The 113,716-nt window shown below is 71.9% G+C and carries 100 protein-coding genes and 2 pseudogenes (1 of these 102 cut by a window edge); 44 read left to right on the top strand and 58 right to left on the bottom strand.

Translation table 11 applies throughout. From position 1 onward, the window contains the following. A protein-coding gene (locus ABZ098_RS17005) for a phosphotriesterase (protein ID WP_356591746.1) crosses the window boundary here: on the top strand, positions 1-709 show its 3' portion. The gene continues 224 nt to the left of window position 1, outside the view; the window shows 709 of its 933 coding nt (coding positions 225-933); the start codon falls outside the window, past its left edge; its stop codon occupies positions 707-709. Positions 710-715: 6 nt separating this feature from the next. Here the strand turns inward: ABZ098_RS17005 and ABZ098_RS17000 are convergent, their stop codons facing one another. Together ABZ098_RS17000 and ABZ098_RS16995 are read right to left on the bottom strand one after the other, a co-directional pair. Continuing rightward, positions 716-1,243 carry an SMI1/KNR4 family protein gene (locus tag ABZ098_RS17000; RefSeq protein ID WP_356591744.1) on the bottom strand — a complete coding sequence of 176 codons (528 nt, stop codon included), beginning with the start codon at positions 1,241-1,243 and terminating at the stop codon, positions 716-718. Positions 1,244-1,297: 54 nt separating this feature from the next. Further along, on the bottom strand, positions 1,298-2,767 hold the full coding sequence (locus ABZ098_RS16995) for a ketol-acid reductoisomerase (RefSeq protein ID WP_356591742.1): 1,470 nt from the start codon (positions 2,765-2,767) through the stop codon (positions 1,298-1,300). 85 nt (positions 2,768-2,852) lie between these two features. Here ABZ098_RS16995 and ilvY point away from each other — a divergent pair, with 85 nt between their 5' ends. Next, positions 2,853-3,710: an HTH-type transcriptional activator IlvY gene (ilvY, locus tag ABZ098_RS16990; RefSeq protein ID WP_356591740.1), complete on the top strand. Its 858-nt coding sequence runs from the start codon at positions 2,853-2,855 to the stop codon at positions 3,708-3,710. A 39-nt stretch (positions 3,711-3,749) separates the two neighbouring features. Next, positions 3,750-4,739, top strand: coding sequence for an NAD(P)-dependent oxidoreductase (locus tag ABZ098_RS16985; protein WP_356591738.1), 990 nt, complete (start codon positions 3,750-3,752; stop codon positions 4,737-4,739). Here ABZ098_RS16985 and ABZ098_RS16980 read toward each other — a convergent pair. The 4 genes from ABZ098_RS16980 to ABZ098_RS16965 are packed head-to-tail and all read right to left on the bottom strand — an operon-like array spanning position 4,736 to position 7,825. Then, positions 4,736-5,185: an RpiB/LacA/LacB family sugar-phosphate isomerase gene (locus ABZ098_RS16980; RefSeq protein WP_356591736.1), complete on the bottom strand. Its 450-nt coding sequence runs from the start codon at positions 5,183-5,185 to the stop codon at positions 4,736-4,738. The two genes, ABZ098_RS16985 and ABZ098_RS16980, sit on opposite strands and share 4 nt — an antisense overlap. Before the next feature lies 1 nt (position 5,186). Next, the gene (locus ABZ098_RS16975) at positions 5,187-5,909 is read right to left on the bottom strand and encodes an NUDIX hydrolase (RefSeq protein ID WP_356591734.1); all 723 of its coding nucleotides are present in this window, start codon (positions 5,907-5,909) and stop codon (positions 5,187-5,189) included. Then, entirely contained in the window at positions 5,902-7,146 is a 1,245-nt protein-coding gene (locus ABZ098_RS16970) for an ROK family protein (RefSeq protein WP_356591732.1), read from the bottom strand. Before ABZ098_RS16970 ends, ABZ098_RS16975 begins: the two co-directional genes overlap by 8 nt. Positions 7,147-7,183: 37 nt before the next feature. After that, complete coding sequence (locus ABZ098_RS16965) at positions 7,184-7,825, bottom strand: alpha-ketoglutarate-dependent dioxygenase AlkB (RefSeq protein WP_356591730.1); 642 nt, start codon at positions 7,823-7,825, stop codon at positions 7,184-7,186. A gap of 67 nt (positions 7,826-7,892) precedes the next feature. On the opposite strand from ABZ098_RS16965, the gene ABZ098_RS16960 reads away from it, so the two are divergent. Both ABZ098_RS16960 and ABZ098_RS16955 read left to right on the top strand, forming a co-directional pair. Then, on the top strand, positions 7,893-9,035 hold the full coding sequence (locus ABZ098_RS16960) for a methyltransferase (RefSeq protein ID WP_356591728.1): 1,143 nt from the start codon (positions 7,893-7,895) through the stop codon (positions 9,033-9,035). Further along, complete coding sequence (locus tag ABZ098_RS16955; protein ID WP_356591726.1) at positions 9,028-9,792, top strand: class I SAM-dependent methyltransferase; 765 nt, start codon at positions 9,028-9,030, stop codon at positions 9,790-9,792. Before ABZ098_RS16960 ends, ABZ098_RS16955 begins: the two co-directional genes overlap by 8 nt. Here the strand turns inward: ABZ098_RS16955 and ABZ098_RS16950 are convergent. Together ABZ098_RS16950 and ABZ098_RS16945 are read right to left on the bottom strand one after the other, a co-directional pair. Next, complete coding sequence (locus ABZ098_RS16950; RefSeq protein ID WP_356591724.1) at positions 9,770-10,621, bottom strand: class II fructose-bisphosphate aldolase; 852 nt, start codon at positions 10,619-10,621, stop codon at positions 9,770-9,772. The two genes, ABZ098_RS16955 and ABZ098_RS16950, sit on opposite strands and share 23 nt — an antisense overlap. An 8-nt stretch (positions 10,622-10,629) precedes the next feature. Continuing rightward, entirely contained in the window at positions 10,630-11,514 is an 885-nt protein-coding gene (locus tag ABZ098_RS16945; protein WP_356591722.1) for an SIS domain-containing protein, read from the bottom strand. A gap of 124 nt (positions 11,515-11,638) precedes the next feature. On the opposite strand from ABZ098_RS16945, the gene ABZ098_RS16940 reads away from it, so the two are divergent. Genes ABZ098_RS16940 through ABZ098_RS16930 form a run of 3 tightly spaced genes read left to right on the top strand, consistent with a single transcriptional unit; the run spans position 11,639 to position 15,220 of the window. Next, entirely contained in the window at positions 11,639-12,418 is a 780-nt protein-coding gene (locus ABZ098_RS16940; protein ID WP_356591720.1) for a DeoR/GlpR family DNA-binding transcription regulator, read from the top strand. 59 nt (positions 12,419-12,477) lie between these two features. Next, positions 12,478-14,298, top strand: a complete 1,821-nt coding sequence (locus ABZ098_RS16935) for a glycoside hydrolase family 15 protein (protein ID WP_356591718.1) — start codon at positions 12,478-12,480, stop codon at positions 14,296-14,298. A gap of 46 nt (positions 14,299-14,344) precedes the next feature. After that, complete coding sequence (locus ABZ098_RS16930; RefSeq protein WP_356591716.1) at positions 14,345-15,220, top strand: PhzF family phenazine biosynthesis isomerase; 876 nt, start codon at positions 14,345-14,347, stop codon at positions 15,218-15,220. 2 nt (positions 15,221-15,222) lie between these two features. On the opposite strand, the gene ABZ098_RS16925 is transcribed toward ABZ098_RS16930, so the two are convergent. Continuing rightward, the gene (locus ABZ098_RS16925; protein WP_356591714.1) at positions 15,223-16,188 is read right to left on the bottom strand and encodes a hypothetical protein; all 966 of its coding nucleotides are present in this window, start codon (positions 16,186-16,188) and stop codon (positions 15,223-15,225) included. Positions 16,189-16,347: 159 nt separating this feature from the next. Here ABZ098_RS16925 and ABZ098_RS16920 point away from each other — a divergent pair, with 159 nt between their 5' ends. After that, on the top strand, positions 16,348-18,591 hold the full coding sequence (locus ABZ098_RS16920) for a heavy metal translocating P-type ATPase (protein ID WP_356591712.1): 2,244 nt from the start codon (positions 16,348-16,350) through the stop codon (positions 18,589-18,591). A 31-nt stretch (positions 18,592-18,622) separates the two neighbouring features. Here ABZ098_RS16920 and ABZ098_RS16915 read toward each other — a convergent pair whose 3' ends face one another. From ABZ098_RS16915 to ABZ098_RS16875, 9 genes are all read right to left on the bottom strand, one after another. Then, positions 18,623-19,222 carry a hypothetical protein gene (locus ABZ098_RS16915; RefSeq protein WP_356591710.1) on the bottom strand — a complete coding sequence of 200 codons (600 nt, stop codon included), beginning with the start codon at positions 19,220-19,222 and terminating at the stop codon, positions 18,623-18,625. After that, positions 19,219-20,079 (bottom strand): carbohydrate ABC transporter permease, encoded by an 861-nt coding sequence (locus ABZ098_RS16910; RefSeq protein WP_356591708.1) that lies wholly within the window; start codon positions 20,077-20,079, stop codon positions 19,219-19,221. Before ABZ098_RS16910 ends, ABZ098_RS16915 begins: the two co-directional genes overlap by 4 nt. Further along, entirely contained in the window at positions 20,076-21,014 is a 939-nt protein-coding gene (locus tag ABZ098_RS16905) for a sugar ABC transporter permease (RefSeq protein ID WP_356591706.1), read from the bottom strand. The genes ABZ098_RS16910 and ABZ098_RS16905 overlap by 4 nt, the downstream gene beginning before the upstream one ends. After that, positions 21,011-22,294 carry an ABC transporter substrate-binding protein gene (locus ABZ098_RS16900; RefSeq protein WP_356591704.1) on the bottom strand — a complete coding sequence of 428 codons (1,284 nt, stop codon included), beginning with the start codon at positions 22,292-22,294 and terminating at the stop codon, positions 21,011-21,013. Before ABZ098_RS16900 ends, ABZ098_RS16905 begins: the two co-directional genes overlap by 4 nt. Before the next feature lie 70 nt (positions 22,295-22,364). Then, complete coding sequence (locus tag ABZ098_RS16895; RefSeq protein WP_356591702.1) at positions 22,365-23,135, bottom strand: cupin; 771 nt, start codon at positions 23,133-23,135, stop codon at positions 22,365-22,367. Continuing rightward, positions 23,111-24,037 (bottom strand): PmoA family protein, encoded by a 927-nt coding sequence (locus ABZ098_RS16890; RefSeq protein WP_356591700.1) that lies wholly within the window; start codon positions 24,035-24,037, stop codon positions 23,111-23,113. The genes ABZ098_RS16895 and ABZ098_RS16890 overlap by 25 nt, the downstream gene beginning before the upstream one ends. Beyond that, positions 24,034-25,146, bottom strand: coding sequence for a Gfo/Idh/MocA family oxidoreductase (locus ABZ098_RS16885; protein ID WP_356591698.1), 1,113 nt, complete (start codon positions 25,144-25,146; stop codon positions 24,034-24,036). The genes ABZ098_RS16890 and ABZ098_RS16885 overlap by 4 nt, the downstream gene beginning before the upstream one ends. 229 nt (positions 25,147-25,375) lie before the next feature. After that, positions 25,376-25,993: a TOPRIM nucleotidyl transferase/hydrolase domain-containing protein gene (locus tag ABZ098_RS16880; protein ID WP_356591696.1), complete on the bottom strand. Its 618-nt coding sequence runs from the start codon at positions 25,991-25,993 to the stop codon at positions 25,376-25,378. A 106-nt stretch (positions 25,994-26,099) separates the two neighbouring features. Next, positions 26,100-26,885: a class I SAM-dependent methyltransferase gene (locus ABZ098_RS16875; protein WP_356591694.1), complete on the bottom strand. Its 786-nt coding sequence runs from the start codon at positions 26,883-26,885 to the stop codon at positions 26,100-26,102. Between the two features lie 160 nt (positions 26,886-27,045). Here ABZ098_RS16875 and ABZ098_RS16870 point away from each other — a divergent pair, with 160 nt between their 5' ends. The 6 genes from ABZ098_RS16870 to ABZ098_RS16845 all read left to right on the top strand — a co-directional run bounded on the left by ABZ098_RS16870 (position 27,046) and on the right by ABZ098_RS16845 (position 33,158). Next, entirely contained in the window at positions 27,046-28,248 is a 1,203-nt protein-coding gene (locus ABZ098_RS16870) for a sensor histidine kinase (RefSeq protein WP_356591692.1), read from the top strand. Beyond that, positions 28,245-28,373 carry a hypothetical protein gene (locus tag ABZ098_RS16865; protein ID WP_356591690.1) on the top strand — a complete coding sequence of 43 codons (129 nt, stop codon included), beginning with the start codon at positions 28,245-28,247 and terminating at the stop codon, positions 28,371-28,373. The genes ABZ098_RS16870 and ABZ098_RS16865 overlap by 4 nt, the downstream gene beginning before the upstream one ends. Beyond that, the gene (locus tag ABZ098_RS16860) at positions 28,370-29,017 is read left to right on the top strand and encodes a response regulator transcription factor (RefSeq protein WP_356591688.1); all 648 of its coding nucleotides are present in this window, start codon (positions 28,370-28,372) and stop codon (positions 29,015-29,017) included. The genes ABZ098_RS16865 and ABZ098_RS16860 overlap by 4 nt, the downstream gene beginning before the upstream one ends. Positions 29,018-29,177: 160 nt before the next feature. Continuing rightward, entirely contained in the window at positions 29,178-30,317 is a 1,140-nt protein-coding gene (locus ABZ098_RS16855; RefSeq protein WP_356591686.1) for a GNAT family N-acetyltransferase, read from the top strand. 89 nt (positions 30,318-30,406) lie between these two features. Beyond that, positions 30,407-31,636, top strand: coding sequence for a DegT/DnrJ/EryC1/StrS family aminotransferase (locus tag ABZ098_RS16850; protein WP_356591684.1), 1,230 nt, complete (start codon positions 30,407-30,409; stop codon positions 31,634-31,636). 76 nt (positions 31,637-31,712) lie between these two features. Further along, on the top strand, positions 31,713-33,158 hold the full coding sequence (locus ABZ098_RS16845) for a glyceraldehyde-3-phosphate dehydrogenase (protein WP_356591682.1): 1,446 nt from the start codon (positions 31,713-31,715) through the stop codon (positions 33,156-33,158). 13 nt (positions 33,159-33,171) lie between these two features. On the opposite strand, the gene ABZ098_RS16840 is transcribed toward ABZ098_RS16845, so the two are convergent. From ABZ098_RS16840 to ABZ098_RS16825, 4 genes are all read right to left on the bottom strand, one after another. Then, the gene (locus ABZ098_RS16840) at positions 33,172-33,792 is read right to left on the bottom strand and encodes a DinB family protein (RefSeq protein WP_356591680.1); all 621 of its coding nucleotides are present in this window, start codon (positions 33,790-33,792) and stop codon (positions 33,172-33,174) included. 117 nt (positions 33,793-33,909) lie between these two features. After that, positions 33,910-35,550, bottom strand: a complete 1,641-nt coding sequence (locus tag ABZ098_RS16835) for a thiamine pyrophosphate-binding protein (RefSeq protein ID WP_356591678.1) — start codon at positions 35,548-35,550, stop codon at positions 33,910-33,912. Next, positions 35,547-36,335 (bottom strand): cyclase family protein, encoded by a 789-nt coding sequence (locus ABZ098_RS16830; protein WP_356591676.1) that lies wholly within the window; start codon positions 36,333-36,335, stop codon positions 35,547-35,549. Before ABZ098_RS16830 ends, ABZ098_RS16835 begins: the two co-directional genes overlap by 4 nt. A 134-nt stretch (positions 36,336-36,469) precedes the next feature. After that, the gene (locus ABZ098_RS16825; protein WP_356591674.1) at positions 36,470-36,688 is read right to left on the bottom strand and encodes a hypothetical protein; all 219 of its coding nucleotides are present in this window, start codon (positions 36,686-36,688) and stop codon (positions 36,470-36,472) included. Between the two features lie 493 nt (positions 36,689-37,181). Here ABZ098_RS16825 and ABZ098_RS16820 point away from each other — a divergent pair, with 493 nt between their 5' ends. Continuing rightward, positions 37,182-38,207, top strand: a complete 1,026-nt coding sequence (locus tag ABZ098_RS16820; RefSeq protein WP_356591667.1) for a LacI family DNA-binding transcriptional regulator — start codon at positions 37,182-37,184, stop codon at positions 38,205-38,207. On the opposite strand, the gene ABZ098_RS16815 is transcribed toward ABZ098_RS16820, so the two are convergent. Then, the gene (locus tag ABZ098_RS16815) at positions 38,190-42,113 is read right to left on the bottom strand and encodes a glycosyl hydrolase (RefSeq protein ID WP_356591665.1); all 3,924 of its coding nucleotides are present in this window, start codon (positions 42,111-42,113) and stop codon (positions 38,190-38,192) included. The two genes, ABZ098_RS16820 and ABZ098_RS16815, sit on opposite strands and share 18 nt — an antisense overlap. Before the next feature lie 241 nt (positions 42,114-42,354). Here ABZ098_RS16815 and ABZ098_RS16810 point away from each other — a divergent pair, with 241 nt between their 5' ends. Both ABZ098_RS16810 and ABZ098_RS16805 read left to right on the top strand, forming a co-directional pair. Further along, on the top strand, positions 42,355-43,653 hold the full coding sequence (locus ABZ098_RS16810; RefSeq protein ID WP_356591663.1) for an MFS transporter: 1,299 nt from the start codon (positions 42,355-42,357) through the stop codon (positions 43,651-43,653). Positions 43,654-43,678: 25 nt separating this feature from the next. Continuing rightward, complete coding sequence (locus ABZ098_RS16805; RefSeq protein WP_356591661.1) at positions 43,679-45,151, top strand: L-fucose/L-arabinose isomerase family protein; 1,473 nt, start codon at positions 43,679-43,681, stop codon at positions 45,149-45,151. A 69-nt stretch (positions 45,152-45,220) separates the two neighbouring features. Here ABZ098_RS16805 and ABZ098_RS16800 read toward each other — a convergent pair whose 3' ends face one another. The 3 genes from ABZ098_RS16800 to ABZ098_RS16790 form a co-directional block, all read right to left on the bottom strand. Beyond that, positions 45,221-45,691, bottom strand: coding sequence for a carboxymuconolactone decarboxylase family protein (locus tag ABZ098_RS16800; protein ID WP_356591659.1), 471 nt, complete (start codon positions 45,689-45,691; stop codon positions 45,221-45,223). 101 nt (positions 45,692-45,792) lie between these two features. After that, complete coding sequence (locus tag ABZ098_RS16795; RefSeq protein WP_356591657.1) at positions 45,793-46,431, bottom strand: restriction endonuclease; 639 nt, start codon at positions 46,429-46,431, stop codon at positions 45,793-45,795. 198 nt (positions 46,432-46,629) lie between these two features. Then, complete coding sequence (locus ABZ098_RS16790) at positions 46,630-47,688, bottom strand: cellulase family glycosylhydrolase (RefSeq protein ID WP_356591655.1); 1,059 nt, start codon at positions 47,686-47,688, stop codon at positions 46,630-46,632. 148 nt (positions 47,689-47,836) lie between these two features. Between ABZ098_RS16790 and ABZ098_RS16785 the strand changes: the two genes are divergently transcribed. The 3 genes from ABZ098_RS16785 to ABZ098_RS16775 all read left to right on the top strand — a co-directional run bounded on the left by ABZ098_RS16785 (position 47,837) and on the right by ABZ098_RS16775 (position 50,826). Continuing rightward, a complete protein-coding gene (locus ABZ098_RS16785) occupies positions 47,837-48,883 on the top strand; it encodes a LacI family DNA-binding transcriptional regulator (protein WP_356592323.1) in 1,047 nt (348 codons plus the stop codon). Between the two features lie 68 nt (positions 48,884-48,951). Next, positions 48,952-49,482: an AAA family ATPase gene (locus ABZ098_RS16780; RefSeq protein WP_356591653.1), complete on the top strand. Its 531-nt coding sequence runs from the start codon at positions 48,952-48,954 to the stop codon at positions 49,480-49,482. Positions 49,483-49,515: 33 nt separating this feature from the next. Beyond that, positions 49,516-50,826 carry an MFS transporter gene (locus ABZ098_RS16775; RefSeq protein WP_356591651.1) on the top strand — a complete coding sequence of 437 codons (1,311 nt, stop codon included), beginning with the start codon at positions 49,516-49,518 and terminating at the stop codon, positions 50,824-50,826. A gap of 6 nt (positions 50,827-50,832) precedes the next feature. Here ABZ098_RS16775 and ABZ098_RS16770 read toward each other — a convergent pair whose 3' ends face one another. Both ABZ098_RS16770 and ABZ098_RS16765 read right to left on the bottom strand, forming a co-directional pair. Next, positions 50,833-51,843, bottom strand: a complete 1,011-nt coding sequence (locus tag ABZ098_RS16770; protein WP_356591649.1) for an alcohol dehydrogenase catalytic domain-containing protein — start codon at positions 51,841-51,843, stop codon at positions 50,833-50,835. Beyond that, entirely contained in the window at positions 51,836-52,267 is a 432-nt protein-coding gene (locus ABZ098_RS16765) for a tautomerase family protein (RefSeq protein WP_356591647.1), read from the bottom strand. Before ABZ098_RS16765 ends, ABZ098_RS16770 begins: the two co-directional genes overlap by 8 nt. Positions 52,268-52,381: 114 nt before the next feature. Here ABZ098_RS16765 and ABZ098_RS16760 point away from each other — a divergent pair, with 114 nt between their 5' ends. Beyond that, a complete protein-coding gene (locus ABZ098_RS16760; RefSeq protein WP_356591645.1) occupies positions 52,382-52,966 on the top strand; it encodes a TetR/AcrR family transcriptional regulator in 585 nt (194 codons plus the stop codon). Positions 52,967-53,215: 249 nt separating this feature from the next. Here ABZ098_RS16760 and icmF read toward each other — a convergent pair whose 3' ends face one another. Next, positions 53,216-56,446, bottom strand: a complete 3,231-nt coding sequence (icmF, locus tag ABZ098_RS16755) for a fused isobutyryl-CoA mutase/GTPase IcmF (protein ID WP_356591643.1) — start codon at positions 56,444-56,446, stop codon at positions 53,216-53,218. 130 nt (positions 56,447-56,576) lie between these two features. Then, a complete protein-coding gene (locus ABZ098_RS16750) occupies positions 56,577-56,699 on the bottom strand; it encodes a hypothetical protein (RefSeq protein ID WP_356591641.1) in 123 nt (40 codons plus the stop codon). A 526-nt stretch (positions 56,700-57,225) separates the two neighbouring features. On the opposite strand from ABZ098_RS16750, the gene ABZ098_RS16745 reads away from it, so the two are divergent. From ABZ098_RS16745 to ABZ098_RS16735, 3 genes are all read left to right on the top strand, one after another. After that, positions 57,226-59,397: an MMPL family transporter gene (locus ABZ098_RS16745; protein WP_356591639.1), complete on the top strand. Its 2,172-nt coding sequence runs from the start codon at positions 57,226-57,228 to the stop codon at positions 59,395-59,397. A gap of 144 nt (positions 59,398-59,541) precedes the next feature. Then, positions 59,542-60,303, top strand: coding sequence for a DUF2071 domain-containing protein (locus ABZ098_RS16740; protein ID WP_356591637.1), 762 nt, complete (start codon positions 59,542-59,544; stop codon positions 60,301-60,303). A gap of 273 nt (positions 60,304-60,576) precedes the next feature. Then, the gene (locus ABZ098_RS16735; protein WP_356591635.1) at positions 60,577-61,638 is read left to right on the top strand and encodes a glycerophosphodiester phosphodiesterase family protein; all 1,062 of its coding nucleotides are present in this window, start codon (positions 60,577-60,579) and stop codon (positions 61,636-61,638) included. Between the two features lie 145 nt (positions 61,639-61,783). On the opposite strand, the gene ABZ098_RS16730 is transcribed toward ABZ098_RS16735, so the two are convergent. The 4 genes from ABZ098_RS16730 to ABZ098_RS16715 all read right to left on the bottom strand — a co-directional run bounded on the left by ABZ098_RS16730 (position 61,784) and on the right by ABZ098_RS16715 (position 67,505). Next, positions 61,784-62,434 carry a DUF6629 family protein gene (locus tag ABZ098_RS16730; RefSeq protein ID WP_356591633.1) on the bottom strand — a complete coding sequence of 217 codons (651 nt, stop codon included), beginning with the start codon at positions 62,432-62,434 and terminating at the stop codon, positions 61,784-61,786. A gap of 78 nt (positions 62,435-62,512) precedes the next feature. Continuing rightward, positions 62,513-63,778 carry an alpha-glucoside ABC transporter substrate-binding protein gene (locus ABZ098_RS16725; protein WP_356591631.1) on the bottom strand — a complete coding sequence of 422 codons (1,266 nt, stop codon included), beginning with the start codon at positions 63,776-63,778 and terminating at the stop codon, positions 62,513-62,515. Continuing rightward, on the bottom strand, positions 63,775-64,875 hold the full coding sequence (locus ABZ098_RS16720) for a hypothetical protein (RefSeq protein WP_356591629.1): 1,101 nt from the start codon (positions 64,873-64,875) through the stop codon (positions 63,775-63,777). Before ABZ098_RS16720 ends, ABZ098_RS16725 begins: the two co-directional genes overlap by 4 nt. 20 nt (positions 64,876-64,895) lie before the next feature. Next, positions 64,896-67,505, bottom strand: a complete 2,610-nt coding sequence (locus ABZ098_RS16715) for a tetratricopeptide repeat protein (RefSeq protein ID WP_356591627.1) — start codon at positions 67,503-67,505, stop codon at positions 64,896-64,898. A 283-nt stretch (positions 67,506-67,788) separates the two neighbouring features. On the opposite strand from ABZ098_RS16715, the gene ABZ098_RS16710 reads away from it, so the two are divergent. The 3 genes from ABZ098_RS16710 (at position 67,789) to ABZ098_RS16700 (ending at position 71,850) form a co-directional block, all read left to right on the top strand. After that, positions 67,789-69,957: a serine/threonine-protein kinase gene (locus tag ABZ098_RS16710; RefSeq protein ID WP_356591625.1), complete on the top strand. Its 2,169-nt coding sequence runs from the start codon at positions 67,789-67,791 to the stop codon at positions 69,955-69,957. 115 nt (positions 69,958-70,072) lie between these two features. Then, on the top strand, positions 70,073-70,783 hold the full coding sequence (locus tag ABZ098_RS16705; RefSeq protein ID WP_356591623.1) for a ThuA domain-containing protein: 711 nt from the start codon (positions 70,073-70,075) through the stop codon (positions 70,781-70,783). Beyond that, positions 70,753-71,850 (top strand): Gfo/Idh/MocA family oxidoreductase, encoded by a 1,098-nt coding sequence (locus ABZ098_RS16700; RefSeq protein ID WP_356591621.1) that lies wholly within the window; start codon positions 70,753-70,755, stop codon positions 71,848-71,850. Before ABZ098_RS16705 ends, ABZ098_RS16700 begins: the two co-directional genes overlap by 31 nt. Here ABZ098_RS16700 and ABZ098_RS16695 read toward each other — a convergent pair whose 3' ends face one another. From ABZ098_RS16695 to ABZ098_RS16645, 11 genes are all read right to left on the bottom strand, one after another. After that, positions 71,851-73,326 (bottom strand): glutamate--cysteine ligase, encoded by a 1,476-nt coding sequence (locus ABZ098_RS16695; protein ID WP_356591619.1) that lies wholly within the window; start codon positions 73,324-73,326, stop codon positions 71,851-71,853. A 98-nt stretch (positions 73,327-73,424) separates the two neighbouring features. Further along, the gene (locus ABZ098_RS16690; RefSeq protein WP_356591617.1) at positions 73,425-75,440 is read right to left on the bottom strand and encodes an alpha-xylosidase; all 2,016 of its coding nucleotides are present in this window, start codon (positions 75,438-75,440) and stop codon (positions 73,425-73,427) included. Positions 75,441-75,445: 5 nt separating this feature from the next. Next, the gene (locus tag ABZ098_RS16685) at positions 75,446-76,273 is read right to left on the bottom strand and encodes a carbohydrate ABC transporter permease (protein WP_356591615.1); all 828 of its coding nucleotides are present in this window, start codon (positions 76,271-76,273) and stop codon (positions 75,446-75,448) included. Next, on the bottom strand, positions 76,270-77,181 hold the full coding sequence (locus tag ABZ098_RS16680) for a sugar ABC transporter permease (RefSeq protein ID WP_356591613.1): 912 nt from the start codon (positions 77,179-77,181) through the stop codon (positions 76,270-76,272). The genes ABZ098_RS16685 and ABZ098_RS16680 overlap by 4 nt, the downstream gene beginning before the upstream one ends. Then, positions 77,178-78,410: a sugar ABC transporter substrate-binding protein gene (locus ABZ098_RS16675; RefSeq protein WP_356591611.1), complete on the bottom strand. Its 1,233-nt coding sequence runs from the start codon at positions 78,408-78,410 to the stop codon at positions 77,178-77,180. Before ABZ098_RS16675 ends, ABZ098_RS16680 begins: the two co-directional genes overlap by 4 nt. A 45-nt stretch (positions 78,411-78,455) precedes the next feature. Then, on the bottom strand, positions 78,456-79,400 hold the full coding sequence (locus ABZ098_RS16670; RefSeq protein ID WP_356591609.1) for a substrate-binding domain-containing protein: 945 nt from the start codon (positions 79,398-79,400) through the stop codon (positions 78,456-78,458). A gap of 2 nt (positions 79,401-79,402) precedes the next feature. Further along, complete coding sequence (locus ABZ098_RS16665) at positions 79,403-81,841, bottom strand: SpoIIE family protein phosphatase (protein WP_356591607.1); 2,439 nt, start codon at positions 81,839-81,841, stop codon at positions 79,403-79,405. A 122-nt stretch (positions 81,842-81,963) separates the two neighbouring features. Beyond that, entirely contained in the window at positions 81,964-85,179 is a 3,216-nt protein-coding gene (locus ABZ098_RS16660; RefSeq protein ID WP_356591605.1) for an amidohydrolase family protein, read from the bottom strand. A gap of 124 nt (positions 85,180-85,303) precedes the next feature. After that, the gene (locus tag ABZ098_RS16655; protein ID WP_356591603.1) at positions 85,304-85,906 is read right to left on the bottom strand and encodes a hypothetical protein; all 603 of its coding nucleotides are present in this window, start codon (positions 85,904-85,906) and stop codon (positions 85,304-85,306) included. A gap of 142 nt (positions 85,907-86,048) precedes the next feature. Further along, on the bottom strand, positions 86,049-87,377 hold the full coding sequence (locus ABZ098_RS16650) for an enolase C-terminal domain-like protein (RefSeq protein WP_356591601.1): 1,329 nt from the start codon (positions 87,375-87,377) through the stop codon (positions 86,049-86,051). A gap of 33 nt (positions 87,378-87,410) precedes the next feature. After that, positions 87,411-88,748 (bottom strand): gluconate:H+ symporter, encoded by a 1,338-nt coding sequence (locus ABZ098_RS16645; RefSeq protein ID WP_356591599.1) that lies wholly within the window; start codon positions 88,746-88,748, stop codon positions 87,411-87,413. Between the two features lie 178 nt (positions 88,749-88,926). On the opposite strand from ABZ098_RS16645, the gene ABZ098_RS16640 reads away from it, so the two are divergent. Then, positions 88,927-89,703, top strand: coding sequence for an IclR family transcriptional regulator (locus ABZ098_RS16640; RefSeq protein WP_356591597.1), 777 nt, complete (start codon positions 88,927-88,929; stop codon positions 89,701-89,703). A gap of 449 nt (positions 89,704-90,152) precedes the next feature. On the opposite strand, the gene ABZ098_RS16635 is transcribed toward ABZ098_RS16640, so the two are convergent. Continuing rightward, positions 90,153-90,905: a hypothetical protein gene (locus ABZ098_RS16635; RefSeq protein WP_356591595.1), complete on the bottom strand. Its 753-nt coding sequence runs from the start codon at positions 90,903-90,905 to the stop codon at positions 90,153-90,155. 140 nt (positions 90,906-91,045) lie between these two features. Beyond that, complete coding sequence (locus ABZ098_RS16630; RefSeq protein WP_356591593.1) at positions 91,046-91,813, bottom strand: sulfite exporter TauE/SafE family protein; 768 nt, start codon at positions 91,811-91,813, stop codon at positions 91,046-91,048. A gap of 123 nt (positions 91,814-91,936) precedes the next feature. Here ABZ098_RS16630 and ABZ098_RS16625 point away from each other — a divergent pair, with 123 nt between their 5' ends. The 6 genes and pseudogenes from ABZ098_RS16625 to ABZ098_RS16600 form a co-directional block, all read left to right on the top strand. Next, positions 91,937-92,212 carry a hypothetical protein gene (locus ABZ098_RS16625; protein ID WP_356591591.1) on the top strand — a complete coding sequence of 92 codons (276 nt, stop codon included), beginning with the start codon at positions 91,937-91,939 and terminating at the stop codon, positions 92,210-92,212. Next, positions 92,212-92,370, top strand: coding sequence for a hypothetical protein (locus ABZ098_RS16620; RefSeq protein ID WP_356591589.1), 159 nt, complete (start codon positions 92,212-92,214; stop codon positions 92,368-92,370). Before ABZ098_RS16625 ends, ABZ098_RS16620 begins: the two co-directional genes overlap by 1 nt. Positions 92,371-92,447: 77 nt before the next feature. Beyond that, positions 92,448-92,813, top strand: a complete 366-nt coding sequence (locus tag ABZ098_RS16615; RefSeq protein WP_356591587.1) for a hypothetical protein — start codon at positions 92,448-92,450, stop codon at positions 92,811-92,813. A gap of 233 nt (positions 92,814-93,046) precedes the next feature. Beyond that, positions 93,047-94,054, top strand: a complete 1,008-nt coding sequence (locus ABZ098_RS16610; RefSeq protein ID WP_356591585.1) for a substrate-binding domain-containing protein — start codon at positions 93,047-93,049, stop codon at positions 94,052-94,054. Further along, positions 94,054-94,215, top strand: a pseudogene (locus ABZ098_RS16605) (ABC transporter permease); the annotation flags it as partial. The gene ABZ098_RS16610 and the pseudogene ABZ098_RS16605, both read left to right, overlap by 1 nt. A gap of 20 nt (positions 94,216-94,235) precedes the next feature. After that, positions 94,236-94,410 (top strand): annotated as a pseudogene (locus tag ABZ098_RS16600) (sugar ABC transporter ATP-binding protein); the annotation flags it as partial. A gap of 404 nt (positions 94,411-94,814) precedes the next feature. Here ABZ098_RS16600 and ABZ098_RS16595 read toward each other — a convergent pair. Further along, on the bottom strand, positions 94,815-95,804 hold the full coding sequence (locus tag ABZ098_RS16595; protein WP_356591583.1) for an AraC family transcriptional regulator: 990 nt from the start codon (positions 95,802-95,804) through the stop codon (positions 94,815-94,817). Between the two features lie 325 nt (positions 95,805-96,129). Between ABZ098_RS16595 and ABZ098_RS16590 the strand changes: the two genes are divergently transcribed. Further along, positions 96,130-97,308, top strand: a complete 1,179-nt coding sequence (locus ABZ098_RS16590) for an MFS transporter (protein ID WP_356591581.1) — start codon at positions 96,130-96,132, stop codon at positions 97,306-97,308. Positions 97,309-97,505: 197 nt separating this feature from the next. Here the strand turns inward: ABZ098_RS16590 and ABZ098_RS16585 are convergent, their stop codons facing one another. Further along, positions 97,506-97,841 (bottom strand): hypothetical protein, encoded by a 336-nt coding sequence (locus ABZ098_RS16585; RefSeq protein WP_356591579.1) that lies wholly within the window; start codon positions 97,839-97,841, stop codon positions 97,506-97,508. Between the two features lie 114 nt (positions 97,842-97,955). Then, complete coding sequence (locus ABZ098_RS16580) at positions 97,956-98,651, bottom strand: type 1 glutamine amidotransferase domain-containing protein (RefSeq protein WP_356591577.1); 696 nt, start codon at positions 98,649-98,651, stop codon at positions 97,956-97,958. A 50-nt stretch (positions 98,652-98,701) separates the two neighbouring features. On the opposite strand from ABZ098_RS16580, the gene ABZ098_RS16575 reads away from it, so the two are divergent. Together ABZ098_RS16575 and ABZ098_RS16570 are read left to right on the top strand one after the other, a co-directional pair. Continuing rightward, positions 98,702-99,646 carry a LysR family transcriptional regulator gene (locus ABZ098_RS16575; RefSeq protein WP_356591575.1) on the top strand — a complete coding sequence of 315 codons (945 nt, stop codon included), beginning with the start codon at positions 98,702-98,704 and terminating at the stop codon, positions 99,644-99,646. A 44-nt stretch (positions 99,647-99,690) separates the two neighbouring features. Continuing rightward, positions 99,691-100,425 carry a maleylpyruvate isomerase family mycothiol-dependent enzyme gene (locus ABZ098_RS16570; RefSeq protein WP_356591573.1) on the top strand — a complete coding sequence of 245 codons (735 nt, stop codon included), beginning with the start codon at positions 99,691-99,693 and terminating at the stop codon, positions 100,423-100,425. On the opposite strand, the gene ABZ098_RS16565 is transcribed toward ABZ098_RS16570, so the two are convergent. Next, positions 100,422-100,805 (bottom strand): MarR family transcriptional regulator, encoded by a 384-nt coding sequence (locus ABZ098_RS16565; RefSeq protein WP_356591571.1) that lies wholly within the window; start codon positions 100,803-100,805, stop codon positions 100,422-100,424. The genes ABZ098_RS16570 and ABZ098_RS16565 overlap by 4 nt on opposite strands. Positions 100,806-100,891: 86 nt before the next feature. Between ABZ098_RS16565 and ABZ098_RS16560 the strand changes: the two genes are divergently transcribed. Both ABZ098_RS16560 and ABZ098_RS16555 read left to right on the top strand, forming a co-directional pair. After that, entirely contained in the window at positions 100,892-102,379 is a 1,488-nt protein-coding gene (locus ABZ098_RS16560) for an MFS transporter (RefSeq protein ID WP_356591569.1), read from the top strand. A 72-nt stretch (positions 102,380-102,451) separates the two neighbouring features. Further along, complete coding sequence (locus tag ABZ098_RS16555) at positions 102,452-102,739, top strand: DUF6332 family protein (RefSeq protein ID WP_356591567.1); 288 nt, start codon at positions 102,452-102,454, stop codon at positions 102,737-102,739. On the opposite strand, the gene ABZ098_RS16550 is transcribed toward ABZ098_RS16555, so the two are convergent. The 3 genes from ABZ098_RS16550 to ABZ098_RS16540 form a co-directional block, all read right to left on the bottom strand. Further along, positions 102,700-103,365: a response regulator transcription factor gene (locus ABZ098_RS16550; RefSeq protein WP_356591565.1), complete on the bottom strand. Its 666-nt coding sequence runs from the start codon at positions 103,363-103,365 to the stop codon at positions 102,700-102,702. The two genes, ABZ098_RS16555 and ABZ098_RS16550, sit on opposite strands and share 40 nt — an antisense overlap. Beyond that, on the bottom strand, positions 103,362-104,600 hold the full coding sequence (locus ABZ098_RS16545; RefSeq protein ID WP_356591563.1) for a sensor histidine kinase: 1,239 nt from the start codon (positions 104,598-104,600) through the stop codon (positions 103,362-103,364). The genes ABZ098_RS16550 and ABZ098_RS16545 overlap by 4 nt, the downstream gene beginning before the upstream one ends. Before the next feature lie 82 nt (positions 104,601-104,682). After that, positions 104,683-105,378: a TetR/AcrR family transcriptional regulator gene (locus tag ABZ098_RS16540; RefSeq protein ID WP_356591561.1), complete on the bottom strand. Its 696-nt coding sequence runs from the start codon at positions 105,376-105,378 to the stop codon at positions 104,683-104,685. Between the two features lie 132 nt (positions 105,379-105,510). Between ABZ098_RS16540 and ABZ098_RS16535 the strand changes: the two genes are divergently transcribed. Further along, the gene (locus ABZ098_RS16535) at positions 105,511-105,960 is read left to right on the top strand and encodes a nitroreductase family deazaflavin-dependent oxidoreductase (protein ID WP_356591559.1); all 450 of its coding nucleotides are present in this window, start codon (positions 105,511-105,513) and stop codon (positions 105,958-105,960) included. A gap of 19 nt (positions 105,961-105,979) precedes the next feature. Here the strand turns inward: ABZ098_RS16535 and ABZ098_RS16530 are convergent, their stop codons facing one another. Then, positions 105,980-107,203, bottom strand: coding sequence for a geranylgeranyl reductase family protein (locus tag ABZ098_RS16530; protein WP_356592321.1), 1,224 nt, complete (start codon positions 107,201-107,203; stop codon positions 105,980-105,982). A 193-nt stretch (positions 107,204-107,396) separates the two neighbouring features. Here ABZ098_RS16530 and ABZ098_RS16525 point away from each other — a divergent pair, with 193 nt between their 5' ends. From ABZ098_RS16525 to ABZ098_RS16515, 3 genes are all read left to right on the top strand, one after another. Next, the gene (locus ABZ098_RS16525; protein WP_356591557.1) at positions 107,397-108,752 is read left to right on the top strand and encodes a dipeptidase; all 1,356 of its coding nucleotides are present in this window, start codon (positions 107,397-107,399) and stop codon (positions 108,750-108,752) included. Positions 108,753-108,825: 73 nt separating this feature from the next. Beyond that, the gene (locus ABZ098_RS16520) at positions 108,826-109,533 is read left to right on the top strand and encodes an MBL fold metallo-hydrolase (protein WP_356591555.1); all 708 of its coding nucleotides are present in this window, start codon (positions 108,826-108,828) and stop codon (positions 109,531-109,533) included. Further along, the gene (locus tag ABZ098_RS16515) at positions 109,473-110,579 is read left to right on the top strand and encodes a protein kinase family protein (RefSeq protein ID WP_356591553.1); all 1,107 of its coding nucleotides are present in this window, start codon (positions 109,473-109,475) and stop codon (positions 110,577-110,579) included. The genes ABZ098_RS16520 and ABZ098_RS16515 overlap by 61 nt, the downstream gene beginning before the upstream one ends. Here ABZ098_RS16515 and ABZ098_RS16510 read toward each other — a convergent pair. From ABZ098_RS16510 to ABZ098_RS16500, 3 genes are read right to left on the bottom strand one after another with little or no spacing between them, the layout of a single operon-like run. Continuing rightward, positions 110,477-111,601 (bottom strand): dipeptide ABC transporter ATP-binding protein, encoded by a 1,125-nt coding sequence (locus ABZ098_RS16510; protein ID WP_356591551.1) that lies wholly within the window; start codon positions 111,599-111,601, stop codon positions 110,477-110,479. The genes ABZ098_RS16515 and ABZ098_RS16510 overlap by 103 nt on opposite strands. Beyond that, on the bottom strand, positions 111,598-112,674 hold the full coding sequence (locus tag ABZ098_RS16505) for an ABC transporter ATP-binding protein (RefSeq protein ID WP_356591549.1): 1,077 nt from the start codon (positions 112,672-112,674) through the stop codon (positions 111,598-111,600). Before ABZ098_RS16505 ends, ABZ098_RS16510 begins: the two co-directional genes overlap by 4 nt. Before the next feature lie 26 nt (positions 112,675-112,700). Continuing rightward, positions 112,701-113,693: an ABC transporter permease gene (locus tag ABZ098_RS16500; protein ID WP_356591547.1), complete on the bottom strand. Its 993-nt coding sequence runs from the start codon at positions 113,691-113,693 to the stop codon at positions 112,701-112,703. Positions 113,694-113,716: the final 23 nt, after the last annotated feature.

Raw genomic sequence — 113,716 nt, 5'->3', positions numbered from 1 at the left:
TCTGCCGCCGCTGTCGCGGGAGACCGGGGTGCGGATCGTCGCCGCGACCGGACTGCACCAGGCCGTCCACTACGACGACGCCACGCTCGCCGGGCTGCGCGGCAGGCTGGCCGACGTGTTCGTCGCCGAACTGACCGAGGGCATCGGGACGTCGGGGGTCCGGGCGGGGCTGATCAAGGTGGCGGGCGGTTTCCACGCGCTGGACGCCCACGCCCGCTGGACGATGACCGCGGCGGCTGAGGCCCACCACGCGACGGGGGCGCCGATCGCCGTCCACCTGGAGTTGGGGACCGGTGCGCTGGACGTACTGGACCTGCTCTGCGGGGAGTTGGGGGTGCCGCCGCGGCGGGTGGTCCTCGGACACCTCAACCGCTCCCCCGACTTCACCGTGCACCGCCAGGCCGCGGCATCGGGCTGCTACCTCGCCTTCGACGGGCCCTCGCGCGCCCACCACGCCACGGACTGGCGCATGCCGGACGCCGTACGGGCCCTGGTCGAGGCGGGTCATGGGGACCGTGTGCTCCTGGGCGGCGACACCACGACCGCGGCCGCCCGGTCGGTCAACGGGGGCCCGGGGATGCCGTATCTGCTGCGCCGGGTGCGGCCGCGGCTCGCGGTCGAGCTGGGCGACCTGGGTGAGGAACTGGTGCGGCGCATGCTCACCGACAACCCTGGTCGGGCTCTGGCCGTGGAGTGGGCGGGGTCTTGACGCCGCTCACCGGCAGAGGGCGTCGATGTCCTCGGAGAAGGTCGGGAACTCGGACCGGGCGGCGGTGACGATGTCGCGGGTGGAGCGGCGCGGGGTGGTCGCGTGGCGCTCGGCGAGGGCGGTGAGCGCCGGGTTCGGGCGGGCGTCGTACCGCTCGTGCTCCACGACCTCCATCGGCCCCAGGCCGTCGGCGAGCACCCACAGGAAGTCGGACAGGCTGGCCGCGACGACACCGCGCTCGCCCTCCGAGCCCAGGAACACGACGGGCTGCTCGACGAGGGGGCGCCCCGGCCGCACGCGCCACAGGGCGGCGAGGCCTCCGGTGCCGTCCTGCCCGAAGACCCGGTAGGCGTCGCCGTCCAGCGCGTGGTTGCCGGTCCAGTTGCGCAGCCAGTCGGTGGTCTCCTCGGCGGAGTCGAAGGCGTCGTACGGCTCGAAGTCGACGCCGTCCCCGTCGTCGTAGTCGAACTCCGCGCGGGCCACGTCGGCCAGGGCGGGCGGGAAGGCGCGGTCGTAGTCGGTCGTGTCGATCATGCCCCGCAGGTTAGTCGCCGGCACTGACAACGGCCCCTGGCCGCGGCGACAGACCTACGCCACCGAGATGTCCACCAAGGGCCGCAGTTTCGCTGCCGCGGCCAGCGCCTCGTGGGCGGGGTGGCTCACGAAGGCGGCCACCAGGCTTTCGTCCGCCGGGAGTTCGGCGGCCGGGTAGGCGATCTGCTCGTAGGCGGCCTGGAACCGCGGGCCCCAGCGGCGGGCACCGAGACGGGCCGTGCGGGAGCAGTTGTCGACCATGTACGCCACGTCGCGCGTGTGCATGTAGGGCAGGAGGGAGTCGACGGCCTCGATGACCGACTCGTTGACGATCTCCGACCAGGGGTGGCCGCGTTCGGCGAACTCGTCGATCTGGGCGAGCATGGTGGCGACGAAGACACCGGCGGTGAACGGGTCCACGGGCACCTCCCGTCGGCCCCGCCGTGCGCGCACCTCGGCACCGGCACGCCACATCGGGGACCCGCCGATCCCGCTCATCGGCCGTGCTCCGAGCCGCCGTTCGGCCAGGATCACGCTGCGCAGTTCGGTGCCGTCGGCGACCTCGTCGTAGATCTCCGCGACGATCTCGCGGGCGGGCCCGTAGGTCGCCGTGTACGCCCGGTCGAAGACCTCCCGGCCGGACGGTGGGAGTTCGTCACGGACCGCGCGCAGGCCGGAGTGCGAGACGGTGCGGGCGATCGGCCCGGTGACGTTCTCGCAGGACCTCTCGTACGCCGTGATCTCGTCGTCCCCGGCCAGGCGGTACCGCGTGTACAGCGTCTCGACGATGCCGTGGACGGCCCCCAGCAGGATGGCCCGCTCACCGACGATGTCCGAGAGGTATTCGCTCTCCAGCGTGGTCCGGAAGGTGTACGGCGATCCGAGCGCCACCGCCCAGCCGAGCGCGAGGTCGACGGCCCGGCCGTCGGGGTCGGCGTGCACGGCGAAACTGCTGTTGATCCCGGCGCCGTTGACATCGGCGCCCTGCTGGTAGAGGCGGCGCACGGAGTCGCCCATGCCCTTGGGGCACACGGCGATCACGGGGTGGCCCGCGGGGAACTCGCCGCCGTTCTCCCGGAGATGGCCGAGCAGGAAGCCGTGCGAGAGTCCGATCGCGGCGCCGGGCTTGAGCACCGCGAAGATCTCCGGGTGGTGGGCGGCGAGCGCCGCGTCGGCGATCAGCAGCACGACCAGGTCGCTGTCGGCGGCGACCGCGAGCCAGTCGCCGAGGGTGCCGTCCTCCTCGGTGAAGCCGTGGGCACGCGCGTCGGCGGCCGAGCGGGAGCCGGTGCGCAGGCCCACGGCCACCTCGATGTCCGTGCCGGCGAGGGAGTCGCGCAGGTTGAGCGCCTGGGCGCGGCCCTGCGGGCCCCAGCCGAGCACACCGATGCGCCGGACCCCGGCGAAGGCCCGCGGCAGCAGGGGGAAGAGGTGCCGGCCGCCGCGCAGGACGGTCTCGGTGCCGCCGGGGACGTCCATGGTCTCGAGGGCGAAGACGCCGGAGGCGTACGTGGTGGAGGTCATGGTGGAGTTGTAGGCTCCGGCCGAGCGTTGCGGCAAGCGCAACTTCCGCAGCGCGCTGTTGCATGAACTGAAAGGCCCAGGTCACGTGGATGATCACCGGGAGCTGCGGCTCTTCCTGCACCTCGCGCGGACGCTGAACTTCGGCCGGACGAGCCTCGACTGCCATGTCAGTCCGGCCACGCTGACGAGGACCGTGCAGCGGCTGGAGGCGGACCTCGGGCACCGGCTGTTCGACCGTGGCCCGCGCGGGGTGTCTCTGACCGCGGAAGGTCACCGTTTCCGCGAATACGCCGTCCAGGCCCTGGAGTTGTGGCGTGCCTACCGGGAGGAGCACCCCGACCCGGCCGAACTGACCGGCCGCCTCGCGGTGTTCGCGACGGTGACCGCCTGCCAGGCCCTGCTGCCCGACCTGTTGGCGCCCTTCCGCGCGGCCCATCCGCAGGTACGGCTGGACCTGCGCACCGGCGACGCGGCGGCCGCTCTGGCCAGGCTGGACGAGGGCGAGGTGGACGTGGCCGTCGCGGGGATCCCGGCCCGGCTGCCGGAGGGGTTGGTGAGCCGGACGGTAGCGGTGACCGAGCTGGTCCTCGTCACCGCGCGGGACCGCCCGGACCCGGACCTGGACGGGCCGTTCGTCCTCCCCCACCGCGGGCTCGTCCGTGAGGCGGCCGACCGCTGGTTCCGCGCCCGGGGCACGGCCCCCGACGTGGCCTGCGAGCCCGACGGCCACGAAGGGCTGCTGACGCTGGTCGCCCTGGGCTGCGGCACGGGCGTGGTCCCCCGCCTCGTACTGGAACACAGCGCGGTGCGCGCACGGCTGTCGGAGGTGCCCGCCGATCCGCTTCCCGAGGACTTCCCGATCGGTCTGTGCGTGCGCCGGGCCGACCTGCGCCGGCCGCTGGTCGCGGCACTGTGGAGCTTGACGGCGCCGCCGGTGGCCTGACCAGACTGATCCAAGCGACCCGACACCGATGGGGAGAGCATGCGAGTCGTCGTCATCGGCGGAAGCGGGCACATCGGCACCTTCCTGGTCCCCCGACTGGTCCGCGCCGGCCATGAAGTGATCAACATCAGCCGTGGCACCCGCACCGCCTACACGGAAGCCCCCGAGTGGCGGCATGTGCGTCAGGTGGTCGCCGACCGGCAGCGGGAGGACGGCGAGGGCACCTTCGGTGACCGCGTGGCGGGGCTGGGCCCGGAAGTCGTCGTCGACCTGGTCTGTTTCACCCTGGATTCGGCCACCGCGCTGGTCGAGCGGCTGCGCGGCGAGATCGGGCACCTGCTGCACTGCGGCAGCGTGTGGCGCCACGGCCCCGCCGACAAGCTGCCGATCTCCGAGGCCACGGGCACCCCGCCCGTCGGGGAGTACGGCATCCAGAAGGACCGGATCGCCCGGATGCTGAAGGAGGAGACCGCTGCCGGGGGCCTGGTGACCACGTCCCTGCACCCCGGGCACATCGTCGGCCCCGGCTGGCATCCGATCGGCCCGCTGGGGAGCCTCGACCCCGCCGTCTGGTACGCGCTCTCGGCGGGACAGCCGCTGAAGATCCCCGGCAGCGGCGCCGAGCTGATGCACCATGTGCACGCGGACGACGTGGCACAGGCCTTCGAGCGGGCGATCGACCGCCGGGAGGCGGCGTCGGGAGAGGACTTCGACATCGTGGCCCCCTCCGCGCTGAACGTCCGCGGCTACGCCCGGATCGCGGCCGGCTGGTTCGGCCGGACCGCGTCTCTGGAGCCGGTGACCTGGGAGGAGTTCCGCGAGACGACGGCCCCCGAACACGCCGAGGCGAGCTGGGAGCACCTGCACCGCAGCCAGTACCTCAGCATCGACAAGGCCAGGACCCTCCTCGGCTACGCCCCGCGCCACGAGCCGGAGGCGGCCGTACTGGAGTCGGTGCGGTGGCTGGTCGACCACGGCGAGCTGACGGTGGCGGGACCGCTCGACGTCCGACCGGCCACGCGCTTCTAGGCCCGGCCGGTGTCCAGGTGCCCCACCCGGGCCACGTTCTCCCGGTCCTCGGCGTCCTCGCTCGCCCGCGCGGTGAACCAGGCGTCGAGGATCTCCTTGAGCAGCGGCTCGGAGGTGAGGCGGAGGCTGAGCGCCAGGACGTTGGCGTCGTTCCAGCGGCGGGCGCCGTCCGCGGTGTAGGCGTCCGTGCACAGGGCGGCCCGTACGCCGGGGACCTTGTTCGCGGCGATGGAGGCGCCGGTGCCGGTCCAGCAGCACACGACGGCCTGGTCGGCCGTCCCCTCGGCCACCTCGCGGGCCGCGGCCTCGGAGCAGGCGGCCCACCGCGGGTCGGCGCCGGGGCTCAGGGCGCCGTACGCGACGACTTCGTGGCCGCGTGCCCGCAACTCGTCGAGGAGGGTGCGCGCGACCGGCTCGTCCATGTCCGAGGAGACGGAGATCCGCATGTCACGAGCCTACTCGGCGGTGCGTCCAGCGGACGAGGGGTTCCAGGTAGGCGACGTGCGGACCGGCGAGGTCCGGCAGTTCGGCCGGTGAGCCGACGAGGGTGATCCGGTCGAACTCGGGGACGCGCCCGCGTGCCGTCTCGTCGGCGACGAGTGCCTCGTAACGCTCGTGGAGCAGGGGCGCGGGCACGGGCGGGGCCAGGTAGTGGACACCGACCTGTCCGTCCTCGCCGTAGGTGACCAGACAGCGGGTGAGGTCGGCGGCCGGGTGGTCGACGCCGGTCTCCTCGGCCAGTTCCACGGCCGCGTGGCGGCGCAGCGCGTGCTCGTCGAGCGGCTCGTCGCCGGTGGGGGGTTCCACCGATCCGCCCGGGAACTGCCAGCGGCCGGGCGCGGCGGTGGACGTGGACATACGGCCGACCAGTAGGCGTCCGTCGTCCGTCGGTTGGACCACGCTCACGAACAGGGACCGCAGGACGGAGGCGCCCGGGACGCGGCGCAGGGCGAAGTAGCGGTAGGTCGTCCGGGACCAGGAGACGAGCAGGGTGTCCGGGTCCTCCCGCGAGAGTCCGGCGCAGACCGCCACCGGGCCGTCGAAGAGCGCCGGGTTGGCCAGGACGGCCTCGCCCCACTCGCGGTCCATGGCCGTGCGCGTCTGCGGCGGGAGCGCCGGGGGCGCCACCTCGACCAGGCGCAGCGTCTCGGCTTCGAGCAGTTCAGCCACGGGTCAGGGCCCCCAGCGGATCGTCCAGCACCGGCTGCCACGCCAACTCGGCCGCTCCGACCAGGCTGTTGTGGTCGAGGGTGCAGGCCAGGATGGGGACGCCGCCGCTCTGTCCCCACAGGCTGCGGTCGGCGACGACCGCGCGCAGGCGCCCGGGGTCGGCGTCCAGGAGGGTGCGGTGGAGGCCGCCGAGGATGATGCGGTCCGGGTTGAGGATGTTGACGAGACCGGCGAGGCCGAGGCCCAGGCGGTCGATCAGGGACTCGGCCGCCCTGCGGACGGCGGGGTCGTCGTAGTGGTCGCGGACGAGGTCGTCGGCCTGCCGGAGCAGGGACTGTTCGGGGCCGGGGTCGAGTCCCGCCGCCGTGAGCAGGGCCAGCGGGTCGGCCTCGACGTCCAGGCAGCCGCGGCTGCCGCAGTAACAGGAGCGGCCCTCGGGGTTCACGGTGAGGTGGCCGACCTCCAGGGCCAGGCCCGAACTGCCCGTGTGCAGCCGCCCGTCGAGCACCAGGGCGCCGCCCACGCCCCGGTGGCCGGTCGCCACGCACAGCAGGTCGCGGGCGCCGCGGCCCGCGCCGTGGCGGTGCTCGGCGAGTGCGGCGAGGTTGACGTCGTTGCCCGCGAAGGCGGGTCCGGTGATGCCGGCGGCGCGTACGCACTCGCCGAAGATGCGGCGGACGGGGGCGCCCGCGGGCCAGGCCAGGTGGAGGGGGTTGAGGGCGAGCCCGTCGGGTTCGGCGACCGCGGACGGCACGGCGAGTCCGGCGCCCACGCAGCGTCTGCCGGTCGTGCGCAGCAGGTCGGCGCCCGCCTCCACGACGGAGCCGAGGACCTTCGCCGGGTCGGCGTCGACGGTCTCGCAGCCGGGGGCGGTGGCGACGATACGGCCGCCCAGACCGACCAGGGCGGCCCGGAAGCCGTCGGCGTGCACCTGCGCGGCCAGCACGACCGGGCCGTCCTCGGCGACCGCGAGCCGGTGCGAGGGCCTGCCCTGCGAACCGGAGGCCGCGGTGGGCCGGGCGTCGACGCGGATCAGCCCGAGCGCCTCCAGTTCCGCGGCGACCGCGCCGGCCGTCGCCCGCGTCACCCCGAGCTCGGCGGTGAGCACGGCCCGGGTGGGCGCCCGCCCGGTGTGCACGAGCTCCAGCGCGGGCCCGAGCGCACCGCGCCCCCGGTCCAGCCGCGCCCTCGAGGTGGTCCCTTCCCCCGCCGGCCGGGGGTCCGCCTTGCCGCTCATGAGGGCGAGTCTCCCATGATCCGTTCGTCACCCCGGTCTAGAGGCCGCTGACCCGCAGCGTGATGTTCAGCCGTCCCGACAGCCCCAACTCGGGCGGGGCGGTGCCCGGATGCACGCGGGGCACCCCGTGGTACGCGAGCCTCGACGGGCCACCGAAGACGAACAGGTCGCCGCTGCGCAGCTCGACGTCCGTGTACGGCCTGGTCCGGGTGTCGGGGTTGCCGAAGCGGAAGACGCAGGTGTCGCCGAGGCTCAGGGAGACCACGGGCGCGTCCGACTGCTCGTCGCTGTCGCGGTGCATGCCCATGCGGGCGTCGCCGTCGTAGAAGTTGATCAGTGCGATGTCGTATCCGGAGGCGTCGGTGTCCAGGGCGTCCCGCACCGCTTCCCGGCCCAGCTCGCCCAGCCAGGCCGGGAAGGGCTTCACCGGTGTCCCGTCGCCGTCGACGACCGTGCGGGCGTAGGCGTACGGGTACCAGTGCCAGCCGAGGCAGACCTGCCGTGCGGTCATCGTGCCGCCGCCCGGGGTGCGGACCGTGCGCAGTCCGGCGGGCGGCCGTGCCCAGTCCCGGCAGGCCGCCAGCAGCTCGCGCTGCCGGGCCGGGGTCAGCCAGTCCGGCACGTGCACCGCGCCCGGGGCGAGCACCGTACGGGCTCGGGGGAACAGCTCGGCGTCCATGGTTCCATCCTGCCCGAGCGGGCCTGAGCTGCGGCTCGGCTAGCCTGGACGCACGATGGACGACCGAATGACGACGCCCTGGGGCGAGCTCGCCCTCACCCGTTTCCCCGAGGACCCGCGCGACCGGCTGCGCGCCTGGGACGCCTCCGACGAGTATCTGCTGAGGCATCTCGCGGACGAGGGGGTGGCGCTGTCCGGGACGGTGGTGGTGGTCGGGGACCGCTGGGGCGCCCTGGTCACCGCGCTGGCGGCACACCGGCCCACGCAGATCACCGACTCCTTCCTCAGCCAGGAGGCGACCCGCGCCAACCTCGCGCGCGCGGGCGTCGAGCCCGGCGCCGTGCGGCTGCTCACCACGCAGGACCCGCCGCCCGGCCGTGTCGACGTCCTGTTGGTGCGGGTTCCCAAGAGCCTGGCCCTGCTGGAGGACCAGCTCGCGCGGCTGGCGCCCGCGGTGCACGAGGGCACGGTGATCGTCGGCACCGGCATGGTCAAGGAGATCCACACCTCCACGCTCCAGCTGTTCGAGCGGATCCTCGGCCCGACCCGCACCTCGCTCGCCGAGAAGAAGGCCCGGCTCGTCTTCTGCACACCCGAGCCGTCGCTCGAACGGCCCGCCAACCCCTGGCCGTACGGCTACTCGCTCCCGGACGGCATCGGTGCCGCCTCCGGGCGGGCCGTCGTCAACCACGCGGGCGTCTTCTGCGCGGACCGGCTCGACATCGGCACCCGGTTCTTCCTCCAGCACCTGCCCGACAGCCGCGGCTCCCAGCGGGTCGTGGACCTCGGCTGCGGCAACGGGATCGTCGGTACGGCCGTGGCCCTGGCCAATCCCGAGGCGGAGGTGCTGTTCGTCGACGAGTCCTTCCAGGCCGTGGCCTCGGCGGAGGGGACGTACAAGGCGAACGGGGTGCCGGGGCAGGCGGAGTTCCGGGTCGGGGACGGTCTGACGGGGGTCCCGACGGGCAGCGTCGACCTCGTCCTCAACAACCCGCCGTTCCACTCCCACCAGGCCACGACCGACGCGACGGCCTGGCGGATGTTCACCGACGCGCGCAGGACGCTGCGGCCCGGCGGCGAGCTGTGGGTGGTCGGGAACCGGCACCTCGGATACCACGTGAAGCTGCGGAAACTGTTCGGCAACTCTCAACTGGTCGCCAGCGACCCCAAGTTCGTGGTGCTCAAGGCGGTAAAAAGGTCGAGTGACTGATTCCTCGGCGCGGGACTTCTACGACTCGCTGGCTCCCGACTACCACCGGATCTTCGCGGACTGGGACGCGAGCATGGCGCGGCAGGCGGCGGCCCTGGGCGCCCTCCTGGGGCCGGGTCCCCTCCGGATCCTGGACTGCTCGTGCGGGATCGGGACCCAGGCGATCGGGCTGGCGCAGGCCGGGCACAAGGTCGTCGGCAGCGATCTCAGTCCCGTCGCGGCCGCGCGCGCCGCGGCGGAGGCGGCGACGCGCGGCGCCCGGCTGCCGACGGCCGCCGCCGACATGCGGCGACTGCCGTTCGCGCCGTCCGTCTTCGACACGGTCGTCTGCGCCGACAACTCCCTGGCCCATCTGCTGACGGCCCCGGACGTGACGGCCGCCCTCGCGGACATGCGGCGCGTCCTGCGGGAGGGGGGTCTGCTGCTGCTCACCCTCAGGGACTACGACGAGATCCGCCGGACCCGGCCCGGGGCCGCGCCCCCGCAGGTGTCGGAGGGCTCCGACGGCCGGATGATCACCTTCCAGCTGTGGCACTGGCACGAGGACGGCGAGCGCTACGACCAGGAGTACTTCCAGCTCCGGCCCGGCGGCGGGGACGACTGGGCCGTCCGCGTCCGCCGTACGACCTCGTGGGCGCTGACCCGCGCACAGCTCACAGAGTTCGTCACGGCGGCCGGGTTCGCCGACGTGCGCTGGCACGAGCCGGCGTCCGGCGGGTTCTACCAGCCCGTCCTCACCGCGCGAGCAGCAGGATGATCCGTCGGGCCGCCTCGACCATGGCGTCCCGCCCCGCACTGAGGTACTTGCGCGAGTCCACCGCCTCGGGGTGAGCCGCCAGGTACTCCCGGATCGCGCCGGTCATGGCGAGGTTCAGCGCGGTGCCGACGTTGACCTTGGCGATGCCGCCCGCGACGGCCGCGGTGAGTTCCTCGTCGCGGACTCCGGAGGAGCCGTGCAGGACGAGGGGGACGTCCAGGGTGGTGGCGAGACGCTTGAGGAGATCGTGGTCGAGGGTGGCGGTGCGCTCGGTCATCGCGTGGGCGCTGCCGATGGCCACGGCGAGGGCGTCCACACCGGAGTCGGTGACGAAGGCGCGGGCCTCGGCGGGGTCGGTGCGGGCGCCGGGGGCGTGGGCGTCGAGCGGGGGGCGGCCGTCCTTGCCGCCCACTTCGCCCAACTCCGCCTCGATCCAGAGCCCTTGGGAGTGCGCCCAGTCGGCGGCGGCCCGGGTCGCGGCGAGGTTCTCGGCGTAGGGCAGGTGGGCGGCGTCGTACATCACGGAGCCGAAGCCGGCGTCGGCCGCCTGGCGGAGCAGCTCGTCGCTCTTGACGTGGTCGAGGTGCAACGCGACGGGTACGGCGGCGCGTTCGGCCGCGGTGACGGCGGCTCGGGCGAGTGGGTGGAGGCGGCCGTGGCGGAACTTGACGGCGTTCTCGCTGACTTGGAGGACCACGGGCGCGTCCAGGGTCTCGGCGCCGGTGATGACGGCCTCGACGTGTTCGAGGGTGATGATGTTGAAGGCGGCGACGGCGGAGCGGGCTGCGGCTGCGCGGGTGACGAGTTCGCCGGTGGTGGCCAGGGGCACGGCGTCTCCTAGGGGCGGGCGAGGATCACCGAGCGGGTGAGGTGGCGGGGCCGGTCCGGGTCGAGGCCGCGGGCCGCGGCGACGGCGACCGCGAGACGCTGCACACGGACCAGTTCGGCGAGGGGGTCCAGGGCGCCCGGCACCCACAGTGCGCCGGTCTCCCGCACCTGTTCGGCCAGTCCCTCGGGCACGTCGCCGAGCATCCAGGTGGCGGTGCCCCGGGTGGTGACGCTGATGGGGCCGTGCCGGTACTCCATCGCCGGGTAGGCCTCGGTCCAGGCGAGACAGGCCTCGCGCATCTTCAGTCCGGCCTCGTTGGCCAGCCCCACCGTCCAGCCGCGGCCGAGAAAGGTGAACTGCGTGCACCCGACGAGCTCTTCGGGCACCGGAGTCGCGAGCGCGGTACGGGCGTCGGCGACGACGGCGTCGGTGTGCAGGCCCAGGTGGGCGCGGAGCAGGGTGAGGGCGGTGGTCGCGAACCTCGTCTGGACGACGGAGCGTTCGTCGGCGAAGTCGAGGACGACGACCTCGTCGGCGGCGGTCATGACGGGGGTGGCGGGGTCGGCGGTGAGGGCCGTGGTGCGGGTACGCCCCTTCAACTGCCCGAGGAGGTCGAGGACTTCGGTGGTCGTACCGGAGCGGGTGAGGGCGACGACACGGTCGTACGAGCGGCCGCGCGGGAACTCCGACGCGGCGAAGGCGTCCGTCTCGCCCTGCCCCGCGCTCTCCCTGAGCACGGCGGCCGCCTGGGCCATGAAGTACGACGTGCCGCACCCGATGATCGCCACCCGCTCGCCGCGCGCCGGAAGGGCGCCAAAGTGGCGTACGGCCTCCGCCTCCGCCCGTTCCCAGCACTCCGGCTGGCTGGTCAGCTCGTCCTCGACATGGGTCATGCCCTACCCCTCGCTCGCTGTGCTTGTTCTTGCAAGATATAGCCTCTTTTCGAGCACATTCAAGCATCCGTGCCCAGGAAGGGTGCGTTAAGGTCGCCGGGAAGGCGAGGGACGGAGGGTGCGGATGTCGCGGGACGCCCGGTGGAAGGCGCTGCTGGAGCTGCTCGTCGAGCGGGGCCGGCTGGACGTCGAGGAGGCGGCCGTCGAGCTGGAGGTCTCGGCCGCGACGATCCGCCGTGACTTCGACCAGCTCGCCGAGCAGCAGATGCTGGTGCGCACCCGGGGCGGGGCGGTCGTGCACGGGGTGTCGTACGAGCTGCCGCTGCGGTACAAGACGGCCCGCCACGCCTCCGAGAAACAGCGCATCGCGAAGGCGGTCGGGGACCTGATCGCGCCCGGCGAGGCCGTGGGACTGACCGGCGGCACGACCACCACCGAGGTCGCGAGGGCGCTCGCCGTGCGGGGAGACCTCGCCGACGGCTCCCCCGCGCTGACGATCGTCACGAACGCGCTCAACATCGCCAACGAGCTGGCCGTACGCCCCCAGTTCAAGATCGTGCTGACGGGCGGGGTCGCGCGCCCGCAGTCGTACGAGCTCGTCGGGCCGCTCGCGGACGGGGTGCTCGGTCAGGTCACCCTCGATGTGGCGGTGCTCGGTGTCGTCGCCTTCGACGTCACGCACGGGGCCGCCGCCCACGACGAGGCGGAGGCCGCGATCAACCGGCTGCTGTGCGAGCGGGCCGAGCGGGTCGTCGTGGCCGCCGACTCCAGCAAGCTGGGGCAGCGGGCGTTCGCCCGGATCTGCGCCGCCGAGCAGGTCGGCACCCTGGTCACGGACTCGGCGGCGGCCCCCGAGACGGTCCGGCGGTTCGAGGAGGCGGGGTTGCGGGTCCTCACGGTGTGAGGGCCGTTCCCCTGACACCCGTGGCCGATCCTGCTTAGGCTGATCCGCAGGAGGCTGCGATGAGCGGATCACCTGGGGACCACACGGGCTACCTGCCGATCGCCGAGCACGGTCTGATCGGCGACCTGCGCAGTGTGGCGCTGGTCGGGACCGACGGCACCATCGACTGGTACTGCTGTCCGTCCTTCGACGCGCCGAGCGTGTTCGCGTCGATCCTGGACGGGGAGCGCGGGGGCCGCTTCGAGCTGGCGGCGACCGTGCCGGCGCGGACCAAGCAGTTCTACTTCCCGGACACCAACGTCCTGATCACCCGCTTCTACACCGAGGACGGCGTGGGTGAGGTCCAGGACTTCATGCCGGTCGACGGCGACACGGTGGAGGCCGAGCGGCACCGGCTGATCCGGCGCGTGGTGTGTGTCCGCGGTTCGATCCCGTTCCGCACGCGCGTGGCGCCGCGCTTCGACTACGGCGCCCAGCCGCACACCCTCCGCATGGTCGGGGACGTCGCGGTCTTCGAGTCCCCGAAGCTGTCGCTGGGCCTGACCGCGACCGTGCCGCTGGAGACCGAGGGCCCGGACGTACGCGCCGACTTCAAGCTCTCCGAGGGCGAGTCGGCGGTGTTCGCCCTGGACCAGGTCGGCGGTGAGGTGACCCCGCGCCGGTGCGCGCGCACCGAGGCCGAGGAACAGTTCAACAGCACGGTCGCCTACTGGCGGCACTGGCTGTCCGCCTCCAAGTACCGTGGCCGCTGGCGGGAGATGGTGCACCGCTCCGCCCTCACCCTCAAGCTGCTCACCTACGCGCCCACCGGCGCCATCGTGGCCGCGCCGACCACGAGCCTGCCCGAACAGCTCGGCGGCGAGCGCAACTGGGACTACCGGTACGTGTGGGTGCGGGACGCCGCCTTCTGTGTGTACGCGCTGCTGCGGCTCGGATTCACCAGCGAGGCCGAGCAGTTCATGGACTTCCTGATCCGGCACGTCAGTCCGGACGGCCACGGCCACTCCGGGCCGCTCCAGATCATGTACGGCATCGACGGCCGCACCGATCTGACGGAGCGAGAACTCGGTCATCTGGAAGGACATCGGGGCTCCGCGCCGGTCCGGGTCGGCAACGCCGCCGCCGACCAGCTCCAACTCGACATCTACGGCGCCCTGATCGACTCGATCTACCTCTACGACAAGTGGGCCAAGCCGATCTCCAGCGGCCAGTGGGACGACGTGTGCACGCTGGTGGAGTGGGTGTGCGAGCACTGGGACCAGCCCGACGAGGGCATCTGGGAGACCCGCGGCGGCCGCAAGAACTTCCTGTACTCGCGTCTGATGTGCTGGGTGGCGATCGAGCGGGCGATCCGCATGGCCAACCGGCGCGGTCTGCCCGCCGACCTGAACCGCTGGCGGGAGTGCCGGGACACCATCTACCGACGGATCATGGACCGGGGCTGGTCGGAGTCCCGGCAGGCGTTCGTCCAGCACGAGGACGACGATGTGCTGGACGCCGCCGTGCTGATGATGCCGCTGACCAAGTTCATCGCGCCGACCGACCCCAAGTGGCTGTCCACGCTCGACGCGCTGACCGAGGAGCTGGTGTCGGACTCCCTCGTCTACCGCTACGACCCGGCGGCGAGCCCCGACGGACTCCGCGGCGACGAGGGCACCTTCTCGATCTGCTCGTTCTGGTACGTCGAGGCCATGGTGCACGCCGGCCGGATCGACGAGGCGCGCCTGGCCTTCGAGAAGATGCTCACCTACGCCAACCACCTGGGCCTGTACGCCGAGGAGATCAGCAACACCGGCGAGCAGCAGGGGAACTTCCCGCAGGCGTTCACCCACCTCGCCCTGATCAGCGCGGCCTTCAACCTGGACCGGGCCCTCGGCTGAGGAGCCGGCCGGAATAGGCGTGGAGCCGTCCCCTGTTGCCGTCAGCATGACGACGAACGCGCCGCGCCCCGAGATCCTGCGCTACACCGCCTTCTCCAGCAGTCCCGAGGGCGGAAACCCCGCCGGCGTCGTGCTGGACGCCTCCACTCTGGACGACGGCGACATGCTGGCCATCGCCGCCGAGCTCGGGTACTCGGAGTCCGCGTTCCTGACCGCGCCGCCCGAGGGGCTCAAGGGACCGGAGGGGCGGACGTTCAGCATCCGTTACTTCAGTCCCAAGGCCGAGGTGCCGTTCTGCGGGCACGCCACCGTCGCGACCGCCCTCGCGCTGGCCGAGCGGATCGGCCCGGGAGAGCTGGTGCTCGCCACACCCGCCGGGACCGTGCCGGTGTCGGTGGCCGAGGAGGGCGGGACGCTCAGGGCCACGCTCACCAGCGTCGAGCCGCACGTCGAGGAGATCTCCGACGCCGACCTCACCGAGGCGCTGGCCGCCCTGGACTGGCCGGCCACCGATCTCGACCCGGCGTTCCCGCCCCGGATCGCGTTCGCCGGTGCCCGCCATCTCGTGCTGGCGGCGGCGACCCGCGCGCGCCTCGCGGAGCTGGCGTACGACTTCGCGCGCCTCGAAGCCCTGATGCACCGGCTGGACCTGACCACGGTCCAGTTGGTGTGGCGTGAGTCGAGCACCGTGTTCCACGTCCGTGACCCGTTCCCGGTCGGTGGTGTCGTCGAGGACCCCGCGACCGGTGCCGCGGCCGCCGCGTTCGGCGCGTACGCCCGGGAGCTCGGTCTGGTCCCCGAGGACGCCGTCCTCACCCTGCGCCAGGGTGAGGACCTGGGCCGCCCCGGCGAGCTCACGGTGACCCTGAGCGCGGGCGACCCCCGGGTCCGGGTCGGGGGCGCGGGGGCCCGCATCGGCTGAGGTCAGTGGCCGTGCTCGCCGGAGGACTCGTGGGGAACCTCCTGCGCGGGCGCGGCAACCGCTCCTCCCGCCCGGACCGTGAACGCGGCGGTGTGCACCTCGCCCCGGTGCTTGAAGTCGAGGAAGAGCCGGTACGTGCCGCTGCTGGGCGCCGTCGCCGTGAAGGAGATGTCCGGACCGGCGGCGGTGGTGCCGGGCTCGCCGTTCGGGTGGACGTGGAGGTAGGCGAGGTCACCGGAGCGCAGGGCGACCAGATGGCCGTAGGCGCCGAGGTAGGGCTGGAGGTCGGTGACGGGCCTGCCGTCCCGGGACACCGTCAGTTTCAGTTCGCGGGCGGCGCCGGGGCGCAGTGCTCCGCCGAGCTTCACCTCGTAGCCGTCGGCGGTGGCCGTGGTGTTCGGGGCCGGAAGGTCCCGGGGTGCGTAGGTGCCCGACACGGCCAGGTCCGCGCCGAGGGTGAGGTTCTCGGCGCCCTTCTTGTCGGGTGTGAAGTCGGCGAAGACCCGGTAGCCGCCCGCCCGGGGCAGGGCCACGGGGATGCTCCAGGTGCCGTCGGCGGCCCGGGTGGGGTGCAGATGGCGGTAGGTGTTCAGGTCGCGGGAGGCGACGATCAGGTGGAGTTCCTTGTCGTGCTCCCGACGGAAGGCCGTGACGGCGCGACCGTCGTCGCCCCGGACGGCGAAGCGGAGCTCAGCGGTGCGTCCGGCCGCGAGGCGGGGGGTGCGCAGATCGAGCGTGTAGCCGTTCTCGGAGATCTGGAGCCCGCCGGCCGGGGGCGACTCGTGCTCCGAGTGCCCCGGGTGCCCTGAGGCCCCCGACTGTACGGAGTCCCCGCCCGCGTGCGCGTCGTGGCGGGCGGGCGGCTCGTCGTCGGCGACGGGGCCTATGCCTTGGCCCACGCCGTAGGCGGTACCGAACGTCGCGGCCAGTGCGGCGGCGAACGCGGTGATCTTCAGTCCAGCGTGCATGACCGGCTCCTCCGGCTCGACAGGGGTTCCCGATGCGCTTCACGATACCCCCAGGGGGTATGAAGTCAAGTCGCCCCTCGGCTTGCTCCAGATACCCTCTGGGGGTATACAGGAGACGCGTCACAGAATACCCCCGCCCCGTATCCACGAGGAGCAGCGATGACCACCACCGCAGCGGCCGAGACCGAGCTCGCCATCGGCGGCATGACCTGTGCCTCGTGCGCGGCGCGCATCGAGAAGAAGCTCAACCGGATGGACGGCGTCACCGCCACCGTCAACTACGCCACCGAGAAGGCCCGGGTCACCCACACCGCGGACGTCTCGGTCCAGGACCTGATAGCGACCGTCGAGAAGACCGGGTACACGGCCCAGGAACCGGCACCACCCGAACCGTCGGCCCCCGACGACGAGGTGTCCGGCGAACTGCGTTCCCTGCGCGAGCGGTTGGTGACCGCGGTGGTGCTGGCGGTGCCCGTCATCGCGATGGCGATGGTCCCGGCGCTGCAGTTCGAGTACTGGCAGTGGCTGTCGCTGACACTGGCGGCGCCCGTGGTGACGTACGCCGGATGGCCGTTCCACAAAGCGGCCTTCACCAACGCCCGGCACGGCGCGGCCACCATGGACACGCTGATCTCGATCGGTACGACGGCCGCCTTCGGCTGGTCGCTGTGGGCGCTGTTCTTCGGGACCGCGGGCACTCCGGGCATGAAACACCCCTTCGAGCTGACGATCGCCCGCGGTGACGGCACCGGGAACCTGTACCTGGAGGCCGCGGCCGGGGTCACCGCGTTCATCCTGGCCGGCAGGTACTTCGAGGCCCGCTCCAAGCGCAGGGCGGGCGCGGCCCTGAAGGCGCTGCTGGAGCTGGGCGCGAAGGACGTCACCGTGCTGCGCCCGGACGGCCGTGAACAGACCGCGCCCGTCGGGGAGTTGCAGGTGGGCGACCGCTTCGTCGTCCGTCCCGGTGAGAAGATCGCCACCGACGGGACCGTCGTGGAGGGATCCTCCGCGGTGGACGCCTCGATGCTCACCGGTGAGTCCGTACCGGGGGAGGTCGCCCCCGGCGACTCCGTCACCGGCGCCACCCTCAACGTGGGCGGACGGCTCGTCGTGGAGGCGACCCGGGTCGGCGCGGACACCCGACTCGCCAGGATGGCCAAGCTGGTCGAGGACGCCCAGAACGGCAAGGCGGCCGCCCAGCGGCTCGCGGACCGGATCTCCGGGGTGTTCGTACCGGTGGTGATCGCGCTCGCGCTCGGCACCCTGGGCTTCTGGCTCGGCAACGGCGCCGGCACGGCCGCCGCGTTCACCGCCGCCGTCGCCGTGCTGATCATCGCCTGCCCGTGCGCCCTGGGCCTGGCCACGCCGACCGCGCTACTGGTCGGGACCGGGCGCGGTGCCCAACTCGGCATCCTCATCAAGGGACCCGAGGTCCTGGAGTCCACGCGCGCGGTCGACACCGTCGTCCTCGACAAGACCGGCACCGTCACCACCGGCAGGATGACGCTGCTGGCCGTGCACACGTCCTACGGCACCGACGAGGCCGAGGTCCTGCGGCTGGCGGGCGCCCTGGAGCACGCGTCGGAGCACCCGGTGGCCCGCGCGGTCGCCGACGGGGCGCTGGAGAAGCTGGGCTCACTGCCCACGCCCGAGGACTTCGCGAACGTTCCGGGTCTCGGTGTCCAGGGCATCGTCGACACACACGCCGTCCTCGTCGGACGTGAGCGGTTGCTCGCCGACTGGGCGATGGAGCTGCCCGAGGAGCTTCGGCTCATGAAGGCCACGGCCGAGTCGTCCGGGCGGACGGTGATCGCGGTCGCCTGGGACGGTGAGGCGCGGGCCGTGCTCGAAGTGGCCGACGCGGTAAAGGACACCAGCCGTGAGGCGATCACCCGGCTGCGGGGGTTGGGGCTCACCCCGATCCTGCTGACCGGTGACAATCGAGCCGTGGCCGAGGCCGTCGCCCGTGAGGTCGGTGTCGCCCCGGAGCACGTCATCGCCGAGGTCCTCCCGCAGGACAAGGTCGATGTCGTGAAGCGGCTCCAGGCGCAGGGCCGTTCCGTCGCGATGGTCGGCGACGGGGTCAACGACGCGGCCGCGCTGGCCCAGGCCGACCTGGGCCTCGCCATGGGCACCGGCACGGACGCCGCGATCGAGGCCGGTGACCTGACCCTGGTCAGCGGCGACCTGCGGGCGGCGGCGGACGCCATTCGCCTCGCCCGCCGCACGCTCGGGACGATCCGGTCCAACCTCTTCTGGGCCTTCGCCTACAACGTGGCCGCGCTGCCGCTGGCGGCGGCCGGACTGCTCAACCCGATGCTCGCGGGGGCGGCGATGGCGTTCTCGTCGGTGTTCGTGGTCGGCAACTCGCTGCGCCTGCGGTCGTTCGAGGCGGTCCGCTGACCCGGCGGGCAGAGGAGCCTCAACGGTCCCGTCAACTGGGCGAATTGACGGTCCGTCGGACATGAACGGCGGTCAGCGCCAGCGCCAGCGGCCCGGGCACCAGGAAGGCCAGCGGCACCAGCATCCAGGCGCACAGGGCCGCCGTGGCCACGGCGAGCAGCACCAGGGCGCTGCCGCCGACGTCCCGCACGGCCTCCCGGGTGCCCTCCCGGACCGCTGCCGGCCAGTCGTTGAGCGACTCGGGGCGGGCGCAGGCCCGCAGGCCCACCACCAGGGCGGCAGCCCCGATCCCGGCAGCCACCACCGCGAACAGCGGCGCCCCCGGCAGCCCGGCGCCGGCCAGCGCGAGATCCGCCAGGAACAGCAGCGCACCCGCCAGGGCGACAACTCCCGCCGCCAGGTCACCGGCCCGCAGCCGTCGCCGCAGGACCGCGACGTACCGTCCCGCGGTGGCGGGCCGGCCCTCCCCCGCGCCGCGCAGTACCGCACAGGCGGTCGACAGGGCGGCCGGGATCGTGACAACGGGCAGGCACACCACGGCCGTTGCCAGGCCGACGCTCAGCATGTCGGCGAACAGGGTCATCCGGGGGCCGAAGACCTCCCCGGGTTCACGGGCACCCGTCCCGCTCATCCCTTGAGTCCCGAACTGGCCATGCCCTCCACCAGGAACCGCTGGAAGGCGAGGAAGAACAGCACGATCGGCAGCAGCGCGATCACCGACATCGCGAACATCGGGCCGAACGCCGACTGGCTCGAGGCGTCCACGAACGAGCGCAGGGCGAGGGTGAGCGTGAACTTGTCCGGGTCGAAGAGGTAGATGAGCTGGGTGAAGAAGTCGTTCCAGGTCCAGATGAAGGTGAAGATCGCCGTGGTGATCAGCGCGGGCCTGGTCAGCGGCAGCACGATCCGGAAGAAGCTGCGGAAGGGCCCGCAGCCGTCGATGCGGGCGGCCTCCTCCAGTTCACGTGGCAGACCGCGCATGAACTGGACGATGAGGAAGACGAAGAAGGCCTCCGTGGCGAGGAACTTGGGCAGGATCAGCGGCCAGTAGGTGTTCACCAGGCCGAGCTGGTTGAAGATGATGTACTGCGGGATCAGGATCGCGTGGTGCGGCAGCATGATCGTGGCGATCATGAAGGCGAACAGCGGCCCGCGGAAGCGGAAGCGCAGCCGCGCGAAGGCGTAGGCGGCGAGCGAGCAGCTGATGACGTTGCCGAGGACCGCGCCGCCCGCGATCAGCAGGGAGTTGGACAGCAGCCGCCAGACGGAGACGTCGTTGACGCCCTCGAAGGCGGTCTCGTAGTTGGACCACTCCAGGTGACTCGGGAGGAGGCCGAGGCTGGCGATGACCTCGTCGGCGGGCTTGAGCGAGGTGGCCAGCAGCCAGGCCAGCGGGTAGAGCATCACGAGCAGGGCGGCCAGACAGCCCAGGTGCAGGGCGACCCGTCCCCGGCGAACGGGTTTGCGGACAAAGGCGGTTGTGGTCATCGGTCCCCCTCGGACGCGTAGAAGACCCAGGAGCGCGAGGTGCGGAACAGCACCGCCGTGACGACGCCGATGACCAGCAGCAGGACCCAGGCCATCGCGGAGGCGTAACCCATGTGGGAGGCGACGAAGCCGCGGTCGTAGAGGTACATCGTGTAGACGAGCGTCGAGTCGGCGGGGCCGCCCTTGCCCGCGCTCACCGCGAAGGCGGGCGTGAAGACCTGGAAGGCCTGGATGGTCTGGAGGACCAGGTTGAAGAAGAGCACCGGGGACAGCATGGGCACGGTGACGGACCGGAACTGCCGCCACCGGCCGGCCCCGTCGACGGCGGCCGCCTCGTACAGCTCGGCCGGGATCTGCTGGAGTCCGGCGAGGAAGATGACCATCGGCGCCCCGAACTGCCACACCGTCAGCAGTGCGACGGCCAGCAGCGCCCAGCCGGGTTCGTTGACCCAGCCGCCGGTGCCCAGCAGGTTGTCCACGGTGCCGCCGTCGTTGAAGACGGCCCGCCAGACGAGCGCGATCGACATGGAGGCGCCGAGCAGCGAGGGGGCGTAGAACGCGGACCGGTAGAAGGCCTTGCCGCGCTTCATGGACTTCAGGGCGAGCGCGACGGCCAGGGCCAGCGCGAGTTGCAGGGGCACGGCTATGACGACGTACGTCACGGTCGTGAGGACCGAGCGCCAGTAGCGCGGGTCCTCGGTGAACATCTGCGTGTAGTTGCGCAGGCCGACCCAGTGGGGCGGGTCGAAGAGGTTGTAGTCGGTGAAGGACAGGTACAGCGAGACGGCCATCGGCAGCAGGGTCAGGACGCTCGCGCCGAGGACCCACGGGGAGAGGAACACCCAGGCGGCGCCCTCGCGTTCGCGCTTGGGGCGGCTCCTCGGAGCGGTGGCGGTGGCGGGTTTCCCGGCCGTGGGGATCGTGGTGGTGGTCATGACCTCAGCTCCGCCTTCGCCTCCGTGACGTAGTCCTCGGCCGCCTCGCGGGGCGTCATGCGCTCGTAGGACACCTGGTCGTAGTCGCGCTGGAAGGTGGTCTGGAGGGCGTTGTCGCCGGAGGGCGGGGCCTGCGGCGGATCCTTCAACTTCCCTTCCAGGGAGGCCTGGTAGTCGGCCACCGTCTTGTCGAAGTCCTTCAGGAGCGGGGTGGTCTCCTCGCGGATGGTCTCGTTGACGGGGATGCCCCGGGTGGCGCCGAGGATCTTCGCCGCGCCCCGGTCGTTGAGGAGGAAGTCGACGAGCCGGGCCGCCTCCTCGGCGTGGCCGGTGTGGGCGGAGACGCCGAGGAACATCGACGGCTTGAAGTACTGCCCCGGCCTGCCGTCGGAGCCGGACGGCATGGGGGCCAGGGCGATCCCCGTCGGGACGAGCGCGAGGTAACCGCTCGACGGGGCGTCCCAGTTGGTGTCGGAGACCGCCTTGCCGCGGCCCAGCGGGGTGTTCTCCACGGAACCGTCGAGCTGGGTGGTCTGCTCGGCCGGGGAGACCGCCCCCTCGCGCCTCAACTGGTCTGTGAAAGTCCACCACTTGGTGAGGTCGTCGGCGGTGAATCCCAGTCCGCCGCTCTTCGTGTAGAGCTCCTTGCCCTGTCCGCGCAGCCAGACCTCGAAGGCGTCCTCGCTCTGACCGGGGTCGGTGGCGCCGGGTTTCCCGGTCTTCTCCGCCAACTCCCTTACGGACGCGGCCCACTGGGACCATGTCCAGCCCGCGCGCGGGAGCGGCACCCCGGAGTCCTTCCAGGCTTTGACGTCGTACACGACGGTCTCGGTGCCCCGGCCCTGCGGGATCGCGTACTGGGTGTCGTCCACGCGGCCGGTGGCGAGCAGCCCGGGGTCGATCTCGGAGGTGCGCAGGACCGTCTTCTGCTTCGCCAGGTCGAGCAGGACCCCACCGGAGGCGTACTGGTCGATCTGGCGGTAGTCGAGCTGCATCACGTCGGGTGCGTCGCCGCCCGAGGCCTGGACGGCCAGCTTCTGCTTGTAGGCGTCGTAACCCGAGAACGACGTCTGGACGGATATGTTCGGGTGCTGTTTCTCGAACAGGGCGACGGCCTGTTCGGTGCGCTCCGCGCGGTCGGGGTTGCCCCACCACGTGTAGCGGAGCACGACCTTGCCGCCGCCGACCGTCTCGCCGGAGCTCCCGCAACCGGCCGCCAGCGCGCAGAGCGCGAGTGCGACGGCCGAGGCGCAGAACCCCTTTGTCCTGTGTCCGGGCATGCCGAGGTCACCTCATCCCTTCCTCGGACTTTCTACGGCCCCCCTCGAACTCCCCCCACGGCGAACGGTGTTACTCGCCGCGGTACGGCAGCGTCGTCCCCGGCAGGTTGTACTCGTCGCGTCTGCCGCACATCCCGAAGCCGCCGAGCCGGGTCGGTGCGGCCTCGTAGGCGGTCGCCTGGTCGAGATACGACGGCTCGTCGGCGGCCAGCGCGTCCAGCTGGGCGCCGGTGCGCTCGGCGGTGGCGAGGGCTCCGGCCCGCCACAGTTCACGCCAGTCGGGCACCTTGTCCTGCACCAGACGGGCGGCGGTCCGCTGGAACTCCAGGTAGGGGCCGTTGTCGCCGTCGGCCAGGGCCTCGCGCAGCACGAGGTAGCCCTCGACGGCGAGGTCCCTGCGGCGCCGGGCGGCGGCGGCCGTCTCCGGGCCGGTCCCGGGCGGGAGTTGGGCAGCGGCGGCGTACCGCTCGGGGTCGGCGAGCACCTCCGGCGGGAAGGTGAAGACGGCGTCCCCGGCCTCGGGCAGACCACTGTTCTGCATCAGCACGGTGATGCGCAGATCGCCGCCCTGGACCATGCGGTGCACGGTGCCGGGTGTGAACCAGGCGATCGAGCCGGGCTCCAGGGGGATCTCGCGGTAGCCGTCCGGGCTCAGCGTCTGCACGGCGCCCCGGCCGCCGGTGACGACGTACGCCTCGGTGCACACCAGGTGCAGGTGCGGGCTGCCGCCGCAGACGCCGTCGGCGGCCTCCCAGTCGTAGGCGCTCAGGTGGGACAGGCCCACGGCGCCCGGCAGGGGGCGGGGAAGGTCGGGCTTCACCAGGACAGGCCTTCCAGACACGTGGAGACACGTTCCTCGTCCCAGGCGCCGTCCGCCACGACCAGCCGGTAGCGGTACGCGAAGGACTCCCCCGGCGGCAGCTCGAACTCCTCGAAGAACGCCCACGAGAAGGCGACCGTCGGGAAGGGCCGGGAGCGCACGAACCAGTGCGACTCGTGGACCGCGGTCCGCGGATCGAGGTTCTCGGGAGCGTGCGCGAAGACCAGCGTGGAGTGGGCGTCCACGTCGTCGTGCTCGGTGGTGAAGGCGAGCCAGGGGCTCTGGCTGCCCATGAGCTTGTCCGCGTCGCCGTCGGTGTCCGGGGCGAAGACCGCGCCCCCGGTGAAGTCGCGGGGGCCGCGCCACTGGAGTCCGGTGTAGCCGGCCATGTCACGGCCGGCGGTGGTGGGGGAACCGAAGGCGAGCGGCTCGGCCCGCAGGTTGGTGAGCCGGATGGACCAGTCCAGCGCCCAGGAGCCGGTGGCCTCGTCGACGGAGTGGACGGCGAGTCCGCGCTCCTCTCGGGCCCACTCCTCGCCGCCGTTCTCCACCCAGGTCAGCGCCTCGGTGACGTCCAGCCGGGCCTCGGAGACCGTGAACGCGGGGAAGCCGTCGTGCCGCATGGAGCCGACGCGCTCCGGCAGGGGGAGGTAGCCCTGCCCGTGGACGTAGCAGTTGCCGCCCCAGAAGTTCTGCCCCGACAGATGGCTCGCGGTCATCTGGAGGCCCTTGTGCCAGCGGTGGTCGTTGGGCCGGTAGCCGGTCACCGTGCGGCCGCCGAGGGTGCGCACCGGGTGGGCGTAGGGTTTTTGGGCCTCGAAGGCCTCGGGGTCGGGGCGGTAGACGTAGCGGAGGATCTCCGTGCCGTTCGCCGCCTCGACGGCGATGTGCTCGCCGTGGACGTGGCTGACGCGGATGCTCATGCGCGCTCCTTGGGGGCCCAGTGGGGGTGGTCGCCGTGCATGGCCGGGTAGAAGGGGTCGCCCGGCGCGATCTCGCCCGCGAGCACGGGCCGCCCCGTGAAGGCGGACTTGTAGAGCGCGGCCGCGAACTCGAGGGTGGCCCGCGCGTCGGCACCACTGCCGGGAGGCCTGACACCGTTGTCGTACGCGTCGAGGAGCGCTCCGAGCTGGGCCGTGTGCGAACTGGGCACGTCGGCGGCCGGCGTGCGCCAGGCGTCGACGCGGTCGGCGGCCACATGGGGGGCGGGGGTGTAGGTCCAGTCCTCGTTGCGGTGGCCGTACAGATGGGTGAGTTCGACGGTCGCGTCGGCGCAGTCGACGCGGATGCGGCTCACCTCGTCGGGCGACAGCACGCTGTTGACGACGGTGGCGAGGGCGCCGTTCTCGAACCGGACGAGGGCCGTGGAGACGTCCTCGCTCTCCGTGTCGTGGACCAGCCGGGCGGCCATGGCGCGGATCTCCGCCCAGGGGCCGAGCAGGTGCAGGAGGAGGTCGTACTGGTGGATGCCGTGGCCCACGGTCGGGCCGCCGCCCTCACTGGCCCAGGTGCCGCGCCACGGTACGGCGTAGTAGGCGGCGTCCCGGTGCCAGGTGGTCTGGCAGTGCGCGACCCGGGGGGCGCCCAGCTCGCCGCTCGTGATGAGCTCGCGCGCGTGGACGGCGCCGGAGCCGTAGCGGTGCTGGAAGACCACGGAGGCGTAGGCGCCGGAGGCCTCCTCGGCCGCGGCGATCTCGTCGTACTCGGCGAGGGACAGCGTCAGCGGCTTCTCGCACAGCACCCAGGCACCCGCCTTGAGGGCGGCCACCGTCTGCTCCCGGTGCAGCGAAGGCGGGGTGCCGATGAGGACCAGGTCGGGGCGTACGGCGTCCAGCATCGCGGCCATCGAGGTGTACCCGGCGACCTCGTCGCCCGCGAGCTCGCGGAAGGCGTCGAGCCTGCCCTCGTCCACGTCGACGGCGGCGACCAGTTCCGTGCGCTCGGCGTGGGCCCTGAGCGCGGACAGATGGCTTCCGCTGACGATGGCGCCGGTGCCGACCACGGCTGCGCGGCGGCGGGCTGGACGGGACATACGGTCCTCCTCGGACGTCCGGCAAGGGGACGCTGACGTGCGGGGAAAGCGCTTGCTCCCCGGGGTCGACCCTAGATCCCCGGCGATTGTCCTAACAAGACCCCGGGCGGTGATATCGGTGAACACGCCACGCACACCGCTCGTTCACCTGCCTGATCAAGCGAGGTGAGCGCCTACTCGCCCCCGGACCTGCCGTCCGGCGCGCTCAGGGCGTGCCGGACAGCGCCGGTCACAGGGCGGCGAACAGGTCGTCCAGCGGGGCGGGTACGCGGTCGGGCGTGAGGGCCTCGACCAGGACGCGGCCGTAGTGGATCTTGCGGCCCTTCTTCGTGCCGAGGAACCGCCGCAACTGCTGCTCCGCGGTGCGGCCCCGCTGGGCGGGCTGGGACAGGAAGGTCTGGAGGGGCCGCAGGTCGCCCTCCTCGCGCACCAGTTCCTTCACCCGTGGCACACCCAGCGCGCGGATGAGCTCGTCCTCCAGGTCCGCCGCGCAGACGAAGTACCCGTCCGGAGCCGCGCCGGCCCGCTCCCAGCCCCGGGCGTAGAACGGCTGTTCCCGCTCGTCGCACAGTCCCGTCAGGCGCAGACCGAGGCCGGACGGCCCGAGCAGCCCGGCGAAACGGCCGACGCTCATCGCCCCGCCCATCGCCAGGACGCAGAGACCCTCGGCGGCCAGGTCCCGGCCCCGGCTCGCGGCCAGCGCGTCGACCGCCGCCACGTCGCTCGGTCCTTCGAGCAGGACGACGGCCCGGACGGACAGCCGCGCCGCCAGCTCGCGTGCCGGGTCGCCGGGGCCTCCGGCCGCCCACGCCGTGACCGCGTCCCTGAAAGCCCCCATGTCAGCCATGGGACGAGTCTGTGCCCTCACCGGCTGCGGCGACAGGCAATTTCCACCGGCTCACCGACTCACCGACTCACCGACTCACCGACAAACCGACTCACCGACACCCGTCTCACCGGCTCGCGGACCCGTGCGTGACCCGGATCTTGGACTGACCGTGCGGAAGTGCCTCCCAGTCCTCCATGAAGCGGGCTCGCAGCCCGTGCTTCTCGGCCAGGGCCGTGAGCGTCTCCACGCGGTAGTAGAAGTCCTCCCGGAGCACATGGTGCTCCTCACCCTCGGTGCGGTCGAAGGTGAAGTCGAACCAGCCGCCCGGGGCGAGCACCCGGCCGACATGGGCCAGGCACTCGTCTATCACCGGCAGCGGCGAGTGCGAGAAGACGCTGTGCGCGTGGACGACGTCGAAGTGCGCGTCCGGCAGGAAGCGCAGCGTCAGGTCGCGGACCGGGGTCAGGTTCGGCAGCCGCTTCTGGAGGGACATCTCGACGACGGTGTCCTGCGCGGCGAAGAGGATGTCGGGCGAGATGTCGATCCCGTAGTAGTGACCGGGCTCCAGGTGGCGGATGAAGCGCCAGCCGCCGCGCAGGTTGCCGCAGCCGATCTCCAGCATGCGGTGCTCGGGCCGCAGACCGTGGCCGAGCAGGTAGTCGAACTGCATCGCCCCGAGCGCCAGCCAGCGCTCGCGGTTGCGGCTGCCCACGGCCGCGTCCGGGTCGGCGCGGGTGTCCGAGCGCATCACGGCGCGGTAGTAGGAGACGTGGTCCGGGTGGCGGCGGCGCAGCCACAGGTCACGGGCGGCACGGGCCACGTGGCGGGGCACGCGGTCGGGGTGGCGCAGGGCGTAGCCGACACGGTGGCCGAGGGCGGCGCGGTTGGCGGTGAGGTTCTTGGCGGGCATCGGGAGGCCTCTCGGAGATCGTCGCTCTGGTGCCAAGCCTCGGTGCGGCGGCCGGAGGTCCGGCTCGGTCGACAGGCTCCTTCCCGGGGGAGGTTCGGGCGACCGTCATGTCAGCCGATCGGTTGATGCGGTGGCGCGACCGGCACGTTAGACACGGAGCATGAACCACACCGATCCGGACGAGCGCTGGCTGGGCGCGATCGTTCACGGCGCGTTCTTCATACTGCTGGGCTCGTCGTTCGTCCGCTTCCTGAGCCGCGACCAGGGCGGGGCGCGCAGCGGGTGGGTGGTGGCGCTGTTCGCCCTCTTCTGTCTGCTGTACGTCCTCGGTCACCTGCTGGCCCCGCCGCCCCGGCCGGGGCTGCCGCCCACGCGCCGTCACCTGCTCTGGCTGGGCTCGGTCACCGCCGTATGGGTCGTGCTGCTGGTGCTCGCGCCGAGTGCCACCTGGTGTGTGATGCCCCTGCTGTTCGCCGGACTGCACGCGCTGCCGCCGAGGATCGCGGTGCCGGCGGCGGCCGTGCTCACCGCGCTGGTCGTGCTCTCGGAGATACGGGTGGCAGAGGGGCCGCTCAACCCCAACATGGTCGTGGCCCCGCCGGCCGTCGCCGCGGTCGCCACCGCCGTGCTCGTGCATCTGCAACGGCAGGGGGCCCGCCAGCGCGTGCTGATCGAGGACCTGGTGCGCACCCGGCACGAACTCGCCGCCACCGAGCGGCGGGCCGGGGTCCTGGCCGAGCGGCAGCGGCTGTCCGCGGAGATCCACGACACCCTCGCGCAGGAGCTGTCCAGTCAGCGAATGCTGCTCCAGGCCGCCGAGCGGGTGTGGGACACCGATCGGGGTGCGGCCCGGGAGCATGTGCGGGCGGCGGCGGAGATCACCTCGCGCGGCCTCACCGAGGCCCGCCGTTTCGTGCACGACCTGGCCCCGGCCGACCTCGCGGAGCGTTCCCTCGCCGAGGCCCTCGACGAACTCGCCCGGCGGGAGAGCGGCCCGGGGCTGACCGTGGAGTTCCGGCTGGACGGGGAACCGGGCCCGCTGCCGGAACGGGTCGCGGCGGCGCTGCTGCGGATCGCCCAGGGTGCGCTGGCCAACGTACGGGAGCACGCGGCGGCGACCCGGGCCGCGCTCACGCTGACGTGGCTCGACGACCAGGTCTCGCTGGACGTCGCCGACAACGGGCGGGGCTTCGAGCAGGCCGGGGCCCGGCAACCGAAGTCGTCGACGCGGGGGCACGGGCTCCCCGCCATGCGGATCCGGGCCCGCCAGGCCGGCGGCACGCTCACCGTGGAGTCCGCCCCGGGAGACGGCACCGTCGTGTCGGCCGCCGTCCCCCTCGCCGTCAAGGAGCCCGCACTGTGAGCACGCCGCCGCCCACCTCCCCCGTCCGGCTGCCGCTCCGCGACGACCGCGCGGAACCCTCCCCGGGAGACGGCACCGTCGTGTCGGCCGCCGTCCCCCTCGCCCTCAAGGAGCCCGCCCCGTGAGCACACCGCCGCCCACCTCCCCCGTCCGGCTGCTGCTCTGCGACGACCATGCCGTCGTACGTGCCGGGCTGCGGGCCCTGCTCTCCAGTGCGGTCGGCATCGATGTGGTCGGGGAGGCCGCGACCGGCGAGGAGGCGCTCGCGATGGCGGCCCATCTGCATCCCGACGTCGTCCTGATGGATCTTCAACTCGACGGTGGCATGGACGGGGTGACCGCCACCCGGCAGCTCACCGCGCGGGGCGAGCGGAGCCCACGGGTGCTGGTGCTGACCATGTTCGACACCGACGCCGACATCACCCGCGCCATCGAGGCGGGCGCCACCGGCTATCTGCTCAAGGCGGAACAGCCCGACGAGCTGTTCTCGGCCATCCGTGACGCGGCGTCGGGCCGCAGCACGCTGTCCGCCCCGGTGGCCGACCGGCTGCTGACCCGGCTGCGCAGCCCGCGCCCCGCCCTGTCCGCGCGCGAGCACGAGATCCTCGCGCAACTCGCCCGTGGCCTCGGCAACCGGGAGATCGCCCGGGCCCTGTTCATCAGCGAGGCGACGGTCAAGACCCATCTGGGGCGGATCTACGGCAAGTTGGGCGTCGACACCCGGGCGGGCGCGGTCGCCGTCGCCAAGGAACGGCGGCTGCTCCCGTGACCGGCGGCGGGAACCAGGGGCGTCCGATCCGCACTCTTCCGTTACGGCAGGCACCCTTGACAGCATGCGTACTGTTTGGCGACGTTTGATCCTTGCCGGCACTTCGATCGGCGGGACGCGGACGCCGCGTCGTGGGGGGAATTGGGGGGAGCGATCGCCCATGCGATCCATGAGCAGCGACACGGACATAACGATCCACAGACCCGGAGAACTCGACACCTCGCTCCGCAAGGCCTGGCACCGGGCGATGGACGAGTCGCCCGACTACGCCAACCCGTTCCTGGCACCGGAGTTCGCGGCCGGGATCGACAGGCACCGCGGCGGCGCCCGGGTGGCGGTCCTGCACCAGCGCGGCGAGGCCGTGGGCTTCCTCCCCTACGAACGCGGCTCGTTCGGGGTCGGCCGGGCCATCGGCCTCGGACTGTCCGACTGCCAGGGCCTCGTGCACCGCCCCGGGGTCACCTGGGACACCCGGGCGCTGCTGAAGGCGTGCCGGCTCTCGGTGTTCGAGTTCGACCACCTCGTCGAGGAGCAGAAGCCCTTCGCCCCCTACGTCACGGGCACGTTCGCCTCCCCGGTGATCGATCTCAAGGTCGGCAGCGACAGTTACCCGGAGTGGCTGCGCGGCGCGTACCCGGGGATCGCCAAGACGACCCTCAAGAAGGAGCGCCGGCTGGCCCGCGACCTGGGTGAGCTGCGGTTCGTGTTCGACGAGCGCGACCCGGGGCCGCTGCGCACGCTGATGCGGTGGAAGTCGGCCCAGTACCGCAGGACGGGCCGGATGGACCGGTTCGCGCGGCCGTGGATCGTGGACCTGGTGGAGGATCTCTTCCAGGTCCGCGAGGAGCACTTCACCGGGGTCCTCTCGGTGGTGTACGCCGGTGACCGGCCGGTGGCCGCCCACTTCGGACCGACCTCGCGCACGGTGTTCGCCCCCTGGTTCACCGCGTACGACCCCGAACTGCGCTACTACTCCCCCGGCTTGATCATGCACCTGCGGATGGCCGAGGCCGCGGGCCGGCGCGGGGCCCGGCTCATGGACATGGGGCGCGGCGACAAGGAGTGGAAGGACTGGCTCAAGACCCGTGAGCTGCGCGTGGCGGAAGGATTCGCCACCCGACCCCATCCGGTCGCGACGGCACACCGTCTGTGGCGCCGGCCGGTGCGCGGCCTGCGCAACACGGTCAACGCCCACCCGGCCCTGCGCGAGCCCGCCGACCGCCTCCTGAAGACCGTCGGCACCCTGCGCACGTCAGGGCACCGCTCCGACTCCGGCAGCGCGGGACCGCTGGCGAGCTGACGCGGACCCGTCATCCCGGTTCCCGCGGGGGAGCCGACGCATGTCCTCTTCCACGGCCGTTCCCCGGCCCGTCGACACAAGGGGTGCCGATGCCGTACGGCTCGCGGCTGGCCGCGACGATGACCCGGCGACTGGGACGCGAGTGCGTCTACACGCCCTCGGCCCGGCTGGCCCTGTACCTGGCGCTCCGGCGCTGGTGCCGGCCGGGCGCGAGGGTGCTGATGTCGCCGGTGAACGACGACGTGATCCTCTTCGTGGTCCTCGCGGCCGGGCTGCGCCCCGTGATGGCCCCGGTGTCCGTGTGGGACGGCAACATCGACCCGGCCGCCGTGCCGGAGTCGGCCTGGCGCGAGGTGGACGCGGTCCTGACCACCAACCTGTACGGCGTGCCCGACCGGGTCCTCGAACTGCGGCGCCGCTGCGCGCAGTTGGGGATCCCGTTGTTCGAGGACGCCGCGCACGCGATCGGCAGCCATGTGGACGGGCAGCCGGTCGGGACCTTCGGCAAGGCGGCGGCGTTCAGTCTGTCGAAGCATGTGGCGGGCATGGCGGGCGGCTTCCTCGCCGTCGAGGACGCGCGCACCCGCAGGGAGCTGGAGCTGCTGCGGGACGACCTCCTGACCCCGGGCCGGCTGCGCGAGGACCTGACGACGACCCTGCGCCCGCTGGCCCGGTCCGCCGTCCGCTCGTTCCGTCTGGTGCGCCCGGTGTGGCGGACCATGGAGCGCCTCGGGCTGATGGAGCGCGACGCGTTCCGGATGGCCCTGCACGCGCCGCGGCTCGCCGCCTCCGCCAGGGAGGCCCCGAGCCTGACCGCCTACGAGCGCTGGGTCCGCGTCGATCTGCACGGCTACCGTTCCCGGCACGGTGCGCTGGTCCGCGGTCAGCTCGGGCTGCGGATGGCCCGGCTCGACGAGGACCTGGCCCGGCGCCGGGCCGGGGTCGCCCTGCTGGCGGGTACACCGTGGGCGTCTCCGGCGCTGCGCGACCGCACGGCGCACGACGGCCCCCTCCCGCTGTTCCGGGTGCCGCTCCTGGTCCACGACCGCGACGCCCTGGTGCAGCGGCTGGTGCGGCACGACCTGGTCTGCGGCTACATCTACGACCCGCCGCTGGACGACTACGCGGGCGCGGAGTTCGTCGAGCCCTCCCCCGACCCTGCGCCCGCCCGCTGGTTCGCCGCGCACACGCTCCCGGCCGATCCCCTGCTCGCGCGCCCGATCGTGGCCGCGTTCACGAAGGAACGGGTGGCCGACGCGCACCCCGCTCTGCTGCGACCGGTCCCGGACGCCACACCGCCCCGGCTGCTGGATCAGTGAGCTGTGCCACCCCGACGATCGATCAAAACATCAGGGGGTTAGCATATGAGCGCCGCCTAGCTCGAAAGAGAATTCTGTGACTGTCAAGGACGACTCGTTCACCGACTGGAAGAACCGCGAGGAGATCGCGGAATCGATGATCCCGATGATCGGGAGGCTGCACCGGGAGCGTGATGTAACGGTTCTCCTGCACAGCCGTTCCCTGGTGAACAAGTCGGTGGTCAGCATCCTCAAGACCCATCGGTTCGCCCGGCAGATCGCGGGCGAGGAGCTCTCCGTCACCGACACCCTGCCGTTCGTCCAGGCCCTCACCGCGCTGGACCTCGGCCCCTCGCAGATCGACATCGGCCGTCTCGCCGAGATCTACAAGGGCGACGGCCGCGGCCTTTCGGTCGCCGAGTTCACCGCCGAGGCCGTGTCCGGCGCGACCGGCGGCAACAAGATCGACCGCCGTGAGCCGCGGGACGTCGTCCTCTACGGCTTCGGCCGCATCGGCCGCCTGGTGGCCCGGCTGCTGATCGAGAAGGCCGGTTCCGGCAACGGCCTCAGGCTGCGCGCGATCGTCGTGCGGGGCGGCGGCGAGCAGGACATCGTCAAGCGGGCCTCGCTGCTGCGCCGGGACTCCATCCACGGCCAGTTCCAGGGCACGATCACCGTGGACGAGGCCGAGAGCGCGATCATCGCCAACGGCAACACGATCAAGGTGATCTACGCGAACGACCCCTCCGAGGTCGACTACACGGCGTACGGCATCAAGAACGCCATCCTCATCGACAACACCGGCAAGTGGCGGGACCGCGAGGGCCTCTCCCAGCACCTGCGCCCCGGCATCGACAAGGTCGTGCTGACCGCGCCGGGCAAGGGCGACGTCCCCAACATCGTGCACGGCGTCAACCACGACACGATCAAGCCGGACGAGCAGATCCTGTCCTGCGCGTCCTGCACCACCAACGCGATCGTGCCGCCGCTGAAGGCGATGGCCGACGAGTACGGCGTGCTGCGCGGCCACGTGGAGACGGTCCACTCGTTCACCAACGACCAGAACCTGCTGGACAACTACCACAAGGCCGACCGCCGGGGCCGTTCCGCGCCGCTCAACATGGTGATCACGGAGACGGGCGCCGCCTCCGCCGTCGCCAAGGCGCTGCCCGAGCTCAAGGCGCCGATCACCGGCAGCTCGATCCGGGTGCCGGTGCCGGACGTCTCCATCGCGATCCTGAGCCTGCGCCTGGGCCGGGAGACCACCCGCGAGGAGGTCCTCGACCACCTGCGGGACGTCTCGCTGACCTCACCGCTCAAGCGTCAGATCGACTTCACCACGGCCCCCGACGCGGTCTCCAGCGACTTCATCGGCTCGCGCCACTCCTCGATCGTCGACGCCGGCGCCACCAAGGTCGACGGCGACAACGCGATCCTCTACCTCTGGTACGACAACGAGTTCGGCTACTCGTGCCAGGTGGTCCGGGTCGTACAGCACGTGACCGGGGTGGAGTACCCGACCTATCCGGCGCCCGCGGTCTGATCCAACCGGCAGGTCAGGGCCGGCGTTCCCGGTACAGGTCGCGCAGCAGGGCGATCTCGGCGCCGTGGTGCAGGACTTCCTGGTTGACCCACCACACGATGTCCAGGAAGGGCTCCTCGGGGTCGCTCCCGTGCGGGTAGGTGCACCGGCCCACGGTGTCGAGATCGCTGTCGTCGGTGTCGCGCAGCACTGTGCGCCAGGCGTCGGCGGCCGTATCGAAGGCGGCGATCGCGTCGGCGGCGGTGCCGCTGACGCGGTGGTCGTCGCGGGTGAGGGAGTGGGTGCCCGTGGTGTGGTCGGCGCGCAGGAGGAGCATCTCGCTGAGATGGCTCAGGCGCCACGCGAGGGTCGTGAACGGCGGCGGCACGGGATGCGGGTGGGGCGCCGCGTCCCGGCCCCAGTCACCGGTCCCGGTCAGGAAGGCCGCCCGCGCCCCGGGTCCGTCCGTCCGCCGCCGGACCGACCAGCAGTCCGGCACCGGCTCCCAGAGGTACTCCTCGTCGGTCATCGCCCCGACCGGGGTCCGCGAGCCGTCGCCGCTGTCCATGACCGGGCCGGCGAGCCGGCCGGCCAGGCGCTCGCAGGACCAGTCGAACTGGTCCAGCAGCGGGGTGAGGCGAGGTCCTGTGCTCATCGGTGCTCCCTGGGTCGTCCGGTCCGCCAGGCTGACACGACGAGGGGGCACTCGGCCTCCCGTTTTCCGCCGGGCCCGGCACGGCACGGCGGCCCCCGGCCTCCCGGTCACTCCCGCTCAGTGCCCCCGGAACGCCTCCTCCAGCCACCACGCCCCGCGGTCCCGCACCACCTTGGCGTCGATCAGCAGCGGGGCGGAGCGTGGACCGGCGACCCAGTCCGCCACGGCCTTCAGGTCCGCCCGTGTCCGCACGGTCACCGCCTCGAAGCCGTAGCCGCGGGCCACGGCCGCGATGTCGGTCGGCGGGAACACGACCGTGTCGAGCGGATGCCCGTCGGGCCCGAAGTGGTGCACCTCCGCCCCGTAGCCGTCGTCGTTGTACACCACGACGACCATGGGGAGCCCGAGCCGCCGTACGGTGTCCAGGTCGGCGGCGCCCATCAGCGCGCCCCCGTCACCGAGCGCGGCCACCGGCAGCCGGTCCGGGCGGGCCAGGGCCGCGCCGATCGCGGTGGCGAGGCCGAGGCCGATCGACTGGTAGGCCTGGGTGAAGCAGAATCCGTCCTGGTCGGGCACCGACAGGAACATGCTCGGGTGGCCCATGAAGTTGCCGGAGTCGACGCCGATCACCCGCTGTGCGGGGAGGATGTCGTCGAGGGCGATGCTGAGGGTGCGCGGGTCGATCCGGTCGCGGGTGCTCGTGTCCTCGTAGGGCAGGTCACGCCAGCGCACGCGCGCGGCGACGGCCTCGGCGATGTCGGGGGTCCGCAGGCCCTGCCGTTTCCCGCCGGAGGCCGCCAGGACGTGCCGCGCGGTGCGTTCGACGTCACCGGTGACCCCGAGGTGCAGCTGTCGGTGCGCGCCGAGTGCCGAGGGGTCGTCGTCGACCTGGACCACGGTCGTGTCGGCGCCGATGAGGGCGCCGTGCCGCATGGTCCACATGTTCAGCGCGCAGCCCCAGCCGACGATCACGTCGGCGCCACCGATGAGTTCGGCCGCCAGGGGTGACGCGAAGCCTCCGGACACGTCGAGCGACCAGGGGTTGTCGTGGAACAGACCGCGCGCCACGGCCGAGGTCGCCAGCAGCGCGCCGCAGCGTTCGGCGAGGGCTTCGAGGGCGTCCCGGGCGGCCGGCGAGCGCGAGCCGCGGCCGGCCACGAAGACGGGTCGTCGCGCCTGCTCCAACACCCGCGTGAGGGCCGCCACTTCGGACGCGGCCGGTTCGACCGCCGGTCGGCGCGGCAGGGGTGTCACCTGGGCGAGGACATCGTCGGGGACGTCCGACGCCTGCACTTCCAGAGGGAGGTTGAGGAGCACCGTGCGCCGCTCGTGCAGGGCCCGCCGCACCGCCGTGACCGCCTGTTCCACGGCGTCCCCGGCCGAGGTGATCCGCATCGGCACCGCGCCCACCGCCGTGCCCAGCGCGTCCTGGTCGACGGAGAAGTTGGAGGTCGGCCGGGTGACCTCGGCCGCGAGCACCACGAGTGGTGTGCGGCTCTTGGCCGCCTCGGCGATGCCCGTCATCGCGTTGGTGAGCCCGGGCCCCTGGTGGACGCTGACGGCGGCCACCGTGCCGCTCACGCGCGCGTAGGCGTCGGCCATCGTCGCCGCGCCGCCCTCGTGGCGTGCGGCGACGAAGCGGGCGCCGGCCGCGATCAGGGCGTTGGTCAGGTGGAAGTTCCCTGATCCGACGACGCCGAAGACCTGCTCGACCCCGACCGTGTGCAGGGCCCGTCCGACGGCCTCGGCGACCTTCATGACCGCTCCACCAGTGCCAGCACGCGCGCGGGTGAGCCGGAGCCCCCGACGATGGGCAGCGGCCCCGCGACGACGACGCTGCCCGTGGCGGGCAGCGCGTCGAGGTTCCGGAGCTGCGTCAGGCCGTACTTGTCGCTGCCCATCAGGTAGGAGTGGCAGGGGAAGGCCGGCTCGAAGGAGTGCCCGCGCCCGGCGTCCGTGCCGACCGTCTCCACGCCGAGGCCGATCACGGGCGACTCCTCGGCCACCCAGCGGGCGCACTCCGGGGACAGACCGGGAGTGTGCGGGCCGTTCTCGTCGGCGTTCAGGAAGGCCTTCTGGGAGTACGCGCGGGCGTCCCAGCCGGTACGCAGGAGAAGCCAACCCCCGTCCGGCAGCGGGCCGTTGTGCTCCTCCCAGGTCTTCACGTGGTCCACCTCCACGAGGAAGTCGGGGTCCTTGGCCGCCTCCGCGGTGAAGTCCAGGACAGCGGCGGGGGCGATCAGTCGCCGCGGCGGGACGGACGCCACGTCGGCGAGGTCCTTTCCGGTCACCCAGTGGTTCGGGGCGTCGAAGTGGGTGCCGGTGTGCTCCCCGCTGCGGAAGTTGTTCCAGTACCAGGCCGGTCCGCGGTCGTCGTACCGGCTGATCTCCTCCAGCTCGAAGATCGCCGTCTGGCCGAACTCCGGCGGCAGTTGGATCACCGGTGTGGACGAGGACAACGGCGAGGTGAGATCGACGACGTCGATAGCCCCGGTCCGCAGGGCGGACACCAGCGCGGCGAGAAGGGACGGCTGCTCGTACATGAGGGCCTCCTGAAACGCTCCGACACTGCCAGCATGGCACCGCGTGGGCCGCCGGCGTCACCGTCTGCCCCGAGGAGCCGCAGACGGCGACGGGCCCCGGATCGTCCGATCCGGGGCCCGCGCCAGGTGTGCGGTCAGTTCACGCCGACGTGGGCGTTGACGCCGAGCGCGACACCCTCGGCGGAGACGGAGGCACCGGCGTCGGCGCAGACCTCGAGGTGCGCCACCTGGAGGTGCAGACCGGCAGTGGTCGCGGCGGCGACACCACCGGAGACGGTGTCCAGGGCGGCGTCGTCGAGCTCGGCTGCCTCGATGTGGGTGGCGACGTTCATGGCGCGCGGTTCCTTTCGCATGAGCAATCCTCAAGGAGGGGGGGACACCGGATGGAAGCACGCCGGACATGGACACGGCCAGTCAGCCGGACGTGGCCGAGGGCAGGTCACCGTTCCCGGCTTCACCGGCGTCGCAACACGGTCACCCGATCCCCCTGTTTCTTCACAGGATTTGCTGGAGCGGTTGCCGCGTCTTCATCGCCGTGCGGTTCCCAAGACGGACACTCCGCCATCAAAAAGCCCTGCGTCGGCGCCGCCATGACTACGGTTCAGTTTCCGCGTGGCCGACCGGTGAACGGTGTGCGGGTTCGCCGGATTTTCGATGCGGCCCGGCCGAAGTCCACACCGCCGCACCACTGTCCGCCCCGCAACACGCGAGCGCCACTGGCAGGACTCCACAGGCCCCCGATGCGGAAAACGTTTTATTCGCGGCCGGGGTAGACTTGCGTCGCCCATCCGGAAGAGCGTCCGAGGACTGCGTCCTTCCTGGTCGTACGGCTGCAACAGCGAGGGGGTGGACGTCATTCCGGTTCGCCCCGCCCGTATCCAGGACGTCGCGGCCGCCGCCGGGGTCTCGGTGTCCACGGTCTCCAACGTCCTGAACCGGCCCGAGCGGGTCAACGCACGCACCGCGGCACGCGTGCGCGACGCGGTCGCAGCACTCGACTACGTCCCCCATCCGGGAGCCGCCGGTCTGCGCACCGGGCACTCGTCCTCGATCGGTCTGGTGCTGCCGGACGTGGCCAACTCCTTCTACTCGCGCATCGCGCGCGGTGCCGCGGACGCGGCGTACGAGCACGGCTACTCCCTCGTCCTGTGCGACAGCGGGGACGCGCCGGAGCGGGAGCAGGGCTACTTCACCATGCTCGTCGAACAGCGGGCGGTCGGCGCGGTGGTGGTCCCGCTCAGCGCCGACCCGACCCGGCTGTCGCGGCTGCGCGAGCGCGGTATCCCGCTGGTGCTGGCGGACCGCGCGATGCCCGCCCAGGAGGGCTGCTCGGTCTCCGTGGACGACATCGCCGGCGGCCGCATCGCCGTGCAGCACCTCCTGGACAGCGGGGCCCGCGACATCCTGGTCGTGAACGGCGAGCGCACGATCCGCCAGTGCGCCGACCGCTACCAGGGCGCCCGCCAGGCCGTGCGCACGCGGCGGGAGGCCCGCCTGGGCCAGGTCGTCGCCGAGGAGATGACGGTCGCGTACGGCAGCGGGATCGCGCACGGCCTCGACGAGCTGCCCGACGGGGTGTTCTGCACCAACGACTTCCTCGCGGCGGGCCTGTGCCGGGCGCTGGGCGAGCGCGGGGTGAAGATCCCGGAGGACGTGCAGGTGGTCGGGTACGGCGACCTGGACATCGCCAGCATCGTGGGCACGACCCTGACGACGGTCCGCCAGCCGGTCGAGGAACTCGGCCGGGCAGCCGTCGAGATGCTCCTGGACGAGGTGGAGGCCCGCGCGGAACACGCCCACGAGGCAAGGGTGTTCGCACCGGGACTGGTCGTGCGGGACTCCACGCGGGCTTCCTCAGACGCGCCTTTCTAGCGTGACCGGTCCCAGCAGTCCCGAGGGGAGCTGGGTGGGGAAGGCCCAGGCGGTCGGCGTGGCCTCGGCGAGGTAGGGGGCCAGGGTGTTGTGGACGGTCACTTCGAGGCGGACGGTACGCCCGGCGGTGCCGTGCAGTGCGACGCGGTACGGCGCGCAGAACGCCTCCCCGACGGGTTCCCCGTCGACGCGCACCTCGACACTGCCGCGCACCCGCCCCAGGTCCAGCACCGGGTCCGGCCCGGCCGGCACCGTCAGCGTCCGCGCGTAGGTCACACCGCCGCTCCAGCCGCCCAGCCCCAGCTCGCCCCACTCGCCGAGCGGCAGGGGCGCCGGTACCGTGCGCACCCGTACCGGTCCCCGCCAGGCCGAGCCGCCGCGCAGAACGGCCGTGGGAGCGGTGACGACTTCACACTCGGCAGCCTTGTCCAGCGGCTGATCCAGCTGCAACTCATGTCCGTCGAGGTCCAGTTCAGGGCCACCGTCGATGCTCACCCGCGCGGGAAGCTCCAAGGGCAGGTCGAGTGACACGGTTCCCGCCGGCACGGTGAACCGGAAGCGCTGCTCGGCCTCCCGGAGGTCGTCGGTGGACCGCAGGGGCAGTACGGCGGAGCCGAGCACCGGGGCACCGGCCAGCCACTCGGCCTCGGGCAGCGGGTGCGGGCGTACCGCGGCGCCGCAGTGCTGCAACTCCCCCCAGCGGCCCTCGTGTTCGACGGTCACGCCCTGCCACTCCCCCGTCCGGACTTTCCAACCGGGGCCGCTGACCAGGGCGTTCGAGTCCGCCACGAGGTCGACGTAGACCCCGTCCCGCGTGTCGGTGCTGTCGGCCACCAGATCGAGGACGTGATCGCCGCCGTCCAGCGTCAGTTCGTGCCGGAAGAACATCGGTACCGCGCCCCAGTCGGACTCGTAGTACTCGACCTTCTCCTGCCGTGCCACGACGGCTCCGTCGAGCAGGACGGTCACGCCGACCGCGGCACCCACGACGAGGACCGCCGCCGCTCCCCGGGCAGGGACGCCGATCCGGCCGCGGTAGCTCACACTGCCGTCCGGTCGTACACCGTCGGGCAGGCGCATGAACAGCGGGCGCGGCGCGAACCCGTCCGGGCGGGACAGGCAGAAGTAGCTGCCCAACGGGGTGTCCGGGGCGCTCGAGATGGTCTGCGGCCGGTCCTGGGCGTCGGACAGCTCGTACTCCACCACGTTGCGGGCCCGTTCGACCGCCACTCGGGCCGACGCCAGATAGCCGCCCCCCGTCTCCAGCCGGTGGCCGTTCCACCACACGCGTTTGACCGCCGCCGCTCCGACGTGGAGGTCGGCGGGCCCGCGGTGGCCGGTCTCCACGACGGCCCTGACCCGGGCGACCGTCCCGCTCACGGGCACCGGGACCCGCACGAACTCCTCGGGCACCAGGCCCTTGTTGCCGAGCAGACCGTCGGGGTCCGGAATGCCACGACTCGACGAGTACAGCGAGACGCTCCATTCCGCAGGCGCCAACTCCGCTTCTCCCGACAGCACTTGCTCGACCGCGGCACTGTCCAGAGGTTCCGGCGCCTGGGCGAAGGGCACGGGGGGCAGGACGCGGACGCGGTTGCCGTAGGTCGCCCGCGCGGGCTCCCAGGAGTCGCCGGTCTCGGTCCATCGCATGGTCCAGATCTGCGGTTCGCACAGGGAGGCACCGGCGGGCAGGGCCAGATCGCCCCAGGTGTTGTCCATGGTGGGAGCGAGGCGGCCCTCCCAGCCGGACGACAGGTCGACGGACTCCGTCGGCCCCGTCGGGGACGGGGGCACGGTGTCCGTGGGCGGGCCTTCGCGCCATACGACGAGGGCGGCGGGGGCGCCCTCCAGTGGCACCTCGATGGTCGAGACGCCGTCGGTGACGGTGACGCGTCCCGGGCGGCGGCTGCCGGTCGCCGGGTTCCAGATCTCGGCCTCGGCGACCGTGGCCCGCACGGTGACGGTGGAGGTGCGGGCGTAGCGCGCGGGGTCGATCTCGTGGCGGCCCGCCGGCGGATGCGTACGGGCGTCGGGGAACGCCCCGGTGACCAGCGCGACCGCGGCGTCGCCCTTCCTCCTGACCAGCAGCGGCACCTCCCCCGTCGCGTATCCGGCGGTGTCGGCCACCGCCGCCGCCCCGGCCTCGGCGTCGGCCACCCGCTCCAGGCGGGGATGGTCCAGCAGCGCGGCCACGAGGGAGTCGTCACCGGCGGTCCCGGCCGCCCGCGTCGGCGGTCGGCCCACGACCACGACCCGGCCTCCGGCGTCGAGGAGCTCTGTCAGCCGGCGGGCCGTCTCGTGCTCCAGGACGCTCGCGGAGGGCAGCAGGACCGCGGTGTACGCCAGGTCCCTGACGCGCAGGGCACCGTCGCCGGCCTTGGCGCCCTGGACGGAGGCGTCGTCGATGACGTCGAAGGAGACGCGGTGGCGGTCGAGGGAACCGACGGCGGGCTGGAGCCAGTTGTTGGTGCCGCACAGCTCCAGGTAGTCGCGCTGGGTCTCGTCGACGTCGGCGTGGGCCGCGCCGAGCCGGCCGTCGCCGAAGTGCTGGACGGGTGCGTCCAGGGGAAGGAGGGCCTGCATGGTGGCGGTGGGGTGCAGGACCGCGACGTCGGCGCTGTAGGTGCCCCAGGACAGGATCGAGCAGATCCGGGCGACGGCTCGGGAGAAGGCGGGGTACTGCCGCCAGTAGGGCTGGCGCCAGTCCGTGGACGGCGGCGCCCACTCGAACCAGCCGCCCGCGGTGCCGAAGTAACTGGCGTGCGGGTTGTAGAGGTTGGCCCCGCTGCGCAGGAACGGCAGCAGCCAGTCGTAGGTCTCCTCCAGGGTGCCGCCCCAGCCGGAGGAGTGGAACGACTCGATCCAGACGCGCTCGTGGCCGTAGAGGTGGGCCATGGAGGAGTGGACCTTGGCGTCGCCGTGGTGGTCGCTTCCGGCGGCGCTGTACCAGCGGTGGGTGCGGAAGTAGTCCGTGTAGAGCTGCGTGGACTGGGCCGGGAAGCCGGAGCGGGCGGGGTGGGCCTGGTCGCAGCCCAGCAGCAGACCGCGCTCCTCGTGCCAGGCGGCGAGGGGACGGAACAGGGCCTCTTCGGTGAGCTCGCCGCGTACGGCGTAGTAGTCGGCGCGGATCCGCTGTGCCCGGTCGGAGTCGTCCCCCGTGAAGAGGGCGGGCAGGTGGTCGAGGAGGTCGTAGCCGCGCCGGGTGCGGAACTCCTCGGGGAAGCGGCTGGTCCAGGAGTTGGTGGCGGGCAGTTCGTCCTGGAAGCTGCCCGCGATGACGTTGCCCAGGTACTCGGGGACCCGGCGGTCGTACTCGCGATGGATGGCGTCGAACAGGAGTCCGACGGACGCGGTGTTCAGATAGTCGAACGCCGTGGGCACGGCGAGGACCAGGCGCACCTCAGTGCCGTCGGGGGCCTCGACGCGCTCCGGGCCGGTGACCGGCAGGCGTGCGCCCGTGCTGTCGTACGCCCCCAGCAGTGTCTCCGTGCCCCGCAGGGGGACCGTGCCGCGCGAGACCACCGCCCGGCGCGAGCGCAGGGCGCGGCCCGCCGCCTCGGGGTGGCGGCGGGTGATGCTCCCCTGGACGTTGGCGCCGGAGAAGCCGATCTGGTCGTAGAACCACAGGCGCGTGCCCAGGTCGCCGGCGATCTCGCAGGCGTCCGTGAAGCGGGCCCACCACTCCTCGCCGAACCACACCGGGTCGTCGGTCCGGGCGCCGAAGGTGGGGCCGGCCGGGGCCAGGTTGATCACCACGAGGTTGTGGACGCCGCCGTCCGCGAACCGGCGGAGCTGCCAGGCCAGACGGTCACGGGTGACCTTCGCGCCGGACCACCACCACAGCGGGGTGGGGCCGAAGTCCCGGGGCGGGTCGTCGAACAGCCGTTGCAGGGCTGGAGAGATCACGGATGGGTCCTTCCGAGTACGGCCCGGACACTCTCACGGATCAAAAACGTTTTACGTCAGCCTCACCGTAGGACACCCCCGGGGCGCTCACCAGAGCTGCGGGGCCGTCAGGTCGTTTCCACGGATGGCCGCATGACGTCTTGTTGGAACGTTTTTACGCTCCTATAGTCGCTGGACATCGGCCGAGAACAGCGACGTCCCCCCTCCGCTCGGACCCACTCTCCCCAGACGGAGCCGCATCATGGCCCGAACCTCGCCTGCCCCGAACCAGCCGGAACCGCCCATCGAGAAGCGCCTGTGGAAGGTCGCGACCCTCTCCGGCATGGCGTCCTACCTCGATGCCGCCCTCATCGTGAGCATCGGCGTCAACCTGGCCATCTACCGCGACGCCTACGACATGGGCGTCTGGATGGCCGGTGCGATCAGCGCGATCGTCACCATCTGCATCGCCGTCGGTTCCCTGGTCGGCGGGCGTCTCGCCGATGTCTTCGGCCGACGCCGTCTCTACAACCTCGACATCCTCTGTTACGCCGTCGGGGCGATCATCATCACGCTCGCCCCCGACGACATCACCCTTCTGGTGGGTGTCCTGCTCGCCGGTCTCGCGGCCGGCGCCGACCTGCCGACGTCCCTGGCCGTGGTCTCGGACGCCGCCCCCGACCACGCCCGAGGACGGCTCATCGCGTTCACGCAGGTCATGTGGATGCTGGGCATCATCGTCGTGGTCTTCGTCGGCTTCGCCCTGTCGGACACGGGCATGCTCGGGGCCCGTCTCATCACCGGCCATCTGGCGGTCGCCGCCCTGCTCACCTGGCATCTGCGCTCCCGGCTCGAACTGGCCACCGGGCCGGATCCGGAGCAGGACCCGGTCTCGGCGGAGAAGCCGGCCGAGCAGCAGGGCGTCGCGCTGAGGAACGTCTGGACCCGTGCCGCCCTGGTGCCCATGCTCGCGACCTTCGCCTTCTACGTCACCTGGGGCCTGGGCGCCAACACCATGGGCCAGTTCACGACGTATCTGCTGGTCACCGTCAGCGGTGCCTCGCAGAGCGTGGCCACCGGCATCAACCTGGCCTGTCTCCCGATCGGCCTGCTGCTGACGCTCGCCTTCGTGCGGATCGCCGACGGCCCACGGCGGGACCGGATGTTCTACATCGCCACGGTGGTGCAGATCGCGGCCTTCGCGATCGGCACGCTCACCCTGGGCGCCATCGTCGGCTTCCTGGTCTTCTACGTCCTCTACCAGCTGTCCTATCCCTTCGCCGGCGAGGCCAACTACAAGGTGTGGTCGCAGCTCACACTGCCCGCGGACACCCGCGGCACCACGCAGGGGATCACCTACGCCGTCTCGCGCGGGGTCTTCGCGGGCGTCGCGTTCGTCACGCCCGCCCTGCTCGACCGGAGCCCCAGCCTGTTGCTGTGGGTGATCACCGGCTGCATGGCCCTGTCGGCGCTGGCGGGCCTGTACATCGTCCGCGTCCTCGTTCCCCGCGTGTCCCCGGCCGCCACCGCTCCGGCGGACCTCAAGGTCGCGCAGACCTGAACCGAATCCCGAAGGAGCGCCGACCATGGCGACGACCGAATCCATCACGACGTACGCCGGTGAACGGGAAGCCGTGCTGGGCGAGTTGCTGCCGCCCGTGACCCGGCGCCGGCCGCGGATCGGGATGGTGTCCGGCGGACTCGGCACGTACTGGCCGCAGTTCCCGGGGCTGCTGCCCCAGTTGAAGGAGTCGGCCGCGTATGTCGCCGAGCGGCTGGGGCGGTTGGACGCGGAGGTGACGGACGCCGGGTTCGTCTCGGACGCGCAGGAGGGCGCGGCCGCCGCCGAGCGGCTCCGGCAGGTGGACTGCGATCTGATCGTGCTCTTCCTGACGACCTATCTGACCTCGTCGATGGTGCTGCCGATCGCGCAGCGCACGAACACACCGGTGCTGGTCGTCGACCTCCAGCCGTCCCAGCGGATGGACCACGCCTCCTTCGACACGGGCGATTGGCTGGCGTACTGCTCGCAGTGCTCCGTGCCGGAGGTCGGGAACGTGTTCCGCCGGGCCGGTATCCCCTTCCGGTCGGTGTCGGGGTGGCTGCGCCAGGAGTCGGCGTGGCGGCGCGTCGAGCGGTGGGTGCGGGCCGCGCACGTGCGGGCCGCGCTCCGGCACGCCCGGCACGGACTCATGGGGCACGTGTATCCGGGGATGCTCGACGTGCAGACCGATCCGACGCTGCTGTCGGCGACGTTCGGCTCGCACGTCGAGGTGCTGGAGTTCGACGATCTGCGGCACCGGGTGGAGAAGGTGACTCAGGCCGAGACCCGGGAGCGGGTGGAGCTGGCCCGGCGGATCTTCACCGTCGACGACAGCGTGGTCGACGAGGACTTCGCGTGGGGCGCGACCGTGTCGGTGGCTCTCGACCGGCTGGTGGAGGACTTCGGTCTCGACACCCTCGCGTACTACCACCGGGGACTCGACGGCGAGCAGCACGAGCGGCTGGGCGCCGGCATGATCCTGGGCGCCTCGCTGCTCACCGCCCGGGGCGTGCCCGCGGCCGGAGAGTTCGAACTGCGCACCAGTCTCGCCCAGTTGGCCTCGCAGAGCGTCGGGGCCGGGGGCTCCTTCACCGAGATCCAGGCGCTGAACTTCGAGGACGGGGTGGTGGAGATGGGCCACGACGGTCCCGCCCATCTCGCCCTGAGCGCCCGCGATCCGCTGCTGCGCGGCCTCGGCGTCTATCACGGCAAGCGCGGCTGGGGTGTCAGCGTCGAGTTCGACGTCCGGCACGGTCCGGTGACCCTGCTCGGGCTGGGCCAGGACGCCGACGGCAGCCTGTCGTTCATCACGTCGGAGGGCACCGTCGTGCCGGGTCCGCTGCTGGAGATCGGGAACACCACCAGCAGGGTCGACTTCGGCCGGGATCCCGGCGAGTGGGTGGACGCGTGGAGCGCGACGGGGGTCGGGCACCACTGGTCGCTGGCGGTGGGTCACCACGGCGCCGACTTCGGGGCCGCGGCGAGTCTGCTGGGGATCGAGCACCGTGAGGTGTGACCCGGGTGGTCACGGAAGGGACCGGATCCGGGGTCTGCAGCCCCCGGGCCGGTCACCCGGTCGTCAGGCTCAGCCGAACTGGCCGACCACGTAGTCGCCGGCCGGCTGCTGGGTCATGACGTTCAGCCGGTTGAAGGCGTTGATGACGGCGATCAAGGAGACCAGGGCGAGGAGTTGCTCCTCGTCGTAGTGCTTGGCCGCGTTCTCCCAGACCTCGTCCGGGACGCCGGACCCGTCGGCGAGGCGGGTGCCCTGTTCCGCCAGCTCCAGCGCGGCCCGCTCGGCATCGGTGAAGACCTTGGCCTCACGCCACGCGGCCACCATGTGGAGGCGCTGCGCGGTCTCGCCCGCGGCGGCGGCCTCCTTGGTGTGCATGTCGAGGCAGAACCCGCAGCCGTTGATCTGGCTGGCGCGGATCTTCACCAGTTCCTGGGTCGTCATCGGCAGTCCCGAGTCCGTGACCACCTTGCCCGCGGCGGCGAAGTGCTTGAGCAGTTTGCCGGCCAGCGGGCTGGTGAAGACATTGAGTCGGGCTTCCATGGTGTGCTCCTTCTGCCGTTGTCGTTGGCTACACACCTATGACTGAACGGCCCGGACGTTTGTGACAGGTTCAGATGTGACCTGCGTCTCCCTGGGGGTGGTCAGCCGCCGTACGCCTGCTTCCAGCGGGTCCGGTGCCGGGCGTCGCCCTGGCCGCGACCGTTCACGCCGGCCAGCGACGTGAGGGAGGCTCCGTCGTTCCACAGGCCGAGGAGGTCGCGGTGCACGGCGAGGATGTCGTGCTCCAGCGCGAACTTCACGGAGGGGCCGGTGAAGCGGGAGGTCGTCACGAAGACGGCCACGTCGGCGCGGAAGTGCACCCGGGCGCCCAGCAGATCACGCAGTTCGCGGTTCGGGATGGCCCTACTCGGTGCGTACCGCTTGCACTGGACGACCATGGTCCGGCCGTCCGGCAGCCGTCCGAGGACGTCGGCGCCGTTGTCGCCCGCGCCGCCCACCCGACGGACCTCGGTGCACCCGTCCCGCCGGCACAGGCCCGCGATCAGTTCCTCGAACTCGGTGCCCGTCATGACGTCCACCTCGGCGAGGGTCCGCCGGCCCGCCGCCACCGCGTCCTCCTCGCGCCAACGGCGGTCCCGGCCGCGCAGCAGCCGGTCCGTCCGCCACAGCCGCCATCCGACCGCCCCGCCGACACCGACCAGCAGGAAACCCAACAGATACGGCCACACGCTCGTCCAGCACACCACCAGGAGGACCAGCGCCGACGCGCCGCCTCCCATGCTCCACCTGATCCTCCGCGCCCGCCTTCTGCGAGCGGCCGTACCCCGTCCACGCCTGGCCACGGTGGCCTCCCCCCGGTGTCCCTGTCCAGGAGTCTGGGCAGTTCAGGAGGGCGTGGGTAGGGCGCGAGTCGGCCAAGTCCGGACACCGGCCGACCGCGGTACCGGAAGGCACCGCGGTCGGCCGGGATGGGAGGGTCAGCCCTGGACCGGCTTGCCGCGTCCCCAGGCCCACGCGAGGCGGTCGGCGCCGGACTGGTTGGTGGTCTCCAGCCACGGGCGAGCGGCGGGGCCGACGAGCTTCTGCACCGAGTAGATGTCGTCGGTGCGCAGGCCCGGCCAGTACACCGAGCCCATCTTCAGCTCGCGGAAGGTGTCGGTGACCGCCTGGATGAAGTTGACGAAGTTGTCGTCGGGGGTCTTCACGTTGTAGTTCAGACCGGTCGTCATCGGGGCGCCGAACTCGTCCGCCACGGTCCGGTTCGCGCAGTCGCCGATGCGCACCTTCAGGTCGGCCACCCACTCGTCGTAGGTGGCGTACGACTTCCAGAAGCCGTAGTGGTGCAGCGACAGGTAGGTGCCCTTCAGGCGCGGGTCGGCGCACACCGAGGTGACGTGGTCGTTGTAGCCGGCGCCGCTGACGAAGACCCGGTTGCGCGGCACCGACCTGTAGGTGTCCAGCCACTTCGCGGCGATGTCGGCCCACTGGGTGTCGGTGTAGCCGTGCGGCTCGTTCATCGGCTCGAAGTAGACCCGGGAGTTGCCCTTGTAGGCCTTGACGACGGTGTTCCACATCGGCCAGTAGGTGGCCTCGTCGTCGATGTAGCCGTCCTTGCGGTCACCGGTGCCCTCCCAGTAGGACACGATGACCTTGAAGCCGTGGGCCGTGGCGGCGTCTATGACGCCCTTGTACGACTTCCAGTAGGGGCCGTTGACGGTGTACGGGTTGATCGGCAGCCGGACGGTGTTGGCGCCGAGGTTGGCGCGGAACGCCGAGATGATCCGGCTCGCCTTGGTGTACGTCTGCGCGTAGGTGTCGGAGGTCGACAGGCCCGAGAGCTGGAGCTCGTCGTCGGCGAAGTTGTCGCGCGGGTCGGCCCAGTTGACGCCCTTGAACTGGGTCGTGTCGGTGGTCGGCGCGGCGGCGGAGGCGGGGCTGCCGGTGAGGGTGGCGCCGCTGATCGCGGCGATCGCGACGGCGACGAGCGAGGCACGCAGCCTCGGGGCGCGACGGGTGCTGACGGGGGTCTTGCGCATCGACCAAACCCTTTCGGAACGACAGCATGTTTACGTAAACATGACGGCGCCGGAATCGTGGCATCCACCTCGGCGACGGTCAAGGTTTGCCACACGTAACATCCGGTGCGACATGCGAAACATTCGTGTGCGGACGGAGGAGGCAGCAGTGGTGGAGCGGGGAGGTTCCGGTGTCCCCGGAGGCCGGCGAAAGCAGCGCGTGTCCATGGCGGACGTCGCCAAGCTCGCGGGCGTCTCCTCGCAGACCGTCTCACGGGTCTCCAACGGCCACCCCGGGGTGATCAGTTCGACGCGCGAGCAGGTCCTGGCGGCGATGCGGGAACTGGGGTACCGGCCCAACAGTGCCGCGCGGGCCCTGCGGTACGGCCAGTTCAACACCATCGGCGTGATCCTGTTCAGCCTCTCCTCCACCGGCAACAGCCGGACGGTGGAGGCGATCGCCACGCACGCGGCGGCAGAGGGCTACGCGATCACCCTGATCCCCATCGACGTCCCCACGCAGGACAACGTCCTGGGCGCCTTCACCCGTATGGGCGAGCTGGCCGTCGACGCGGTCATCGTCATCATGGAGATCCATCTCCTCGACACCGGGACGGTGCAGCTGCCGCCCGGGGTGCATGTCGTCGTGGTGGACTCCGACGCCGGTGACCGCTACAGCGTGGTCGACACCGACCAGGCGGACGGCGCCCGGCAGGCCGTACGGCATCTGCTCGACCTAGGCCATCGGACCGTGTGGCACGTGACCGGTCCGCAGGCGTCCTTCGCGGGGCAGCGCCGGACCCAGGCCTGGCGCGAGGTGCTCCGGGAGGCCGGGCGGCCGGTGCCGCCCGCGCTGTACGGGGACTGGTCGGCCGAGTCCGGGTACGCGGCCGGGCTCGTGCTCGCCGAACCGCCGGACTGCACGGCCGTGTTCGCGGCCAACGACCAGATGGCGCTGGGGCTGCTGCGCGCCTTCCACGAGCGCGGGCTGTCCGTGCCGTACGACGTCAGTGTGGTCGGTTTCGACGACATTCCCGACGCGGCGTTCTTCGTGCCGCCGCTCACCACCGTCCACCAGGACTTCGCGGAGGTGGGGCATCGCTGTGTCCAGAAGGTGCTTCAGCGGATCCGCGAGGGCGAGGGCGGACAGCCCGGCACCGATCTCGTCCCGACGCGCCTGGTGGTGAGGGGGAGCACCGCGGCACCGCGGGGCTGAGCGCGGCGGCGCGCTGTCGGGCATGATCCGACGGACACGGGGTTCGCGAGGAAACCGGGGGAACGGCTGTGATCGTGTGGATCAACGGGGCTTTCGGCAGCGGGAAGACCACGCTCGTGGAGGAACTGGGCCCGCGGTGGCCCGAGGCGCTGGTCCTCGACCCGGAGATGGTCGGCTACGTGCTGCGGGAGATCGTGGACGTGCCGACCGGCGACTTCCAGGACCTGCGGCTGTGGCGACGGCAGGTCGCCGGTCTGGCCGTCGGACTGGTCGAGGAGTACCGGCGCCCGCTGCTGGTCCCGATGACGCTGGTGAACCCGGGCTACCTGGGCGAGATCTTCGGTGCTCTGAAGGACGCGGACGTCGTCGTCCACCACTTCTTCCTCAAGGTCGCGCCGGAGGTACTGGCACGGCGGATCGACGCACGGAGCTTCTTCCCCGACGACCCTGCCAGGGAGGAACGGGTGCGGGCGTGGTGCAAGGCCCGCATCGAGACGTGCACGGCCGCGGTCGACACCCTGCCCGGCGACACGGTGTTCCTCGACGGCGGGTCGACCCCGCGGGAACTGGCCGCCCAGGTGCTCGCCCACCTCGGTTGACCTTGCCCCAGGGGGAGCCCGCAGCATCGCTCCATGGTGCGAGGGAAACGGCTGCTGGTCGACGTGGGGCCACTGCGGGAGGGTGCGTTCAGACGGTTGTGGGCGGCGGGGATAGTGACCGCTCTCGGGTCCCAACTCACCGCGGTCGTCGTGCCGTTGCAGATCTACGAGTTCTCCGGTTCGTCGGCCTGTGTGGGGCTGGCCGGTCTGGTGGGCCTCGCCCCGATGGCCGCGGCGGCGCTGTGGGGCGGTGCGCTCGCCGACGTACGGGACCGGCGGCGGGTGCTGCTGACGACCACGGTCGGCATCGGGGTGACGTCCTTGCTGCTGTGGGCGCAGGCGTGGGCGGATCTGCGGTCGGTGGCCGTGCTGCTCGTGCTGGTGGGTGTCCAGCAGGCGCTGTTCGGCGCCAACTCCACGGTGGGCAGGGCCGTGACACCGCGTCTGGTGCGGCCGGGACTGCTGCCCGCCGCCAACGCCTTGCAGTCGGTGGTCCTGCTGTCGGCCGGGATCGCCGGGCCGCTGCTGGCCGGGGCTCTACTGCCGGCCGTCGGGAGCCGGACGCTGTATCTGGCGGACGCCGTCGCCGTCTGCGCGACGATCTGGGCGGTGTGGCGGCTGCCGGCTCTTCCCGCTCCCGGCGACGGTGAGCGCCGACGGGAGCCGGTACCGCGGCAGATCGCGGACGGCGTACGGCTCGTGACGCGGCGTCAGATATTGCTGACGGTCTATCTCACCGACTTCGCGGCCCTGTCCCTCGGACTGCCCACGGCACTCTTCCCGCAGCTGGCGGCGGAGACCTTCCACCCGTCGGACATCGGGGTGCTGTACGCCGCCGTCTCGGCCGGTGGTGTGCTGGCGGGGTTGTTCTCCGGGGCCTTCACGCGCGTCCGCCGTCACGGTGTGGCGGTGGCGGTGTCGGCCGCGGTGTGGGGCCTGGCCGTGACGGGGTTCGGGTCGGCCCGCTCGCTGCCGGCCGCGGTGGCGTGGCTGCTGCCGGCCGGCGGTGCGCTCCTCGCGCTGGGCGTCTTCCGCAGGACCGTGCTGCAGACGGCCGTCCCCGACGGGATGCGCGGCAGGCTCCAGGGGATCGACACGGTGGTGGCCGTCGGCGGGCCACGGCTCGGCGATCTCCTGCACGGCACGGTCGGCGCCGCCCTCGGCGTGACGTGGACCGTGACGGGCGGCGGCGTCCTGACCGTCGTGGCGGCGCTCGCCCTCCTCCTGTTCGTCCCGGGATTCCGGCACCACCGGGCACCGGCCGAGGGCGGCCAGGAGGCGCTCGGCGTGCGGTCGTCCACCCGTCCCCCGCCCCCGCCTCGGCCCCGGGAGAGGGCGGAGTAGGCGGGGTCAGACGTCGGCCCGTACGAAGACCGGCTTGGTGTGCTTCTCGGGCAGCGCGGCCGGCAGGTCCTCCCAGTCGATGACGTGGGAGACGACCTTCTCGGGGGCCACCTTGCCGGAGGCGGCGAGGTGGAGGGCTTCGGGGAGGTGGGCGCGGACGTTGTCGCGGGCGACGCGCAGGGTGACACCGGTGAGGTACATGTCGAGCAACGGCAGTTCGCCGGGCCGGAAGTGGTTGCCGGCGCTCTCGCAGATCCCTTCCGGACCAAGGCACTTGACGGCGAGGGCGAGCTGGTCGACCCGCCCGGTGGCCTCGACGGCGATGTCGTAGCGCTGCGGGGCCGGCTCCAGGGTCTGGGCGGTCGCGGCACCGAACTCCCCAGCCAGTGCCCGGTGTTCGGCGTCGGGGTCGACGTAGAGCACCTCGGAGGCGCCGAGCGCGCGGGCGATGTCGCACACGTACAGGCCGATGCTGCCGCGGGCGACGACCAGGACCCGGGCGCCGGGGCGGGCCTTGAGATGGGGCGCGACCAGGCGCCAGGCCAGGGACCAGTTGTCACTGGCCGAGGCCATGGCGACCGGGTCGAGGCCGCCGGGCAGCGGGACGAGCATGGCGTCGGCGTACGGCACCCGGACCAGGTCGGAGAAGAGGCCGCCCCAGTCGCCGCCGAGAGGGGCGCCGTACATCGCCATGTGGGGCACCGCCTCGCAGTGCGCAGTCAGTCCCGCCCGACAGCGGTCGCACGCACCGCAGTTGATGGACCAGGGCACCACCACCAGGTCCCCGGGGGCTGCTGCGGTGACGGCGTCGCCGGTCTCCACGACCCGGGCGACGCACTCGTGTCCGAGGGCGAAGGGTGGTTCGACGAAGCCGTGTCCGGCGAGGATGGCGGAGTCGACGTCGCAGGGGGTGGCGGCCACGGGTGCGACGATCGCCTCCCGGTCCGACCGGAGCCTCGGGTCGGGCACCTCGCGCCACTCGACCGTGCGCCTGGCGACGTAGGTCAGCTCACTCATCGCTCCTCCCCTGCTCGGCGAGGGCCACGAGGTCGGCGTGGCGGACGACGGAACCGCCCGCGCCCCAGGTGCCGTCGGGCTGCTCGTGCACCAGGACCCACACCCGCGGGGCCTCGTCCGGGGGGAGTCCGGCGGCGGCCAGGACGGTCCTCGTCGCCTCCTCGACCAGGCCCGCCCTGCGGCGCTCGGAGAGGGCGCCCTGCGGGACGGTGACCTCGACGAGGAAGCGCGGCGCCTCGTCCTCGGCGGTGGTCTGGGCGCCCTCCGGCAGTTCGAGGAGGTAGCTCCACGCCTGGGCGCGGAAGAAGGCGGTGTCGGGGGCGCCCTCCCAGCGGAGCAGCACCGCGGCCAGGTCCTTCTGGACAGTGCGCCGCCCTTGTCCGGTCAGGGCTCCGGCAGGGGCGGTGAGGCGGATCATCGGCACGGCATACCTCGCTGGGGTCGGTTCGGCGCGTGGATTATGACAGTCGTTATAGACGGCGATCACGGTAGACTATGACGGCCGTTATAGCCAGTGAGGTCGGAAGGGACCGCGTACGTGACCAAGCCCAGCCCGTCGGCGCGCGAGCGGATCGTCGCCGGAGCCGCCGACATGATCAGTCGGCGCGGCCTGAACGCGACCAGCATCCGCGAGATGGCCAAGCACGCCCGGGCGCCGCTCGGCTCGACGTACCACTACTTCCCCGAGGGCAAGCAGCAGTTGGCCACGGAGGCGGTCCGCTACACCGGTGAGTGGGTCGCGCGCGGTCTGCGCAGGGAACTGCGGGCCGGGCCGGTCGCGGGCCTGCGCGCCTTTCTCGCCCTGTGGCGCAAGATCGTCGTGGACAGCGACTTCCGGGCCGGCTGCCCCGTCCTCGCGGTGTCCATCGAGGAGCCCGCCACCGAGGAGACTCCGGCGGCCCTGGCGGCCGCCGCCGACGTCTTCACCGAGTGGGAGGGCCTGCTGGCCGCCTCCCTGCGCGAGCACGGGGCCGAGGCCGAGCGGGCGGCCCACCTCGCGACGCTCATCGTCGCCGCCGTGGAAGGGACCGTGGCGATGTGCCGCGCCAAGCGCAGCACCGAGCCCCTGGACCGTACCGAGGAGCAACTCGAGACGCTCATCCTTGCCACGGTCGGGGGCTGAGGGCGGCTTCGGCCGGCCCGAGCGGTACGGAAGGTGACTCACCGGGCCGGCGTCGGCCTCTCCGGCCCGCACGCGTCGCCGGGGCGGCCGGGACGCCCTCAGTGACCCCGTCCGCGAGCTCGGCGTCGACGGCCGACGCGTGGTGCTCGGGCCCGGCGGACGCAGGGCCCGAGCACGACGTCCGTCGGCGTCCCGGCCGGCTCACAGCGCTGCTCCGGGCACAGGCGGCCTGTCGGCGCCCTCGGACGGTCAGACGTTGCGCCGGTACTGGCCGCCGACCTCGAAGAAGGCCTCGGTGATCTGCTGGAGGGAGCAGACCCGGGTGGCGTCCATCAGCACCGCGAACACGTTCTCGCCGCGTACCGCCGCCCCCTTGAGGGCGTCCAGGGCGGCCCGTGCCTCCTCGTGATGGCGGGCGTGGAAGTCCCGTACCCGTGCGAGCTGGGACTGCTTCTCCTCCTCGGTCGCGCGGGCGAGTTCGACGACGCCGGGCTCGGCGGTGTCGGCGTGCGGGTTGCGGAAGGTGTTGACGCCGATCAGGGGCAGAGAGCCGTCGTGCTTGCGCTGCTCGTAGAGCATCGACTCGTCCTGGATACGGCCGCGCTGGTAGCCGGTCTCCATCGCGCCGAGCACACCGCCGCGTTCGCTGATCCGCTCGAACTCCTGGAGCACGGCCTCCTCGACCAGGTCGGTGAGTTCGTCGATGATGAACGACCCCTGGAGCGGGTTCTCGTTCATCGCCAGGCCCCATTCCCGGTTGATGATCAGCTGGATGGCCAGGGCCCGGCGCACGGACTCCTCGGTGGGGGTGGTGACGGCCTCGTCGTAGGCGTTGGTGTGCAGGCTGTTGCAGTTGTCGTAGATGGCGATCAGCGCCTGGAGCGTGGTGCGGATGTCGTTGAAGTCCATCTCCTGCGCGTGCAGGGAGCGTCCGGAGGTCTGGACGTGGTACTTCAGCTTCTGGCTGCGCTCCCCCGCGCCGTACTTCTCCTTCATCGCCACCGCCCAGATGCGGCGGGCGACCCGGCCGAGGACCGAGTACTCGGGGTCCATGCCGTTGGAGAAGAAGAACGACAGGTTGGGGGCGAAGTCGTCGACGCTCATGCCCCGGGCGAGATAGGCCTCGACGTAGGTGAAGCCGTTGGCCAGGGTGAAGGCGAGCTGGCTGATGGGGTTCGCGCCGGCTTCGGCGATGTGGTAGCCGGAGATGGACACCGAGTAGAAGTTGCGGACCTTGTGCGCGATGAACCACTCCTGGATGTCGGCCATCATCCGCAGGCTGAACTCGGTCGAGAACAGGCAGGTGTTCTGGCCCTGGTCCTCCTTGAGGATGTCGGCCTGCACGGTGCCGCGCACGTTGGCCAGCGCGTGCGCGCGCAGTTCGGCCGCCTCCTCCGGTGAGGGGTCACGGCCCTCCTCGGCGCGGAACCGCTCGGTCTGCTGGTCGATCGCGGTGTTGAGGAAGAACGCCAGGACGGCGGGTGCGGGCCCGTTGATCGTCATGGAGACGGAGGTCGTGGGCGCCACGAGGTCGAAGCCGTCGTAGAGCGCCTTCATGTCCTCCAGGGTGGCGACCGAGACGCCCGAGGTGCCGACCTTGCCGTAGATGTCGGGGCGCTCGTCGGGGTCGCGGCCGTAGAGGGTGACAGAGTCGAACGCGGTGGACAGTCGGGTCGCCGGCTGGCCCTCCGAGAGGAGCTTGAAGCGCCGGTTGGTGCGGAACGGGTCGCCCTCGCCGGCGAACATCCGCGCCGGGTCCTCGCCGTCGCGCTTGAAGGGGAACACCCCGGCGGTGAAGGGGAAGTGGCCGGGCAGGTTCTCGTTGCGCCAGAACCGGACCAGTTCGCCGTGGTCGGTGAAGCGGGGCAGGGCGACGCGGGGGATCTTGTTGCCCGACAGGGACTCGCGGGTCAGCTTGGTGCGGATCTCCCGGTCACGGACCTTCACGACCTGCTCGTCGCCGGAGTAGGAGACGATCACGGCGGGCCAGTTGGTGATCTGTTCCGTGATCTCGTACGGCAGCTGCCGACGCGCCTCGGCCAGCAGGGACCGCACGTCCTCGGCGTCCAGGCCGGCATCGGCGAGCTCGCCCTCGACGAGCTCCAGCCGCTGCACCCGCCGCGCCTGCTCGGCCAGTCGCAGCGTCTCGGCGTGGTAGCCGCGGACGGCATCGGTGATCTCGGCGAGGTAGCGCACCCGGTCGGCGGGGACCACCTGGCGGATGCCGGAGGAGTGGCGTACGTCCACCGGGGCCAGCGACCCCTCGTTCAGCGGCAGACCCTTGTCCACCAGGGTGCTCTTCAGGTGCTGGTAGAGCGCGGTGACCCCGTCGTCGTTGAAGGTGGCCGCGGAGGTGCCGTAGACCGGCATGTCCTCGGGCCGCTGGCCGAACGCCTCGCGGTTGCGGACCAGTTGGCGGCCCACGTCCCGCAGAGCGTCCTTGGCGCCGCGCCGCTCGAACTTGTTGATCGCCACGACGTCGGCGAAGTCGAGCATGTCGATCTTCTCGAGCTGCGAGGCCGCGCCGAACTCGGGTGTCATCACATACAGGGAGGCGTCGACGAACGGCACGATCGCCGCGTCGCCCTGGCCGATGCCCGGCGTCTCCACGATCACCAGGTCGAATCCGGCGGCCTTCACGACGTCGATCACGTCGGAGAGGTGCTCGGGCAGCTCGCGGCTGCCGCGGGTGGCGAGGCTGCGGAAGAACACCCTCTCGCCGTCGAGGGAGTTCATCCGGATGCGGTCGCCGAGCAGCGCTCCGCCTCCCCGCCGCCGGGTCGGGTCGACCGCGATCACGGCGATGCGCAGGGAGTCCCGCTGGTCGACCCTGAACCGGCGCACCAGCTCGTCGGTGAGCGACGACTTCCCGGAGCCGCCGGTGCCGGTGATGCCGAGCACCGGCACGTTGCGCGCGGCCGCCGCCGCCCCCAGCTCACGCCGGAACTCCTCGGGCAGCTTGCCGAGTTCGGCACCGGTGAGAGCGCGGGCGAGCGCGAACCGGTCACCGGTCAGGACCGCGGTGAGGTCGGCCGGCTTGGCGTCCCAGAGGTCGAAGTCGCAGTCCTTGACGACCGTGTTCACCATCCCGGCGAGACCCAGTCGCTGACCGTCCTCGGGCGAGAAGATCGTCACCCCGCTCTCCCGGAGCCGGGCGATCTCCTCGGGCACGATCACTCCGCCACCGCCGCCCACCACCCGGATGTGCTCCGCGCCCTGCTTGCGGAGCGAGGCCACCAGGTACTCGAAGTACTCCACGTGTCCGCCCTGGTAGGACGAGACCGCCACGCCGTGCGCGTCCTCCTCGAGAGCCGCGTCCACGACCTCCCGCACGGAACGGTTGTGGCCGAGGTGGATGACCTCGGCGCCCTGCGACTGGAAGATCCGCCGCATGATGTTGATCGAGGCGTCGTGCCCGTCGAACAGCGCCGAGGCCGTGACCAGGCGGACGGGGTGGACAGGGCGATGCAGATCGCTCATGGCGGAGCCTTCCCAGGACACGTCGAAGAACGCGGGCTGAGAAAATACTAGGACGTCCTAGTAAATACGCAGGGGTCGGGGTGAGGGGAAGCACAGCAGGATGCCCGGCGACCGGCACCCCGCGAGCGGCTCAGGCGCCCCGCTCCTCTTCGCCGGCGACGGTCGCATCAGCAACCGCCTGCTCCTCGCCGCCCTCCTCGCACCGCTTCTTCAGGGCGAGCTCCCTCGCCACCCTGTCCGAATGGAGCCTCATCTCGGCCTCCGTACGCAGGTCGAACAACGTCGCCTCCCAGTCCACTTGACCATTGCTTTACTTGAAGGTTACCCGATCCGCCTGCCCCCTGTCACCGGCGAACTCTGTTCGCACACAGGAAGTTGGGACGGTGTTCACCACCAGCGCGCCGGCCGCGCCCGCCGGGAGGTCAACCACCTGCCCGACGGCCCCGGGCAGCGGCCCGCGACGCGGCTCTCGCCCACGCCGACCCGTTGGTGGGCAACGGCTGGATCTACGGCTACGACGCCGAGGCGGCCCTCACGGCGCCGGCCTGATCCGGGCCGGACTCCGGCGGACCAGGTGTTCCCGGTGGCAGGGTCCGCCTGTCGGCCGGGCGTACTGACTCCCGGTCAAGCGATCTTGATCCGTGATCTCTAGGATGAGAGCTCAAGACAACCATTCCGGCCGGTCCGACGGGGGGACCCAGAGGGACCGCCGGGGGTCGCCGATGCCAGGGTCCGCTCCCCGGGCTGCGGTGATCTTCCTTCCCAGGAGGACCTTCCGCATGTTCCGAAGTATTGGCAACGCTGTCGTCCGACATCCCGTCTGGACGATCGTTGCGTGGTTGATCGCCGCTGTGGCGATCGTGGCCAGCGCTCCGAGCCTGCCCTCGAACAGCGACGAGAGCAGTTTCCTCCCCAAGAGTTACGAGTCCATCAAAGCGGCGGAAGTACAGCAGAAGGCGTTCCCCAGCGCCTTCACGCCGTCCGCGATCGCGCTGTACCAGCGCACCGACGGCGGCAAGCTGACCGCCGCCGACCAGAAGGACGTCGCCCGGATCACCACCGAGCTAGGCAAGAAGAAGATCGACCAGGTCCAGAAGGTCGTCCCCGGCCAGCCGTCCTCGGACGGCAAATACGCCCTGACCCTGGTCCAGATGGACAGCAAGAAGGCCGGCCAGCCCGAACAGGCCGACGCGGCCAAGGTGTTGCGCGACGACGTCAAGAAACTCGCCAAGGGCACCGACCTGGACGTCAAGCTCGGCGGTTCCGCCGCCCAGGCCCTCGACCAACAGGACTCGTCCAAGCGCGGCGAGGCACTGATCGGCATCGGCACCTTCGTCATCATCCTGGTGACGCTGCTGATCATCTTCCGGGCGCCGATCCTGGCCTTCCTGCCCCTGATCACGATCGGGCTGGTCTCGGCCATCGCCAACGGGCTGATCGCCTACGCCACCAAGCTGTTCGGCCTCCAGGCCAACAGCTCGATCTCGTCGATCCTGATCGTCGTGCTCTTCGGCGTGGGCACGGACTACTTCCTGTTCCTGATGTTCCGCTACCGCGAACGCCTGCGCCTGGGCGACGAACCCAAGCAGGCCATGATCAACGCGGTCGACCGGGTCGGTGAGGCCATCGCCTCCGCCGCCGGAGCGGTCATCATCGCGTTCCTCGCGCTGGTCCTGTCGACGCTGGGCTTCCTCAAGCAGATGGGCCCGGCCCTCGCGATCGCGGTCACCGTCACCCTGATCGCGGGCCTGACCCTGATCCCGGCCGTCGTCTCGCTGATCGGCCCGAAGATCTTCTGGCCGTCCAAGTCCTGGCAGCGCGAGCCGGAGAACGCCCGGTTCGCCGCCCTGGGCCGCGGAGTGCGGAACCGTCCGGCGCTCACCGCCGCGCTCTCCGGACTCGTCCTGGTCGTGCTGTCGCTCGGGACGTTCGGCTTCAACGCCACGTTCGACCTGGCGTCCGGCTCCATGCCCAAGACCAAGGAGTCGATGGTCGTCCAGGACGAGATGCAGAAGGCGTACTCGGCGGGCGCCGCCGCGCCGACCGACGTCTACCTGTCCAGCACCGACGGCAAGCCGATCGACACGAAGGTGTTCGACGGGTACGTGAAGAAGCTCGGTGCCGTGGACGGCGTGGCGAACGCCCGTCTGTCGCAGTTGAACAAGGACGGCACCACCATCGACTTCACCGTCACCCTGAAGTACGAGGCGTCGACGGACAAGGCCATCGAGACGGTGGGCCGGGTCCGCGAGGTCGCACACGCCGACGCCCCGGACGGCACCGAGGCCCTGGTCGGCGGCATGTCCTCGATCTACAAGGACATCGACACGGCGGTCAACCACGACTACCGGACGGTCTTCCCCGTCGCCGCCGCGCTGATCATGCTCATCCTGGGGCTGCTGCTGCGCAGTGTGGTCGCCCCCTTGTACCTGATGGCGTCGGTGGGTCTCGGCTTCGGCGCCACACTCGGTGCCACGGTCTGGATCTTCCAGGACGGGCAGGGTCACTCGGGCCTGATGTTCATGCTCCCGGTGATCATGTATCTCTTCGTGGTCGCCATCGGCACCGACTACAACATCCTCATGATCGCCCGGCTGAGGGAGGAGGCTCGCGAGGGCCGCGAACCGCGTGAGGCAGCCGGTATGGCGCTGCGGCACGCCGGTCCCACGGTGGCCGCGGCGGGCTTCATCCTGGCGGCGACCTTCGCCACGATGATGCTGGCGGGCAACGCCCTGCTCACGGAGATGGGCTTCGCCGTCTCCTTCGGCATCGCCGTCGCCGCCTTCGTCATGGCGATGTTCTTCACGCCCAGCCTCACCGCCCTGATCGGCCACGCGGCCTGGTGGCCGGGGCACGCGGACCGGGCGAAGGAGACACCCGCCGCCCCTGCACCCGTCTCCGGCGGCGAGCGGGACAGGGCGGTGCAGGATCCGGCCGGTCGCCGCAACTGACACCGACGGGACGAGACGGCGTCTGCCGGGCCGCACGGCTCGGCAGACGCCGTCCTTCGTCCCGGCTCAGCGGGGAGGGGCGCCTGCCACCGCGGAACACCGCCGCCGGCCTGACACGACCCGGTGTCTGCCACTCTGGACCCCGTGCCGAACCTCTCTCCCGTCACCCCGGACGCCCCCGCCCTCATACGGGTCCCGCTCCTCACCCAACAGTGGCTCGACCTCGCCTTCGTCCACTGGGCCGTCGAACCGGCGGTCGTGGCAGGGCTGTTGCCTCGCGGCACGGTCCCCGACACCCACGACGGGCTCACGTACGTCGGGCTCGTCGCGTTCCGGATGCACCGGGTCGGCTGGCTGGGGCTGCCGGGTGTGCCGTACCTCGGGACCTTCCCGGAAACCAACGTGCGCCTGTACTCGGTGGACGAGCACGGGCGGCGCGGGGTGGTGTTCCGCTCGATGGACGCCTCCAGGCTGATCCCGGTGGTGATGGGGCGCGTCGGCTTCCGGCTGCCGTACCTCTGGTCCCGGATGAGTGTCCGCACCGCCGGCGACACCGTCACCTACACCAGCTCACGCCGCTGGCCCGGGCCGCGGGGTGCCCGCAGTGTCATCACGGTCCGGACCGGCGAACGCATCGGGGAGCCGACCGCCCTGGAGCACTTCCTGACTGCCCGCTGGGGCATGCACAACGCCTTCTTCGGCGGCCCCGAGCCGTTGGCCTACCTGCCCAACGACCATCCTCGCTGGCCCCTCTACCGCGCCGAGCTGCTCACCTGCGAGCAGGACCTGGTCACCGCCGCCGGCCTGCCCGCCCCCACCGGCGCCCCGGTCAGCGTCCTGTACTCCCCCGGTGTCCCGGTCCGCCTAGGCCGCCCGGCCCGCCCCGCGGGCATCCCCACGCCCTGACGACGGCCCGGTGGCCTCGGCGTGCGGGGTCGCCGGGGCCGGTACCCATCCGCGTATCGGATGCCGTGCGGAGTCGCCGGGCCGTGACACCTCCGCGTACCGGATGCCGTACGGAGTCGCCGCGCCGTGACACCTCCGCGTACCGGATGCCGTACGGGCCGACGGGGACGGCGTTCCTCGGACATTCACGGCGGGATCACGTCCGGGGGGTTGAACAGGTCCGCGACCTCACTAGCGTCTGTGGGCGTCCCGACCCACACGAGTGAGGTGTCGATGTCCGCAAGACATGTCCTCGCCGGCCTGGCGCTGGTGCTCGCCCTGTCGGCAGCCACCCCCGCGACGGCGTACGACGGCCACCAACCCCCGTGGCGGAAGCACCGCTTCGACCTCCAGGCGCACCGTGGCGGTATCGGCATGACCACCGAGGAGTCCCTAGAGGGCTTCGGCAAGGCGATGCGCCTCGGGGTGTCCACGCTGGAGCTGGACACCCATGTCACCAGGGATCGCAGGGTCGTCGTCAACCACGACCGGCAGATCAGCGCGGTCAAGTGCCGTGACACGGGGCCGGTGACGGCCGACGACCCGATGTACCCGTATGTCGGCAAGTACATCAAGGATCTGACGCTGGCTCAGATCAGGACCCTGGACTGCGGTTACCGGCAAATGCCCGGCTTCCCCGAGCAGGAGGTGGTCAAGGGCTTCCGGATGGTCGAGCTGAAGGACGTGCTGAACCTGGTGAAGAGCTACCGCGCCAAGCGGGTCAGGCTCAACATCGAGACGAAGGTCGAGGCGGGGGCGCCCGAACAGACCGCGCCGCGTGAGCTGTTCGTGCGCCGGGTCCACGAGGAGATCCACCGCTCGGGCATCGAGAACCAGGTCACCATCCAGTCCTTCGACTGGGGCGCGCTGAAGGTGATGCACGAACTGGCGCCCAAGTGGCCCCTCGTCGCGCTCACCAACTACGACTTCCTCCAGGTCGGCAAGCCCGGCGCGTCCCCGTGGCTCGGCGGGATCGACGCCGACGACTACGGCGGCGACTTCGTCAGGGCGGCCGCCACGATCCCCGGTGTCACAACCCTCTCCCCCAACTACGGCTTCCCACAGAGCGGCGAGGTCGGCGACCCCGGCTTCCGCTTCTACGCCGACCGGACGATGGTGAGGGAGGCCCACGCCCGGGGCCTGAAGGTCGTCCCGTGGACCTGCGACGACCCGGCCACCGTGGAGGCGCTCATGGACATGGGCGTCGACGGCGTCATCACCGACTACCCGAACCGCGTACGGCAGATCATGGCCGAGCGCGGCATGCCGCTGCCGAGGGCGTACCGGCCCCGCTGACGCGGTCGCACCGCGTGCGCCCGTCGACACGACACCGTGCCGACGGGCGCACGCTCGGGTGGTCAACGCCCCCGGCGTGTTCTCGCCGCCGTCGCCGAGCCGGGCTTCCTCGCGCGACGTCCCGCGCTCGACGACAACGGCACGGCTACGAACGGTAGGTGTCCGCCGGGAGAGCCGACCTCGGGGCGGGACGCCTGCTCACCCATCCGTACAGGACCAGCGAGCAGACCGCCGCCAGCGCGCACCAGGTCGACACGAACTCCAGCCGCCACAGCAGCCAGCACACCAGGGCGCCCGCCCCGGCCAGGACTCCGAGCCCGGTGAGCCACCGGTCGCCGGAGAGCAGCAGCGCGCCGACGGTGGCGATCAGGTAGCCCGCGACGAGCAGTTCCGCCCGGGGCAGTCCGATGACATAGGCCATGGTGTGGCCGCGGATCTCGGCCCGGACGGGCCGGGTGGCGAGACCGTGGGCGAGGAAGGCGGCGGTCAGCGCTCCCACCGCCACGAGCGCCGTCACCCGGCGGCGTGCCGCCCGGCGTGAGGCGGCGCACCACACCCCCACCGGCACCCACACGGCGAGCACGGGCAGGGCGATAACGGCCCAGGTGACGGTGGCCGCGCCGGTCCCACCGCCCATGTGCCAGATCTGGGCCTCGACCAGTTGGTGGACGCCGAGCAGCAGGGGGAGCGCGGCGAGGGGCAGGTCCTGGGCGCGGCGGGTCCTGATCACACAGGCCGCCCCGACCGACGCGATGGCCGCGCCCGCCACGAGATCCGCTGTCGCACTCCAGCACATGACACCACCATGTCAGGCCGGGCCGCCGAACAGGCACCGCGCCACGACACGGACGGGGACGGGGCGGGCGCGGACCGCTCACTCGCAGATGTGCTGCGGCGGCCGGAACGAGGGATCGGTACCGGAGTCCCTGTTCACCTCGATGCGCACGGTCTCCAACTGCTGGAGCAGCGAGTCGAGTTGCCGCTGGGTGGGTTCGCGGAAGAATTCCAGGACCGCCCGGTGGAAGGCGTCCCGGAGTTCGGGCGGCATCACGTCGGAGGCGTCGAAGCACAGGGTGCGGGCGCCGGAGGTGAGCAGGGAGTCGATCTTCCGCTCGACCGGCGTCGCGGAGTCCGGCGGCGACAGCCCGGCCGTGGCCGGGAACAGGGGCCGTACCGCGGGATCCGCCTTCTCCCACCAGAGCTCCCGTCCGGCCGGGCCGGACAGCCGCTCCACGAGTTGCTGGGCGTCCGGGTCGTCGCTGAAGACGGCGGCCATGTCACCGGCGACCTCGAAGACGTCCTGGTATGCGGGCGGTCCGTCCAGATACCGGGCCGACGGCTCCACCTTCACGTCGTCGCCCGCGTAGACGTACCGGATGAAGGCGCTCTGGTGCTCGTGCGTGCAGGCGAATCCGGGTGAGTCGAGCAGGCCGCGGGGCTGCCCACCGGCTCCCGGCACGCCCTCGAACGACGTGGTCAGGGACCGTTCCACCGACGCCGGGGAGCGCTTGCCGAGCAGCTTCGCCCAGGTGGTCCAGGCGCGCTCGACCGCCGGGTCCCGCCAGTCGAGGCGGCCCCTGGCCCACTCGTCGTAGAGGGTGGGGCCCGCCTGGTGGAGCACGAGGTCCTCGATCCAGTCGGTGCCGGGCCAGCCGGAGGTGGCCTGGGAGGCGAGCCCCACGCACCAGGTGGGCCGGTCGTCGGGCGCGTCCCGTTTGCTCCACACCAGGCTCTTGAGGTCGGCCTTCAGCGGCACCCAGAACGCGCGCGCCTTGTTGTCCACGATCAGATCGGGCACCCAGGGCGCGAAGGCACGCTGGGAGGTCTCCGGGGCGAGCGGCTTCAGCTTGTCGCGGCGGGCGTACTCGATGAGCTCTCCGATGCTGTTGAGGACCGCAACGTCCGGCGGGTCGTCGGCCTCCAGTTGTGAGACGAGCGTCTCGCGCAGTGAGCGGGTGCCCTCGTAGGTGTACGTCCGCCCGGTCCCGTCGTCCAGATGGTCGAGGACGGTTTCGAAGGCCTTGCCCTCCTCGCCGGTCCAGGGGCCGAGGACGACCAGCGGGTCCCGGGTGTCCGACCCGCAGCCGGGGACGAGGGCGAGCAGACACGCCACGAGAAGGAAGCGCAGGACACGGCTCATACGACGGCTCCCGGTCGGGTGACGACGAGGTACTCGCGGCGGTAGGCGTGCAGCGTGCCGGCGATCACGGCAGCACCGACGAGGCCCGCGGGGAACACGAACGGGGCGATGCCGTCGAGGAGGACCAGCCGCCCGTCCGCCAGGCCCTCGTCGATCCTCGCCCCGAGCGTCTCAATGGCCTGCGGCTCCGGTCCGGCGAAGGGCCTCTCCTCGGCGACCGTCTCCGTCTCCGGCGAGGTCCGCTCGGCCAGCGCGCCCGTGACGGGGAGGGTCTCGTGCTGGGCGTGCAGGGCGAGCAGGGCGTCGACGGTCAGGAACGGTACGGCGAGCAGCGGCAGGGCGGCGACCGCGAGGGGGATGCTCAGCCGGATCCGGAAGCGGTGGCGGAGGAAGGACACCGTCCGCCACAGCCCGGTGGCGAGCAGGACGAGGGCGAGGACGGCGATCACCGTGGCGGCGATCGTGTCCGCGCCCCAGGCGGCCCGGTCGGCGAGGCGTGCGCGCAGCCTCCCCTCCATGCCGGTCACTCGGTCGACGATCGAGGTCGCGGCGGAACCGGTCGCGGCCGGACAGTCCGGATAGGGATCCTTGCCGGTCGCCGCGGCGGCCTGCGAGCACAGCATGCTGCGCGCGTAGCTGAGTCCGGCGTCGCGCAGCACCGGGTCGGTTGCGTGGCCCTGGGCCTGGCCGATCCAGCCGGTGTAGTCGACCACCAGGGCGGACACGACCCGCAGTTCCTGCTCCTCGGCGACGGTGAGGGCCCCGCTGCGGGTGACCTGGTTCAGGCTCTGCGTGGCGCGGGCGATCCGGGTCCGGTACCGCTCGCTGAGCCCGCTGAGCTCGGCCGCCCGTCCCTCGGCGAGGTTCCGCTCGGCCTCGCCCTGCGCGATGAGCAGCGAGGCCCGGGCGTCCGCGAGGTCGACCAGGGCGGGCGCCGCGCGGTCGCGGATGTACGCGGAGTCGCCGCGCACGCCCGCGTAGGCCCAGCCGAGCGCCCCGAAGGCCACCACGGTGAGCAGCGGCAGCGCGACGAGCCGGTCCCGCAGGTAGGCGCGGTTGCGGTGGCCGCCGCCGGAGGGCCAGGCGTAGCGGTGCACACGGCGAAGGAGTTCGGCCGTTACGGCGGCGACTGCCCGCGTGAGGCGGAGGGTGTCCTGTGTGACGGTGCGTAAGCGACCGTCCGGAGCCAGTCGGCGACTCTCTTGCCGAGCCATGGGCTGTCCCTGTGGTGTCGGAAGGCGAGCGGGCGGACCTCGTAGGCGCGGTCCAGGAGGATCTCGGCCACGGCCGCGTCCTCGGGGGCGGCGGAGCGGGCGGCCTGGTGGGCGAGGGTGACGTAGCGGCGGGACAGGTCCTCGCGCAGGCCGTGCTCGTCGGGCGGGAGGCCGAGCCGGGGGTCCGCGCCGGCGGACAGGGCCGCGAGTCCCGCCGCGTCGAGGGCGCCGCGGGCGAGGACGCCCTGTACGGCCTCCCAGACCTCGACGGTCATCCGGACCCTGGCCTCCTCGTCGGTCAGGCCGTGCGCGTGGAAGAGCAGGGCGAGGCGCCCCAGCACCTCGTGGAGCCGCTGCGGCACCTCGTCGTCGTGGCCGGCCCTGCGGACGTACTCGATGCCGATCCGCACGGCCGCGGTGCGTGCGGCGGTCCGGTGCCGCGAGTGCTGCGGTACGGCGTCCAGTTCGTGTACGGCCTCCTCGCGTGCCCGTTCGCCGTCCAGCGCGAGCCGGGCCCGTGCGGCGCCGAAGGCCGCGCTGCCCAGGGACGGGTTGCGCAGCCGGACCGCCTCGTAGAAGGTCAGGGCCTCGTGCCGGAGTCCGAGGCGTTCCGCGCAGTGTCCGAGGGCCAGCTTGGGCGCGTACTCGCCGGGGATCGCCGCGTACACCCGGTCGAAGTGCCGCCGGGCCGCGGCGACTTGGTCGCGGGCCAGGGCGAGGAGCCCGTGGTGCCAGTTCAGCCGCCAGTCGTAGGGGGCGTGTCGGGGGCCGATCCGCGCCTCGGCCGCCCGCAGTTCCCGTTCGGCGGCTTCCGGTCCGTCGGCCGGGTTGCGCAACCGCAGCCGACAGCGCAGGAGATGGACCTCCGTGGAGTCCCGCCAGTCACCGATGTGCTGGAGCAGGGCCTCCGGGGCGGCGTCGGCGAGCCTGCTCAGTTCGGCGTGGTGCTCGTCGTGGGGATCGGGGCGCGGCACGGGCAGGCGCTGGGCGACCTCGACGGGCGAGGGCGGGGCGAACGGGGACGGCGCGTCGGGTTCGGCCCAGTGCGCGAGGGGTGGCGCGGAGCCGAGGGCGCCGTCGAGGGCGTACGGCGACTGGAGGAAGAGCGGCGAGGGCTCGAAGGTCTCGGCCCCGGTCCGCAAGGACCTCAACTCCCGGAAGACGCCTCGCAGTTGCTGCTCCATCTCCCGCGCGTCGGCGAACCGCGCGTCCGGGTGGCTCAGCGTGGCTCGGTGCAGCACACGGGCGAGCGAGAGCAGACCGAGACCGCGGGGGACGGGGGCGGTGGCGTCGCCGGGCCGCCACGGCTCCTTCCCGGGCGGCTCCCCGGCCCCCGGCAGAACCCCGCCACCGGACTCACCCCCTCCGGCCCCGGCGCCTTCGGAGCGGGCGCCCCGGCCGACACCCTCCACCCGGCCGACGTCCGGCGCCTCCCCACCGCCGGACAACTGGGCGCTCCCCGGCGCCGGAGCCGCCTCCGATGCCTCGCCGACGTTCACTGCCCCCTCGGCGGCCGAAATCGGGGCAGCACCCGGCCTCTCCCCACCGGCCAGAGCCTCCCGGTCGACCGGCGTCTCGTCCGCGGTCAGGGCCTCCTGGGCAACCCGTGCCTGTTCGGCGGCGGACAGGGCGCCCCCGGCGGCCCGCGCCGCCTCGGCATCTGCCCCCGCGGCCCCTCCGCTTTCCACCCCGGTAGGCCGGCCAACCCCCTCCCCCGCCCCCAACGTCCCAAGATCCCCCAGGCGCCCCAGGTCCTCCGCCGACGTGCCGAGTCCGCTCAGGCGGCGCAGGGTTTCGCCCAGGCTGAAGAGGTCGTCCTGTTGTCCGGACTCGCCGTTCGGGCGCACGGTCGGGGCGCTGAAACCGGGGGTGGTCATCCCCGGAGCCCCGGCCGGACGCACGCTGCCCACGTCGATGATCTTCGTCGTGGTGCCGTCGTGCATGACGTTGTCCGGCTTCAGGTCGCCGTAGACCTTGCCGGGCCGCCCGGAGTGCAGATACGCCAGGGCGGACAGGATCCGCACACCGTAGGCGAGCACGAACTCGTGGAAGCGCTGGTCGCCGAACTCCCCCGGGTTCAGCTTCGCCCGCGCCCGCACCTCCTCCAGCGTGAGCCCGTCCACGTACTGGAGGACGAGGAAGTCGCCGACCCCCGGGTGATGGCCGTAGTTGAAGACGCGGATGATGTCGTCGTGGCCGAGGTCGACCAGGGCCCGCCGCTCCCGGGCCAGGGCACCCGCCGCGGACGCCGCCTGATCGGGGTGCAGCATCTTGATGGCGACCTCGCGGTTGTCGACCTTGGTGTCGAGCGCGAGGTAGACCTCGCCCATCCCGCCGTAGCCGAGCGGCCGGATCAGCCGGTACTGGCCCGCGAGCAACTGACCGGGGGGCACGGGCAGTTCCCCGGCCTCGGCGGCGGGAGCCCAGCCGCGCCCCAGCAGCGTGATGGTGGGCAGCACGGTCGGGTCGGGATTCTCCTCGGGAAGCTCGACGTGCGCCGCTCTCAGGTACATCGGCTGTCCGGCGACGACAAACGGACCGAACGACCCCTCGGATTCCGGTACTTCACCGCACGCACTCCCGCCCCGAGCCCCCTTCATGCCTCCACAGAATAGGGCCACGTGCCGGGATTGACCCCTTGCGTTCCCCCTGAGAACCGTGTTGCCGCGCCGTCCGGCCGGACGGCGAGGCCGGGATCGGCGTCCCCCGCGGACCGGCATCCCTCTAGAGTGAGGGGTCCCTGTCAGAGGAGTCCGGACCGCAGCCGTCCTGGCCAGCAGCGGTGAAGGAGACACGGTGACCCTGCGCGAGAACGATCCGGAGTCCGTCGGTGGATACCGGATCGAATCGCGGATCGGGACCGGCGGCATGGGTGTCGTCTATCTCGGCCGGTCGGCCTCGGGGCGGGCCGTCGCCGTGAAGGTCGTGCACGCGCGGTACGCCGACAACCCCGAGTTCCGTGCCAGGTTCCGGCAGGAGATCGCCGCCGCCCGCCGGGTCAGCGGAGCGTTCACCGCGCCGGTCGTGGACGCGGACCCGGAGGCGGTACGGCCGTGGATGGCCACCGCGTTCGTCCCGGGCCGTACCCTCGCGGAGCTGGTCGACGAGTCGGGACCGCTGGAGTGGCCCGCACTGCGCCGTCTCGGCACCGAACTCGCCGAGGCACTGCGGGAGATCCACCGCGCGCAGGTCGTGCACCGGGACCTCAAGCCGAGCAACGTGCTGCTCCTGGACACCGAGGGCGACGACGGCGCCGTACGCGTCATCGACTTCGGCATCTCGCGCGCGGCCGACAGCGACGTCCGCACCCAGACCGGCATGGTGATGGGCTCGCCGCCCTTCATGGCACCGGAGCAGTTCAGCCGCCCGCACGAGGTCGGCTCCGCGGTGGACGTCTTCTCGCTGGGCGCGGTGCTCGTGTACGCGGCCACCGGGCACAGCCCCTTCGAGGCGGAGAACGCCTACCTGGCCGCGTACAACACCGTGCACGGTGAGCCCCGGCTCGGTGAACTGCCCGCCCCGCTGCGCCCGTTGGTGGCGCGCTGTCTGGCGAAGGAACCGGCGGACCGGCCGACGTCCGGCGAGGTCCTGGCGATGCTGGCGGCGCTCCCGGAGGAACTGCCCGACGAGCAACCGGCCCACGAGGTGTCCCCGCCCCCGCAGCTGCCGGTGACGGACGTGGTGACCTCGCCGCTCGGCGACGCCGGGCCGGTCCGCCGCCGGCGCGGGCGCGGCGGAAGGCGACTGTGGGCCGCCGTCGCCGCCGTGGCACTCCTCTGCGGGGCGGGGGCGGCCGCGGTCGCCGTGGTGGGCGAGGAGCCGGCGAGCACGGTCGACGAGTTCGACGCCCTCGCTCCGCGGACGACGCCCGGCGGGACGACGCCGGCGGGCTGGCGGCCGTGGCACAACGCGTTGGGGTCGGACGGCAAGGACCAGCAGATGGGCATCGAACCGTCCTGCACTCCGGACGCGCTCGGTGTCTTCTGCGCCTCCGGGCAGGTCGCCCTGATGCGGCTGAACCCGGCGACGGGAAACGTCGAGTGGACGAAGTCCATGAGCCGCAAGCAGGTCAGCACTTTCTCGACGCGCGAGCCCGTCGTCCGTGACGGCGTGGCGTTCGTGTACAGCGCGGACCGCTCGCAGGGTGTCGACGCCTACGACGGGAAGTCCGGCGAGCTGCTGTGGCGGCTGAAGGGGCCGCTCGGCGAGTTCGCGTACCTGGGCGGGGTGCTGGTCGTCCGCCTGGACGAGCTGGGCGTCTCGAACACGGCACGCTACGCGGCCTACGAGCCGCGCACGGGCAAGGAGTTGTGGCGGCGCGAGCTGACCTCCGCCTCGCCGAGCCCGTTCTACGAGGGCCCCGGAAACACGCTCTACGCCGATCTGCGCGGCGGTGAGGGCGGCATCGCCCGCCTCGACGCCCGCACCGGCAGGACCCTGGGCAGTGTCGACGCGCCGAAGGGCGACCTGTGGCTGGCGACGGTCCACGACGGCACGGCGTACTACGCGCGCTGGGAGGACGACTCGGGAGTGTCCGCCGCCTTCTTCGTCCAGGATCTCGGCAGCGGGAAGACCCGCCGGATCGACTTTCCCTGGAGCGTCGAACCCGAGGCGCCGCCGCTGGTGCAGGGCGACACCATGTACATCTTCGACTACGGCAACGAGACCCTGCTCGCCCTCGACGTGAAGCGGGGCAAGCCGCTGTGGTCCAGCTCGCGGGACCTGCGGGTCTTCAGCGAACCGGCCTACCACGCGGGCCGGTTGTACGTCACGATGCCGGACACCAGCGTCCTGGCCCTCGACCCGAGGACCGGCAAGGAGATCGGCCGCACGGCCCCGTCCTTCGACACGGCCGACCGCTCCTTCGAGGAGCTGTCGCCGAGTGCGGTGCCGCCGTTGCTGGTGGGCGACGTGCTGTACGGGGTCAGCGGCCCGGGAGTGTTCTCGGTGGCCGACGTCGGCTGACGGGCGGACGGTTCCGCGCGCCGCACCCCGGGATCGGGTGCCGGAACCGGGATTCCCTCCCCCACACCTGGGGGATCTCTCCCAGGAACTCTGTCCTGCCCCGCGAAGGAACAAGATGACACGGAAGAAAGCGCTGGTGGTCCGAGGCGGCTGGGAAGGACACCAGCCGGTCAAGGCCACGGAGCTGTTCCTGCCCTTTCTGGAGAGCAACGGATACGACGTCCGGATCGAGGAGTCGACCGACGTCTACGCCGACACCGCCGTGATGGCCGCCACCGACCTCGTCGTGCAGTGTGTGACCATGTCCGAGATCACCGCCGAGCAGGTGGCGGGACTGAGCGCGGCCGTCGTCGCCGGTACCGGCTTCACCGGCTGGCACGGCGGGATCGCCGACTCGTTCCGCGCCTCCTGCGACTATCTCCATCTGGTGGGCGGCCAGTTCGCGACCCATCCGGGCAAGGAACCCTGCGAGCGGAAGGGCGGCGAGGAGGACAACTTCCTGCCGCACACCGTCGCCGTCACCGATCTCGGCCGTGAACACCCGGTCACGGCGGGCATCGAGGACTTCGAGCTCGAGACCGAGCAGTACTGGGTGCTCCACGACGACCTGATCGACGTCCTCGCCACCACCACCCACCCCGCCCGGCCGTGGCAGCCCTGGCACCGACCGGTCACCTCACCGGCGGTCTGGACCCGCCTGTGGGGTGCCGGACGGGTCGTGGTGACGACTCCCGGACACAGCCTCGACGTCCTGGAACACCCCGCTGTCCGTACCGTCATAGAAAGGGGCATGCTGTGGGCGACGCGCACCGCATCGGCGTCGTAGGGCTCGGTGTCATCTCCCGCGCCTACCTGGACACGCTCGTCGGCCGCTCCGCCGTGCGCGTCACCGCCGTCGCCGACCTGGACGCCTCCCGGTCGCAGGCCGTCGCCGCCGAACTGCCGGGCGTTCAGGCGCTGTCCGTCGGGGAACTGCTGAGCAGCCCGGACGTCGACACGGTGCTGAACCTCACGATCCCGGCGGCGCACGCCGAGATCGCCCTGGGTGCCATCGGTCACGGCAAGAACGTCTACGGCGAGAAACCCCTGGCCGCCGAACTCGCCGACGCACGTGCCGTGCTGGAGGCGGCGGACAAGGCGGCGGTCGGTGTGGGGTGTGCGCCGGACACGGTCCTGGGCACCGGCGTCCAGACGGCACGGGCGGCGGTGGAGGCCGGGGCGGTGGGCCGTCCGCTGTTCGCCTCGGCCGCCATGGTCACCCCGGGGCACGAACGGTGGCATCCCCACCCGGACTTCTACTACACGGCCGGTGGCGGCCCCCTGCTGGACATGGGCCCCTACTACCTGTCCTCCCTGGTGCATCTGCTGGGCCCGGTACGTGCGGTGACCGGGGCGTCCAGTCGGCTCCGCGCCGAGCGGGTCATCGGGTCCGGCCCGCGCGCGGGCGAGCGGATACCGGTCGAGGTGGACAGCCATGTCTCCGGAATCCTCGAACACGAGGGCGGGGCCCTGACGACGCTCACGACGAGCTTCGACGGTGTCGCCACCACCGCCGCGCCGATCGAGGTCCACGGTGAGAAGGGCACCCTCACGGTTCCGGACCCGAACCACTTCGACGGCGAGGTACGGCTCCTCGAACTCGGCGCGGCCCAGTGGCGCACGCTCGCGCCCTCGGCCGGATACGCAGGTGCCACCCGGGGCGTCGGCCTGCTCGACTTCGTCGCCGCCGACGGGCGGCGGGCACCGCGGGCCGGCGGTGAACTCGCCCTGCACGTACTGGAGACGATGACGGCACTGCTGCGTTCGTCCGCCGAGGGGCGGCGGATCGAGCTGTCGACGTCGGTGGAGCGGCCCGCTCCCGTGCCGCTGACGCCTGCGGAGAAATGGCGGTGATCAGTCCACGGGCCAGGTGTGCGCTGGTGCGTTGAGGTGCATGTAGTCCATGTACGTCATCGTCATCCGCCGCAGCGCCTCCTGGCGGTCACAGCCCGCCTTCTCCAAGTGGTGGACCGTCTCCGCCTGCCACAGGGCGCCGTTACGGGAGGTGACACACCGCTGCTCGATGACACCGAGCAGCGGTTCCCGCCACTCCGCGTCCATGCCGGCCAGCTCCAGGCCCCGGTGGGCGAGGGGCAGCAGTCGCCGCAACACCAGTTCCGTGACCGGCACTTCGCCCACTCCAGGCCAGTACAGGCGGGCGTCGATGCCGTCACGGGCGGCGGTGTGCAGGTTCTCCTCGGCGACCGAGAAGGACATCCGCGTCCACACCGGCCGGTCCTCGTCGACGAGGGCACGGGTCAGGCCGTAGTAGAAGGCGCCGTTGGCGATGATGTCGGCGACCGTGGGCCCGGCGGGCAGGACCCGGTTCTCGATGCGCAGGTGCGGGCCGCTGTCGGTGACGGCGTAAATCGGGCGGTTCCAGCGGTAGATCGTGCCGTTGTGCAGGGTCAGTTCGCCGAGTTCCGGGACCCCGCCGCCGTCCAGGGCCGCCTGCGGGTCCTCCTCGTCGCAGATCGGCAGGAGCGCGGGGAAATAGCGCACGTTCTCCTCGAACAGGTCGAAGACGCTGGTGATCCACCGCTCCCCGAACCACACCCGGGGCCGTACCCCCTGTGCCTTGATCTCCTGGGGCCGGGTGTCGGTGGCCTGCTCGAACAGGGGGATGCGGGTCTCGCGCCACAGCTCCCTGCCGAAGAGGAACGGCGAGTTGGCAGCGAGGGCGATCTGGACGCCGGCGACGGCCTGGGCGGCGTTCCAGTAGTCCGCGAACTCCTTGGGCGCGACCTGGAGATGGAACTGGGTGCTGGTGCAGGCGGCCTCGGGGGTGATGGCGTCGGCGTACATCGCCAGGCGCTCCACGCCGTCCACCCGGATGCGCAGGTCCTCGCCGCGGGCCGCGAAGATCTGCTCGTTGAGCAGCCGGTAGCGCGGATCGCCGGACAGGGCGGTCTCGCCGACGTCCGTCTCGCCCAGCGTCGGCAGGATGCCCACCATGATGAGGTGCGCGCCGACCGCCGAGGCGCGCTCCTCGGCGTGGTTGAGGGCGTCGCGGATCTCCTGCTCCCAGGAGCCGGGGCCGCCGGACAGGAGGCGGCGGGGCGGGATGTTGATCTCCAGGTTGAAGCGACCCAGCTCGGTCGACCAGGCGGGGTCGGCGATCGCCTGGAGCACCTCGGTGTTCCGCATCGCCGGGAGCCCGTCGTCGCCCACCAGGTTGAGCTCGATCTCCAGCCCGACCTGCGGCCGCTCGCTCTCGAAACCCGACTCGCGCAGCATCTGCGCGAGGACGTCGAGGCAGGTGTGCATCTTGTCCCGGTACCGTCTGCGGTCCTCCCGCGTGAACACCAGGGCCGGCACGTCACGTCCCATCGGGCCCTCCCGAGTCCCCTCGGCGGATACCTCTCCCGTCCCAGGGTCCCACCTATGAGGCACCCCAAACAGTCGGCGGGCAGTGTGCGACGAGCCGCTCACAGAACGTGCGCCCCGGCTCGCAGCCAGAGGGGGGCGGCGGTGAGGGGGATGCGGACCCGGCGCCAGGCGGGGCCGGTGATCGGCCCGCCGGAGCCCGCGTACGGCAGCCACTCCCCCGGCGGGAACCACACCTGTCTGCGTCCTCCCGGCGCGTACAGCGGGGCGACCAGCAGATCCGGGCCCAGCAGGTACTGGAGGTCGGCCGCATGGGCGTCCGGGCGGTCGGGGTGGTCCAGGGCCATGGGCCGAGCGAGCGGCTCACCGGTGCGGACCGCGTCGGCGGCTGCCGAGTGGAGGTACGGCAGCAGGCTCGTGCGCAGCCGGGCCGCGTGCAGGACGGCCGCGTACGCCTCCGCGCCGAAGTCCCAGGGCAGCCGGGAGGTCATGCCGTGGAACCGGCTCAGGGGTGACAGCAGTCCGAACTGGGCCCAGCGGGCGAAGAGTTCGGGGTCCGGTGTGCCGTGGAAGCCGCCGATGTCGTGGCTCCAGAAGGGGTGACCGGAGAAGGAGAGCGAGAGGCCCGCGCGCAGGGTGGAGGCCAGGTCCTGCCAGCTCGCGTTGGGGTCACCGGTCCACTTGGCGCCGTGCCGCTGGCCGCCGGTCCAGGTGGAGCGGCCCCAGGTCAGGCCATGGCCGGCGACCTCGCGGGTGACCTCGGCGACCAGGTCGTTGAAGAGAAGGGGGTAGAGGTTGTGCAGCCGGTCGCCCCTCATGCCGTTGTACGCCACCGCCGCCACGGGGACCGCCTCGCCGAAGTCGGTCTTCAGGACCGACACCCCGGTGGCCAGCACCCGGCGGACCCGGCCCCGCAACCAGTCGGCGACCCCGGGGTGCGTCAGGTCGAGGACGGCGGAGTCCGGGTGGGCGCCGCCCCAGACCTGTCCGATCCAGGTGCGGCCCGAAGTGTCGTGCAGGAACCAGCCGTTGCGGTCGAGCTCGGTGAAGTACGGGCTGTCGACGCTGAGGTACGGGTTCGTCCAGAGCGAGACGTGGAAGCCCTGTCCGGCCAGCTCGGTCAGCAGGCCGCGCGGGTCGGGGAAGGCTTCGGTGTCCCACTCCATGTCCGACCAGCAACCGGTGCGCTGCCAGTAGGTGTCGATGTGCAACACGTCGCAGGGGAAGCCGAGTTCGCGGATGCGGCGGGCCCGCTCGCGTACCCCGTCGGCGTTGTCCCGGCGGAATCCGCCGGAGATCCAGGGGCCGAGGGCCCACCGCGGGGGCAGCAGGGCGGGGCCGGTCAGATCGCGGTAGGCGCGCAGGCACTCGGCGGGGGTCCCGGCGATCAGGTAGTAGTCGAGTTCCTCGTCGGGGACGATGAGCGACCAGGCTCCGGTGTTGCTGTGGGCGAGGTCGAAGGAGGCCGCGGTGGTGGTGTCCACGAGGACGGCGTAGCCCCGGCTGGAGAGCAGGAACGGGACCGCCTTGTAGGAGCGGGTGCCGGTGGAGCCCTGGGCGTCCTCGACCCAGCAGTCCACGCGCCGGCCGCGCAGATCGGGGCCGTTGAAGCGCTCGCCGAGGCCGTAGAAGTGCTCGTCGGGCTCGGTGAACCAGCTGTCGTGGTAGGCGAGTCGGCCGTCGGTGAGTTCGGTGACGCCGAGGGGCAGGACGGTGGTGCGGTCGCCGGGGTCGCTGACGTCGGTGGCCTGGCGTAGGTGACAGTCGGTCAGTTCCAGGGTCAGGGGGGCGAGTCGGATGTCCAGGCGCAGGGCGTCGAGCCGGAGGGTGAGCGTGTCCGGTGACCGCTCGACCAGACAGCCGGAGCCCGTCGGCGCGGTGACGACGGAGACCCTGGGTGTGGTGGGTACGCCGTCCAACCGCAGTGTGATCCTGAGGGAGTTGGCCGTCGCGGGACGCAGGCGGAGCGTGCCCGTACGTCCGGTGGTGGTGTGTACGTCGAGGGTCACGCCGTCCTCGCCGGCCGCGGCGACGGACGCACCAACCAGGGGGTCGAGCAGGGCCGGGATCAGGGGTGGGGGCGGTGCCACCCAGGGCGTGCGGTCACGGGGATGCATGGCGTTCAGCCCCTCACACTGCCCGCGGTGAGCCCGCCGACGATGAAGCGCTGGAAGACGGCGAAGACGCAGACCACCGGGATGCTGATGAGGGTGGCGGTGGCCATCAGGGCGCCCCACGACGTCCCGTGCTGCCCGATGAAGGCGTTCAGCAGGACGGTGACGGGCTGGACGCCGGGCCCTTCGGCGAGCGTGAGCCCGAACAGGAACTCGCCCCAGCCGATCAGGAAGGACAGCCCGGCCGCCGCGACCACACCGGGCACCATCAGCGGGAGCACGACCCGCAGCAGCACGCCGGGCAGTCCGCAGCCGTCGACCAGGGCCGCCTCCTCCAGTTCAGGAGCGACACCGCGCATGACGGGACGCAGCACGATCACCGTGAAGGGCAGCGTGAGCGTGGTGTCGGCGGCGATGAGGCCCAGGTAGGTGTCGGTGAGACCGGCCCGCCGTTCGAGGATGAACAGCGGCGCCGCCAGCACGATGGCGGGCGGGAGCTGGGCGACGAGGAGGGCGAGCACCATCGCGCCCGAGCCGCGCATCCGGATCCGGGCGAGCGCGTAGGCGAGCGGGACGCCGAGCAGCAGGGTGAGGGCGACCACCCCGCAGGAGATGACGAGGCTGTTGAGCAGGGCCCGGGTCAGTCCCTCGTACCCCAGGGCCGTCGCGTAGTTCTCGCCGGTGAGGGGGGTGGGCGCCCACTGCGGGTCGGGGGTCTCGATGCGGTCCGGCCGGGTGAGGCTGGTCTTCACCATCCAGTACACCGGGAGCAGGAAGGCGCCGGTGATCAGCGTGGCGACGGCGGTCAGCAGCCAGGGGTGCCGCGGTGGTCTCACGGGGCACCTCCCGCCGGCGCCTCGTCCTCGCGCCGCAGCCGTCGCACGTACCAGGCGCCCGCCAGCAGGGGCACGACGAGCAGCAGCAGACCGGCGGCGGCGCCCTGGCCGAACCGGAAGAACGTGAAGAAGACCTCGTAGACGTAGAGGGAGAGCACGCGGGTGGCGTCGACGGGGCCGCCGCCGGTCATCACGAAGACGAGGTCGAAGACCTTGAAGGTGTAGAGGAGGCCGAGCAGCAGGACGGTCACCGAGACGGGCCGCATCAGCGGGAGGGTGATGTGGCGGAAGCGTTGCCAGGCGCTCGCTCCGTCGATGGCGGCGGCCTCGTGGAGCTCGGGGTCGATGGTGTGCAGTCCGACCAGGAGCAGCAGCATGTTGAAGGGCACGCCGACCCAGACGTTGGCGAAGATCACTCCCGCCAGCGAGGTGGACGGGTCGGTGAGCCAGTCGTGGGACAGGTCGGCTCTGCGCAACAGGGCGTTGTAGGCGCCGGACTCCGCGTCCAGCATCCAGCGGAAGAGGGTGCCGCTGACCACCGGGGGCAGCAGCCAGGCGACCAGCAGGAGGGAGCGCAGGAGGCCGCCCAGGGGGAAGGGGCGGGCGAAGAGCAGGGCCAGGGCGAAGCCGATCGTGAACTGGAGCAGCAGCGAGCCCAGCGTGAAGACCAGGGAGAGGCGTACGGAGTGCCAGAAGGCGGGGTCGTCGGCCACCATCCGGTAGTTGTCCAGGCCGTTGAACCGTGCGGCCCCGCCAAGGAGTTGGCCCAGGTCGACGTCGTGGACGGAGGTCCATACGGTGTAGAGCAGCGGGTAGGCCAGGAAGAGGGCGAGGAAAGCCAGGCCCGGCAGGCAGAACAGGTAGCCGGCGCGGCGGCGGCGCGCGGAGAGCGAGAGGGGCTGTCTCATCGCTCGCCCAGCGCCTTGTCGATCTTTCGGGCCGCGGTCCTGGCCGCGGCGGACGGGGACGCGGACCCGGTGAGCACGGCCTGCTCGGCCTCCGCGACGGCCTGCGAGGCCTCGGCGTAGTGGGCGCCGTACTGGCGTGGCCGGGCGAGGGGCAGTTGGCTGAGGAAGAGCCGCAGGGCCGGGTCGGAGGCCCAGCTCCCCCGGTCGGCGAGGTCCTTGCGGGCGGGCAGTTCACCGAAGGACACCAGGTAGGGCACCAGGACGGAGGGGCGCTGTGTGTACTCCAGGACCTCCCACGCCTTGTCCACGTGCTCGCTGTTCGCCATCACGACCCAGTTCTCCCCGCCCAGGCAGGTGGCGGCCTCCTTGTCGCGGGGCAGGGCGACGACGTTCCATTCGAAGTCGGCCTTCTTGAGGGTGGGGATCTGCCAGGGGCCGTTGATCTGCATCGCGGCACGCTGGTTGAGGAAGCGGGTGTTGACGTCCTGCTGGGTCCAGCCCACGCACTGTTCGGACAGGGAGCCCTTGGCGATCAGCTCGTCGAGGAAGGTGAGCGCGGTGGCACCGTACGTGCTGAAGGTGTCCAGGTCGCCGCCCGCCTGCCACAGGAACGGCAGGAACTGGAAGACGCCCTCCTCGGTCTTGATCGCGCTCAGTGCCAGTCCGTACCGGTCGCCGCTGGTCAGCTTCTGGGCGGCGGAGGCCAGTTCGTCCCAGGTGGTGGGGGGTTCGACACCGGCGGCCTTGAGCATGCGGGTGTTGCAGTACAGGGCGAGGCAGTTGCTGTTGTTGGGGATGCCGAGGGTCTTTCCGCCGACCTGGCAGCCTTCCCAGGGACCTTTGTAGTACTGGTCGGCCTGGCCCCATTGCTCCACTCTGGCGGTGAGGTCGGCGAGCAGCCGGCTGCCGCCGAGGGTGTTCATGGCCACGTTGTCGACGATGGCGAGGTCGGGCAGGTCGCCGGAGATCGCGCCGAGGGTGATCTGCCGGTCCAGCTCGGCGAACGGGAAGCTGCGCCGCTCGATCCGCACGTCCGGGACGCCGGCCTCGATGTCCTTGATCAGGCGGTTCATCCCGGGCTGGAAGTTGTCCAGGGTGAAGTAGTCCCACCAGCGCAGGGTGACCGGACCCGACGTGTCCGAGCTGCACGAGGTCAGACCGAGGGCGGCGGTGGCCGCCGCCACGCCGGAGACACGGAGGAAACCACGGCGGTCGACGGGGTACGACATGGTCTGCTCCCAGAGGTTCGATGATCGGGCACAGAGACCGACGTATCAGAAATCCAGGTCGATATCGGGGAAATCAGGCAGTTCGGACTCGGGTTCCGAGCCCGGCACCGACTGGCAGCGTCCCGTGCTTCCGCGCAGGGTGATCAGCGGCTTCAGCAGGACGTGCCGGGGAGGCGAGTCCGGTGAGCGCAGCCGTCGCATCATCAGGTCGACGGCGACCCGGCTCATCTCCTTGGCGGGTATCTCGGCGGCGGTGAGGGGCGGGTTCACCTGTTCGGCCCAGGGGCTCGCCGCCACGCCGACGACGGAGAAGTCGCGCGGCACGCTGCGGCCGTTGCGGGTGAGTCCGCGGTAGACGCCCTCCAGGGCCGCCTCGTTCATGGTGACCAGCGACGTGGTCGCCGGGTCGTCGTTCAGGATGCGCTCCACGACCTCCTCCCCCGAGGCGAGGTCGTCGCCGCACAGGTAGGCGTGCGGGGTGAGCAGGAGTTTCTTCATCATCTCGGTGTAGCCCTCGTCCCCGAGCCGGGCGAAGCCGTAACCGCTGTTGAAGAGCTGTTCGGACCGGTTGACGAAGGCGATCCTGCGGTGGCCGAGGTCGGCGAGGTGCTGGACGCACCCCCCTGCCAGTCCGGCGAAGTCGAGGTCGACCCAGCCGGCCACGTCGGCCCGGTGGTTGCGGCCGATGGCCACGAAGGGGAAGCCCGCCTCGGCCAGGTACTCGACGCGGTCGTCCTCGCGGCGGATCTCCATGACGATGACGCCGTCCACCCGCCGGTCGTCGACCATCCGCGGGAAGGAGGGGTCGCCGTGGCCGCCGGCGGGCGCGAGCAGCAGGTCGTAGCCGTGCTCGGCGGCCGCCTCGGCCACCCCGCCGACGAAGGCGAGCTGCATGGTGGTGTACTCGCGCTGACGGCCGGCGGGCGGGTAGAGGAGCCCGAGCGTGTGTGTGCCACGGGCGGAGTCGTCGATACCGGGTCGCTCTGCCATGGTCAGCCGGCCGGGAGGGATTGTTCGGCCCAGATGGTCTTGCCCTGCGGGCCCTGGCGGGTGCCCCAGCCCTGGGTGAGCTGGGCGACCATGTGCAGGCCGCGCCCGCCCTCGTCGTAGGTGCGGGCGCGGCGCAGGTGCGGGGCGGTGTTGCTGGCGTCGGAGACCTCGCAGATCAGGGTCCGGTCGCGGATGAGCCGCAGGCCGATCGGTACGGCCCCGTAGCGGATGGCGTTGGTGACCAGCTCGCTCACCACCAGCTCGGTGACGAACGCCGCCTCCTCCAGGCCCCACGCGGTGAGCTGGCGGGTGGCCTGGGCGCGGGCGTCGGCGACGATCGACGGGTCGGAAGGCAGCGACCAGGCGGCGACCTGGTCGGCGTGCAGGGCGCGGGTGCGGGCGAGGAGCAGGGCCACGTCGTCGGAGGGGCTCGCGGGCAGCAGGGCCCTGAGGATGGTGTCGCAGGTGGCCTCCAGCGAGGAGACGGGCCCGGCCAGGGCCTCGCAGAGCCGGTCGAGCCCCAGGCCGACGTCGCGGTCCCGCGCCTCGAGCAGGCCGTCGGTGCAGAAGGCCAGCAGACTGCCCTCGGGCAGCTCCAGCTCGGTGCACTCGAAGGGCAGACCGCCGACGCCGAGCAGCGGGCCGGGGGTCAGTTCGACCACCCGGGCCGTGCCGTCGGGGCGCAGGACGACGGGCGGGACGTGACCGGCGCTGGCGAAGGTGCACACGCGGGACACGGGGTCGTAGACGGCGTACAGACAGGTCGCGCCGATCTCGCCGCTGACGAGGTAGGGCTCGTCCGGGTCGATGTCCTCCCGGTCGGTGGCGAGATGGGTGACCAGGTCGTCGAGGTGGGTGAGGAGTTCGTCCGGTGGCAGGTCGACGTCGGCGAGGGTGCGGACGGCGGTGCGCAGCCGGCCCATGGTGGCGGAGGCGTGGATGCCGTGGCCGACCACGTCCCCGACGACCAGGGCCACGCGGGTGCCGGACAGCGGCACCACGTCGAACCAGTCGCCGCCGACGCCCGCGCCGGTCCCGGCGGGCAGATAGCGGTACGCCACCTCGACGGCTGCCTGTCGGGGCAGGTCCCGGGGCAGGAGGCTGCGCTGGAGCGTGAGGGCGTTGGTGCGCTCGCGGGTGTAGCGGCGGGCGTTGTCGACGCCGACCGCCGTCCGGCCGGCGAGTTCCTCGGCGAGGACCAGGTCGTCCGGTTCGAAGGGCGGGGAGCCTTTGCCCCGGGTGAAGACCGCGACTCCGAGGGTGATGCCCCGGGCGCGCAGCGGCGTGGCCATGACGGAGTGGAAGCCGAACTCCGCCACCCGGGCGGTGCGCGTCTCGTGCCCGGCGATCCAGGCGGCGAAGTCGGGGTCGTCCGCGCCGCTGAGCACCGGTTTGCCGTCGGCCAGGCAGCGGGCGGGCGGGGAGAAGGGCGGGTAGGTGTCCATGCCGCCGAGGTCGATGGCGGCCTCCGGCACGTCCTGCCCCGCGGCGGTGGACTGATGGGCGACCCTGCGCAGCACCACGGCCGCGTCGACCGGCCCCGGTACCGGCTCCTCGCCGCGCAGCACCGAGTCGAGCAGGTCCACGCTGACGAAGTCGGCGAGGCGGGGCACGGCGAGGTCGGCGAGCTCCTGGGCGGTGCGGGTGACGTTCAGGGTGGTGCCGATGCGGGCGCCGGCCTCCTGGAGCAGGGCGAGCCGCTGCCGGGCCGCGTGCTGGTCACTGCTGTCGAACGCGGCGGTGCCCACCCCGACGACCTCACCGGTGGCGGGGTCGCGGACGGGCCAGAGCTCGATGACCCAGGCGCGGTGGTGGGTGGCGGTGAGGGGGACGGGTGCGGTGGCACCGGGGGCGCAGGACGGTTCCGGTGCCAGGCACTCGTAGCGCAGCGGGACGCCCTCTTCGGCGACCTGGCGCACGCACCGCAGGAAACCCTCGTCGGCGAGGGAGGGTGGCCGGCGCTCAGCGGCCGTCTCCGCGGCGCGCTCTCCTGCGCCGTGCGCGACGGCGTTCCGCTCCCACGCGCCGGACGCCGTGGTGTGGGTCGAGAGGGCGACGGAGGACTGGTCGAAGGCCCACTGCACCATGGTCCGGTCGGGGTGCGGGGAGAGGGTCACGACGAAGGACCGGGTCCTGCCGTCGGCGTCCAGCGCCGGCTGGGCGTGCAGGGTCGTTTCGACGCGGTGGCCGTCCCGATGCCGGAGTGCCGCCGTGCCCCTCCATTCCTGGGAGCCGGCGAGGGAGAGCCCGGTGGCCTCGGGCGCTCCCTCGCCGAGGAGCAGCTCGGTCGCGGCGCGCCCCACGACCTCCGGGGCGGGGTGGCCCAGGAGTCGTCGAGCGCCTTCGCTCCACCCTGTGACCACGCCGTCCAGACCGAGGGTGACCGTCGCGACATCGGATGACCACCCGCTGTGACCGTTCCTTTGATCAAAAGTGGCCATTCTTGCTCTATTCGCGCGGTGAGGTGCCTCACAGCCAGAGTGCGCGCCCCGCAGGAATCGGACAAGTCAGATCCCGGGCCCCGTGAGCCTCCAGGCGTCGGAGACGCATCCCCGCGCATCTCTCACAGCGCTGCCCCCGGATCGCAGCACCCTTCACGCCGGAGCTGCCGGCTCACCGCGAGCCATTCCGCGTCGGACGACGCTCCGGAGGGTCCCCCGGAGGAGCTGCCCGAGCGCCGCACGGAGTCGAAGGCGCCCACGAGGTCCGCCTGCTCGAAGGGCACACCCCCGCGCAGCACCGCCACCGTGCGGACCAGGGTGTCGAAGTCGGTGAAGGGATCACCGTCCACGACCGTGAGGTCGGCGAGCTTGCCCTCCTCCAGCGTGCCGAGATCGGCGTCCGCGCCGAACACCCGGGCGGGCAGCAGGGTGGCGGTGCGCAGGGTCTCGGCCGGGGAGAGCCCGCCGCGGTGCAGCGCCCGCAGGGCGAGGTGCAGATGCAGTCCGACCGGCACGAGCGGCTGATCGGTGCCGAGGGCGACGAGTCCGCCGTCGGCCAGGACGCCCCGGTACACGGCCACTTCGCGTTCCAGCGTGGCGAGTTGGGCGTCCGTGGGAGGCCGACCGGCCTGCTGACGGACCAGCGCGGTGTCCCACGGCGGCATCAGCGTGGTGACCCGGCGGTCCTCGGCGAGCGCGGGGTCCGCGCCCAGCAGGGGGAGCGCCGTGAACGGGGTGGCGATCAGATGGAAGCCCGCCTCGGTGTAGATCTCCCGGACGTCCTGGTAGGCGCGGCCCGTGACGGAGGTCGCGTGCCCGAACTCCAGGCGCTGCGTGGCCTGCAGATGGGTCGTCAGGTCCTGTCCGAGCTGCACGCCCGGCGTGCAGAGGTGGCTGCCGCTGCGCACCCCGAGCCGTTCGTGCGCGAAGTCCGCGGCCTCCTCCATCACCCAGCCCGGGGCACGGACGTACGTCTTCACGAAGTCCCAGTCGAGGGCCGCCCCGCGCGCCAGCGAACGCCGCAGTCCCTCGGGGGTGCGGTGGGCGCGGCCCATGCTGTAGGCGACGCGGGCCCCGTCGAGCAGTTCGCCGGTGGCCAGCAGGCGCGGCCCGGCGAGCGCGCCCGCGGCGACCGCCTCGCGGATGCGGGCCTGCTCGTAGGCGAAGCCGCCCAGCGAGACGGCGGTCGTGATGCCGTAGGCGAGTTGGAGGGCGGTCTGCCGTCCGCCGTAGGTGCTCTGCCAGGGGTGGGTGTGCGCGTCCCACAGTCCCGGGAGCACGGTGCGCTCGCTCGCGTCGACCCGGCGCGCGGCCGGCCGCCCGGCGCGGTGCGGGGAGACCTCCACGATCCGGGCGTCACGGATCATCAGGTCGACGTCCTCGCGGACGTCCGGTCCGGTGCCGTCCCAGAACCGGCCGGCGTGCACGAGGGTGTCGGCGGGGCGGGATCGCCGGTAGTCCAAGGGCACTGTGACGGTACGGGCCTTGCCGCTGCGGACGTCGATCAGGCGGAGGGTGCCGGAGGAGAGGTAGAGCAGAGTGCGGGCGTCGGCGGACCAGGAGGGGTGGTCGGCGGGTTCGGTGGTGAGGCGGCGCGGCTGCCCGTCGGGAGTGCCGTCCGCGCGGACCGGGAGCAGCCACAGGGCGGACTCGGCGATTGCGGCCATCCAGCGGCCGTCCGGGGACCAGACCGGGCCGGAGTCGTAGCGGTCGGACAGGGAGGTGTGCGGGGCGAGGGCGTGCAGGGCGGCGGTGCCGGTGCTGGTGTCGACGACCCGGATGAGGTTGTAGCCCTCCCTAAAGCGCTGGTTGAGCCGGTTGCGGTCGCACAGAGCGACGTACCGTCCGTCGGGGGACCAGCTCGGACGGCCGGGCAGACCGCCCGCGCCGAGCGGGGCGACGAGGGTGCGTTCGACGCCGTCGGGCAGGTCGCGCACGACCAGGTTGCCGGACATGTCCAGGCAGGCCAGCCGCGTCCCGTCGGGCGAGAGCGCGGGGAAGACCCGGCCGCCCTTCGCGAGCACGGTCTCCTCGCCGGAGTCGAGGTCACGGCGCCGCACGGCGAACAGTCCGTCGCGGTCGTCCGCGTAGAGGAGGCCCTTGCCGTCGGATGTCCAGGCCGGTCCCGACACATAGCGGGTGGGCGGGGCCTGGAGGATCTTCCGGGGCGGGCGTCCACCCGACGTCCCGGCGGTCCACAGGCAGTTGAGGGCGGCGAAGGCGACGCTGCGGCCGTCGGGCGAGAGCGCGGGCAGGTGCAGGGAGCGCACGCGCCGGACGCCGGTGCCCTCGAAGTCGTACGCCTTGCCGCGGTAGCGGGGCCGTTGCACGGGCAGCGCGGCCGTGAACGGGATCTCCTCCCCCGTCGCGGGTGCCTTCGGGTCGATCAGGCGGAAGTGGCCGTCCACCGCGAGCAGCAGCCGTCCGCCGTCGGTCCAGCGGGGCGGGGCGGGCAGGACGTCGCCGTCGACGGGGACGGGCCTGGCGTCCACGACGAGGGTGCAGGAGGCGCTGGGTGCGGGCGTGGTGCGCAGATACGCCAGGCGGCCGCCGGGTGCGACGGCCGGGGTCATGAGCTGGGCGCCGGAGTCGTCGGTGTGCTCGACGGTGACCGGTCCCGAGCCGTCGGCGGCGACCGAGGCGACGGTGTCCGCGCGCAGGGTCCCCGTGGCGGTGACGGCAGCCCGCACGAACAGCACGCGCTCGCCGTCCGCCGACCAGGCGGGGTCGAAGTCCTCCCAGGCGCCGTCCTGTGCCGGCCCCCGCTGTCCGGGGTGTCCGGTGAGCCGGGTCAGCGCCCCGGAGCGCACGTCGGCGACCCAGACGCGGTACGGGCTGCCGGTCACGGTGTCGCCGCCGCGCTCGGAGGCGAACGCGATCCGGGTGCCGTCCGGCGACCAGGCGGGGCCGCGGTCGTCCCAGGGGCCGTCGGTGAGCTGACGTACCCCGCTGCCGTCGGGCCGCAGTGTCCACAGGTGGAAGCCGCCGCCGCGGTAGGCGCACACGACCAGGCGGCTGCCGTCGGGCGAGAACTGGGGGCGGGTGGGTTCGAGGCCCGGCGGGGTGAGGGCGACGGCGGCGCCGCCGGTGCGCGGGATCGACCAGAGGACGTTCTGCACTTCGGCGACGAGCCGGTCGCCGGCCGGGGAGAGCGTCGCGGAACCGCCGGTGGCGGCGGTCAGGGTGAGGGTGGCCGAGTGGGTGAAGGCGGCCGAGGCGGCCGAGGCGGGTGGATGCGCGGCCGCGACGGTGGTGGCGGTGACGCCGGCGGCCTGGAGGAATCTGCGGCGGGAGAGCGGACCGGGCCAGGAAGTGTCGGATGTGCCGTGGACGTCCAAGGGAGCCTCCAGTGCGCGCGGGTGAGGTGCCGGACGACAGGGGCCCTTCCCCTCAGGGGCGGCCCCTGCGCCCGAACACCGTGTCCGGGAGCGGTTTTTCGCCCCCGGACATCAACCCCTCAGCTCACAGACCGTCACGCACCATCGCCTCGACGATCCGCACGTGGCGGTCGGCCGCCGTACCCGAGAACTCGTTGTCGTAGTTGAGGCCGTACGGCCAGAAGTGCCCGCCTCCGGTGGACAACTTGGCCGAGGAACCGTCGAACTGCCGCACGAGGGCGGTCGCCTGAGCACCTGTCCAGGTGCCGCTGTTGCCACCGTGCGAGGACCAGCCGGCACTCGTGCCCACGCCGATGGTGTGGGCGATCTCGTGCAGAGCGGTCCGCTCGGTCATGTAACTGCGGTTGCTGCCGAAGCGGATGGTCCCGTTGAGGTTGCCGTCCGCGGTGGGCACGCTCGTGTCGTAGCGGACCGTGATGGATTTGCCCAGGTCGCTGAGGTTGTTGTAGCGGGCCACCGCGGCGTTCATGGCCGAGGTGATCTGGGTGTACGCCGACTGCTGGTCCGCGGTGGGGTTGCTCGCCCGCTCCAGGGTCCAGGTGATGGTGGCCGCCGCGACCTGTTCGTGGGGTGGGGGCGTGGCGGACGGGGCGGCCTGGGCGATACCGGGGCCGGCCAGGAGCGCGGCGGCGAGCGCGGTCGCGAGCGCGGCCTTGCGTGGGTTCATGTGGGGTCCTCTTGTGGGGGGAATCCCGTGGGGTGGATCCCGTGGGGGGAAGTCGAGGCATGAACTGGAAAGCGCTTTCCAAGGTGGCAGGGATGCTAGTGACCTGTCTTGACCATGTCAACGACTGTGGCCGGCTCGGACCTCAGCGCACCAGGCACGGACGTTTCGCGTCGAACGTCCAGCCCTCGACCAGGTACTGCATCCCCGCGGCGTCGTCCCGACCCGCCGAGGCCACCTCCTCGTGCAGCTCCTGCGCGGCCCGCAGCCGGTCGCGGTCCAGCCGGACCCCTAGGCCGGGCGCGTCCGGGACGGCGACCTCGCCGCCGTTGATCCGGGGCGGTTCCACGGTGAGCCGTTCCATGCCCTCCTGCCAGATCCAGTGGGTGTCGAGGGCGTTGTACTCCCCCGGGGCGGCCGCGCCGCAGTGCGTCATCATCGCGAGCGAGATGTCGAAGTGGTTGTTGGAGTGGCAGCCCCAGGTCAGGCCCATGGCGTGACACAGCTGGGCGACCCGGACCGAGCCCTGCATGGTCCAGAAGTGCGGGTCGGCGAGCGGGATGGACACCGACTGCAGGGCGAGGGCGTGGGTGAGCTGCCGCCAGTCCGTGGCGATCATGTTGGTCGCGGTGGGCAGCCCGGTGGCCCGGCGGAACTCGGCGAGGATCTCCCGTCCCGAGTAACCGCCTTCGGCACCGCAGGGATCCTCAGCGTAGGCGAGCGTGCCGACGAGCGGACGGCACAGCTCGACCGCCTCGCGCAGGGACCAGGCACCGTTCGGATCGAGGGTGATCCGCGCCTCGGGGAACCGCTCCTTGAGGGCGTGCACGGCCTTCACCTCCTCGCTGCCCGCCAGGACCCCGCCCTTGAGCTTGAAGTCGCGGAAGCCGTAGTGGTCGTAGGTGGCCTCGGCCTGGCGGACGATCGCCTCGGGCGTCAGCGCCTCCTCGCGCCGGACGCGGTACCAGTCGACGTCCGCACCGGGCTCACGGACGTAGGCGAGGTCGGTGCGGTCCGGGTCGCCGACGTAGAAGAGATAGCCCAGGACCCTTACGGCGTCGCGCTGTTGGCCGTCGCCGAGCAGGGCGGCGACCGGGACGTCGAGGTGCTGTCCGAGCAGGTCCAGCAGCGCCGACTCGACGGCGGTGACCGCGTGCACGGTCGTCCGGAGATCGAAGGTCTGGGCGCCACGGCCGCCGGAGTCGCGGTCGGCGAAGGTGTCGTTGATCGTGCGCAGGACACGCTTGTAGTCGCCGGCGCGGGCGCCGACGACAAGGCTCTCGGCGTCGCGGAGGGTGCGGGTGATGGCGTCGCCGCCCGGCACCTCACCGAGGCCGGTGCGTCCCTCCGAGTCCTCCAGGACGACGACGTTCCGGGTGAAGTACGGGGCGTGGGCACCGGAGAGGTTGAGGAGCATGGAGTCCCGGCCGGCGACCGGGTGGACGGAGAACTTGGTGACGACGGGCTGGCTCATGGTGGGGCGGGTTCCTTCTGATGAGGTGGGGGGTCAGACGTTCAGGGCGTCCAGCACTTGTTCCAGGACCAGTACACCGCCGAGGCCCAGGATCGCGAGGACCGTCGTGTACGTGGTCCGCGCCTTGATCGCGTCGATGACGGACAGGTTGAAGTACTCCTTGAACATCCAGAAGCCCGGGTCGTTGACGTGCGAGAAGGCGATCGACCCGCAGGAGACGGCGAGCACCATGACCTCGGCGTGGACCCCGCCGCCCGCGAGCAGGGGCAGCGCCACGCCGGAGGCGGTGACGACGGCGACGGTCGCGGAGCCGAGGGCGATGCGGAGGATGGCCGCGATCAGCCAGGCCAGGATGATCGGGGAGATGGACCAGCCGTCGGTCGCGTCCTTGATGTAGTCGGATATGCCGCCCTCGACGAGGACGTTCTTGAAGGCACCGCCCGCTCCGATGACCAGCAGGATCATCGCCATCGCCTGGGCGGCCTCCTTGCAGGAGGTGCTGACGTCGGCGAGGCTGCGCCCCATGCGCGGCCCGAAGACCCAGACGGCGACGAGCAGGGTGAGCAGCAGGGCGATGGGCGCGGAGCCGATGAAGGCGACGAAGTGCAGTCCGGCGTTGTCGCCCGAGGTGGCCAGGTCGGTCACCGCGGCACCGGCGATCAGCACGACGGGCAGCAGGGCCACCGCCAGCGACCAGCCCATGCCGGGCATCTCCTCCTCCTCGAAGACCCGTTCGCTGACCAGACCCTTGGGGATCTCGGGGTTCATCCGCCGGACGAACGGCAGGCGCGGCCACAGCAGCGCGATGAACGCGCCGACCGGGACGGCGATGAACAGGCCGTAGAACAGGGTGAGTCCGACCGAGGCGTGGAAGGTGGCCGCGACGGCCGTGGGGCCCGGGTGGGGCGGCAGGAAGCTGTGCATGGTGGACAGGGCGATCGACATCGGCAGCCCCACCCAGAGCAGGTTGGCCCGGGTGACCCGGACCAGGGTGAAGGCGACCGGCACGATGATGACGAAGGCGACCTCGTAGAACATGGTCACGCCGATGAGCATCGCGGACAGCACCATGGCGACCTGAACCCAGCGCGGGCCGCACACGTCGAGGAGCCTGCCGGCGATCCGTTGGGCGGCGCCGGAGTCACCCATGACACGGCCCACCATGGCGCCGAGCCCGATGGTGAGCATCGTGTCGCCGATCTGGTCCCCGATTCCCTCGGAGAGGACGTCCGGGATGTCCTCCAGGCCGATGCCCCGGACCAGGGCGACCCCCACGGCGACGAGGAGGAGGGCGGCGAAGCCGTTCAGTTTCAGCTTCGTCATCAGAAAGAGCAGGGCGAGGACGCTGATCCCGACCACGACGAGCGGCATGTGTCAGTTCTCCCTTGAACTGGCAGGGCGGTGAGGAGAGTTCACCGGAGCACTCCTTCAAGTCACTCCGCTGAACGCGATCCTCATACAAAGACATCGTCTACATATGAGGACGGAGGCTAGATGTATGGATCGCCGGCGGTCAATGGGTCTGCGCGAATCGCCTTACGATCGGCCCATGTCGCAGCGCCCAGGCGTACCCGAGGTCAAATCGGCGGTCCGTACCGTCGCGGTGCTCGAACTCCTCGCCGCGCGAGGCGAACGGCCTGCGCGGTTGCGTGAGATCGCCGAGGCGCTGGGGGTTCCGCGGAGCAGCATGTACGCCCTCCTCCAGACCCTCGTGGAGTGCGGCTGGGTCCGCACCGACGCGACCGGGTCCCTCTACAGCGTCGGGATCCGCGCCCTGCTCACCGGCACGAGCTATCTGGACAGCGACCTGCGCGTCCGCGCGGTACGGCCGTTTCTCGACGAGGCGTCGGACGCGCTCGGCGAGACCATCCACCTCGCGCGACTGGACGGCCCGGACGTCGTCTACCTGGCCACCCGCGAGTCGCACGAGTACCTGCGCACGATCAGCCGCGTGGGCCGCCGGGTGCCCGCGCACGCCGGAGCACTGGGGAAAGCGCTGCTCGCGGAGCGCCCTGACGACGAACTCCCGCTCGGTGACGAGCCGTTGCGGGCGTTCACGGCCCGCACGCACACAACCCGGGCCGCTCTGCTCGCCGACCTCGCGGAGGTGCGGGCGCGCGGTCACTCGGTCGACCGGGAGGAGACGGTCGTGGGGATCGCCGGGTTCGGGTTCGCCCTGCGGTACGACACACCTGCCGTGGACGCGCTGAGCTGCTCGGTACCGGTGTCCCGGCTCACGGAGGAGCACGAGCGGCACATCGTGGCCGTGATGCGGGAGGTCCGCGCGAAGATCGAATCAGCGGTGCTGCTGCATGGTCGGGGGTGAGGGTGGGGTGGTGCGCCGCGGACCGCACGCCGGGTGCGGGGTGAGAGTGGGGCGGGGCGCCGCGGACCGCACGCCGGGTGCGGGGTGAGGGCGGGGCGGGACGCCTTGGACCGCACGACGGGTGCGGGATGAGGGCGGGGCGGAGCACCACGGACCACCCGACCGGCGCGAAGCGAAAGCGAGGCGGAGCACCACGGACCACACAACCGGCGCCAAATGAGGCCGGGACAGACCACGGACCACCCGACCGGCGCGAAGCGAAAGCGAGGGCGGAACGCCACGGACCACCCGACCGGCGCCTAATCAGGCCGGGACAGAGCACCACGGACCACACAACCGGCGCGAAGCGAAAGCGAGGCGGAGCACCACCGACCACGCGACCGGCGCGGAGGAGACGCGGGTGCGCCTCGCAGGCGGGGGCGTTGCGGACAGCGCCCCTGCGGCCCCTCCTACTCCTGCGGCGGCAGCACCTCCAGCGGGGCGACCGTGCGCCCACCCCGGACCACGGGCAGCCCTCGCACCATGCGGTCGATCATGTGCTCGTAACGCAGGCCCGCCTCGGCGAGGTAGGTGTCCTCCTCCGTCGCACCGCCGGTGAGGAGGACTTCCGGCACCAGGAGGTCCGACAGGCCGACGTGGGGATTCGGGTCCTCGACGATGAAGTCGCAGTCGTCGAGGTCGAGCCAGTCGGGCACCAGGGCACGCCCACGCAGACGCCCGCCCACCTCGGGAAGGAACTCGTCCCACATGACCGCCACCGTGGCCCGCAGGTCACCGAGCACCTCGACATGCTGCTCGGTGGAGTTGCCGAGGAAGGTCTCGACCTCGAGGTCGCCCTGGACCAGGAGGTAAGAGCTGCCCGTCAGGACGAGGTTGGCGACTTTCAGATCGCCGAGCACGATCAGCGACGGGCTGCCGTGGTCCAGATTGAGGATGTTGCCGTCGACCCACAGGTCACCGTCGATGACGTATCCGGTGACCGCCCCGTCGATGCCCTCGTACTCGGGCCGGCCGCCCGCCTTGATCCAGGGATTGCGGTGCCGGTACTGGTGGTCGTCCAGCCAGAGCGAGCCGGCCAGTTCCGCGGGCCCCGGGTGCAGGATGTACTCGTCCTCGTACAGAGCGCCGTAGGACGCCTGCGGGAAGCCGCGGCGCTCGAACAGCGCGACCGTCTCCGACCATGTGCGGTAGATCGTCTCCATGGCCGGAACAGTAGACGGCCGCACTGACACCCCACCGCCCCGGCCCCATCACGGAGTTGGGTACCCGGTCACGTACGTCCACCGGCCTTCACCACCCCTCACCGACTCCCCCGGCCCGAAGGCCGGTTCCGTCCGGGTTCTCAACCGCCCCGATGCCACAGGGAGACGGCCAGGGCCAGACCGGCCAGGGCGATCCCGATCCGTAGGGGCCTCTCGGGCAGGCGCCGTACGACGACCGGGCCGATACGGCTGCCCAGCAGGCAGCCGAGTCCCAGTGCGGCCGCCGCCGTCCAGTCGACCGGGGCCAGGAACGCGTAGGCGACGGCGGCGGTGACGTTCGCGGCGCCGGTGGCGATGTTCTTCACCGCGTTGGTGACCCGCAGGGGCTCGTTCCCGGACAGGGACAGCACCGCCAGCATCAGCACGCCCGCCGCGGCGCCGAAGTAGCCCCCGTAAAGGCCCACGAGAAGGACGGCGCCGGCCAGGGGCGAATTCCCGCGTGGCACGCCGTCGGTCAGCCGCGTGTGCCTCTCGGCCAGTCGGCGCAGGGGTTCGCGCACCAGGATCAGCACCGAGCCCAGGGCGATCAGCCAGGGGACGACCCGGCTGAACGCCGAGGCCGGTGTCCCGAGGAGCAGTGCCGCGCCGACGCAACCGCCGACGGCCGCGAGGATCGAGAGGCGTGCGAGGCGGCCGGCCTGTCCGCGCAGTTCCTCGCGTGAACCGGCCGCGGTGCCCGCCGTGTTGGCGAACAGCGCCACAGTGTTGGTCACGTTGGCGGCCACCGGGAGGAGGCCCGCGGCCAGCAGCGCCGGGTAGCTGAACAGCGAGGCCAGACCCGCTATGGAACCGGCCAGCCCGGAGGCGACACCGGCGACGGCGAGCAGGAGTGCGGAATCGGGCCCCACGTGGACTTCCCTTCTCTACGGACGCGTCATCCTCTCTCGCCGCTGTCCCCAATGAAAGACACCGTCTACATAGGGAGACAGCGTGACAGCATAGGCACACAGTCCCGTCCAGGCCGGAGGGCCATGGAGACGTTCACTGTCCGGCGCGACAACGTACCCATCCCCGCGACCGTGTCCTGGCGACGGGCAGCCGCGGTCATCGTCCCGGGGCTCGGCACCACGCAGGCCGACCTCGCCCAACTGCTGGGCGAGCTCCGTGACTTCCTCCCGCTCGCGACCTTCGATCCGCGCGGTCATGGACTGAGCAGCGGGGCGGCGAGCTACGCCTACGCCTCGTTCGCAGCGGATGCCGCAGCCATCATGGTCGCGCCCTGGCGCCTTCCGGGCCACTGGTCCTGATGGGGCACTCACTCGGTGCGGACCACGCCATGGACCACGCCGAGACGCTGCCGAAGGGGCCTCGCGCACTGATCCTCACCGACGGCGCCGTCCCCACACACCGCCCTCTCCACACCGAGGGCGAACTCACCGCGATGCGCGAGAGCCTCAGGGCATAGAGGCCTTGCCGGCGCGACGATTGCTCGCGGGGCCACCGCGCCGGCACCTGTTGTCGGCCGACGGCATCATCGGCCTGGTGCGTGAGGCCGAGGCATACCGGCGGACGTCGGCCGAGAGGTTCGCCCACGTCGAGTGCCCCATCGTGATGATCATGTCCGAGACCATGGCCGGGACATCGGGAGACCGCGCCCGCCAACTCACCACGACCTGGCGTGAGTCCGTCGACCAGCTCGCGGCGAGCAGGCCGTCGATCACCGTACGCCGGGTGCCCGGCGGGCACGATCTCGTGGTCACCCACCCCGAGCAGGTCCTGGCCCACATCCTGGCGACCGGCACCCATCACCGAGCCGAGCCACGCCACACCCCTGCCCCGCCCCGCCCCGCCCCGCCCCGCCCGCAAGGGGATGCAGAGCGGCCGACAGGGCTTGTCGATACGTCCTGACAAATCTATTGACATCACCCGCGGGGCATTTCATAGTACGACCACCTAGCGCGCACTAGTAACGCGCTCTAGTAGCCCGACGCGCGGCCCACACCCACGGCTGTCGCGACAACGTCTCCCGCCCCGCAAGGCGCCCCAAGCCGCTTGCCCGCGCTCCCCGGACCGGGCGGGGGCTCCTTGGCGGGGGCCGGATCCTCATTCCCACCTGAACCGCACAGCGAGGTGCAAGGGACATGCGCAGAAACCACCGAGCCGCCGCCCTGGCCGCGACCGTCCTGACGGGCGCCCTGCTCGTCGCCGGCTGTTCCAGCAGCTCCGGCGGCAAACAGTCCGAGGAGGACGACACGGCCGGCGTCTCCGCCGGCAAGGCCGGCACCCCCCGCATGACCATCGCCCTGATCACCCACGCCGAACCCGGCGACACCTTCTGGGACCTCATCCGCAAGGGTGCCCAGGCCGCCGCCGCCAAGGACAACATCAAGCTGGTCTACTCCTCCGACCCCAGCGCGGGCGCCCAGGCCAACCTGGTGCAGAACGCCATCGACCAGAAGGTCGACGGCATCGCCCTGACCGCCGCCAAGCCCGACGCCATGAAGGCCGTCACCGCCAAGGCCGAAAAGGCCGGCATCCCCGTCGTCGGCTTCAATTCCGGCCTCGACGACTGGAAGCAGTTGGGCATGCTCGAATACTTCGGCCAGGACGAGAACATCGCCGGCCAGGCCTTCGGCGAACGCCTCAACTCCCTCGGCGCCAAGCACGCCCTGTGCGTCGTCCAGTCCCAGGGCCAGGTCGCCCTGGAATCCCGCTGCGCGGGCCTCGCCAAGGGCTTCACCGGCAAAACCGACAAGATCTACGTCACCGGCACCGACATGCCCTCCGTGAAGTCCACCATCACCGCCAAGCTCCAGCAGGACTCCTCCATCGACCAGGTCGTCACCCTCGGCGCCCCCTTCGCCCTGACCGCCGTCCAGTCCGTCAAGGACGCCGGCAGCAAGGCCAAGGTCGCCACCTTCGACCTCAACAAGGACCTGGTCGCCGCCGTCCAGAACGGCTCCGTCGAATTCGCCGTGGACCAACAGCCTTACCTCCAGGGCTACCTGGCCGTCGACGCCCTGTGGCTCTACAGGACCAACGGCAACTTCAGCGGCGGCGGCGAACAGCCCGTGCTGACCGGTCCGGCCTTCATCACCAAGGACAACGCCGACACCGTGGCCAAGTTCGCGGCGAAGGGCACCCGGTGATGGGCACGGCTCAGCAGGCTGCGCCGGCGGTGACGACACCGCCGGCCTCCGGCCCCGGCAAGGGCAAGGACAGGCGCACTTCCGAACGCCCCCTGCCGCTGAGATTGTTGGCGCGTCCTGATGTGGGTGTGTTCCTGGGCACGGTGGCGGTGCGAGTGTTCTGACGTCTACGCCGGCGCCAGGCGCCAGCGTCCTGACCCCCGACGAGCGCACCGCCGCCCTGGGGGCAAGCAGTCCGGCGTCATCCTCAAGTACGTGGCACGGCCCGGGACCAGATCACCCTGGAAGAGCTCACCGACCGCATGGCCGACGGCGCCGAACTCGCAGCCCTCAAGCACGGGTTGTCCCGCCCAGGACGCTTGCCCCCGGTCCTGCTTCCCCGCCCTACTCCCCCACCCTAGAAGCCCCCCGGCTCTTCCTGATGAGTTGCAGCCCGGCGACGATCCGGTACAGGCCGTAGACCAAGGGACCCCAGATCACGACATCCGGACCCACACCCGCACCCCGAACCTGCCCGAACGTGACCACGGCGACGAGCAGCCCCCCGATGCACCAGGCCGCGCCGAACTCGATCGACCGCCTGCCCCTCGCCTCCCCCGCGGTCCGCTGCTCCGGGGAGACGCCACTGGACACAGTGGGCGAAGTCCCGCCCGGCCGTACACCGTTGTCCGTCAATCCGGTTCCCGAGTCGATGGTGCCCGGGCCGGTCGGACGGTCCCCCGCGCCACCCGACCGGCCGTCGGTTTGTGCCAGCGGAACGCTAGCGGGCCGCCGTCGTCGCGGTCTTGGAAGAATTTGCACTCCCGGAGAGAGCCATCGCCCCCTCCACCCGGCGCGCGGCCACCATCTGTCCGGGCGTGGTCCCGGCGATGGCCCGGAACTCCCGGTTGAGGTGCGCCTGGTCGTAGAAGCCGCAGGCCGTGGAGATCTCGGTCAGGCTCGCGGCCCCGCGACCCAGCAACGCCACGGCGTGACGGAAGCGCAGCACCCGGGCCGACGCTTTCGGGGTGAGCCCGATCTGCTGGGTGAACCGGCGGCTCAAGTACCCCTGGCTCCAGCCCACCTCGGCGGCGACACGGGCGATCGGGATCGCTCCCGCGCTCCCCGAGAGCAGGTGCCAGGCTCGTGCCACCTCAGGCGTGGGACACGGGCCGTACTCGAGCCGGGTGAGCAGCGCCGCGTCCAGCAGGTCGAACCTGGCGGCCCAGTCGGATGTCGCCGCCATCCGCTCGACCAGCACGCCGGCGTCGGGCCCCAGAACGTCCCGTATCTCGACGGTCAGGTTCGTCAACTCGCTCATCGGCATGCCGAACAGCCGGTACGCGCCCAGGGGTGTGAACTCCACCCGGATCGCCTCCTGGCCGCCGGGATGCGTACAGATCGCGGGCCGGTCCTCCAGCCCCACCACCAGCGACCCGATGCTCCCGCTGCCCGCGCCCCGCACACCCAGCCGCCGCACCTGCGAGAACGGCTCCGCGAGGCTGATCAACAAGGTCGCACGCCCGGTCGGCACCAGCCGGGCCTCGTAGGGTGTCGCCACCGCTTCCCGGTAACCGACGTAGCTGCGCAAGTACGGCCGTAACCCCGGATGCCAGGGCCTGGTCACCCGCCACAGCCCACCGAGCCGCGCGATCTCGACCGCGCCGCATGCACCGACCGCGCCGCCCGCGGCGATCGCGTCGATCACGCCCGCGCCACCACCCCCACCCCCACCCGTCCCCGCCATGCCGTCGCGTGCGCCAGGACCCACTGGGAGCGCTCCTTCCACTCCGAGGAACCGCCCGGAGCCGACCCCTCACAGCTCCATGACATCCAGCATCCAACGTCAACGCGCCCGACTCAGGAGTGAAGAAGTGAAGTTGGCATGCAGATGCGTGCGGATCCGATGTCGTCCGAGGCGATACAGCGGAGACCATGCAGGGAAGCGATACAGCAGAGGCGAACGCGGCCCGGCCCGCGACGCACGCCGACGGCAGGCCCACCCGCGCGCTCACCCGAACACCCTTGCCGACAATCGAGCACCGACCTACGCTGACTTTGTGCCGCCGATAAACAAAACGCGAACACCCATCGCCGTGCCGGACAACTCCCTCACCCGACTCCGTATCGCCCTCACCGTCTTCTTCGCCCTCGACGGCTTCGTCTTCGCCGGGTGGGTCGTCCGTATCCCCGCGATCAAGGAGCAGACCGGGGCCTCCGCCAGCGCCCTCGGTCTCGCCCTCCTCGGTGTCTCGGCCGGCGCGGTGATCACGATGATGCTCACAGGACGGCTGTGCCGCCGTTACGGCACCCACCGGGTCACCGTCGTCTGCGCCGTCCTGCTCTCCCTCAGCGTCGCCCTGCCTCCACTGACCCACTCCGCGCCGGCGCTCGGTGCCGTGCTGCTGGTCTTCGGGGCCGCGTACGGCAGCATCAACGTCGCGTTCAACAGCGCCGCGGTCGATCTGGTGGGCGCGCTGCGGCGGCCCATCATGCCGAGCTTCCACGCGGCCTTCAGCCTGGGCGGCATGCTCGGTGCCGGGCTCGGCGGACTGGTCGCCGGGGACCTGTCGCCCACGCGGCACCTGTTCGGCCTCACCGTGATCGGTCTGCTCGTCACCGCCGTCGCGGGCCGGACCCTGCTGCGCATCCAGCCCCCGGAACCGGCGCGGGACACACCGCGGCACGGGTCCGCGCCCCACCCTCCGGACACCACACCCGCCCGCACCCGCACCCGCGGCCTCGTCATCACCTTCGGCCTGATCGCCCTGTGCACGGCCTACGGCGAAGGAGCGCTGGCCGACTGGAGCGCCCTGCATCTGGAGCACGACCTGGACGCCACACCCGGCGTCGCGGCGGTCGGTTACTCGTCCTTCGCGCTCGCCATGACCATCGGCCGACTGACCGGCACCAGGCTGCTCGAACGACTCGGCCAGACCCGCACGCTCGTGGGCGGCGGCACCACCGCCGCGCTCGGCATGCTGCTCGGCGCTCTCGCGCCCTCCGTCTGGGCGGCACTGCTCGGCTTCATGATCACAGGGCTCGGTCTGGCCAACCTCTTCCCCGTCGCCGTCGAGCGCGCGGGCAGGCTGGCCGGTCCCGACGGGGTCGCCATCGCCTCCACCCTCGGATACGGCGGGATGCTCCTCGGCCCGCCCGCCATCGGCTTCATGGCCGACTGGTTCTCTCTTCCCGCCGCCCTCACCAGCGTCGCGGCGCTCGCCGCCACCGCCGCGGTCATCGCGGCGCTGACCCGACGCGCGGCCGCGGGCTGATCACGCCTCGAAGCGATCCCCTCCTCCGCGATCCACGCCTCCCGCGGGCCTCGCTCACCGACGCGTGGCGCTACGGGCTTCGCGACAAACTTCCAGGTCGCGACGAACGTCCCGGTCGCGACGGACCCCCGTCCTCCCCTGTCACAAGAGCGAGAGGCTCACCCGGATCACCCCGTATGACTGCGGATCACCCCGCATCACTCCGGATGAGCCACCGCCTCCTTCTGCAACTGCACGGCCGCCAACAGACTCAGCTTCGGCTCCGCCTTGCGCAGGGCCCGCACCGCCGCGACCGAGGTGATGTCACCCGTGAAGCCGACGTCGGCCAGCCGGGAGCGGACCCAGCGGGCGCGCAGCCCGGCCTCGGTGGCGGCGGCGGTGGACTCGACGAGCGCCACGGCCCGTTCCAGCCCGGGGCGTTCCTCGGGCGGGGCCTCGTCCAGCGCCTGGCGCAGGGCCGCTCCGACGACGTCCGCGTCCCGGACGAGCAGCACGAAGTTGTGTTTCTTGTTCAGTCCCGCGATTCCCGACATGCGGATCATCGTGACCGTCGGGTTCCGCGTCCGCCAAGCGACTTGAGGAGCCTCAGAGCCTCAGGGCCTCAGGGCCTCCGACCCCGCCGCTCCGTCACGCACCGCGCGCGTCGCTCAGCCCAGCTTCTTCAGCAGTTCGGTGGCGAGCGGCGCGGAGGACGCCGGGTTCTGCCCGGTCACCAGGTTGCCGTCGACGATCACATGCGGGGCCCACGGCTCGGCGACCTCGACCTGGACGCCGGCCTCGGTGAGCCGGTCCTGGAGGAGCCACTTGGCCTTGTCGGCGAGGCCCGCCTGGGTCTCCTCCTCGTTGGTGAAGGCGGTCACCCGGCGCCCGGCGAACGCGTTGGAACCGTCCGCCTTCGTGGCGGCGAGCAGCGCGGCCGGGGCGTGGCAGACGACTCCGAGGGGCTTGCCGCTCTCCAGGGCCCGGGCGAGCAGCCGGCCCGAGTCCGCGTCGACCGCGAGGTCCTCCATCGGTCCGTGGCCGCCGGGGTAGAAGACGGCCGCGTAGTCGTCGAGGTCGACCTCGTCCAGCCGTACCGGGGCCTGGAGCTCGGCGGCCGAGGCGAGCACCGCGGCGATCCGGTCGGCGTTCTCCTGCCCGCCGTTGACCTCGGCGGCGAGGCTGCCCTTGTCCACGGTCGGCACGACACCACCCGGGGTGGCCACGACGATCTCGTGTCCGGCGGCCTTGAAGGCCTCGTACGGGGCGACGGCCTCCTCGGCCCAGTAGCCGGTCGGGTGCTGCGTGCCGTCGGCCAGGGTCCACTGGTCGGCACCGGTCATCACAAAGAGGATCTTCGACATGGTGAAACCGTAGTCCTGTCCTGCCATAGAAATCCAATAGGCTCATACATATGAGGGATAGGAACACCAATGGCTTCGGGGGTCCGGGGCCGATCGTCGGTCCTCCGTTGGACCTGAACCTGCTGCGGACGTTCCTGGCCGTGTACCGCACCGGTTCGTTCACCGCCGCCGCCCGGCTCCTCGGTCTGTCCCAGCCCACGGTGACCACCCAGATCCGCGCTCTGGAACGGCAGTTCGGCCGCGAGCTGTTCGAGCGCCGGGCGCGGGGCGTGACCCCGGCGCCGTACGCGGACGAGCTCGCCGCCCGGATCGTGGAGCCCCTGGACTCGCTCGCCGCGGTGGCGGGGCCCGCCGGGGGCCCGGAGGACGGCCCGGCCGAGCCGGTGCATCTCGCCGGCCCGGCCGAGCTGCTGTCCCGGTGTGTCCTGCCCGGTCTCGCGCCGCTGATCGACAAAGGGGTACGGCTGCGCATCACGCCGGGTCTGACCGAACCGCTCCTGGACGACCTGCGCGCGGGCCGCCACGACCTGGTGATCGCCACGTTCCGGCCGCGGGGCCGCACGCTCACGGCCGCGCCGCTCAACGACGAGGAGTTCGTGCTGGTCACCTCCCCCTCCTGGGCCCGGCGGCTCGGCGCTCCGCAACACATCGTGGCCGCGCTGCACGGCGTCCCGCTCGTTGCCTACGCCGAGGACCTGCCCATCGTGCGCCGCTACTGGCGGCACGTCTTCGGCCGCCGCCTGGTTCGGCAGCCCGACCTGACCGTGCCCGACCTCAACGGCGTCAAGGCCGCGGTGGTCGGGGGGACCGGGTTCAGCGTGCTCCCCCGCTACCTGTGCGCCGAGGAGCTGGCCTCGGGCGCTCTGGTCCTGCTCCACGACCCCGACGACCCGCCCATCAACACGGCGTTCCTGGTGCAGCGGCCCGGTACGTCCGGCAGTCCGCACGTGGCGCTGGTCCGTGACCACCTGCTTCAGGCCGCCCGGGACTGGTAGCCCGGCGAGATCGGGGACCGGGCGTCGTCAGGCACACTCCTTCCATGGAGACAGCCGAGTTCATCCGGATCCTGGACCGCGAGGGCCAGTTGCTCGCGTCGGCCGCCGAAGCGGCGGGCCCCGACGCCAAGGTGCCGACCTGCCCGCAGTGGCAGGTGCGGGACCTGCTGCGGCACACGGGCACGGTGCATCGCTGGGCGACGGCGTTCGTGGCCGAGGAGCTCACCGACTTCCGCCCCTTCGGCGACGAACCGGCCCTCGACGGGGAGGAGTTGCTGGCCTGGTTCCGCACCGGCCACCGCCTCCTGGTCGACACGCTGGACGCCGCCGCGCCCGACGTACGCTGCTGGCACTTCCTCCCCGCCCCCTCGCCGCTCGCCTTCTGGGCCCGGCGGCAGGCCCACGAGACGGCCGTGCACCGCTTCGACGCGGAGGCGGCGCGCGGGGGCAGGACCGAGGAGTTCGGGCGGGACTTCGCGGCCGACGGCATCGACGAGTTGCTGCGCGGCTTCCACGCCCGCGAGAAGAGCCGGGTCCGCAGCGCCGAGCCCCGGGTGCTGCGGGTACGGGCGGACGACACGGACGGCGCGGTGTGGACCGTACGACTGACCGAGGAGCCGCCCGCGACCGAGTACGGCGAGACGGGGGACGCCGACTGCGAGGTGTCCGGGCCCGCCGCACGGCTGTACCCGGCGCTGTGGAACCGGCTGCCGCTCCCGCGGGTGACCGGGGACGCGTCGGTCGCGGAGCTGTGGCGGGAGAAGTCCGCCGTGGGCTAGGAGGAGGGTTCCAACATCCGGGTGAGGACTGCGCGTTGCACCGGAAGGGCGTCACGGTGCAGCGCGCGCCCCTTGGAGGTGAGCGACACGCGTACGCCCCGCCGGTCCTCGGCGCACAACCCGCGCTCGACGAGGCCGTCCTTCTCCAGCCGGGCGATCAGCCGTGACAGCGCGCTCTGACTCAGATGGACCCGCTCGGAGATCTCCTGCACGCGGTAGGCGCAGCCGCCGTCGGCCAGCACGTCCAGGACCTCGAAGTCGCTGCCGCACAGGCCGTGTTGCTGAAGAGCGCGGTCCAGTTCGCACTGCGTGCGCGCGTGCAGCGCCAGGATGCCCCGCCACTGCTCCGCGAGTGCCTGCTCGGGCTTCTTCGCCACCATGCGCGGCACCGTAGCAGAGAAGACGAATTATTGCATCGGAATTAAATGCGGTTGCATTCGATGCATGCGCATGTAGTCTCTTCGCCATGACCTCTCCGCTCACCACCCCCGCGGACGCGTCCTCAGCGGTCCGCTGGACTCCCAGGCTCTGGGGCACCCTGCTGGTGCTGTGCGCCGCGATGTTCCTGGACGCCCTGGACGTGTCGATGGTCGGCGTCGCGCTCCCGTCCATCGGCGCCGACCTGGGCCTTTCCACCTCGACGCTGCAATGGATCGTCAGCGGCTACATCCTCGGCTACGGCGGCCTGCTGCTCCTGGGCGGCCGGGCCGCCGACCTGCTGGGCCGGCGCCAGGTCTTCCTGGTGGCCCTCGGCGTCTTCGCGGTCGCCTCACTCCTCGGCGGTCTCGTCGACTCGGGCCCGCTGCTGATCGCCAGCCGTTTCATCAAGGGCCTCAGCGCCGCCTTCACCGCGCCCGCGGGCCTGTCCATCATCACCACGACGTTCGCCGAAGGCCCCCTGCGCAACCGCGCGTTGTCCATCTACACCACCTGCGGCGCCACCGGCTACTCGATGGGCCTGGTCTTCTCCGGCCTGCTCACGGAGGCGAGTTGGCGCTACACCATGTTGCTGCCCGCCCCCGTCGCCCTGATCGCCCTCGTCGTCGGCCTGCGGCTGCTGCCGCGCAGCGAGCGCGAGCAGAGCACCGGCGGCTACGACATCCCCGGCGCCGTCCTCGGGACCGTCTCGATGCTGCTGCTGGTGTTCACCGTCGTCCAGGCACCGGAGGCGGGCTGGGGTTCGGCCCGTACGCTCCTGTCCTTCGTCGCCGTGATCGCCCTGCTGGCCGCCTTCGTGGCCGTCGAGCGACGCAGCCCGAGCCCGCTGATCCGGCTCGGCGTGCTCCGCTCGGGACCCCAAGTGCGCGCCCAGTTGGGGGCGTTGACGTTCCTCGGCAGCTACATGGGCTTCCAGTTCCTGGTGACCTTCTACATGCAGCAGCTGCTCGGTTGGTCGGCGCTGCACACCGCGCTCGCGTTCCTGCCGGCGGGTGCGCTGGTGGCCCTGTCCGCGACCAAGGTGGGTACGGTCATCGACCGGATCGGCACACCGCGGCTGATCGTGGCGGGCTTCGCGCTGATGGTCGTCGGCTATCTGCTGTTCCTGCGCATCGACCTCGACCCGGTCTACGCGTCGGTCATCCTGCCGACCATGCTGCTGGTGGGCGCCGCCTTCGCGCTGACCTTCCCGTCCCTCAACGTCCAGGCCACCAACGGCGTCGACGAGCACGAGCAGGGCATGGTCTCGGGCCTGCTCAACACCTCGGTCCAGGTGGGCGGTGCCCTGTTCCTCGCCGTGGTGACGGCGGTCCTGACGGCGAACGCCCCCGAGGAGGGCGCGTCCCCGCAGGCCGTGCTCGACAGCTATCTGCCCGCCCTGACGGTGGTCACCGCGATCGCGCTCGTCGGCCTGCTCATCTCGCTCACGGGACTGCGCGTCCGGCGTCGGCGGCCGTCCGTCGTGGTCGCCAAGTCCCTCTCCCCGGAGGCGGAACGCGTACCCGTACGCGACTAGGGGGCCGTCTCCCCACCGTGGGCCCGGCGGAGCTGCTTGCTCCGCCGGGCCCACGGCTGTGAGACTCGAAGGATGGAGACGTACGGGGGACGCCGGAGCCAGGCGGAGCGGGACGCCATCACCGTCGAGACCGGATACGCGCTGTGCAGTGCGCTGTTCGCGGCGGCGGTGCTGTTCGGGGCGGTGGCGGGACCGGCGCTGCTGTTCGAACTGCCGGGCACGGTGGAGAAGTTGCTGCTGCGGGCCGGGCTGGCGATCGCGCTGATGGTCTTCGTCGCCCGGGTGGTCAGCGTGCTGGTGCGCTTCCGGCGGGAGCGCCCTCAGCCCAGCCAGCCGGGCCGCACCAACCCCGACTCGTAGGCCAGCACCACCAGTTGGGCCCGGTCTCGGGCGCCCAGCTTGACCATGGTGCGGCTGACGTGGGTCTTGGCGGTGAGCGGGCTGACGACCAGGCGGCGGGCGATCTCCTCGTTGGACAGGCCGATGCCGACCAGGGCCATCACCTCCCGTTCCCGTTCGGTGAGCCCGGCGAGGGCCCCTTCGGCCGCGGGCTCCTTGGAGCGGGCCGCGAACTCGGCGATGAGACGGCGGGTCACCCCCGGTGACAGAAGCGCGTCCCCGTCGACCACGGCCCGCACGGCACGCAGGAGTTCCTCCGGTTCGGTGTCCTTGACCAGGAAGCCGGAGGCGCCGGAGCGGATCGCCTCGAAGACGTACTCGTCGAGCTCGAAGGTGGTGAGCATGATCACCTTCACGTCCCGCAGAGCGGCGTCCTCGGTGACGCGCCGGGTCGCGGCCAGACCGTCGAGCAGCGGCATCCTGATGTCCATCAGGACGACGTCCGGCCGCAGTTCACGCACCTTGCGCAGCGCCTCCTCACCGTCCGGGGCCTCTCCCGCCACCTCGATGTCCGGCTGCGCGTCGAGCAGGGCCCGGAAACCGGCCCGCACGAGCGACTGGTCGTCGGCTAGCAGTACACGGATCACCGGTCGTCCTCCTCGGCCTTCACCTTGAGCGGCAGTACGGCGAGCACCCGGAACCCTCCCTCGGGACGCGGACCCGCCTCGATCGTGCCACCGAGCGCGGCGGCCCGCTCCCGCATTCCGGCCAGCCCGTTGCCGCTGCCGCCCGCGTCGGCTCCGGTCGCGGGTCCGTCGTCGTCGATACGGAGCCGTAGCGCGTCCGCGTCGTGATCGAGCCGCACGCGCGCGTGCCGCGAGCCCGAGTGCCGCACGACGTTGGTGAGCGCCTCCTGGACGATCCGGAAGGCGGCGAGGTCCGCGCCGGGAGCCAGTCCGGGCGCCGATCCCTCCACCTCGACCGTGAGGCCCGCGCCGGCGGCCTGGGACACCAGCTCGGGCAGGCGGTCGAGGCCCGGCGCGGGGGCGCGCGGCGCGTCACCGGGTGTGCGCAGCGTGTCGAGCACCTGGCGCACCTCGCCGAGCGCCTCCTTGCTGGCGGCCTTGATGGTGGTGAGCGCGGTGCGGGCCTGTTCGGGGTCGGTGTCGAGGAGGGCGAGGCCGACGCCTGCCTGGACGTTGATGACGGAGATGCTGTGCGCGAGGACGTCGTGCAGTTCACGGGCGATCCGCAGCCGTTCCTCGTCGGCGCGGCGCCGCGCGGCCCTGGCACGCTCGGCCCGCTCCCGGGCCCACTGCTCGCGGCGGGTCCGGGCCAGCTCCGAGACCGCGACGATGGCGACGACCCAGGCGGCGACCACGCCCTCCTGTCCCCAGGGGGCGGCCGAGTCCCCGCTCGGCGGCAGCCACTGGTAGAGCCAGTGGGCCACCAGGACGTGTCCGGCCCACAGCATCCCGAGCGCGGTCCAGGCGGCCCTGCGGTGTCCGGCCACGACGGCGCTGAAGCAGGCGAGGGCGACGGTGAGGAACACGGGCCCGTACGGATACCCGGCCCCGAGATACAGCATCGCGGCGGCCGCCGTACCGAAGGCGACGAGCACCGGCTGCCGGTGCCGCCACAGCAGCAGCCCGCAGCCGATCACCAGCAGCGCCCGCGCGAACGGATCGAGCGCGGCCCGCTCGCCGGCCTGCTGGTGTGCCGCGTAGTTCGACCCGCCGAGCACGAAGAACGTGAGCAGCAGGGTGGACGGCCACGGCCACCGGGCAGCCTGCCCGTCACCACCGGCGCTCCGCCGCCACGACGGCCCGTGCCGCCACCACCGCGGCGAACCTCCCGCGCGCATGCCCCGCTCACCGTCCATGACAGTCACGCTAGACGCCCCCGTCCGACCAGGACGTCCCCCGAGCGTGGTGATCACGCGTACTCCCCGCGAAGTACGTGGGTCACCGCTGTCGCAGCCCCACGCTCCGTCCCAGTTGCCGCACCGCGTGCCGGAAGAACGGCTCCCGCTCCTCCACGACCCGGTTGAACTGCCCGAAGAGCTCGAAGCCGACCAGGCCGAAGAGCTGGGCCCAGGCCGCCACCAGAGGCGCGCCCACCTCGGACGGCAGGTCGGGAGCGAGGTCGGCGACGATGCGGGAGGACTCCGCCCGGAGGTCTTCGGGGACCGGAGGCAGCTCCGCGAGGCCCGGGCCCTGGTGGGCGTCACGGACGACGCCGATCAGGAGGAGACCGACACGAGCGGCGGGCGGGACGGTGGTCTGCGGTGCCGTGTAGCCGGGCACGGGAGAGCCGTAGATCAGCGCGTACTCGTGCGGATGCTCCAGCGCCCAACGGCGTACCGCCTCGCACACCGCGACCCAGCGCTCCAGCGGGTCTGCGCCGACGACCGCTTCGTGCGCCCGTTCCGCGCTCTCCCCGAGCGAGTCGTACGCGTCGATGATCAGGGCGGTGAGCAGGTCGTCGCGGCTCGGGAAGTAGCGGTACAGCGCCGAGGAGACCATCCCCAGCTCACGCGCCACGGCCCGCAGCGAGAGCTTCGCCGCGCCCTCCGCCGCGAGCTGCCGGCGCGCCTCGTCCTTGATGGCGGCGGTGACCTCGATCCGGGCGCGGGCCCGGGCTCCTTGTGCGGTGCTCATGCGACCAGTCTCGCACAAGAAGAGAGCAGCGCACACAAACGAGAGCACTGCTCTTGCTTTCGGTCGCCGATCCATGCAGACTGACGACAGACGAAAACGAGAGCACCGCTCTCTCAACCGATGGGGGACCCCATGTCGACGCCGTACTACCTCAAGGGCAGCCCGCTCAACGTCCGCCTCAACAGCGTCATCGGCTGGCTCGCCCGCCACGGCTTCAGCCTCGCGGGTACGGCGGAGATGTCGGTGCGCGGTCGCAAGAGCGGGCAGATGCAGCGCATCCCGGTCAACCCGCACACGTACGAGGGCGGGCAGTACCTGGTCTCGGCGCGTGGCCACTCCCAGTGGGTGCGCAACATGCGTGCCGCGGGCGGCGGGGAGCTGCGGGTCGGCCGCAAGGTGCGCCAGTTCACCGCGGTGGAGCTTCCCGACGCGGAGAAGCTCCCGATCCTGCGGACCTACCTGGAGAAGTGGGGCTGGGAGGTCAACCAGTACTTCCAGGGCGTGACCGCCAAGTCCTCCGACGAGGAGATCATCGCGGCCGCCCCGGACCACCCGGTCTTCCGGATCACGGTCAAGAAGTGACCCGCGGGGAGGGCACAGGTCAGGACGTGGCCTCGCCCTCCGCGGCGCGCTCGGCCGGACGCGGGTCCAGCGCGGCCAGCGCCCGCTGGGCCATCGGTCGGCCGCGGACGAGCTCGCCCAGTGAGGTCGCGCCCTGGGTGATGTCCTTGAACGCGTTCCACGCGGGCCGGAAACCCGTCAGCGCGGCGTGGAACAGGCCGGGACGGCGCTCGAACGCGGTCAGCATCCGCTTGCCGACGCTCATCTCGACACCGAGGCCCGCCTTGACGGCGAACGCGTAGTTGAGGGCCTGGCGCCGGGTGTCCACCGCGTCGTGGGCCTCCGCGATCCTGACCGCCCACTCCCCCGCGAGCCGCCCGGAGCGCAGGGCGAAGGAGATGCCCTCGCGGGTCCACGGTTCCAGGAGCCCCGCCGCGTCACCGCACACCAGCACCCGCCCGCGCGAGAGCGGCGAGTCGTCGGCACGGCAGCGGGTCAGATGACCGGAAGAGATACTCGGTTCGAACCCGGCGAGGCCGAGCCGCCCGATGAAGTCCTCCAGGTACCGCTTGGTGGCCGCGCCTTCACCACGCGCCGAGATCACCCCGACCGTCAGGGTGTCGCCCTTGGGGAAGACCCAGCCGTAACTGCCGGGCATCGGGCCCCAGTCGATGAGCACCCGCCCCTTCCAGTCCTCGGCGACGGTCTCGGGCACCGGGATCTCCGCCTCCAGGCCGAGGTCCACCTGGTCGAGCTTGACCCCGACGTGGGCGCCTATCCGGCTGGCGCTGCCGTCGGCCCCGACGACCGCCCGCGCGAGCAGTGTCTCGCCGCCCTGGAGGACCACGGCGACCGTACGCCGGTCGGGCACGGAGGAGCCGTGCTGCTCGACGCGCTGCACGGTGACGCCCGTGCGCAGCTCGGCGCCCGCCTTCTGGGCGTGCTCGACGAGCTGCTGGTCGAACTCGGGCCGGTTGATCAGCCCGAACAGCATCTGCTTGGAGCGCCGGGTCCGCGTGAAGCGGCCGTTGTTCGAGAAGGTGACCGCGTGCACCCGGTCCCGGAAGGGCAGCTCGAAGCCGGGCGGCAACGCGTCCCGCGAGGGTCCGATGATCCCGCCGCCGCAGGTCTTGTACCGCGGCAGCTCGGCCTTCTCCAGCAACAGCACGCGCCGTCCCGCGACCGCCGCCGCGTAGGCGGCCGAGGCGCCCGCGGGACCCGCGCCCACCACGACGACGTCCCACACCCGCTGCGCGTCGTGCACGCCGTCCGCCGAAGAGTCGTCCGCCGAAGGGCCGTCCGCCGAAGAGTTCTCGCTGCTCACGATGGTCTGCTGCTCCCGATCAAGCCGTTGCCGCACCTGTCTCCCGCATCCTACGGCGGGCCTGCCCACAGACCACTGTGGGAGGATCTACGGCACTCACAGGTACAACGTCGCACCCACAAGGAGCGTGCCCATGTCGTCGAATCCGGTCGCCGAGACCGTCGCCTCGCTGATGCCGAGGGCGCGGGCGGAGCTCACCGAACTGGTGGCGTTCAAGTCGGTGGCGGACTTCGACCAGTTCCCGAAGAGCGAGAGCGAGGCCGCCGCCCGCTGGGTCTCGGACGCGCTGACCGCCGAGGGATTCCAGGACGTGGCCCTGCTCGACACCCCGGACGGCACCCAGTCCGTGTACGGCTACCTGCCCGGCCCGGAAGGCGCGAAGACCGTCCTGCTGTACGCCCACTACGACGTGCAGCCGCCGCTGGACGAGGCCGGCTGGACGACCCCGCCCTTCGAGCTCACCGAGCGCGACGGCCGCTGGTACGGGCGCGGAGCCGCCGACTGCAAGGGCGGTGTGATCATGCACCTGCTCGCGCTGCGCGCCCTGAAGGCGAACGGCGGGGTGCCGGTCCACGTCAAGTTCATCGCCGAGGGCTCGGAGGAACAGGGCACCGGCGGCCTGGAGCGGTACGCCGAGGCGCATCCCGCACTCCTGGAGGCGGACACCATCGTCATCGGCGACGCGGGCAACTTCCGCGTCGGGCTGCCGACGGTCACCGCCACCCTGCGCGGCATGACCATGATGCGCGTCGAGGTCGACACCCTCGCGGGCAACCTGCACTCGGGCCAGTTCGGCGGCGCAGCCCCCGACGCGCTGGCGGCACTGATCCGGGTCCTGGACTCGCTGCGCGGGAAGGACGGCTCGACGACGATCGACGGGCTCACGCCGGACGCGTCCTGGGACGGCCTCCAGTACGAGGAGGAACAGTTCCGGGCGGACGCGAAGGTCCTGGACGGCGTCGAGCTGATCGGCGACGGCACGGTCGCCGACCGCATCTGGGCCCGCCCGGCCGTCACCGTCCTCGGCATCGACTGCCCGCCGGTCGTCGGCGCCACCCCGTCGGTGCAGGCGAGCGCCCGCGCGCTGGTCAGCCTGCGGGTGCCGCCGGGCATCGACGCGGCCGAGGCGACCAAGCTGCTCCAGGCGCACCTGGAGACGCACACGCCGTGGGGCGCGCGCGTGCGCACCGAGCAGATCGGCCAGGGCCAGCCGTTCCGCGCGGACACCACCAGCCCGGCGTACGCGGCGATGGCCGACGCGATGGCGGTGGCCTACCCGGGCCAGGAGATGCAGTACGCCGGACAGGGCGGCTCGATCCCCCTCTGCAACACCCTCGCGTCGCTCTACCCGCACGCCGAGATCCTCCTCATCGGCCTGAGCGAGCCGGAGGCGCAGATCCACGCGGTGAACGAGAGCGTGTCCCCGCAAGAGCTGGAGCGTCTGTCGGTTGCCGAGGCACTGTTCCTGCGCAACTACGCGGCGAGCTGATCCGACCGCGCTGCTGCTCTGCTGTCGGCAGAAGGCCCTCGTCCATGGACGGGGGCCTTTCTACGGTCGTCCCATGGACGTCATCGAACTCCTCCCCCGTCTCCACCTCCTGCGCTTCCCGGTCGGTCAGGCGTATCTCTGGCGCGACGGCGACGGGTCGACCCTGATCGACGCCGGTCCGGCGGGTTCTGCCGCGCCGATCGCCGCCCGCGTCGAAGGGCGCCTGCGACGGATCGTGCTCACCCACTTCCACGAGGACCACGTGGGCGGGGCGGCCGAGCTGGCGGCCCTGACCGGCGCCGAGGTGCTGGCGCACCGGTTGGACGCCCCCGCCGTACGCGGCGAAGTCCCGGGCCCGTCCCCGGTGTTCGAGGACTGGGAGCGCCCTCTGCACGCGGAAGCCCTGCGACAACTGCCGCGGGGCGGGTTCGAGCGACCGTCGAAGGTCACGGAGCTGTCCGCGGGCGATCCGCTCGACGTCGGCGGCGGCGCGCGGGTCCTTCACGTCCCCGGCCACACACCCGGCAGCATCGCACTCCATCTCCCCACCCACGGGGTGCTGTTCACCGGGGACGCGGTGGCCACGTCGCCGGTGGACGGCCAGGTGATACCCGGGGTGTTCAACGTCGACCGAGCCCGAACCCTGCGCTCCTTCGCGGAGTTGGCGGCCGTCGGTGCCCGCATCACGTGCTGCGGCCACGGGGGACCGATCATGGGGTCATGGTCTCCCCCGCGCGACTCAGCGACCACGCCGACACCGCCACCGCACTCGCCCTCCTGAGCGACCGCGACCTCGCCGAGCTCGTGAGGTCCGGCACGCCCGCCGGTGACGGAATCGGCGGACGGACGACGTCGGTGGAGGTGGACGGCGTGCGGGTGTTCGTGAAGCGGGTTCCGCTCACCGACACCGAACTCCACCCCGACCACGTCCGCTCCACCGCGAACCTCTTCGACCTGCCGCCCCACTTCCACTACGGCATCGGCGCCATCGGCAGCCCCGGTTTCGGCGCCTGGCGCGAACTGGCCGTGCACGAGATGACGACGAACTGGGTGCGCGCCGGCCGCTTCCCGGGTTTCCCGCTGCTGCACCACTGGCGTGTCCTGCCCGAGGCGCGACAGTCGCTTCCCGCGGAGCTCGCCGACGCGGAACGCGCTGTGGCCTACTGGGGCGGCGGCCGTGCCCGCATCGAGGCCCTGCGCACCGCGTCCGCGAGCCTGGCGCTGTTTCTGGAGCACCAGCCGTACACCGTCCACGACTGGCTCCACGAGCGGCTCCGCTCGGACGACGCCGACTCGGCCTGCGCCCTTGTGGAACACGGTCTCGAAACGGTCACCGACTTCCTCCGGGAGCAGCGACTCGTCCACTTCGACGCCCACTTCAGGAACATCCTCACCGACGGACGACAGCTGTACCTGACCGACTACGGGCTCGCCCTGTCCAGCCGGTTCCGACTCGCCCCGCCGGAACGCGACTTCCACGCCCGCCACCGCCACTACGACCGCGCCTACGCCCTCTCCTACCTCGTCCACTGGCTGGTCGTCGACCAGTACGGCCTCGCCCGGGACGACCGCGAGGACTTCATCCGGGACTGCGCCGACGGCAGGCGCCCCGAGGGAATCCCCGAGGCCGCCGCCGCGCTCATCTCACGTCATGCCCGACTGGCGGTCCACGTCGGTGACTTCAACCGCCGTCTGGAACAGGAGAGCAGGCTCACCCCCTACCCTCACGCCGAGGTGGACGCGCTGTCCCCCGAAGCGGCCGTCAGCGCCGGATCGAGCACGATGTCCTCGTCCCGGGCCTCGACGCTCGGCTCCTCCGGGAAGTGACAGGCGGTCAGGTGGCCGTCGGCGTTGCCCGACAGACGCACCAGCGGCGGTTCCTCGCTCGCGCACTTGTCCTGTGCCTTCCAGCAGCGGGTGCGGAAGCGGCAACCGGAGGGGGGATCGACCGGTGAGGGCACGTCCCCGGCGAGCCGGATGCGCTCCCGGCGCCGGGTGCCGTCCGGGTCGGCCTCGGGAACGGCGGACAGCAGCGCGTGGGTGTAGGGGTGCCGCGGACGCGTGTACAGGGTCTCCCGGTCCGCGACCTCGACGACCTTGCCGAGGTACATCACCGCGACCCGCTCGCAGAAGTGCCGTACGACGGCCAGGTCGTGGGCGATGAAGACGAACGCGATGCCGAACTCCCGCTGGAGGTCCTGGAGCAGGTTGACGATCTGCGCCTGGATGGAGACGTCCAGGGCCGACACCGGTTCGTCGGCCACGATCAGCTTCGGACGCAGGGCGAGCGCGCGGGCGATCCCGATGCGCTGGCGCTGGCCCCCGGAGAACTCGTTCGGGTAGCGGTTGTAGTGCTCGGGGCTGAGACCGACCGTCTCCAGGAGTTCCTGCGCCCGCTTCTTGTGGCCCTGCGGCGGGTTGATCCCGTTGAGCCGCATCGGCGTCTCGACGATCGTGCCGACCGTGTGCCGGGGATTTAGTGAGGAGTACGGATCCTGGAAGATCATCTGGAGGTTCCGGCGGGCCTCTTTCATCCGGTTCTCCGGGGTGTGGGTGATGTCCTCGCCGTCGAAGACCACCTTCCCGGCCGTGGGTTCCAGCAGCCGGGTCACGAGCCGGCCGGTCGTCGACTTGCCGCAGCCGGACTCGCCGACCAGGCCGAGCGACTGCCCGGCGCCGACCGTGAAGTCGATGCCGTCGACGGCGTGCACGGCCCCGATCTGCCGCTGGAAGACGATCCCGTGCCGGATCGGGAAGTGCTTGGTGAGGCCGCTGACTTCGAGCAGGTGCTCCCCGGCGGCGGGCTGTGTGGTGCTCACGGCATGCTCCTGTCCGTCCGCCGCCCTCACTGTGCGGCCCCGGCGGCCGTACGGTCGCGGATCTCTGTTCTGGTCTCCGGGGTGAGGTGGCAGGCGGCGAGATGCCGGCCGGTGCCGGAGACGGGCGCCAGCTCCGGCCGGTCCACCGCGCAACGCCCCCCGGGCACCCAGCCCTTGTAGGTGCAGCGGGGATGGAAGGCGCAGCCGCCGGGAGGGTTGATGAGGCTCGGCGGGGACCCGGCGATCGGGTTCAGGCGCCGCCCGACGTCACCGGTGATCTGCGGCATCGACTCCAACAGACCCCAGGTGTAGGGGTGCTGGGGCTCCTTGAGCACGTCGTGCACGGTGCCGTACTCGATGCGGCGGCCGCCGTACATCACCAGGATGTCGTCGGCGATGTCGGCCACCACACCCAGGTCGTGGGTGATGAGGATGACCGCGGAGCCGAACTCCTCCTGGAGATCGCGGATCAGGTCGAGGATCTGCGCCTGGACTGTGACGTCCAGGGCGGTCGTCGGCTCGTCGGCGATGAGCAGTTCGGGGTCGCAGACCAGCGCCATGGCGATCATCGCGCGCTGCCGCATACCGCCGGAGAACTGGTGCGGGTAGTCCCGCACCCGCCGCTCGGGCTGCGGGATGCCGACCCGTTTCAGCATCTCCACGGCACGGTCCCGGGCCTCCTTCCTGGAGACCTTGTGGTGGACCCGGTAGGCCTCGGCGATCTGGGCGCCGACGGTGAAGTACGGGTGGAGGGCGGACAACGGGTCCTGGAAGATCATGGAGACCGTCCGGCCGCGCAGGGCACGCATGTCGTGCTCGGGAAGGGAGACCAACTCCCTGCCGTCCAGCCGGATCTCGCCCGAGACCTCGGCACGCGTGCCCTTGTGCAGCCCCAGCAGGGCCAGTGAGGTCACCGACTTCCCCGAGCCGGACTCGCCGACGATGCCGAGGGTGCTGCCCTTCTCCAGGGTGAAGGAGACGCCGTCGACGGACTTGACGATCCCGTCCTCGGTCGGGAAGTGCACGCGCAGGTCCCGTACGTCGAGGAAGGGGGCGGACGCGGGATCGGCGGCCGCCGGTTGCGGTGAGGTCAGGAGGGACACGGGATTTCCTTGCTGCGGTGAGGGGCTCAGGCGAGGCGGACGCGGGGGTCGACGAGGCCGTAGACCACGTCGACGACCACGTTGGCGAGCACGACGAAGGTGGCCGCGAAGAGCGTGGTGCCGAGGATGACCGGCAGGTCGGAGTTCTGCACCGAGTCGACCGCGAGTTTGCCGATGCCGTTGATGCCGAACACCGACTCGGTGATGACGGCGGAGCCGCCGATCAGCGAGCCGACGTCCATGCCGAAGATGGTGATGATCGGGGTGATCGCGGCCCGCAGACCGTGCTTGAGGACGACCTTGCCGGTGGACAGGCCCTTGGCGCGGGCGGTGCGCATGTAGTCCTCGGCGAAGACCTCCAGCATGGAGGAGCGGGTGAGCCGGGTGTACAGGGCGAGGTAGACGATGACGAGGGTGGCCCACGGCAGGATCAGGCCCTGGAACCAGGCGGACGGGTTCTGGGTGATGGGTGTGTAGCCGGAGGCGGGCAGGATCTGCCACTTGTCGACGAACAGGTAGAGCAGCAGCAGGCCTACGAAGTAGATCTGCACGGAGACTCCGAGCAGGGCGAGTCCTACGGCCGCCTTGTCGGCCGCCCTGCCCCGGCGGACCGCGGCGAGGGTGCCGAGGCCGACGCCCAGGATCAGGAAGAACACCGCGGCTCCCAGACCGAGCGACAGGTCCGCGGGGAAGTCGTCCAGCAGGGTGGAGAGGACCGGGCTGTCGGTCTGGAAGGAGATGCCGAGGCAGGGTGCGCCGCAGTGCACGCGGACGCTCTGGTCGCCGAAGTCCCGGCCGACGAAGAGCCCCTTGAAGAACTCCCAGAACTGGGTGAGGAAGCTCTGGTCGAGCCCGAGCGAATGCTTGATCTCGGCCAGCCGGGAGGGCGAGCAGGTCTTGCCGCAGGCCAGGAGCGCGGGGTCGGACGGCAGCGCGAAGAAGATCACGAAGGTGATCACGGTGATCACCAGCAGGATCGCGGCCGCTGCCAGCAGGCGCCGGATGAGGTAACGAAGCATGTCGTGCTGGGCCCTGACGTGAG

Source organism: Streptomyces sp. NPDC006335, from assembly GCF_040612795.1.
In the GTDB taxonomy this organism is placed as follows: domain Bacteria; phylum Actinomycetota; class Actinomycetes; order Streptomycetales; family Streptomycetaceae; genus Streptomyces.
Note: the sequence above shows the minus strand (reverse complement) of the source record. Positions and strands in the feature narration are given on the sequence as shown.

Coding starts and splice junctions, on each gene's coding strand:
- ABZ098_RS16915 (WP_356591710.1), bottom strand. CDS start 19,222: ATGAGCGGGACGGGTGCCCGTGAACCCGGGGAGGTCTTCGGCCCCCGG.
- ABZ098_RS16565 (WP_356591571.1), bottom strand. CDS start 100,805: ATGGTGGCGAAGAAGCCCGAGCAGGCACTCGCGGAGCAGTGGCGGGGC.
- ABZ098_RS16665 (WP_356591607.1), bottom strand. CDS start 81,841: ATGGCCACTTTTGATCAAAGGAACGGTCACAGCGGGTGGTCATCCGAT.
- ABZ098_RS16580 (WP_356591577.1), bottom strand. CDS start 98,651: ATGTCGAAGATCCTCTTTGTGATGACCGGTGCCGACCAGTGGACCCTG.
- ABZ098_RS16880 (WP_356591696.1), bottom strand. CDS start 25,993: ATGGCTGACATGGGGGCTTTCAGGGACGCGGTCACGGCGTGGGCGGCC.
- ABZ098_RS16825 (WP_356591674.1), bottom strand. CDS start 36,688: ATGCGAAAGGAACCGCGCGCCATGAACGTCGCCACCCACATCGAGGCA.
- ABZ098_RS16850 (WP_356591684.1), top strand. CDS start 30,407: ATGCCGTACGGCTCGCGGCTGGCCGCGACGATGACCCGGCGACTGGGA.
- ABZ098_RS16925 (WP_356591714.1), bottom strand. CDS start 16,188: ATGCACGCTGGACTGAAGATCACCGCGTTCGCCGCCGCACTGGCCGCG.
- ABZ098_RS16525 (WP_356591557.1), top strand. CDS start 107,397: ATGTCGTCGAATCCGGTCGCCGAGACCGTCGCCTCGCTGATGCCGAGG.
- ABZ098_RS16705 (WP_356591623.1), top strand. CDS start 70,073: ATGACACGGAAGAAAGCGCTGGTGGTCCGAGGCGGCTGGGAAGGACAC.
- ABZ098_RS16515 (WP_356591553.1), top strand. CDS start 109,473: ATGGTCTCCCCCGCGCGACTCAGCGACCACGCCGACACCGCCACCGCA.
- ABZ098_RS16910 (WP_356591708.1), bottom strand. CDS start 20,079: ATGACCACAACCGCCTTTGTCCGCAAACCCGTTCGCCGGGGACGGGTC.
- ABZ098_RS16835 (WP_356591678.1), bottom strand. CDS start 35,550: ATGAAGGTCGCCGAGGCCGTCGGACGGGCCCTGCACACGGTCGGGGTC.
- ABZ098_RS16695 (WP_356591619.1), bottom strand. CDS start 73,326: ATGGGACGTGACGTGCCGGCCCTGGTGTTCACGCGGGAGGACCGCAGA.
- ABZ098_RS16965 (WP_356591730.1), bottom strand. CDS start 7,825: ATGGACGCCGAGCTGTTCCCCCGAGCCCGTACGGTGCTCGCCCCGGGC.
- ABZ098_RS16995 (WP_356591742.1), bottom strand. CDS start 2,767: ATGACCTCCACCACGTACGCCTCCGGCGTCTTCGCCCTCGAGACCATG.
- ABZ098_RS16715 (WP_356591627.1), bottom strand. CDS start 67,505: ATGTACCTGAGAGCGGCGCACGTCGAGCTTCCCGAGGAGAATCCCGAC.
- ABZ098_RS16560 (WP_356591569.1), top strand. CDS start 100,892: ATGACCTCTCCGCTCACCACCCCCGCGGACGCGTCCTCAGCGGTCCGC.
- ABZ098_RS16690 (WP_356591617.1), bottom strand. CDS start 75,440: ATGCATCCCCGTGACCGCACGCCCTGGGTGGCACCGCCCCCACCCCTG.
- ABZ098_RS16900 (WP_356591704.1), bottom strand. CDS start 22,294: ATGCCCGGACACAGGACAAAGGGGTTCTGCGCCTCGGCCGTCGCACTC.
- ABZ098_RS16675 (WP_356591611.1), bottom strand. CDS start 78,410: ATGTCGTACCCCGTCGACCGCCGTGGTTTCCTCCGTGTCTCCGGCGTG.
- ABZ098_RS16775 (WP_356591651.1), top strand. CDS start 49,516: ATGGTGCGAGGGAAACGGCTGCTGGTCGACGTGGGGCCACTGCGGGAG.
- ABZ098_RS16640 (WP_356591597.1), top strand. CDS start 88,927: ATGTCGCAGCGCCCAGGCGTACCCGAGGTCAAATCGGCGGTCCGTACC.
- ABZ098_RS16520 (WP_356591555.1), top strand. CDS start 108,826: ATGGACGTCATCGAACTCCTCCCCCGTCTCCACCTCCTGCGCTTCCCG.
- ABZ098_RS16935 (WP_356591718.1), top strand. CDS start 12,478: ATGAGCGGATCACCTGGGGACCACACGGGCTACCTGCCGATCGCCGAG.
- ABZ098_RS16745 (WP_356591639.1), top strand. CDS start 57,226: ATGTTCCGAAGTATTGGCAACGCTGTCGTCCGACATCCCGTCTGGACG.
- ABZ098_RS16735 (WP_356591635.1), top strand. CDS start 60,577: ATGTCCGCAAGACATGTCCTCGCCGGCCTGGCGCTGGTGCTCGCCCTG.
- ABZ098_RS16885 (WP_356591698.1), bottom strand. CDS start 25,146: ATGTCCCGTCCAGCCCGCCGCCGCGCAGCCGTGGTCGGCACCGGCGCC.
- ABZ098_RS16960 (WP_356591728.1), top strand. CDS start 7,893: ATGACGACGCCCTGGGGCGAGCTCGCCCTCACCCGTTTCCCCGAGGAC.
- ABZ098_RS16985 (WP_356591738.1), top strand. CDS start 3,750: ATGCGAGTCGTCGTCATCGGCGGAAGCGGGCACATCGGCACCTTCCTG.
- icmF (WP_356591643.1), bottom strand. CDS start 56,446: ATGAGCGATCTGCATCGCCCTGTCCACCCCGTCCGCCTGGTCACGGCC.
- ABZ098_RS16795 (WP_356591657.1), bottom strand. CDS start 46,431: ATGGGAGGCGGCGCGTCGGCGCTGGTCCTCCTGGTGGTGTGCTGGACG.
- ABZ098_RS16650 (WP_356591601.1), bottom strand. CDS start 87,377: ATGAGCCAGCCCGTCGTCACCAAGTTCTCCGTCCACCCGGTCGCCGGC.
- ABZ098_RS16545 (WP_356591563.1), bottom strand. CDS start 104,600: ATGGACGGTGAGCGGGGCATGCGCGCGGGAGGTTCGCCGCGGTGGTGG.
- ABZ098_RS16790 (WP_356591655.1), bottom strand. CDS start 47,688: ATGCGCAAGACCCCCGTCAGCACCCGTCGCGCCCCGAGGCTGCGTGCC.
- ABZ098_RS16930 (WP_356591716.1), top strand. CDS start 14,345: ATGACGACGAACGCGCCGCGCCCCGAGATCCTGCGCTACACCGCCTTC.
- ABZ098_RS16645 (WP_356591599.1), bottom strand. CDS start 88,748: ATGCCGCTCGTCGTGGTCGGGATCAGCGTCCTCGCCCTGCTCTTTCTG.
- ABZ098_RS16945 (WP_356591722.1), bottom strand. CDS start 11,514: ATGACCCATGTCGAGGACGAGCTGACCAGCCAGCCGGAGTGCTGGGAA.
- ABZ098_RS16970 (WP_356591732.1), bottom strand. CDS start 7,146: ATGAGCGGCAAGGCGGACCCCCGGCCGGCGGGGGAAGGGACCACCTCG.
- ABZ098_RS16920 (WP_356591712.1), top strand. CDS start 16,348: ATGACCACCACCGCAGCGGCCGAGACCGAGCTCGCCATCGGCGGCATG.
- ABZ098_RS16540 (WP_356591561.1), bottom strand. CDS start 105,378: ATGAGCACCGCACAAGGAGCCCGGGCCCGCGCCCGGATCGAGGTCACC.
- ABZ098_RS16905 (WP_356591706.1), bottom strand. CDS start 21,014: ATGACCACCACCACGATCCCCACGGCCGGGAAACCCGCCACCGCCACC.
- ABZ098_RS16555 (WP_356591567.1), top strand. CDS start 102,452: ATGGAGACGTACGGGGGACGCCGGAGCCAGGCGGAGCGGGACGCCATC.
- ABZ098_RS16585 (WP_356591579.1), bottom strand. CDS start 97,841: ATGTCGGGAATCGCGGGACTGAACAAGAAACACAACTTCGTGCTGCTC.
- ABZ098_RS16940 (WP_356591720.1), top strand. CDS start 11,639: ATGTCGCGGGACGCCCGGTGGAAGGCGCTGCTGGAGCTGCTCGTCGAG.
- ABZ098_RS16570 (WP_356591573.1), top strand. CDS start 99,691: ATGGAGACAGCCGAGTTCATCCGGATCCTGGACCGCGAGGGCCAGTTG.
- ABZ098_RS17000 (WP_356591744.1), bottom strand. CDS start 1,243: ATGATCGACACGACCGACTACGACCGCGCCTTCCCGCCCGCCCTGGCC.
- ABZ098_RS16680 (WP_356591613.1), bottom strand. CDS start 77,181: ATGAGACAGCCCCTCTCGCTCTCCGCGCGCCGCCGCCGCGCCGGCTAC.
- ABZ098_RS16980 (WP_356591736.1), bottom strand. CDS start 5,185: ATGCGGATCTCCGTCTCCTCGGACATGGACGAGCCGGTCGCGCGCACC.
- ABZ098_RS16535 (WP_356591559.1), top strand. CDS start 105,511: ATGTCGACGCCGTACTACCTCAAGGGCAGCCCGCTCAACGTCCGCCTC.
- ABZ098_RS16730 (WP_356591633.1), bottom strand. CDS start 62,434: ATGTGCTGGAGTGCGACAGCGGATCTCGTGGCGGGCGCGGCCATCGCG.
- ABZ098_RS16575 (WP_356591575.1), top strand. CDS start 98,702: ATGAGGGATAGGAACACCAATGGCTTCGGGGGTCCGGGGCCGATCGTC.
- ABZ098_RS16840 (WP_356591680.1), bottom strand. CDS start 33,792: ATGAGCACAGGACCTCGCCTCACCCCGCTGCTGGACCAGTTCGACTGG.
- ABZ098_RS16655 (WP_356591603.1), bottom strand. CDS start 85,906: ATGAACCCACGCAAGGCCGCGCTCGCGACCGCGCTCGCCGCCGCGCTC.
- ABZ098_RS16670 (WP_356591609.1), bottom strand. CDS start 79,400: ATGGCAGAGCGACCCGGTATCGACGACTCCGCCCGTGGCACACACACG.
- ABZ098_RS16620 (WP_356591589.1), top strand. CDS start 92,212: ATGGGGCACTCACTCGGTGCGGACCACGCCATGGACCACGCCGAGACG.
- ABZ098_RS16805 (WP_356591661.1), top strand. CDS start 43,679: ATGGCGACGACCGAATCCATCACGACGTACGCCGGTGAACGGGAAGCC.
- ABZ098_RS16635 (WP_356591595.1), bottom strand. CDS start 90,905: ATGGAGACGATCTACCGCACATGGTCGGAGACGGTCGCGCTGTTCGAG.
- ABZ098_RS16610 (WP_356591585.1), top strand. CDS start 93,047: ATGCGCAGAAACCACCGAGCCGCCGCCCTGGCCGCGACCGTCCTGACG.
- ABZ098_RS16810 (WP_356591663.1), top strand. CDS start 42,355: ATGGCCCGAACCTCGCCTGCCCCGAACCAGCCGGAACCGCCCATCGAG.
- ABZ098_RS16800 (WP_356591659.1), bottom strand. CDS start 45,691: ATGGAAGCCCGACTCAATGTCTTCACCAGCCCGCTGGCCGGCAAACTG.
- ABZ098_RS16725 (WP_356591631.1), bottom strand. CDS start 63,778: ATGAGCCGTGTCCTGCGCTTCCTTCTCGTGGCGTGTCTGCTCGCCCTC.
- ABZ098_RS16870 (WP_356591692.1), top strand. CDS start 27,046: ATGAACCACACCGATCCGGACGAGCGCTGGCTGGGCGCGATCGTTCAC.
- ABZ098_RS16625 (WP_356591591.1), top strand. CDS start 91,937: ATGGAGACGTTCACTGTCCGGCGCGACAACGTACCCATCCCCGCGACC.
- ABZ098_RS16770 (WP_356591649.1), bottom strand. CDS start 51,843: ATGAGTGAGCTGACCTACGTCGCCAGGCGCACGGTCGAGTGGCGCGAG.
- ABZ098_RS16890 (WP_356591700.1), bottom strand. CDS start 24,037: ATGAGCATCCGCGTCAGCCACGTCCACGGCGAGCACATCGCCGTCGAG.
- ABZ098_RS16830 (WP_356591676.1), bottom strand. CDS start 36,335: ATGTACGAGCAGCCGTCCCTTCTCGCCGCGCTGGTGTCCGCCCTGCGG.
- ABZ098_RS16750 (WP_356591641.1), bottom strand. CDS start 56,699: ATGAGGCTCCATTCGGACAGGGTGGCGAGGGAGCTCGCCCTGAAGAAG.
- ABZ098_RS16500 (WP_356591547.1), bottom strand. CDS start 113,693: ATGCTTCGTTACCTCATCCGGCGCCTGCTGGCAGCGGCCGCGATCCTG.
- ABZ098_RS16855 (WP_356591686.1), top strand. CDS start 29,178: ATGCGATCCATGAGCAGCGACACGGACATAACGATCCACAGACCCGGA.
- ABZ098_RS16875 (WP_356591694.1), bottom strand. CDS start 26,885: ATGCCCGCCAAGAACCTCACCGCCAACCGCGCCGCCCTCGGCCACCGT.